The organism is Pseudonocardia sp. TMWB2A, assembly GCF_017312135.1.
Genome location: NZ_QKQY01000001.1, coordinates 171460 through 285844, shown reverse-complemented (window position 1 = coordinate 285844; position 114385 = coordinate 171460). Strand labels below are relative to the sequence as shown.

General features: G+C 59.4%; 105 protein-coding genes, 5 tRNA genes and 2 pseudogenes (2 of these 112 running past the window's edge). 53 read left to right on the top strand and 59 right to left on the bottom strand.

All coding sequences use genetic code 11. From position 1 onward, the window contains the following. Both DMP17_RS01375 and DMP17_RS01370 read left to right on the top strand, forming a co-directional pair. A protein-coding gene (locus DMP17_RS01375; protein WP_337827289.1) for a HesA/MoeB/ThiF family protein crosses the window boundary here: on the top strand, positions 1–572 show its 3' portion. The gene continues 190 nt to the left of window position 1, outside the view; only the last 572 of its 762 coding nucleotides appear in the window; its start codon lies beyond the left edge, outside the window; the stop codon is at positions 570–572. After that, complete coding sequence (locus DMP17_RS01370; protein WP_337827288.1) at positions 562–987, top strand: DUF7684 family protein; 426 nt, start codon at positions 562–564, stop codon at positions 985–987. The genes DMP17_RS01375 and DMP17_RS01370 overlap by 11 nt, the downstream gene beginning before the upstream one ends. Here the strand turns inward: DMP17_RS01370 and DMP17_RS01365 are convergent. After that, the gene (locus DMP17_RS01365) at positions 984–1700 is read right to left on the bottom strand and encodes an NAD-dependent deacylase (RefSeq protein WP_337827287.1); all 717 of its coding nucleotides are present in this window, start codon (positions 1698–1700) and stop codon (positions 984–986) included. The two genes, DMP17_RS01370 and DMP17_RS01365, sit on opposite strands and share 4 nt — an antisense overlap. A gap of 102 nt (positions 1701–1802) precedes the next feature. Here DMP17_RS01365 and DMP17_RS01360 point away from each other — a divergent pair, with 102 nt between their 5' ends. Continuing rightward, positions 1803–3110 carry a CHASE3 domain-containing protein gene (locus DMP17_RS01360; protein WP_337827286.1) on the top strand — a complete coding sequence of 436 codons (1308 nt, stop codon included), beginning with the start codon at positions 1803–1805 and terminating at the stop codon, positions 3108–3110. A 31-nt stretch (positions 3111–3141) separates the two neighbouring features. Here the strand turns inward: DMP17_RS01360 and alkB are convergent, their stop codons facing one another. From alkB to DMP17_RS01345, 3 genes are all read right to left on the bottom strand, one after another. Further along, positions 3142–3783: a DNA oxidative demethylase AlkB gene (gene alkB, locus DMP17_RS01355; protein WP_337827285.1), complete on the bottom strand. Its 642-nt coding sequence runs from the start codon at positions 3781–3783 to the stop codon at positions 3142–3144. Positions 3784–3791: 8 nt separating this feature from the next. Next, positions 3792–4457: a 2OG-Fe(II) oxygenase gene (locus DMP17_RS01350; protein ID WP_337827284.1), complete on the bottom strand. Its 666-nt coding sequence runs from the start codon at positions 4455–4457 to the stop codon at positions 3792–3794. A gap of 86 nt (positions 4458–4543) precedes the next feature. Beyond that, complete coding sequence (locus DMP17_RS01345) at positions 4544–5179, bottom strand: DNA-3-methyladenine glycosylase I (RefSeq protein WP_337827283.1); 636 nt, start codon at positions 5177–5179, stop codon at positions 4544–4546. Positions 5180–5257: 78 nt separating this feature from the next. Here DMP17_RS01345 and dapB point away from each other — a divergent pair, with 78 nt between their 5' ends. From dapB to DMP17_RS01330, 3 genes are all read left to right on the top strand, one after another. Continuing rightward, positions 5258–5995 (top strand): 4-hydroxy-tetrahydrodipicolinate reductase, encoded by a 738-nt coding sequence (dapB, locus tag DMP17_RS01340; RefSeq protein WP_337827282.1) that lies wholly within the window; start codon positions 5258–5260, stop codon positions 5993–5995. A 19-nt stretch (positions 5996–6014) separates the two neighbouring features. After that, complete coding sequence (nth, locus tag DMP17_RS01335; RefSeq protein WP_337827281.1) at positions 6015–6728, top strand: endonuclease III; 714 nt, start codon at positions 6015–6017, stop codon at positions 6726–6728. Positions 6729–6783: 55 nt separating this feature from the next. After that, positions 6784–6860 (top strand) — tRNA-Arg (locus DMP17_RS01330). Positions 6861–7114: 254 nt separating this feature from the next. Here the strand turns inward: DMP17_RS01330 and DMP17_RS01325 are convergent. The 4 genes from DMP17_RS01325 to DMP17_RS01310 form a co-directional block, all read right to left on the bottom strand. After that, positions 7115–9376 (bottom strand): TonB-dependent receptor, encoded by a 2262-nt coding sequence (locus DMP17_RS01325; RefSeq protein ID WP_337827280.1) that lies wholly within the window; start codon positions 9374–9376, stop codon positions 7115–7117. 81 nt (positions 9377–9457) lie between these two features. Then, the gene (locus DMP17_RS01320; protein WP_337827279.1) at positions 9458–10861 is read right to left on the bottom strand and encodes a flavin monoamine oxidase family protein; all 1404 of its coding nucleotides are present in this window, start codon (positions 10859–10861) and stop codon (positions 9458–9460) included. A 1-nt stretch (position 10862) separates the two neighbouring features. Continuing rightward, complete coding sequence (locus tag DMP17_RS01315; RefSeq protein ID WP_337827278.1) at positions 10863–11792, bottom strand: DUF1838 family protein; 930 nt, start codon at positions 11790–11792, stop codon at positions 10863–10865. Positions 11793–11798: 6 nt separating this feature from the next. Next, positions 11799–13451: a carboxylesterase/lipase family protein gene (locus DMP17_RS01310; protein ID WP_337827277.1), complete on the bottom strand. Its 1653-nt coding sequence runs from the start codon at positions 13449–13451 to the stop codon at positions 11799–11801. Positions 13452–13737: 286 nt separating this feature from the next. On the opposite strand from DMP17_RS01310, the gene DMP17_RS01305 reads away from it, so the two are divergent. Beyond that, positions 13738–14751, top strand: a complete 1014-nt coding sequence (locus tag DMP17_RS01305) for a LytTR family DNA-binding domain-containing protein (protein WP_337827276.1) — start codon at positions 13738–13740, stop codon at positions 14749–14751. A gap of 143 nt (positions 14752–14894) precedes the next feature. Next, a complete protein-coding gene (locus tag DMP17_RS01300; RefSeq protein ID WP_337827275.1) occupies positions 14895–16793 on the top strand; it encodes a tetratricopeptide repeat protein in 1899 nt (632 codons plus the stop codon). An 8-nt stretch (positions 16794–16801) separates the two neighbouring features. On the opposite strand, the gene DMP17_RS01295 is transcribed toward DMP17_RS01300, so the two are convergent. Then, a tRNA-Ser gene (locus DMP17_RS01295) sits at positions 16802–16893 on the bottom strand. Between the two features lie 219 nt (positions 16894–17112). Between DMP17_RS01295 and DMP17_RS01290 the strand changes: the two genes are divergently transcribed. After that, positions 17113–18015 carry a DUF1134 domain-containing protein gene (locus DMP17_RS01290; RefSeq protein WP_337827274.1) on the top strand — a complete coding sequence of 301 codons (903 nt, stop codon included), beginning with the start codon at positions 17113–17115 and terminating at the stop codon, positions 18013–18015. Between the two features lie 189 nt (positions 18016–18204). On the opposite strand, the gene DMP17_RS01285 is transcribed toward DMP17_RS01290, so the two are convergent. From DMP17_RS01285 to petA, 5 genes are all read right to left on the bottom strand, one after another. After that, the gene (locus tag DMP17_RS01285; RefSeq protein WP_337827273.1) at positions 18205–18474 is read right to left on the bottom strand and encodes a hypothetical protein; all 270 of its coding nucleotides are present in this window, start codon (positions 18472–18474) and stop codon (positions 18205–18207) included. Between the two features lie 125 nt (positions 18475–18599). After that, the gene (locus tag DMP17_RS01280) at positions 18600–19226 is read right to left on the bottom strand and encodes an adenine phosphoribosyltransferase (protein WP_337827272.1); all 627 of its coding nucleotides are present in this window, start codon (positions 19224–19226) and stop codon (positions 18600–18602) included. Between the two features lie 21 nt (positions 19227–19247). Next, complete coding sequence (locus DMP17_RS01275) at positions 19248–20030, bottom strand: cytochrome c1 (RefSeq protein ID WP_337827271.1); 783 nt, start codon at positions 20028–20030, stop codon at positions 19248–19250. Positions 20031–20092: 62 nt separating this feature from the next. After that, positions 20093–21382, bottom strand: a complete 1290-nt coding sequence (locus DMP17_RS01270) for a cytochrome b (protein ID WP_337827270.1) — start codon at positions 21380–21382, stop codon at positions 20093–20095. A gap of 12 nt (positions 21383–21394) precedes the next feature. Further along, a complete protein-coding gene (petA, locus tag DMP17_RS01265; protein WP_337827269.1) occupies positions 21395–21967 on the bottom strand; it encodes a ubiquinol-cytochrome c reductase iron-sulfur subunit in 573 nt (190 codons plus the stop codon). A 27-nt stretch (positions 21968–21994) separates the two neighbouring features. Between petA and DMP17_RS01260 the strand changes: the two genes are divergently transcribed. The 3 genes from DMP17_RS01260 (at position 21995) to hemF (ending at position 23585) form a co-directional block, all read left to right on the top strand. After that, the gene (locus DMP17_RS01260; protein WP_337827268.1) at positions 21995–22132 is read left to right on the top strand and encodes a hypothetical protein; all 138 of its coding nucleotides are present in this window, start codon (positions 21995–21997) and stop codon (positions 22130–22132) included. A 65-nt stretch (positions 22133–22197) separates the two neighbouring features. Continuing rightward, entirely contained in the window at positions 22198–22656 is a 459-nt protein-coding gene (locus tag DMP17_RS01255; RefSeq protein WP_337827267.1) for a tRNA (cytidine(34)-2'-O)-methyltransferase, read from the top strand. Next, positions 22653–23585: an oxygen-dependent coproporphyrinogen oxidase gene (hemF, locus tag DMP17_RS01250; RefSeq protein WP_337827266.1), complete on the top strand. Its 933-nt coding sequence runs from the start codon at positions 22653–22655 to the stop codon at positions 23583–23585. Before DMP17_RS01255 ends, hemF begins: the two co-directional genes overlap by 4 nt. Before the next feature lie 95 nt (positions 23586–23680). On the opposite strand, the gene DMP17_RS01245 is transcribed toward hemF, so the two are convergent. Continuing rightward, positions 23681–24532 (bottom strand): hypothetical protein, encoded by an 852-nt coding sequence (locus DMP17_RS01245; RefSeq protein ID WP_337827265.1) that lies wholly within the window; start codon positions 24530–24532, stop codon positions 23681–23683. A 48-nt stretch (positions 24533–24580) separates the two neighbouring features. Continuing rightward, positions 24581–25333, bottom strand: coding sequence for a hypothetical protein (locus DMP17_RS01240; RefSeq protein WP_337827264.1), 753 nt, complete (start codon positions 25331–25333; stop codon positions 24581–24583). 116 nt (positions 25334–25449) lie between these two features. Here DMP17_RS01240 and lipB point away from each other — a divergent pair, with 116 nt between their 5' ends. After that, positions 25450–26139, top strand: a complete 690-nt coding sequence (gene lipB, locus DMP17_RS01235) for a lipoyl(octanoyl) transferase LipB (RefSeq protein ID WP_337827263.1) — start codon at positions 25450–25452, stop codon at positions 26137–26139. A gap of 10 nt (positions 26140–26149) precedes the next feature. After that, positions 26150–26518, top strand: a complete 369-nt coding sequence (locus DMP17_RS01230; protein WP_337827262.1) for a hypothetical protein — start codon at positions 26150–26152, stop codon at positions 26516–26518. A gap of 509 nt (positions 26519–27027) precedes the next feature. Here DMP17_RS01230 and queE read toward each other — a convergent pair. From queE to DMP17_RS01215, 3 genes are all read right to left on the bottom strand, one after another. Further along, complete coding sequence (gene queE / locus DMP17_RS01225; protein ID WP_337827261.1) at positions 27028–27681, bottom strand: 7-carboxy-7-deazaguanine synthase; 654 nt, start codon at positions 27679–27681, stop codon at positions 27028–27030. Further along, positions 27678–28382: a 7-cyano-7-deazaguanine synthase QueC gene (gene queC / locus DMP17_RS01220; RefSeq protein ID WP_337827260.1), complete on the bottom strand. Its 705-nt coding sequence runs from the start codon at positions 28380–28382 to the stop codon at positions 27678–27680. The genes queE and queC overlap by 4 nt, the downstream gene beginning before the upstream one ends. 158 nt (positions 28383–28540) lie before the next feature. Further along, the gene (locus DMP17_RS01215) at positions 28541–29149 is read right to left on the bottom strand and encodes a murein L,D-transpeptidase catalytic domain family protein (protein WP_337827259.1); all 609 of its coding nucleotides are present in this window, start codon (positions 29147–29149) and stop codon (positions 28541–28543) included. 246 nt (positions 29150–29395) lie between these two features. Between DMP17_RS01215 and DMP17_RS01210 the strand changes: the two genes are divergently transcribed. Continuing rightward, positions 29396–29740 (top strand): arsenate reductase family protein, encoded by a 345-nt coding sequence (locus DMP17_RS01210; protein ID WP_337827258.1) that lies wholly within the window; start codon positions 29396–29398, stop codon positions 29738–29740. A gap of 27 nt (positions 29741–29767) precedes the next feature. On the opposite strand, the gene recF is transcribed toward DMP17_RS01210, so the two are convergent. Continuing rightward, the gene (gene recF / locus DMP17_RS01205) at positions 29768–30910 is read right to left on the bottom strand and encodes a DNA replication/repair protein RecF (RefSeq protein ID WP_337827257.1); all 1143 of its coding nucleotides are present in this window, start codon (positions 30908–30910) and stop codon (positions 29768–29770) included. Between the two features lie 649 nt (positions 30911–31559). On the opposite strand from recF, the gene DMP17_RS01200 reads away from it, so the two are divergent. Beyond that, entirely contained in the window at positions 31560–31754 is a 195-nt protein-coding gene (locus DMP17_RS01200; RefSeq protein WP_337827256.1) for a PspC domain-containing protein, read from the top strand. Between the two features lie 152 nt (positions 31755–31906). On the opposite strand, the gene DMP17_RS01195 is transcribed toward DMP17_RS01200, so the two are convergent. The 6 genes and pseudogenes from DMP17_RS01195 to bla all read right to left on the bottom strand — a co-directional run bounded on the left by DMP17_RS01195 (position 31907) and on the right by bla (position 46245). Next, entirely contained in the window at positions 31907–32692 is a 786-nt protein-coding gene (locus tag DMP17_RS01195; protein ID WP_337827255.1) for a hypothetical protein, read from the bottom strand. 74 nt (positions 32693–32766) lie between these two features. Beyond that, the gene (locus tag DMP17_RS01190) at positions 32767–33984 is read right to left on the bottom strand and encodes a glycosyltransferase family 2 protein (RefSeq protein ID WP_337827254.1); all 1218 of its coding nucleotides are present in this window, start codon (positions 33982–33984) and stop codon (positions 32767–32769) included. Between the two features lie 730 nt (positions 33985–34714). Continuing rightward, positions 34715–38773: pseudogene (gene rpoC, locus DMP17_RS01185) on the bottom strand (DNA-directed RNA polymerase subunit beta'); the annotation flags it as partial. Positions 38774–38863: 90 nt separating this feature from the next. Continuing rightward, positions 38864–43045: a DNA-directed RNA polymerase subunit beta gene (rpoB, locus tag DMP17_RS01180; RefSeq protein WP_443217803.1), complete on the bottom strand. Its 4182-nt coding sequence runs from the start codon at positions 43043–43045 to the stop codon at positions 38864–38866. A gap of 520 nt (positions 43046–43565) precedes the next feature. After that, positions 43566–45035 (bottom strand): DUF4403 family protein, encoded by a 1470-nt coding sequence (locus DMP17_RS01175; protein WP_337827252.1) that lies wholly within the window; start codon positions 45033–45035, stop codon positions 43566–43568. Positions 45036–45261: 226 nt separating this feature from the next. After that, a complete protein-coding gene (gene bla, locus DMP17_RS01170) occupies positions 45262–46245 on the bottom strand; it encodes a subclass B3 metallo-beta-lactamase (RefSeq protein ID WP_337827251.1) in 984 nt (327 codons plus the stop codon). A gap of 137 nt (positions 46246–46382) precedes the next feature. On the opposite strand from bla, the gene DMP17_RS01165 reads away from it, so the two are divergent. The 5 genes from DMP17_RS01165 (at position 46383) to DMP17_RS01145 (ending at position 51630) form a co-directional block, all read left to right on the top strand. Continuing rightward, positions 46383–47279, top strand: coding sequence for a LysR family transcriptional regulator (locus DMP17_RS01165; RefSeq protein ID WP_337827250.1), 897 nt, complete (start codon positions 46383–46385; stop codon positions 47277–47279). A gap of 110 nt (positions 47280–47389) precedes the next feature. After that, positions 47390–47656, top strand: coding sequence for a DUF6356 family protein (locus DMP17_RS01160; RefSeq protein WP_337827249.1), 267 nt, complete (start codon positions 47390–47392; stop codon positions 47654–47656). Between the two features lie 52 nt (positions 47657–47708). Further along, positions 47709–49064: an FAD/NAD(P)-binding protein gene (locus DMP17_RS01155; protein WP_337827248.1), complete on the top strand. Its 1356-nt coding sequence runs from the start codon at positions 47709–47711 to the stop codon at positions 49062–49064. Positions 49065–49160: 96 nt separating this feature from the next. Beyond that, the gene (locus tag DMP17_RS01150) at positions 49161–51095 is read left to right on the top strand and encodes a CocE/NonD family hydrolase (RefSeq protein ID WP_337827247.1); all 1935 of its coding nucleotides are present in this window, start codon (positions 49161–49163) and stop codon (positions 51093–51095) included. Positions 51096–51120: 25 nt separating this feature from the next. Continuing rightward, positions 51121–51630, top strand: a complete 510-nt coding sequence (locus DMP17_RS01145; RefSeq protein ID WP_337827246.1) for an acyloxyacyl hydrolase — start codon at positions 51121–51123, stop codon at positions 51628–51630. A gap of 42 nt (positions 51631–51672) precedes the next feature. Here the strand turns inward: DMP17_RS01145 and DMP17_RS01140 are convergent, their stop codons facing one another. Then, positions 51673–52056 carry a nuclear transport factor 2 family protein gene (locus DMP17_RS01140; RefSeq protein WP_337827245.1) on the bottom strand — a complete coding sequence of 128 codons (384 nt, stop codon included), beginning with the start codon at positions 52054–52056 and terminating at the stop codon, positions 51673–51675. Between the two features lie 192 nt (positions 52057–52248). On the opposite strand from DMP17_RS01140, the gene DMP17_RS01135 reads away from it, so the two are divergent. Further along, positions 52249–53841, top strand: coding sequence for an ABC-F family ATP-binding cassette domain-containing protein (locus tag DMP17_RS01135; protein WP_337827244.1), 1593 nt, complete (start codon positions 52249–52251; stop codon positions 53839–53841). 562 nt (positions 53842–54403) lie between these two features. On the opposite strand, the gene rplL is transcribed toward DMP17_RS01135, so the two are convergent. The 11 genes from rplL to DMP17_RS01080 all read right to left on the bottom strand — a co-directional run bounded on the left by rplL (position 54404) and on the right by DMP17_RS01080 (position 62509). Continuing rightward, on the bottom strand, positions 54404–54781 hold the full coding sequence (gene rplL / locus DMP17_RS01130) for a 50S ribosomal protein L7/L12 (protein ID WP_337827243.1): 378 nt from the start codon (positions 54779–54781) through the stop codon (positions 54404–54406). Between the two features lie 58 nt (positions 54782–54839). Continuing rightward, the gene (rplJ, locus tag DMP17_RS01125) at positions 54840–55355 is read right to left on the bottom strand and encodes a 50S ribosomal protein L10 (protein WP_337827242.1); all 516 of its coding nucleotides are present in this window, start codon (positions 55353–55355) and stop codon (positions 54840–54842) included. 369 nt (positions 55356–55724) lie between these two features. Further along, positions 55725–56954, bottom strand: a complete 1230-nt coding sequence (locus DMP17_RS01120; protein ID WP_337827241.1) for a hypothetical protein — start codon at positions 56952–56954, stop codon at positions 55725–55727. Between the two features lie 151 nt (positions 56955–57105). Beyond that, positions 57106–58650 (bottom strand): hypothetical protein, encoded by a 1545-nt coding sequence (locus DMP17_RS01115; protein ID WP_337827240.1) that lies wholly within the window; start codon positions 58648–58650, stop codon positions 57106–57108. 205 nt (positions 58651–58855) lie between these two features. Then, positions 58856–59548, bottom strand: a complete 693-nt coding sequence (rplA, locus tag DMP17_RS01110; protein ID WP_337827239.1) for a 50S ribosomal protein L1 — start codon at positions 59546–59548, stop codon at positions 58856–58858. Between the two features lie 4 nt (positions 59549–59552). After that, positions 59553–59984, bottom strand: a complete 432-nt coding sequence (gene rplK / locus DMP17_RS01105) for a 50S ribosomal protein L11 (RefSeq protein ID WP_337827238.1) — start codon at positions 59982–59984, stop codon at positions 59553–59555. A gap of 262 nt (positions 59985–60246) precedes the next feature. Next, the gene (locus DMP17_RS01100; RefSeq protein ID WP_337827237.1) at positions 60247–60612 is read right to left on the bottom strand and encodes an endonuclease domain-containing protein; all 366 of its coding nucleotides are present in this window, start codon (positions 60610–60612) and stop codon (positions 60247–60249) included. Positions 60613–60734: 122 nt separating this feature from the next. Then, positions 60735–61166 (bottom strand): organic hydroperoxide resistance protein, encoded by a 432-nt coding sequence (locus DMP17_RS01095; RefSeq protein ID WP_337827236.1) that lies wholly within the window; start codon positions 61164–61166, stop codon positions 60735–60737. A gap of 177 nt (positions 61167–61343) precedes the next feature. After that, positions 61344–61880, bottom strand: coding sequence for a transcription termination/antitermination protein NusG (nusG, locus tag DMP17_RS01090; protein WP_337827235.1), 537 nt, complete (start codon positions 61878–61880; stop codon positions 61344–61346). Between the two features lie 31 nt (positions 61881–61911). Next, positions 61912–62121 carry a preprotein translocase subunit SecE gene (gene secE, locus DMP17_RS01085; protein WP_337827234.1) on the bottom strand — a complete coding sequence of 70 codons (210 nt, stop codon included), beginning with the start codon at positions 62119–62121 and terminating at the stop codon, positions 61912–61914. A 312-nt stretch (positions 62122–62433) separates the two neighbouring features. Further along, positions 62434–62509: transfer RNA gene (locus DMP17_RS01080), tRNA-Trp, on the bottom strand. A gap of 272 nt (positions 62510–62781) precedes the next feature. On the opposite strand from DMP17_RS01080, the gene DMP17_RS01075 reads away from it, so the two are divergent. The 4 genes and pseudogenes from DMP17_RS01075 to aat form a co-directional block, all read left to right on the top strand. Then, complete coding sequence (locus DMP17_RS01075) at positions 62782–64206, top strand: HNH endonuclease (protein WP_337827233.1); 1425 nt, start codon at positions 62782–62784, stop codon at positions 64204–64206. A 45-nt stretch (positions 64207–64251) separates the two neighbouring features. After that, entirely contained in the window at positions 64252–64728 is a 477-nt protein-coding gene (locus tag DMP17_RS01070) for an SMI1/KNR4 family protein (protein ID WP_337827232.1), read from the top strand. A 379-nt stretch (positions 64729–65107) separates the two neighbouring features. Then, positions 65108–65851 (top strand): hypothetical protein, encoded by a 744-nt coding sequence (locus DMP17_RS01065; RefSeq protein WP_337827231.1) that lies wholly within the window; start codon positions 65108–65110, stop codon positions 65849–65851. A 208-nt stretch (positions 65852–66059) separates the two neighbouring features. Next, positions 66060–66668: pseudogene (aat, locus tag DMP17_RS01060) on the top strand (leucyl/phenylalanyl-tRNA--protein transferase); the annotation flags it as partial. On the opposite strand, the gene DMP17_RS46345 reads toward aat, so the two are convergent. The 4 genes from DMP17_RS46345 to DMP17_RS01040 form a co-directional block, all read right to left on the bottom strand. Next, positions 66665–67165, bottom strand: coding sequence for a DUF2155 domain-containing protein (locus DMP17_RS46345; RefSeq protein ID WP_443217870.1), 501 nt, complete (start codon positions 67163–67165; stop codon positions 66665–66667). The pseudogene aat and the gene DMP17_RS46345 overlap by 4 nt on opposite strands. A 242-nt stretch (positions 67166–67407) precedes the next feature. Further along, positions 67408–67803 (bottom strand): NADH:ubiquinone oxidoreductase subunit NDUFA12, encoded by a 396-nt coding sequence (locus tag DMP17_RS01050; protein WP_337827228.1) that lies wholly within the window; start codon positions 67801–67803, stop codon positions 67408–67410. Between the two features lie 84 nt (positions 67804–67887). Continuing rightward, positions 67888–68343, bottom strand: a complete 456-nt coding sequence (locus tag DMP17_RS01045) for a DUF192 domain-containing protein (protein ID WP_337827227.1) — start codon at positions 68341–68343, stop codon at positions 67888–67890. A gap of 25 nt (positions 68344–68368) precedes the next feature. Then, entirely contained in the window at positions 68369–68902 is a 534-nt protein-coding gene (locus DMP17_RS01040; RefSeq protein WP_337827226.1) for a regulatory protein RecX, read from the bottom strand. 93 nt (positions 68903–68995) lie between these two features. Between DMP17_RS01040 and DMP17_RS01035 the strand changes: the two genes are divergently transcribed. Beyond that, positions 68996–70867, top strand: a complete 1872-nt coding sequence (locus tag DMP17_RS01035) for a fatty acyl-AMP ligase (protein WP_337827225.1) — start codon at positions 68996–68998, stop codon at positions 70865–70867. 232 nt (positions 70868–71099) lie between these two features. Beyond that, the gene (locus tag DMP17_RS01030; RefSeq protein ID WP_337827224.1) at positions 71100–73466 is read left to right on the top strand and encodes a putative bifunctional diguanylate cyclase/phosphodiesterase; all 2367 of its coding nucleotides are present in this window, start codon (positions 71100–71102) and stop codon (positions 73464–73466) included. A gap of 45 nt (positions 73467–73511) precedes the next feature. Here the strand turns inward: DMP17_RS01030 and DMP17_RS01025 are convergent, their stop codons facing one another. After that, positions 73512–74243 carry a ParA family protein gene (locus DMP17_RS01025; RefSeq protein WP_337827223.1) on the bottom strand — a complete coding sequence of 244 codons (732 nt, stop codon included), beginning with the start codon at positions 74241–74243 and terminating at the stop codon, positions 73512–73514. A gap of 302 nt (positions 74244–74545) precedes the next feature. Here DMP17_RS01025 and DMP17_RS01020 point away from each other — a divergent pair, with 302 nt between their 5' ends. Next, positions 74546–75118, top strand: a complete 573-nt coding sequence (locus tag DMP17_RS01020) for a CHAP domain-containing protein (protein WP_337827222.1) — start codon at positions 74546–74548, stop codon at positions 75116–75118. A 114-nt stretch (positions 75119–75232) separates the two neighbouring features. Here DMP17_RS01020 and DMP17_RS01015 read toward each other — a convergent pair whose 3' ends face one another. Further along, complete coding sequence (locus DMP17_RS01015; protein WP_337827221.1) at positions 75233–75559, bottom strand: DUF3297 family protein; 327 nt, start codon at positions 75557–75559, stop codon at positions 75233–75235. A gap of 240 nt (positions 75560–75799) precedes the next feature. Here DMP17_RS01015 and dcm point away from each other — a divergent pair, with 240 nt between their 5' ends. Continuing rightward, positions 75800–77050 carry a DNA (cytosine-5-)-methyltransferase gene (gene dcm / locus DMP17_RS01010; protein WP_337827220.1) on the top strand — a complete coding sequence of 417 codons (1251 nt, stop codon included), beginning with the start codon at positions 75800–75802 and terminating at the stop codon, positions 77048–77050. Positions 77051–77089: 39 nt separating this feature from the next. After that, a complete protein-coding gene (locus DMP17_RS01005) occupies positions 77090–78412 on the top strand; it encodes an MvaI/BcnI family restriction endonuclease (RefSeq protein WP_337827219.1) in 1323 nt (440 codons plus the stop codon). A gap of 7 nt (positions 78413–78419) precedes the next feature. Here DMP17_RS01005 and typA read toward each other — a convergent pair whose 3' ends face one another. After that, positions 78420–80237 (bottom strand): translational GTPase TypA, encoded by a 1818-nt coding sequence (typA, locus tag DMP17_RS01000; RefSeq protein ID WP_337827218.1) that lies wholly within the window; start codon positions 80235–80237, stop codon positions 78420–78422. Positions 80238–80476: 239 nt separating this feature from the next. On the opposite strand from typA, the gene DMP17_RS00995 reads away from it, so the two are divergent. From DMP17_RS00995 to DMP17_RS00985, 3 genes are read left to right on the top strand one after another with little or no spacing between them, the layout of a single operon-like run. Then, on the top strand, positions 80477–81691 hold the full coding sequence (locus tag DMP17_RS00995; protein ID WP_337827217.1) for a toxic anion resistance protein: 1215 nt from the start codon (positions 80477–80479) through the stop codon (positions 81689–81691). Positions 81692–81716: 25 nt separating this feature from the next. Continuing rightward, positions 81717–82451: a hypothetical protein gene (locus DMP17_RS00990; RefSeq protein WP_337827216.1), complete on the top strand. Its 735-nt coding sequence runs from the start codon at positions 81717–81719 to the stop codon at positions 82449–82451. Then, a complete protein-coding gene (locus DMP17_RS00985; protein ID WP_337827215.1) occupies positions 82444–82932 on the top strand; it encodes a group III truncated hemoglobin in 489 nt (162 codons plus the stop codon). Before DMP17_RS00990 ends, DMP17_RS00985 begins: the two co-directional genes overlap by 8 nt. Positions 82933–82965: 33 nt before the next feature. Here the strand turns inward: DMP17_RS00985 and DMP17_RS00980 are convergent. Continuing rightward, positions 82966–83039: transfer RNA gene (locus tag DMP17_RS00980), tRNA-Gln, on the bottom strand. A 98-nt stretch (positions 83040–83137) separates the two neighbouring features. On the opposite strand from DMP17_RS00980, the gene DMP17_RS00975 reads away from it, so the two are divergent. The 8 genes from DMP17_RS00975 (at position 83138) to DMP17_RS00940 (ending at position 89018) form a co-directional block, all read left to right on the top strand. Next, a complete protein-coding gene (locus tag DMP17_RS00975) occupies positions 83138–84565 on the top strand; it encodes an FAD-dependent oxidoreductase (RefSeq protein WP_337827214.1) in 1428 nt (475 codons plus the stop codon). 119 nt (positions 84566–84684) lie between these two features. Then, positions 84685–85038 (top strand): PilZ domain-containing protein, encoded by a 354-nt coding sequence (locus DMP17_RS00970; protein WP_337827213.1) that lies wholly within the window; start codon positions 84685–84687, stop codon positions 85036–85038. A 105-nt stretch (positions 85039–85143) separates the two neighbouring features. Continuing rightward, positions 85144–85521, top strand: a complete 378-nt coding sequence (gene crcB / locus DMP17_RS00965) for a fluoride efflux transporter CrcB (protein ID WP_337827212.1) — start codon at positions 85144–85146, stop codon at positions 85519–85521. A gap of 35 nt (positions 85522–85556) precedes the next feature. Further along, positions 85557–86762 carry an RluA family pseudouridine synthase gene (locus tag DMP17_RS00960; protein ID WP_337827211.1) on the top strand — a complete coding sequence of 402 codons (1206 nt, stop codon included), beginning with the start codon at positions 85557–85559 and terminating at the stop codon, positions 86760–86762. Between the two features lie 15 nt (positions 86763–86777). Beyond that, positions 86778–87380, top strand: a complete 603-nt coding sequence (locus tag DMP17_RS00955) for an FMN-binding negative transcriptional regulator (RefSeq protein ID WP_337827210.1) — start codon at positions 86778–86780, stop codon at positions 87378–87380. Beyond that, positions 87377–88030, top strand: a complete 654-nt coding sequence (locus tag DMP17_RS00950) for an HAD-IA family hydrolase (RefSeq protein ID WP_337827209.1) — start codon at positions 87377–87379, stop codon at positions 88028–88030. The genes DMP17_RS00955 and DMP17_RS00950 overlap by 4 nt, the downstream gene beginning before the upstream one ends. After that, a complete protein-coding gene (locus tag DMP17_RS00945) occupies positions 88027–88281 on the top strand; it encodes a hypothetical protein (RefSeq protein WP_337827208.1) in 255 nt (84 codons plus the stop codon). The genes DMP17_RS00950 and DMP17_RS00945 overlap by 4 nt, the downstream gene beginning before the upstream one ends. Then, positions 88278–89018, top strand: a complete 741-nt coding sequence (locus tag DMP17_RS00940) for an ATP12 family chaperone protein (RefSeq protein ID WP_337827207.1) — start codon at positions 88278–88280, stop codon at positions 89016–89018. Before DMP17_RS00945 ends, DMP17_RS00940 begins: the two co-directional genes overlap by 4 nt. 9 nt (positions 89019–89027) lie before the next feature. On the opposite strand, the gene DMP17_RS00935 is transcribed toward DMP17_RS00940, so the two are convergent. Together DMP17_RS00935 and DMP17_RS00930 are read right to left on the bottom strand one after the other, a co-directional pair. Further along, the gene (locus DMP17_RS00935; protein WP_337827206.1) at positions 89028–89834 is read right to left on the bottom strand and encodes a crotonase/enoyl-CoA hydratase family protein; all 807 of its coding nucleotides are present in this window, start codon (positions 89832–89834) and stop codon (positions 89028–89030) included. Continuing rightward, positions 89831–91369 carry an acyl-CoA synthetase gene (locus tag DMP17_RS00930; RefSeq protein ID WP_337827205.1) on the bottom strand — a complete coding sequence of 513 codons (1539 nt, stop codon included), beginning with the start codon at positions 91367–91369 and terminating at the stop codon, positions 89831–89833. The genes DMP17_RS00935 and DMP17_RS00930 overlap by 4 nt, the downstream gene beginning before the upstream one ends. A gap of 285 nt (positions 91370–91654) precedes the next feature. Here DMP17_RS00930 and ypfJ point away from each other — a divergent pair, with 285 nt between their 5' ends. Next, complete coding sequence (gene ypfJ / locus DMP17_RS00925) at positions 91655–92521, top strand: KPN_02809 family neutral zinc metallopeptidase (RefSeq protein WP_337827204.1); 867 nt, start codon at positions 91655–91657, stop codon at positions 92519–92521. Between the two features lie 136 nt (positions 92522–92657). Here ypfJ and DMP17_RS00920 read toward each other — a convergent pair whose 3' ends face one another. Then, positions 92658–93866: an NAD(P)/FAD-dependent oxidoreductase gene (locus tag DMP17_RS00920; RefSeq protein WP_337827203.1), complete on the bottom strand. Its 1209-nt coding sequence runs from the start codon at positions 93864–93866 to the stop codon at positions 92658–92660. Between the two features lie 497 nt (positions 93867–94363). Between DMP17_RS00920 and DMP17_RS00915 the strand changes: the two genes are divergently transcribed. Next, positions 94364–95716, top strand: a complete 1353-nt coding sequence (locus DMP17_RS00915; protein WP_337827202.1) for a dicarboxylate/amino acid:cation symporter — start codon at positions 94364–94366, stop codon at positions 95714–95716. Positions 95717–95940: 224 nt separating this feature from the next. Here DMP17_RS00915 and DMP17_RS00910 read toward each other — a convergent pair whose 3' ends face one another. The 3 genes from DMP17_RS00910 to DMP17_RS00900 are packed head-to-tail and all read right to left on the bottom strand — an operon-like array spanning position 95941 to position 98563. Beyond that, positions 95941–97170, bottom strand: coding sequence for an NAD(P)/FAD-dependent oxidoreductase (locus tag DMP17_RS00910; protein WP_337827201.1), 1230 nt, complete (start codon positions 97168–97170; stop codon positions 95941–95943). A 41-nt stretch (positions 97171–97211) separates the two neighbouring features. Beyond that, positions 97212–98111: an HpcH/HpaI aldolase/citrate lyase family protein gene (locus DMP17_RS00905; RefSeq protein ID WP_337827200.1), complete on the bottom strand. Its 900-nt coding sequence runs from the start codon at positions 98109–98111 to the stop codon at positions 97212–97214. Continuing rightward, the gene (locus tag DMP17_RS00900) at positions 98108–98563 is read right to left on the bottom strand and encodes a MaoC family dehydratase (RefSeq protein WP_337827199.1); all 456 of its coding nucleotides are present in this window, start codon (positions 98561–98563) and stop codon (positions 98108–98110) included. Before DMP17_RS00900 ends, DMP17_RS00905 begins: the two co-directional genes overlap by 4 nt. A 340-nt stretch (positions 98564–98903) precedes the next feature. Between DMP17_RS00900 and DMP17_RS00895 the strand changes: the two genes are divergently transcribed. Both DMP17_RS00895 and DMP17_RS00890 read left to right on the top strand, forming a co-directional pair. After that, the gene (locus tag DMP17_RS00895; RefSeq protein WP_337827198.1) at positions 98904–99587 is read left to right on the top strand and encodes a nitroreductase; all 684 of its coding nucleotides are present in this window, start codon (positions 98904–98906) and stop codon (positions 99585–99587) included. Between the two features lie 41 nt (positions 99588–99628). Beyond that, positions 99629–100687, top strand: a complete 1059-nt coding sequence (locus tag DMP17_RS00890; protein WP_337827197.1) for a CaiB/BaiF CoA transferase family protein — start codon at positions 99629–99631, stop codon at positions 100685–100687. A gap of 64 nt (positions 100688–100751) precedes the next feature. On the opposite strand, the gene DMP17_RS00885 is transcribed toward DMP17_RS00890, so the two are convergent. Next, on the bottom strand, positions 100752–100904 hold the full coding sequence (locus DMP17_RS00885; protein WP_337827196.1) for a hypothetical protein: 153 nt from the start codon (positions 100902–100904) through the stop codon (positions 100752–100754). A 286-nt stretch (positions 100905–101190) separates the two neighbouring features. On the opposite strand from DMP17_RS00885, the gene DMP17_RS00880 reads away from it, so the two are divergent. Beyond that, the gene (locus DMP17_RS00880) at positions 101191–101376 is read left to right on the top strand and encodes a hypothetical protein (RefSeq protein ID WP_337827195.1); all 186 of its coding nucleotides are present in this window, start codon (positions 101191–101193) and stop codon (positions 101374–101376) included. A 78-nt stretch (positions 101377–101454) separates the two neighbouring features. Here DMP17_RS00880 and DMP17_RS00875 read toward each other — a convergent pair whose 3' ends face one another. Genes DMP17_RS00875 through DMP17_RS00860 form a run of 4 tightly spaced genes read right to left on the bottom strand, consistent with a single transcriptional unit; the run spans position 101455 to position 104275 of the window. Continuing rightward, entirely contained in the window at positions 101455–102516 is a 1062-nt protein-coding gene (locus tag DMP17_RS00875) for a hypothetical protein (RefSeq protein ID WP_337827194.1), read from the bottom strand. Between the two features lie 5 nt (positions 102517–102521). After that, the gene (locus DMP17_RS00870; protein WP_337827193.1) at positions 102522–103253 is read right to left on the bottom strand and encodes a hypothetical protein; all 732 of its coding nucleotides are present in this window, start codon (positions 103251–103253) and stop codon (positions 102522–102524) included. Between the two features lie 10 nt (positions 103254–103263). Then, a complete protein-coding gene (locus tag DMP17_RS00865; RefSeq protein ID WP_337827192.1) occupies positions 103264–103665 on the bottom strand; it encodes a hypothetical protein in 402 nt (133 codons plus the stop codon). A 34-nt stretch (positions 103666–103699) separates the two neighbouring features. Continuing rightward, on the bottom strand, positions 103700–104275 hold the full coding sequence (locus DMP17_RS00860; protein WP_337827191.1) for a hypothetical protein: 576 nt from the start codon (positions 104273–104275) through the stop codon (positions 103700–103702). A gap of 126 nt (positions 104276–104401) precedes the next feature. On the opposite strand from DMP17_RS00860, the gene DMP17_RS00855 reads away from it, so the two are divergent. Beyond that, positions 104402–107125, top strand: coding sequence for a protein kinase domain-containing protein (locus DMP17_RS00855; RefSeq protein WP_337827190.1), 2724 nt, complete (start codon positions 104402–104404; stop codon positions 107123–107125). Positions 107126–107191: 66 nt separating this feature from the next. Here the strand turns inward: DMP17_RS00855 and DMP17_RS00850 are convergent. Both DMP17_RS00850 and DMP17_RS00845 read right to left on the bottom strand, forming a co-directional pair. Continuing rightward, a tRNA-Leu gene (locus DMP17_RS00850) sits at positions 107192–107276 on the bottom strand. A gap of 87 nt (positions 107277–107363) precedes the next feature. Continuing rightward, positions 107364–108728 carry a coniferyl aldehyde dehydrogenase gene (locus DMP17_RS00845; RefSeq protein ID WP_337829747.1) on the bottom strand — a complete coding sequence of 455 codons (1365 nt, stop codon included), beginning with the start codon at positions 108726–108728 and terminating at the stop codon, positions 107364–107366. Here DMP17_RS00845 and DMP17_RS00840 point away from each other — a divergent pair. From DMP17_RS00840 to DMP17_RS00820, 5 genes are all read left to right on the top strand, one after another. Beyond that, positions 108663–108842 carry a hypothetical protein gene (locus DMP17_RS00840; protein WP_337829794.1) on the top strand — a complete coding sequence of 60 codons (180 nt, stop codon included), beginning with the start codon at positions 108663–108665 and terminating at the stop codon, positions 108840–108842. The two genes, DMP17_RS00845 and DMP17_RS00840, sit on opposite strands and share 66 nt — an antisense overlap. 168 nt (positions 108843–109010) lie before the next feature. Further along, positions 109011–110450 (top strand): glucose-6-phosphate dehydrogenase, encoded by a 1440-nt coding sequence (gene zwf / locus DMP17_RS00835; protein WP_337827189.1) that lies wholly within the window; start codon positions 109011–109013, stop codon positions 110448–110450. 213 nt (positions 110451–110663) lie between these two features. Further along, entirely contained in the window at positions 110664–112508 is a 1845-nt protein-coding gene (gene edd, locus DMP17_RS00830) for a phosphogluconate dehydratase (protein ID WP_337827188.1), read from the top strand. Positions 112509–112809: 301 nt separating this feature from the next. Further along, positions 112810–113637 (top strand): class I SAM-dependent methyltransferase, encoded by an 828-nt coding sequence (locus tag DMP17_RS00825; protein ID WP_337827187.1) that lies wholly within the window; start codon positions 112810–112812, stop codon positions 113635–113637. A 46-nt stretch (positions 113638–113683) separates the two neighbouring features. After that, positions 113684–114385 carry the 5' portion of a DMT family transporter gene (locus DMP17_RS00820; protein ID WP_337827186.1) on the top strand. 195 nt of this gene lie beyond the right edge of the window, so the window shows 702 of its 897 coding nt (coding positions 1–702); the start codon lies at positions 113684–113686; its stop codon lies beyond the right edge, outside the window.

Genomic DNA, 114385 nt, shown 5'->3' with positions numbered 1-114385 from the left:
TAGTGGCGCTCGCCAATCTCCAGCGCCAGATTGCCTTCGGCACGGATGACATCGGCGCGCCCAAGGTAGACGCCGCCCACAAAGCCATCCAGCGGATCAACCCCGACGTAGAGGTGTTTCCGGTCGAGACCCGCATCAGCGCCGACAATGCCGACGCCTTGCTGGCAGGCGCGGATGTCATCCTCGACGGCAGCGATAATTTCGCGACAAGGCTTGCTGTATCCGACGCTTCGGTGCTCCTCAAAATCCCGCTGGTGTCCGCCGCTATCGGGAAATTCCAGGGTCAACTCGGCACCTTTTACGGCTGGCAGGCGGACAAGCCCTGCTACCGCTGCTTCGTCGGCGATGCGTTTGATGCCGATGATTGCGACACCTGCGCCGATGTGGGCGTATTAGGCCCGATGGTCGGCCTGATGGGCTGCTTCGCCGCAATGGAAGCCATCCGTGAGATTACGGGATTCGGCGCGGATCAGAGCGGGCGATTGCACCTCATCGACGGCCTCGCCCCCTCGATGCGCGCAATCCGGGTTATCAAGGATCCAGCGTGTAAAGGCTGTAGCCATGCCGATTGAATATCATTGTATCAAAGAAGCTGGCGACTTGCCCAAGCTGGGTTTTTCAGAGCCGTTTAAAGCAGGGATAATAGCCGATATTGCCGTTGATCCTGATCGCCAAACACAAGTCGCCGAATGGCTTTATTCATCTGGATGTCGTTACACATGTGCTTGGGGCGTGGAAGCGTCATCTTGGGAGCTTGCATCCGATTTTGCATATCTTGAGGCCTCGAACTTTGAAGATACGCCGGATAGTCAATTTTGTTTAACAACGTGCCATGAAGGCGAACCGTTGCGGGAAATGTTTTATTTCCTCAAATATTTGAGCGGATATTATGACGGCAGCTTCAACAATGATGTGGTCCTAATCCATATTTCAGATTTCGAGCGAACTGACCTCATTCAAGAATATGAAATGATTGATCATGGTTAGCGCCTTTGTTCGGTCGCCAAAATCTCGTCCACCCAAGCCGGAACCAATTCGCCCGCAGCCCCATGCCGCGCGTCATGGAACCATAAGCTCCCCTCGGACGGTTCCATATTAATCTCCAGCGTTTGCGCGCCCATTTCGCGTGCTTGCCGCACAAAACCCGCCGCCGGATAAACCGCGCCCGATGTGCCGATGCTGACAAACCGGTCGCACGCCGCCAGCGCCGCGTAAATCTCGTCCATCCGGTACGGCATTTCGCCAAACCACACGATGTCGGGGCGTAAAGTCCCTGCCATTGTGCAAGCGCGGCAAGCGGGGTGATCGCCCAAATCCTCGTCCCACTTCATCCGCGCATCACAGGCGCGGCACCATGCACTTTTCAATTCGCCATGCATATGGATGAGGTTCGTGGACCCTGCCCGTTCGTGCAGGTCATCGACATTTTGCGTGACCAGCAACACCTGCCCCGGCCACTCCCGCTCCAACCGCGCGAGCGCCTTATGCGCTGCATTAGGCGTAACCTCCCGCAACGCTGCGCGCCGCGCATCGTAAAAGCGATGCACCAGTGCGGGATCGCGGGCAAAGCCTTCGGGCGTTGCCACATCTTCGATGCGGTGATCTTCCCATAATCCGCCATTGTCGCGGAAAGTGCGCACGCCGCTTTCTGCGGACACGCCCGCGCCTGTCAGAATGACGATATTGCCGATGTCCGCCATGCTTTTCGCTCCGGCCTATATTTACAGAGATTAAAACAAGTTAGTGCAATATTTTACCGCATCGGATAAGCCTTGCGCCTGACAGGGGGAGATGCAGGTCGCGTGCCGAACGATAATGATGATATGCCGCCAGTGCGCAGGCTTGGCAATGCGCGCCGCAAGATAACCATTTTAACCTTCATCCCCTTCACCATCGTCGCTTTATGCTGTGTGGCCTTGGCGTGGTTGTTGATTTCCTCCCTGCAAGCCGAACATCGCGAGCGCACGCAAGCGACGCAAACCCTGACGCTGCTGTGGATGCTGCGCGACATCAACCGCCCGTTGATGACGATGGAATCGGCGCAGCGCGGCTATCTGCTCACACAGGATGCCGCCTATCTTGCGCCTTATGAAAAAAGCCGGGTGCAACTGGAAGCGGCGATGCGGCCTTTTGCGGCTTCGATCGACAGCAATAAAAAGGCGGTGCAAGCCGAGCGCGGCAAGGAAATCGATCAGCTATTGCGTCAGAAAATCGCCGAGATGGATGAAACCATCCGGCTTGAACGTAATGGCAACCGCGCAGGTGCACTGGCGATTGTGCGGCAGAATTCGGGCGTTGAACTGACCGACCGTTATCGCGACTTGCGCGACCGGATGGAGGTGGATGAACGCACGGCGCACGTCCATGCGTTCCGCGAAGCCGAGCGTATCGAAGCGCGGCTTTTACCGATGCTGGTCGCGCTGGTGTTGATGACCTTCGGCGCGCTTGCTTTCGGCTTCTGGCAGATATTGCGCACCGCCCGCGCTGAATCCGATGCGCGCGAAGTGCAGCTTATGGCCGCCGCACATGAACGCTCCGACCTTCTCGCGCGCGAACTTAACCACCGCGTCAAAAATCTGTTCGCGATAGTCCAGTCTATCGTGCGGATGACCGCGCGGCGCGAAAATGATGCGGATATGCTCGCGAACAAGATTGGCGAGCGGATCAACGCGCTCGCGATTGCGCATCAGGTGTCGCAAGGCGCGCTCGAACGGCCGGTGGCGGATCTGCGTTCGCTGATCGAAGCAACGCTTGCCCCTTATGCGCAGACCGCCTCGCGCCTGACGCTTGAAGGGCCGGAGGTGGAACTGTCCGGTGCGGCATCGCAACCGGTCGGGCTTATCCTCCATGAGCTGGCGACCAATGCGGTCAAATATGGCGCGTGGAGCAATGACCAGGGCACGCTCGCGGTGCGCTGGCAGGTCGAGGAAGGCGACCCGCGCCGCCTCATTTTGCGCTGGGAGGAAAAGGATATTGCCCCGCGTGAAGCAGGCCCCGAAGGGTTCGGCACACAGATGATGGCAGCCTCCGCGCGGCAAGTCGGCGGCAAGATCGAGCGCGAATTCGGCAGCGACAGTATGACCGCAAGGCTTGCTTTCCCGCTGCGTTAAAGCCCGCCCACCGCGCCGCTCAGCCCGGCGTTCACCGCGCTTGTCGGAATGTGAGATTATAGCGCAGCGCGCCGGTCAAGGGATGCTGCGTCTCCTTCAAGTCCGCAATCCCGTGAAAGTTGAGCCGCGACGCGCCGCCCCACACCACTACATCGCCGTGCGCGAGGCCCACCCGCTTTGTGCGGTCCGACCGCGCAGGTCCGCCCCATAAAAACACCGCAGGCACGCCCAGCGATACCGACACAATCGGCCAGTCATAATGGCCCTCGTCGCGGTCCTGATGCAGCGTCAAGCGGCTCCCCGGCGCATAGCGGTTGATAAGACAGGCATCGGGTCGGAAACCTGCATAGCCAGCCGCTTCGGCAGCTTCCAGCGCGAGGCTTTGGAATAGCGGCGGCATGGCGGGCCACGCCTTGCCGCTCAACGGATCGCGCGGTTCATAGCGATAGCCGCGCCGGTCACTCACCCAACCGAGCGGGCCGCAATTGGTCATGGCCACGCTCATCCTCTTGCCGCCGGGGGTTTCGAGATGGCGGAAAGGCGCATCCACAGCAATCTGCGCTATCGCATCAAGCAAAGCGCCGCCTTGCGTTTCGGCAAAGCCGCCGAGCAACACCGCGCCTTCGTCCAGCACCATATGGCGGCGCGCATCGGGAAACAGGTCAGCGGTCATCGCCCGCCCTATACCGCATCATGGAAGATGATGCCCAGCACATGCCGCCGCCCCGACCGCAAGCGGCTCACCCCGTGGCGCATCTTCACGCGATAATCGCCGCGCGTGCCTTTGACCGGACGGTCATTGACCGCGAACAGCACGGCATCGCCCTTGGCAAGCGGCACGACTTCAGCGCGCGATTGCATCCGCGGGCGCTGTTCGGTGAGGATAAATTCCCCGCCGTCAAAATCCGTGCCCGGCTCATCGAGCAGCACCGCAAGCTGGAGCGGGAAAACATGGTCGCCATATAAATCCTGATGCAGGCAATTATAATCGCCCGCACCATAGCGGAGTAACAAAGGCGTAGGCCGCCCCTGCCCCGCCGCATGGCAGCGCGCGACAAATTCTGTATGGGCATCGGGGAAACGCGCAGCCAATCCCATCCGCGCGTGCCAGCGATTGGCAAGCGGCGCGAGATGCGGGTAAAGACCGCTCCGCAAGCCCGCTACCAAAGGCGGCAAGGGATAGCGGAAATAGCGATATTCCCCGCGCCCGAAGCCATGCCGCGCCATATGCACATGGCTACGGAAATGCGCCTCCTCATCATAAAGGGCGGTCAGCCCGTCCGCCTCGGCATGGCCCAGCAAAGCGGGGAGCCGCGCATAGCCGTGCGCATCCAGCCCGGACGCCACCGCGTCAAAATCAATCCTGTCAAGCCGCTTATCCATGCCCCTGCCCTAGCCTGCTGCCAAAGCCCCGCGCATCCCGTTTCTTGCGGTCAAAGCGTGAGGCCCGCCCGCGCGGCCTGCACCGCTTCATAAACATGGCAATCGCTTTGATGGTCATTGACCAGCCCCATCGCCTGCATGAACGCATACATGGTCGTCGGCCCGACAAATTTCCATCCGCGCTTCTTCAAATCTTTGGAGAGCGCGAAGGATTCCGGGCTGGTCACAAGCGTGCGGACATAGGCTTCATCGCGCAGATGAGGCCGCGCCGACACATCATTTTCAAAGCGCCAGAAATAGGCTTTGAGGCTGCCAAACTCGGCCTCCATTTCAATCGCGCGCGCGGCATTATTGATGGTCGCTTCAATCTTGCCGCGATGGCGGATAATGCCCGCGTCCCCCAGCAGCCGCGCAACATCATCATCGCCAAAGCGCGCGACTTTATGGAAATCAAACCCGGCAAAGGCCGCCCTGAAATTCTCCCGCTTGCGCAAGATTGTGATCCAGCTCAGCCCCGACTGGAAGCCTTCCAGACAGATTTTTTCAAACAAGCGCACATCATCGGTAACCGGATAACCCCATTCCTTGTCATGATAATTGCGGTAAATTTCGCTGCCGTCGCACCAGAAGCATCTGGTTGGCGTAGGGGTAAGAGTGGGGGTGGCGGCTTGATCATTTTCGCTCATCCCCCCTGTTGCGCTCTTGGGCGTGCAAGTGCAAGACAAGCGGCACAACCAGCACTATAAAAAGGGACGGCGTAAGGCATGACGGCAATCGGCATTTTCGGAAGCAAGGGACGCATGGGGCAAGCCATTGCCGCGGCGATTGCCGACAGCGCGCAAGGCCTAAGCTTTGCAGGCGGCGTCGATGCGGGCGAAAGCGGCGAGGCGCTGGCGGCCCGCGCCGATGTGTTGATCGACTTTTCCGCGCCCGCCGCATTGGAAGAGCATCTCGACCTCGCCATTGCGGCCAATACACCCATCGTCATCGGCACCACTGGCCTTGAAGAACGCCATCATTGGCTGATTGACGAGGCCGCCACCAGCATCGCCGTGCTGCAAACCGGCAATACGTCGCTGGGCGTGACCTTGCTCGCAGCCCTTGTGCGCGAAGCGGCTGCGCGACTGGGTCCGGACTGGGACATTGAAATTGTCGAAACCCATCACCGGATGAAGGTCGATGCGCCGTCCGGCACCGCCTTGCTGCTCGGAGAAGCCGCCGCCAAGGGGCGCGGGCTGGTGCTCGCCGACACCAAGGTCAGCGGACGCGACGGCATTACCGGCGCACGTGATAGCGGCAGCATCGGCTTTGCGGCGCTGCGCGGCGGCACGGTCGCGGGCGACCATAGTGTGATATTTCTGGGCGAGGCCGAACGTCTCACTCTGTCCCACCTTGCCGAAAACCGCAGCATCTTCGCGCGCGGGGCCTTGAAAGCGGCATTGTGGCTCAAGGGCCAAAAGCCGGGGCGCTATTCGATGAATGATGTGCTGAATCTGGTGTGAGGCGCGTGCAAGCTGTCCCATGAAAAAAACCGACATCATCGACTTTTACGCGCGCCTTGCCGAGCTTAATCCGGAGCCGGAAACCGAACTGGCTTATGGCAATGACTATCAATTGCTCGTCGCGGTCGTCTTGTCCGCGCAGGCGACCGATGTCGGCGTCAACAAGGCAACGCGGCTTTTGTTCGAAGAGGTCAAAAGTCCCGACCAGATGGTCGCGCTCGGCGAAGAAGCTTTGAAACAACATATCAAGACCATCGGCCTGTTCAACGCCAAGGCCAAAAATGTCATCGCCTTGTCCGAAATATTGGTCGCGCACTATGGCGGGGAAGTGCCGCAGGATCGCGATGCGCTCGAACGCCTGCCCGGCGTCGGGCGCAAGACCGCCAATGTGGTGATGAACTCGGCGTTCGGCGCGGAAACATTCGCGGTCGATACCCATATCTTCCGCGTCGGCAACCGCACCGGCCTCGCCCCCGGCAAGACTGTGCTGGCGGTCGAAAAGGCGCTCGACAAGGCGACCCCCGCCCCGTTCCGCGTCCACGCGCACCATTGGCTGATCCTCCACGGCCGCTATATCTGCAAAGCCCGCACGCCCGAATGTTGGCGCTGCCCGGTCGAGGATTTGTGCCGCTACAAGCCCAAAAGCCTCTCCCCCGAAGCACGCAAAGCGACGGCGAAAACCGCAAAAGCTGCAAAAAGCCGCAAAGCGCCCGCGCTTGCCAAAAAAGGCTAGTCGCGCCGCCAAAGCCTTGCTACACGCGCGAACATCCACGGCCCGCAAAGCCTACGCACCCATAGCTCAGCTGGATAGAGCGCTGCCCTCCGAAGGCAGAGGCCAGAGGTTCGAATCCTCTTGGGTGCGCCATTATTTTTTCGGATATTTTTGCGCAAAACCGATGCAGAGGTGTTGCAATAGGATCGGTGGTTGCCGCCTTATGCCTGGTAAGCGCGCGCTGAACGTGGCGGTGGCTCTAGCGGTGACGGAAGAAGACTGCGTTTGATCCGCATCAACAACATGGTTTCGAACATCGCGTCTTTGCGCACTCACCATTATGCACACAGCAAACATCCGGCCAAGGGGTTCTTCCCTTGGCCGGATGCCTGCGAGTTTCGTTCGCTTTAGAAGCGGAACGAGGTACGGATGCCTAGTTCGCGGCCGCGCAAGTAGGTTACCGAGATGCGCGGCGGGTAGATGACCGCCATATTGTTCACATAATTATTGAGATACACGTCGCGGAAGGCGAAGGCCGGGCGGCGGGTGTCGAACAGGTTTTCGACGAAAAATTCAAAGCGCAGCTTGTCATTTTCCGCACCTGTGCGCAGGTTTACGACCGTCCGGCTGGGAATGACGGTGAGGTCGGTTGCATCCATATATTGCTTGCCGCGATAGGAGGCATCGGCATGGATGAAGCCTGCAAAATCATTGACAATCGGGATGCGGTAATCGACCGAGCCGTTCAACTGCCATTTGGGGGCCGCTTGCAAACGGTTGCCGCTGACATCGCCATCGGGCGCGAAATCCGGGAATTTGGCAAAGCCCGAATTGAGCGCATGGGTATATTTGGCGTCGATATAGGAGACACCAAAGCGCGCCGACAATTCGCGCGTCGGACGCACGCTTAACTGCGCTTCAAAGCCTTTGGATTTGGCATCGCCAAGGTTGCGCGTGACCGCGACCGGCGGGGCCTGTGTCTGGTCCAGCACCGGAATCTGGATTTGCGTCCAGTCGATATAGAAGGCGTTAAGGTCGAGCATCACCCGGCCATTCAGCCAGCTTTTCTTCGCGCCGATTTCATAGGTCCAGTTAAATTCCGGATCATATTGTTCCTTGGGCGCATTAAGGTCGAACCCGCCCGCCTTGGAACCGCGCGCTGCCGACGCATAGACCAGCAAATCATTGTCCGGCTTATATTGGAGGCTGACGCGCGGGGTCCAGGTTTTGAAGGTCAACCGCTTGTCGATACCGGTTCCGGCCTGAAGCGTGCGTTGCCTTTCATTGCTGTAACGCAATTCGCCGCGCAAGGTGAGCGCGGGGGTAATATCCCCTTCCAGATAGCCGAAGAAGGAGGTGTTTTCGGTATGACGGCGCACCACCTTGTCGAACAAGGGCCCGTCAAAAAAGCTGTTCCACGGTCCCGGCACCGGAAAGGTCATGAGGAAATCGGACGGCAAAGGCGATGTAATCACCCCGTCGAAATTCGGGCGGTTTTGACGGCCCGAAAAGAAATAGGCGCCGATGCTGCCGCGCACCGGAGCTTGTTGCGGCGAAGACAGACGGATTTCCTGACTATATTCGCGGAATTTGATATTGCCTTCATCGCGCAGGATATAGGTGTCGAAGGTTTTGATCGCACCGGTGGGGGTGCGATAGCGGAAGGTCGCCAATTCGCCGCGCGACGCATCGGTGAGCGCGGTCAGATCGACATCATTATAGCCGGTGAGCCAGCCCAACTGCCAATCGCCAATGTCGAACCGCGCATCAAGAAAGGCGCGCAACGTCTTGCGGGTCTGGCCATAAGCATCGGGGTGCGAGCCAAGCTCGTCCTTGGCGAGTGTCGGCAAGGTGCCGCAATAGGTCTGGTAAACACCGCCTGAAAGCTGGCAATTGGGTGCAAGCTGCGATGCGGCGGGCGGGCCAATCAAATCCTTGGAATAATAAACGCCGCCGACAATTTCCATGCCGGGCGCGGGCGTCAGCCGCACCGTCCCCTGAAACGTGTCATAATCATAGCCGCCGATGCGCGGACCGCCGAGCGTGTTTTTGTGGCTGCCGCCATATTCGCTATGCGATGCGGTGAGCTTGACCGCCAGCACATCCTTGACGAGCGGGACCGATACCGAGCCGACCAGCGCGAAACGACCGTGGGTGCCGTAAGTGAGTTCGGCGCGGCCCGACAGGTCATTGGTGGGACGCTTGGACACGATATTGATCGCACCGGCAAAAGCGTTGCGGCCATAAAGCGCGCTTTGCGGGCCTTTGACGACTTCGATCCGCTCAATATCGGCTTGGGCGAAGTTCAACGCCTCGCGTGCGCCGGTATAAACGCCATCGACGAAAATGGCGACGTTGGGGTCGGAGCCGAACAGGTCGGTTTGCGCGACGCCGCGGATAATCGGCGTCGGCATGAACTCGCCAACCACGGAGGTGAAGTTCAGCCCCGGCGTCTGGCGCGCGACATCGTTGAGGTCAAGGATGCCCTCTTTTTCGATGCGGCTTGCGTCGAATGCGGTAATCGCCAGCGGCACGTCGGACAATTTTTCCGCTTGCTTACGCGCGGTCACGACGATTTCGGTCGGCTCATATTCTGCGCTATTATCGGTTGTTTCGCTCGCCTGTGCGAAAGCTGCCCCCGGCAAAGCGATGCACGCCGCCGCCGTCAATTTGAGCAAGGTCGAATATTTCATTAGATCGTCTCCCCGTTATCTATCTATTTGTTAAACCGTTTATTTTTATGGTTTTGGTCATAATTTACCTATGACGATGCGGGCGGCGCGTTCGCCCGATTCCAGTGCGCCTTCCATCCCCGACGTGCTTTGGGCGAGATGTTCGCCCGCAAAGTGCAGCCGGTTTCCGGTCGCGTCGATGGCGGCGGCCAGCATCGGGGCCTGCCCCGCTGCGAGATGGTGATAGACACCGCGCGCCATCGGATTTTTCTGCCAACTGAAGATGCGCTCCAGCTTGAGCTTGCCGCGCGCCGAAGGACGGGCGGCTTCCAGCTTGGCGATGATTGCCGCGCCTGCTGCGGCGGGGGCCATACGGTCCATCGCGACCGCATCGCGTCCGCTCAGCCAGACTTTGAGCATGGCCGGACTGTCGCCCAGCACGAACACACGGCCCAGCATCGGGTCGTCGCTCCACACCATGCCGGGCAGGCCATCCTGTTTCCAGAAAGGCTCGCTCGCCGACAGATAGGCAAAGCTCGCATAGGTATAAGGTAGGCTCGCAATCGCGGTTTTGAGCGCGTCGGCGGACGGGCCATGCACCCCTACCCCGCGCAGGGCGGCGAAGGGGATCGTGCAGATGACATGGCGTGCGCGCAGCGATCGGCCCCCGCCTATATCAACCCGCACACCGTCCGCATCTTCGCTGATGCCGGTGACGATCTGCTCCATGCGCAAGCCGGATTTGAGCGCGGCGGCCATCGCTTCGGGCAGGCGTTGCGATCCGCCGGAAATCACGCTCAGCACCGCATTGGGTCCGGCCGAGCGGTAAATCGCCGCTGACCGCGCCGCATTGAGCGCCGACAGCGTGTTAATATCATTGCCGTTCAAATTGGCCGCAATCAGGCGGACCGCCTCGTCGCTTGCGCCTGCCGCTTTCAAGGCCGCGCCATATGGCACGTCGATTTTGAAGCCTTCCGCCGTGCGCCAGGCATCGGGGTTGGCGAGTTGCGGCATCCGCCGGGCAAAGACCGACGCAAGCCCCGCAGGCGGCACTTGCCGTTCCGGCCCGACCAACTTATTGACCTCGGATGTCGGCCAGTCGGCCTGCTTCACCGTCTTGCCGCGTACATAATAGAGCGCCGAGCGGTCAAATTCGCCGCCCGGTTGCAAGCCCACGCCCAGTTTTCCGGCAATATCCAACAGCCGCGTATAATTGCTGCCGATCTGGATGCCGCCCGCATCGGGCTTGCCGGGGAGGTCATAAAGCGTATGGAGCCGCCCGCCGATGCGGTTCGAGCCTTCCAGCACGACAACCTTCGCGCCTGCCGCTTCGAGCAGGGACGTCGCATGAAGCCCCGCAAGGCCAGCGCCGATGACAATCACATCGGCTTCGACATCGCTGCCCGAGCGCAGCGGCGCGCAAGCGGACGCGGCAAGCGCCGCGCCCCCCGCAACCAGTAAATTCCGGCGGCTAAAATCCATCTTAATGGTTCCCTGAGGTTGTGGTTGCCGGATTAGCGCCAGCCGCCTTGCGCTGTTCGTCGACCATTTTCTTGAACACGGTCCAAGTGGTGTCGTTGGGACGCGCATCATCCTTGGGCGGCGGCGCGGTATAGCCGGGATAATTGGCCGCGATTTCATCCTTCATCACCTTGGGCAGGTCATTGAAGCTTTTGATTTTCGCGCCCATCGCATTGAAAATGATGATGCCCTGACGCCCGCGCATCTTCATCCACGGCATCCAGTCCGAAATGCGGACCCACGACACGGTCGGATAGGAGGTCGGATGACGCGTATCGAGCAATTCGTCCGCGCGCGCGGCGAAGTCGAAAATTTCCATCGCATGATATTTATTGCCGACATAATCCTGATAATCGCCCGCCAGCGGGTTGGTATAGAAAAGCGGCACTTCCAGCGGCATCAGCACCCATCCGGCGGCCTGTTTCATCCGCATGGTCGGCGAAGGCTTGCCATCGGCGGTGCGCGGGAACATCGGGCGCTGGTTGACCGGATCATTGGCGATCTGCATCACGTCGACGGTTTCACCGGTCCACGGATTTTCCCATTTGCGCACAATCTGGCCGGTCTTGGGGTCGGTGAAGAACATCACTTCCTTGCTGACAAGGCGAAAGCCGTTGCCGCGCACGGGGTCCGATACCGGCACACACTGGCGGATATTCATGCCCTCGCCGTCGAACAGATGGCGGTCGGGTTCGCCTTCGATGCGCGAATAGACTTTGCCGGACCAATACATGACCGCCGGCTGGTCACCGATGCCGCACTGGACGCGCTTGGCGATTTCGACCGCATCTTCGGGCTTGGCCGGGTCCAGTATCTTGGCCGGAGCAGAGGTTGCTCCCACCGCACAAAGGGTCGCAGCACCGGCAAGCAATAAAGTACGAAACATCAACATCAGCTCCTATTTGGAAAGATCAATATGATCGGCATAATAACGGTCGAGAAACGCCGTCTCGCGCGCCAGAAAATCGGGATTAATGCGCGGGTTAGCGTCCAATATATTCATGGCATAGCCATCGGTCTTGCGCGCGCCAAGTCTTGGCAGGCCCGGCCCGTTAGGATCACCATGCTTGGCAAAATTGGTCCAGTAAGCGGTCATCATTCGCGCCACCTTGCGGTCGGCCAGCGTGATTTGCGCCGCCGAAAAATTGCGGATTTTGAGCGGGAGCGTGTCGAAAATGAACGGCACTTCATCGCCGTGCGCCGCACCCGGCACCGTGCCTTGCAAGGCTTGCGGCACATAATCGAAATAATAGAGCCAGGAAGGCTGGCCGATCCGCGCGCTTTCGCGGGTGAGATAATGGGCCGCCCCCATGAAGGTCGATTGCGCAAACCACGCATGGGCCAGTTTCGCATCATCCACCCCGCCAAACGCCGCGCGCGCCGGTTCCACCCCGTCTATCCCCGCCAGAATGAAACGCGGCGGCAAAGGTTGCGGCAGATAGTGGAGAAGGCTCGCCTCCCAACTGGTCGACCCCGCCATATAAGGAACCGGCGCTTGCTTGCCGTCGCGGAAAGTGCGGCCGATATCATCGGGGATCAGCACGCCATCGACCACCGGATTGAGCGAGCCGAGCGAGGTTTTTTCCTGATAGGCGATAAGCTGGTCCAGCGGCAGACGGCGTAACTGGTCGAGCGTTGCGGGGGTCTCGCCGCTGCCGAAATGTTTGGCCGCCGCCACGCCTTGCGCTTCCAAAGGTGCGCCCAATATGCCGGGGCGGCGCTCGGAAATATGCTGGGTGGTTTCGACCTGTATGCCACCGCTTTGCGCAATGGCTTTATGGAACAGCCCCCGCGCGCTCGGCGCAGCCATCAGATAATTGACCGAAACGCCGCCCGCAGAATAGCCGAAAATAGTGACATTATTCGCGTCGCCACCGAATTGGCCGATATTGCGCTGCACCCATTGGAGCGCCGCGACCTGATCCATCAGGCCATAATCGGCGCGCGGCTTGCCCGCTTGCTGTTTGGACAGGTCCGGATGGGCAAAGCGGCCGAGCAGCCCCAGACGATAATTGACCGTCACCAAAATCACATCGCGCGCGACAATCGCATCGCCGTCATAAATCGGCAAAGCCCCGCTGCCGACCCGGAAGCTGCCACCGTGGATCCAGAACATTACCGGCAACGGCTTTTTATGCTGGCCCGCTTTATAGCCTTTGGGCACCCACACATTGAGATTGAGACAATCTTCGCTTTGGGTGAACGTATCCAGCGCCGGATTTTCGACCTTTTGCGGACAGATATTGCCCGCAATCCGGCCATCCCGCACGCCTTGCCAAGCGGGCGCGCGGCGGGGCTGTTCCCACCGGTCGGCCACGGCATAGCTGATATTGCGATAGGCGATTGCGCCGCTTGGGCGGACTTCGCCGCGTATGCGTCCGTTTTCGGTCGTGATAACCGGCGCGGTAGCAGCGGCGGCAGGGGCAAGGGCAAAACCGGCTGCGAACAAGAGTCCGGCAAGGGCGCCAGTGCGCATCTGCGCCGTAGCGCGTCCTGCAATGGCTGACCAGTCGCCTGCAGGACGCACTCCCCCTGTTGAAAACTCGTTCACCCGACCTGCTCCCATCATTTCAGCCTGTTACGTCCGGCTGATTTTTATGCCCCGTCCTGCCTCTTGCAGAGCGGGATAATTTGACTGGACAAATTTAGATGGGAAGATGATAGTTCACAGACGCTTTTACGCAGCAAGCCAGTGGAGCCGGAATGTTATTCGCGAAAAGCCATGACCATGCGCGACCTGCCATCAAAATGGCATTTGGCGCAGCGTGCCAAAAATCCGCGACACAGGGACGCCGGCCCATATTGTCGCCTCGCGGCTTTTCGGGACGGGTGTGACGATGGCCGCCAACCCTGTTTCCTCTGCGTCCAATCGCTCTATTGCGGACGCTGGTTCTGGCGCGGCTTCCGGCGCTGGTTCAACGCCGCCTTCCGCGCCTGTGTCGCCCCCCGAAACAATGGCCGCATCCTCGCTGATGGCGGTGCGACGCACCATTCCGGTCGCGCCGGGACTTGCGCTTTATGTCCTCATCCCGATCCTGTTTCTCGCCGTTCCGCTGGCGCTGCTCAAAGTCGCGGTCGGGCCGGATACCAGCCTTGTCGTTGCGCTCTTTTTATGGAGCGCGACCGTCATGGTCGGCTGGATCGCGAGTGCGATCGGCAGCGAGGCGATTTACCGCCTGTTCGCGCGCTGGCGGCCGCCTTTATGGGTCATCACTTTGGGCGGGCCGCTCGCCATCGGCTTTTTGCTGCGCCAGCCGATATTGGAAATATTGACGCTCGCGCAGCTTCTCCATCCCGAAACCGCGTCCAGTTCGCCGCCCGCAACGCTAAGCTTCGATTTTCTGGTGCATTATCTTTACCGTGTGCTGCCCGGCACGCTCGCATGGATGCTCGTCAATTATATTTTCGACCGCGTGCTGGATGTGCCGCGCTATCGTTATGCGCCCAAGGCCGGGACAGAGGATGCGCCCACCGCCGGTGCGCCGCGCGCGACCGAGGGCGACGATGCGCCGCCGCCATCACCCCGCCTCCCCGCCTTACTGCAACGCTTGCCGCAAGCACAACGCGGAACGCTGCTCGCGCTCAAATCGGACGACCATTATGTGCGGGTTTATACCGATGCGGGCGAGGCGCTGATCCTGATGCGACTCAGCGATGCGATCCGCCTTGCCGCCCCCGTGACGGGGATGCAGGTCCATCGCTCACATTGGGTCGCGAATGAGGCGGTGCGCGGCTTCCAGCGCACCGGCCATACCGGCACCATCACCCTGTCGAGCGGCTTGGAGATTGCGGTGAGCCGTTCCTATGTGCGTGATGTGGAACGTAAATTTCGGCATTTGCCGCACGGATAAAAGCGGCGTGCGGGCGTGCGATGAAGGCCACGCCCTCCCCTTTTCTTGGCCCATGCGCGCCGCGCAATTCCGGTTCAGAAAAGCACTAGAAAATGGTAGATTAGCTGCACCGGTACGGTTCACCTTTGAGGGGAGGGAGAGCTATGGCGCATTTTCTGTTCGGGGGCCGCTCTGTGCGGGCCGCCTTGATGGTGGGGCTGGCTGCAGGCCTCACGAGTTTTATGCCGCAGGCAGCGCCGCCGCCTTTTACAACCGATGCTTTTGCGGGCTATGGTGTATCCGCTTTCAAAGGGACCGATAATGCGGACGCGGCTTTTCCCGACGCGGTGCTGGACGCCTTCGACCCCGTGCAGCGCGTCGCGTCCATGTGCGGGGCAAAGCGTGCGGGCGACAACGCCCTCCCCCCGCTCCTCACCCGCCGCCTGATTGCCGCAGCAGCGGCGGGCCTCGCGGCACCGGCGAGCGCGCCTGCGGGCATTACAGCCCCCATCCCGCTCTTCCCCGATCTCATCCGCTCGCCTTTCCGGATTTCAACCAAATCTTTGAAAACACAACATTATTTCAGTCAAGGCTTGTTGTTGACCTATGGATTCAACCATGCGGGGGCGGTGCGCTCTTTCCGTCAGGCCCAAGCCCTCGACCCCGGTTGCGCCGCCTGCTGGTGGGGCGAGGCCCTCGCCCTCGGCCCCAATATCAACGCCCCGATGGATGACCGCGACAAGGGCACCGCCTTGGCCGCGCTCGATAAAGCGATGGCGCTGCGCACCGGCGCTCCACCAAAGGAAAAGGCTTTGATTGAAGCCCTTTACCGCCGCTATTCGCGCGACGAAAAGGCCGACCGCGCCGCGCTTGATGCCGCCTATGCCGACGCCATGCTGATGGTCGCGCGCCGCTTCCCTGCCGATGACGACATCGCCGTCCTCGCCGCCGAAGCCGCGATGAACACCAGCCCGTGGAACTATTGGGAGGCCGACCGGAAAACCCCCGTCGGGCGCAGCGGCGACGCGGTGCGGCTGGTCGAAACCGTCCTTGCCCGCAACCCCGCCCATGTGCAGGCTGCGCATCTCTACATCCACCTCATGGAAGCCAGCGACCCGCGCCGCGCCGAAGCCGCCGCCGACCGGCTCGCCCGCCCGCTTGCCTCAAGCGCCGCACATCTCGTCCATATGCCGGGCCACATCTATCAACTGCGCGGTCGCCATGCTGACTCCATCCGCGTCAACATCGCCGCCGCCCGCGCCGATGAAGCCTTCATCCGTAGCGCGGGCGATCAAGGCCTCGTGCGCTATGGCTATTATCCGCACAATGTCCATTTCATCGTGACCTCGGCGCAAATGGCGGGCGATATGGATCGTGCGATCCGTGAAGCGCATCGCCTGCGCACGATCCTCGACCCTGCCACCTCGGCGCGGATCGGCTGGATACAGGCGATTGACGCAGCGCCCTATATGGCGATGGCGCAATTTGCCGATGCGGACGCTATTCTGACGCTGCCCGCGCCCGACCCGCGCCTGCCTTATGCCGCCGCGATGCGCCATTATGCGCGCGCGGTTGCCTATGCGGGGACAGGCAATGACCTAGGCTTTGACACGGAACTCGCCGCTATGGAGCGGCTACGCACATCCGATGCGCTGCAAGCCTTGGTCGAACAGGCTATGCCCGCGCCCGACCTCATCGCGCTCGCCGCATTGGTGGCGCGCGGCAAACAGGCCGTCGCCCGCCGCGACTATCCCTCAGCGATCCGCCATTATCGCGCCGCCGCCGAAATCGAAAGCCGCCTCCCCTATCAGGAACCGCCTTATTGGTATTATCCGGTCGAGCAATCCTTGGGCGCAGCCTTATTCCTCGCCGGACGGCATGAGGAAGCGGCAGCCGCTTTCCGCGCGGCGCTTTCCCGCACGCCCGATAATGGCTGGGCGCTCTATGGCTTGGCACGCAGCGAAGCCGCCCTCGGCCACCCGCTACAAGCCGCCGCCGCCAAACGCGCTTGGCGCAAGGCATGGGCGGGCCAGCAACGCTGGCTAAGCATGGAGCGGTTATAAAAAGAAGGTGGCGGAGACGGAGGGATTCGAACCCTCGGTAGCCCCTTAAGGCTACGACGGTTTAGCAAACCGCTGGTTTCAGCCACTCACCCACGTCTCCGCACTTGTGGCTGGGCGGGGCTATAACCAGACCGTAGCACAACCGCAACAGCATATTGTGATAATCGTAAAAAGCCGCGCGCACGCCTCGCAAAAGCGCGCTTTGGCCGTGTTTCGACTCGGTTGGGCGCAAATTGGATTCGGGTCATCGCCGGTTCATTGCGCTTGCGCGACAATGATTCATCGTGGTAAATAAACGCTTGAGCCGGGGTATAATGCTATGTTGAAATTATGGAGCGTCCATAAAATTTCAGGTCGTAAAGTGGCGACCTGGATAGTGAGCGGGGCCGCAGCCGCCGCGCTGATGACCACGGGCGCAACCGCGCAAATCACCACGGTCGATCCGAACACCGTGCTGGATGCAGATCTGGACGGTCCCAAGCCGCCCGCCGATGCGCCCGCAGACTATCTGCCGCCATCCGCGACCACGCCGCCAGCCTCCTCCCCGAACAGCAGCAATTCGGCGATTGATCCCAATAGCGACCTCATCACCAACAATGTCGTCTATGACGACCCTGCCCCCCAAAACACGCCGCAGACGGTTGCGGGTGACAGCGGCACGGCGACACCGGCGCCGGTCAACCAGACCGCCGCGCAGGCCGATGGCAATATCCCCGCAACGCTCCCCACTTCGGGGTCGCAAACCTATCAGAAGGATGACCTGATCGGCGCGGCCGAAGGCGTATTCGGCAAGGGCGCGCAAGGGCTTGCGCAGATGATCCAGGATCTGCTCGCCAAGCAGGGCGAGCCCAATGGCTATATTGTCGGGCGCGAAGCGTCGGGCGCACTGGTGCTGGGCCTGCGCTATGGGTCGGGCCGCCTCTACCACAAGGTCGAAGGCGAGCGCGAAGTCTATTGGACCGGCCCGTCGGTCGGGTTCGACACGGGCGGCAATGCCTCGCGCACCTTTGTGCTGGTCTATAATCTTTACGACACGCAGGAACTCTACAAGCGTTTCCCCGCGGGCGAAGGCAACGCCTATCTCGTCGGCGGTCTGACTGCGAGCTATATGCGCAGCGGCGATGTCGTACTGATCCCCATCCGCATGGGCGTAGGGATGCGCCTTGGCGTCAATGCGGGCTATATGAAATTCACCGAAAAGCGTAAATGGCTGCCCTTCTGACGCGGGGGACAGAAAGCGGCGCCCAAAACCCTTGCGTAAAAAGGGGGGAAAGAGGGGCAAAACTTGATAAAGCGGGCATCGAGGAGGCCCGCTTTTTTATTGCCCGTTCATTGTCCGCCTTTTGATTGCGCTATGCGTTAGCGTAGCGATGCGCGGGCGATTAGAAAAAGCGCGGGGCCAAGCCAGTCCCTAAACCGCGCCCCCGCGATCCGTGCCGGGTTTCAGGATAAGCCGGTCGTCATAAATATGCGCGCGGCACGCATCCGCAAAGGCCAGCGCCGCAACAGGGTCTGTGCGGAAGCGGTCATATTCGTCGTCATCCAGCCGGCAATATTCTTCATAATCGAGCATGCTATTGGCCACCGGAATCGACAGGAACCACGCCCCCGTCTCCGTGTCGCGCCCCAGCGTATAACGCCCCTCGCGGCTCACCTGCACATCAAAAAATCTTTGGCTCATGGGGGTCAGTTTAGCTTAGGCACCGATCGTCAGTCAGACTTGCACGGAAAATCTGCCACACCGCACTGCGCTTGTATCTAAGCGATACGTTTAGATGGACAGGTTAAACCGCCTGTTTGTGACCCTCAATCGCCTTCAAAGTCGATGAGGGTTTCGGCGCGCAATCCTGCGGCGGCGAGTTTGCGCGCGCCGCCCAGGTCGGGAAGATCAATGACGAACAGCGCGGCGGCGGGGATGACGCCTGCCTGTCGCATCAGGTCTGCGGTGGCAAGAATGGTGCCGCCGGTCGCGAGCAGGTCATCGACAAGCACCACACGGCTCCCTGCCGCCAGCGCGCCTTCGTGCATCTCCAAGCGGTCCACACCATATTCCAGCTCATAATCCGCGCCGATGGTAACGCCGGGAAGCTTTCCGGCCTTGCGCACGGGGACGACCCCTAAGCCCATCTCATAGGCCATCGCCGCGCCGAACAGGAAGCCGCGCGCTTCGACCGCGACAATCGCGTCGGGCGCATAGGGCCGCGCGCGGGCGACCAACTGGCGCACCGCTTCGGCAAAGCCTGCCCCGTCGGCAATCAAGGTGGTGATGTCGCGGAACTGGACACCCGCTTTGGGAAAATCGGGGATGGTCCGCACCAGCGAACGCAGCAGCGCCGCCCCTTCCGCGCCATCTCTCCCTTCAACCATTTCGTCCAAAAAGAGAGGGCCGCGACTTTCGCCACGGCCCCCTTTTTGTGTTGCTTCATCCGTCATCGGACAGGCTCTTAGCGAAGCTTAATGCTTCACGCCCGCCCAGATGTTGCGATAGGACAGATAGGCCAGAACCGTTGCGAACAGCAGGAAGCCAAGCACGGCCCAGCCGGTCTGGTGACGCTTTTCCAGATTGGGCTCGGCGGCCCATACGAGAAATGCGGTCACGTCCTTGGCCATCTGGTCGACGGTCGCAGGCGGATTGCCTTCGCCGTAGGTCACCTGACCATCGGAGGTCAGCGGCGGGGCCATCGCAAGGTTGAGGTTTGCGAAATAGGGGTTGTAGTGCAGCCCCGTGCCCGGTTGCAATTCCTTCGGCAGATTGGCTGGCGGGTTCTGGTAACCGGTCAACAGCGAATAAATATAAGCAGGGCCGCCTTCACGCGCCTTGGCGATGAGCGAAAGGTCGGGCGGAAGCGCATTATTATTGGCTGCGCGCGCGGCCACTTCGTTCGGATAGGGCGAAGGGATGCGGTCGGTCGGCAGGCCGGGGCGCGTTGCCGCTTCACCGGTGTCCGGATTGACCGACGGCACTTCATGCGACCATTCCTTGGCAATGGTCTTTACCTGACCTTCGTCATAGCCGATTTCGGCGAGGTTGCGGAAGCTCAGCAAATTGGCCGAGTGACAGGCCGAGCAGACTTCCTTGTAAACCGCAAAACCGCGCTGGAGTTGCTGACGGTCGAACTTGCCGAACGGACCGTCGCTCGCCAGTTTGAGCGCCTTGGGATGCTTGTGGAAGTCAAGCATCGCATTATGTTCCGCCGCTTCGCGCGGCATGAGGAACGCGATGGTAAGGGCGGCCACAAAGACCAGCCCTACCAGAAAAGCAAGAGGACGAACCATGGTGTTTCTCAGCTCCCGTGCGTTCAGGCTTTGGCAGCGGCGGGGGCCGCTTCGGTTTCGGTTTCTTTACCCAGCACCGCTTCGGTAATCGAATTGGGCAAGGGCAGCGGCTTTTCGATCCGCGAAATGATCGGCATGATGATCAGGAAGTGCGCGAAATAATAAGCTGCCGCGAACTGGCTGATACGCACCCAAGGCTCTTCCGCCGGTTTCACACCGCACAGGCCGAGGATCAGGACGTCAGCGACGAGGATCCAGAAGAACATGCGATAGAGCGGACGATATTTGGCCGACTTGACCGGCGAGCTATCGAGCCAGGGCAGGAAGAACAGCAAGGCGATTGCCGCAAACATCGCAACCACGCCCCACAGCTTCGCCGGAATCCACAGGAAGTTCACGGTGAACGCACGCAGGATCGCGTAGAAGGGCCAGAAATACCATTCCGGAACGATATGCGCAGGCGTCGAAAGCGGGTTCGCTGCGATATAGTTATCGGGGTGGCCCATTGCGTTCGGCGCGAAGAAAACCATCGCGGCAAAGAAGATCATGAACACGCCCAGTCCGAAACCGTCCTTCGCCGTATAATAGGGATGGAACGGAACCGTATCCGACGGCTTTTTGACTTCGACGCCGGTCGGGTTATTCGACCCCGGAATATGCAGCGCCCAGATGTGGAGAACCACAACCGCGACAATCACGAACGGCAACAGATAGTGCAGCGAGAAGAAGCGATTGAGCGCGGCATTATCCGGCGCAAATCCGCCGAGCAGCCATTGGCGCAGCGGCTCGCCCACGACCGGAATGGCCGAGAAGAAGCCGGTAATCACCTGCGCGCCCCAGAAGCTCATCTGGCCCCACGGCAGGACATAGCCCATGAACGCGGTTGCCATCATCAAAAGGAAGATGACCACACCGAGCAGCCACACCATTTCACGCGGCGCTTTATACGATCCGTAATAAAGCCCACGGAAAATGTGGAGATAGATGACGATAAAGAAGAAGCTCGCGCCATTGGCGTGCGCATAACGCAGCAGCCAGCCCGAATTCACATCGCGCATAATATGTTCAACGCTGTTGAACGCCACCAGCGTGTTCGCGCTATAATGCATAGCGAGAATGATGCCGGTGATAAGCTGGATGGTCAGCGCAACCCCGGCGAGAACGCCGAAGTTCCAGAAATAGTTGAGGTTGCGGGGGACGGGATAACCGCCACCGACTGCATTATAGACAAAGCGCGGAAGCGGCAGCTTTTCGTCCAGCCACTTCATGATCGGCATTTGCGGCTGGTACACATTGGCCCAGGGGAAGCTCATCTTAGTTTCTCCTTAACCGATTTCGACGACAGAGTCGGATTTGAAGGCATAGTCTGGAACGACCAGATTTGTCGGCGCGGGGCCTTTGCGGATACGCGCGGCGGTATCATAGTGCGAACCGTGGCACGGGCAGAAATAACCGCCATAATCGCCCTTATTCTCGCCTTCCGCAGCGCCCAGCGGCACACAACCAAGGTGGGTGCAGACACCCAGCGTAATCAGCCAGTTTTCCTTGCCCGGCTTGGTGCGGTCGGCCAGCGTTTGCGGGTCGCGCAAATCACCCACCGGCACCTTATTGGCTTCGGCAATTTCGGCCGGGGTCAGGTTACGGATGAAAACAGGCTGCTTGCGCCAGCTCGTCTTGATCGCCTGACCGGCAGCAATCTTGCTGATGTCAACCTCGATCGACGCTTCGGCGAGAACGTCCGCCGAAGGATTCATCTGATTCACCAGCGGAAATACAACCGCCAGCGCACCGATCCCCGCGGCACTCACGGCAGCGATGTTGATGAAGTCGCGACGACGAACGCCGTCTTCCCCTTCTGTCACGGTTTCCGGCGCATTCGGCACTTCTAGCGTAGCCATTTACCCAAGCCCTTGATTGTTGCTTTTATGATCGAAACCGCACTTGGAAAGGGCTGGAAAAAACCGGACAGAATCCCTGTTTTCCCGTCTCCCCAAGACGGTCTTTCGACCGGCCTGATAGCCCCCAAACCTAGCTTTGCCAACAGGCTTTTGACGATTTTATGACCTTTTTTGTGATAAGCGGACGCACCCCCTTCCCACTTGGCCTCCCGGCGCGCTAGAGGGCGGGGATGGAACTGGCGCTTTATCAACCTGACATTCCGGGCAATGTCGGCGCAATCTTGCGGCTGGGCGCCTGTTTCGGCGTGCCGGTGCATGTCATAGAACCGTGCGGTTTCGCCTTTTCCGCGCGGGAAGTCCGCCGCTCCGGCATGGATTATGCGGACAAGGTGACAATCATCCGCCACCCCGATTGGGAGCATTTTTTAGGCACCACCGGAGAGCGCGGCCAACGGCTTGCCCTCCTCACCACGCAAGGCGCAACCCGTTTGCCCGACGTGCGTTTCAAGGGCGATGATGTGCTGTTATTCGGCTGTGAAAGCAAAGGGGTGCCGCAAATCGTCCATGATGCGGCGACTTTGCGCGTCCTGATCCCGATGCGCCCCGGCCTGCGTTCGCTCAATGTAGCGGTCAGTGCGGGCATCGCGCTGTCCGAAGCTTTACGACAAACCAATGGATTTCCCGCATGACCGACAAGAATAAAACCAGCGCCGATAAGTCACAAAGTACGGACATGGACGCCCATAAGGTCGAAACCAGCTTCGCCCTCGACGCGCAGCAACAGGCCGCCAAGGACTGGTTCGAAGCGTTGCGCACGCGCATCTGCTGCGAATTTGAAGCGATAGAGGCTGAGGCGGGAAGTGATGCCCGCTTTGACTATCAGGGCTGGAACCGCGAAGGCGAAGGCCTGTCCCCCGGTGCGGGCGGCGGCGGCATCCGCGGCGTGATGAAGGGTAAAGTCTTTGAAAAAGTCGGCGTCAATGTCTCGACCGTCGGCGGCCAGTTCGCGCCCGAATTTGCGGCGACCATCAATGGCGCGGGCGATGACCCCAGCTTTTTTGCCACCGGCATCAGTCTGGTTGCGCATATGGCCAATCCGCATGTGCCAGCGGTGCATATGAACACGCGCTTTCTGGTCACCACCAAACGATGGTTCGGCGGCGGCGCCGATTTGAACCCGCCCATTCCTTATGAAGAAGATACCGCCGCTTTCCATGCGCGGCTGCGCGCGGCGTGCCAGCCTTATGGGCCGGAAGTCTATGACCGCTATAAAGCCTGGGCGGATGAGTATTTCTATATCCCCCACCGCAAGACGCATCGCGGTGTCGGCGGGATATTCTATGACCATCTGGAAAGCGCCGACCCGGTCCATTTCGACCGCAATTTCGCTTTCACCCGCGATGTCGGCGAGGCCTTTCTCGACATCTTCCCCAAGCTGGTGCGGGGCCGGATGAACCAGCCTTGGACCGAAGAAGAAAAACATGCCCAGCGTGTGTGGCGCGGCCGCTATGCCGAATTCAACCTCGTCTATGACCGCGGCACTTTGTTCGGCCTTAAAACCGGCGGCAATATCGACGCCATCCTGATGAGCCTGCCGCCCGAAACCGTGTGGGAATAAGGCGGACGGCTCCCCTGCCCCTGCCTTTCGCCACCCCATAAAAAAGGCCGCCTCATAAGAAGACGGCCTTTTTCTTTCATGCTTGTGCTTGGCAATCAGTCGAAGATTTGCGCCTTATTGGCATCGCCCACTAGATCCTTATAGACACCGGCCGGAAGCCCGACACCGATCAGCGCACCAATCGCAATTACCGGAATCATCACAATGATGAACAGCAAGGTCATCACCACGCCGCTGCCCGACGCGCCGCCAATGCCGCCTGCGATCAGCGCCGCAATGAAATAGGCGATGAAAAAGACGATATAGCAGATCACGAAAAACAGCGCGATCATCCAGCCATTGCCTTCGGTTGCGCGCCACGAACGTCCCGCTGCGGCAAAGGGGTTGAGGCTGTCCGATGTCACCATTTCCGGCCCCATGATGCTGAAGCGCGCGAGCAGATAGGCCATTGCTGCCAAAGCCCCGATAGCTACGATAAAGCCCATAATACCCGCAACCGCGCCATCGCCCGATGCCACGCCGAGCATCCCGAACACAAAGCCGACAATCAGGCCGGCAATGAGCATGATGATGTATCCCACGACCACAAACAACAGTGCGGGCAGGCACGCTTTTAGGCCATAGACCAAGGCTTCGCCCGCACTGATCGTGCCATTGGCAAAACCGTGCCGCCACACGGCGAAACTGCCCGCGAGCGATACAGCGACACCGATAATCATACAGATGACGAACAGGACGCCAGCGCCCGCCATAAATTGCTGCATCGCCATCGGGTCGGAACCACCGGCCATCATCGCCTGAAACCCGCCGACACCGCCCATAGGCAGCATCATGATGATGAGGCTTAAAATCTGGGCGACAATGATGAGACCCAGATAGAGTAGCGGGTTCTTCATCACAAATGCCTTCCCTTCATTGAAGGCATTTCCCATCGAAAATTTATTCATTCCCTTCCCCTTTCCGAAATGGAGCGTTTTACGCTCTTTTGGGTGACCCTATTCGAATGTTTCTTTATTAATATATGGGCCTAATTGCCGGTAAACACTGGCCATAGCCAACGTCATGATGAGCGACAATCCGCTGCCGAGCAAGGATTGAATGGTCTTGTTACCGATATTGGCAATATTTTCAGGAAGCAGCAGCGCGAACAAAGCGCCGAAAATCGCGCCCGCGATAATGATCGCAATCGATCCCACAATCACGAGGATGACGAAAAACAGCAAGATGATCAAGCCATTATTGCGCGTATAGTTCCAGCTTGCCGTAATCGCGGTGACGGGGTTCATGATCTTTTCTGCCATCATGGCCGGGCCGATCAGCCCCAAACGACAGGCAAGGTAAAGCCCCGGCACGATCAACAGGATGAAGCCCAGACCAATCGCAAAGCCGGACAGGAGGGAGGCGGCGACGTAGCTGACAAATAAGGTGAGCGAGAGCGACAAGGCTCCACCCAGCGATGTGCCGCCTTCGGCCAGCAACAAACGCCAGATGGCGAGATTACCGATGATGCTCACAAGGCTGGATAATAACAGCCCCGGCGCAACCGTGCGGTAATAGTCCATCATATTGTCTATCATCTGCTGCGAAGTTTCACCCGGCACCGATACCGGCGGTTCGGGATAGACAAGGGTGAAAATCAAGGTCGGCAGGAAAAAGAAAAGTCCGGCAACGGTTATCAATATTTCGCGATTGCCCCGGAACATCGCCGCCACCTGTTGCCAAGCTTCTCCCATATCGAATTTGCGCATTGGGCGTCCCCGTTTATAATATTGCGTTAGGGCCAGCATGGCGGCTTACATAGCATCTGTCCAGCCGCTTTCCCCTCTCGCCAAAAGCGGTGGATTGGCTTATCGGCTCCCCTGTTATGCCGAGCGAACACGCCCCCCTGCCCCCGTCCTTCTCCCCGCCTCTACCTTTGCCCGAATGGAGCGTTGCGCCCGCGCCTGTCGCTTATGATGTTGCGCTGGCCGACATGGAAGCGCGCGCGGCGGCGATTTATGAAGGCCAAGCCCCCGAACGCATCTGGCTGATCGAACATCCCCCGCTTTATACCGCAGGCACCAGCGCCGACGTAACCGAACTGCTCGACCCGCGCTTTCCGGTCTATGATGCAGGACGCGGCGGGCGCTACACCTATCACGGACCGGGGCAGCGCGTCGGCTATATCCAGTTGAACCTTGCGCAGCGCGGCAAAGATGTGCGCTGCTATGTCCATGCGCTTGAAGGCTGGGTGATTGACGCACTCGCAGATTTTGGCGTGTCCGCGCGCCGTGCCGAAGGCCGTATCGGCATCTGGACCGATACGCTTGATGGCCGCGAAGCCAAGATTGGCGCGATCGGCGTGCGCGTGCGCCGCTGGGTCACGCTCCACGGTTTTTCGGTCAATATCCATCCGGACCTTGCGCATTTCGGCGGCATCGTCCCGTGCGGCATCGCCGAATTTCCGGTGACGAGCCTTGACGCGCTCGGCATCAAGGCCACGCTCGCCGATTTTGACGCCGCCTTGTTCGCACGACGCGACAGCTTTCTTGATAGCCTCACCACTTGCAGCTAAAGCCTAACCCATGAACCGCATCCTCCTCGCCTCGCCCCTCCTCCTCGCCACCCTCGCGCTCGCGGCGTGCGGAGAGAAAACGGCGGAAACCAGCACGACCAAAATGACCAATGTGGACGTCGTCAAGGGGACGATCAGCGACGATATGATCCTGCTCGACACCAGCCAAGGCGATGGCACATCGGTTGAACAAAATAGCGGCGGCGGCCTATATGAAACCATAGACAACCGCCCCAAAGCCGCCGCCCCCAAGGCTGAAGACAAGGGCGATGCAGGCGCGGACAGCCCCGAAACCCCGGCCGTCCAGCCAACCACAGTCCCCACGCCCGCACCAACAGCGGCTCCGGCGGCGGCTCCCGCGACACCGGATACGAAGTAAGCACCGGATATGAAATAAGCAGAGTCTATTTGTGGATCTTCTGGTAAATAAAGACGCCGCGATTTCTCTGTAACCCGGATGATCTAGGGTATCAGGGCCAACAAAAAACCGTTAGTCCTGAGCTTGTCGAAGGGCGTGTATCAGTCTGGCATATTGCTGGATTGAAACCCGTGCTTCGACAAGCTCAGCACTAACGGTTTTTAGGAGAGGTTTTGAGGGCCGTTTTTAAGAGCGATTTTTATGGGCGGTTTTCAAAAGCGGGTTTTAAGGGCGGGTTTTAAGGGCCGTTTTTAAGGCCGGGTCAAAAAACACCCTCTCTACACACTCCCCATCCCTCTGCGTCCCTCCCACTTTCTCTGCGCCTCTGCGTGAACCTGTCCCAAGAAAATAAACCGTTAGTCCTGAGCTTGTCGAAGGACGGGGCTAAGATCGGCACATGGCTTGCCCGATAACCGTGCTTAGACAAGCTCAGCACTAACGGACCAATATAAGGCGCGCGCTTTCGTCCCCTACGGCAATCCCAACATCTTATGGTTCTGCAAAGACAGCCGCCAATGTGGGCGTTCCATCACTAGCGCAACAGCAGCATCGCGGTGGGCGTTGCTGTCGCTGCCTTCTGCCGTGCCGTCTTTGGGCTGGATAAGCTTATGGTCGAACGCCCAGCCTTCAAACATGTCCAGCATAGCTGCGTCCATTTCGGGTTGCGGCCACACCAGTTTCAGCTCATCGCCCGATTGCTGCACCACCATACTCGCGCCTTTGGGGCTGATGCACAGCCAGTCGATGCCGGGCACAGCGGCAATCGTGCCATTGCTTTCGACCGCAATCATGAACCCGCGCGCATGGAGCGCATCGATGAGGTCCGCATCAAGTTGCAGCATCGGCTCGCCGCCGGTGAGAACGACATAACGGTCCGCCTCGCCTACCCCCCAAGCGGCGGCAATCGCATCGGCCAGCGCATCGGCGTTAGCAAAGCGCCCGCCGCCCTCGCCGTCCATCCCGACAAAATCGGTATCGCAGAAACGGCAGATGGCGTTGCCACGATCCTGTTCGCGCCCCGTCCATAAATTGCACCCGGCAAAGCGGCAGAATACCGCGCGGCGTCCGGCCTGCGCGCCTTCGCCCTGCAAAGTCAGGAAGATTTCCTTGACAGCGTAGCTCATGCGACGTCCGGAATATGGGCGTAAGCGGTGGGGTCGGGAAGCCCCGCTTCGACAAAGCCTTTATGCCGCAACCGGCACGCATCGCACGCCCCGCAATGGAGGCCCTCCGGCGTCGGGTCATAGCAAGACCAGCTCATCCCCGCATCAATCCCCAACCGGTCGGCTTCTGCCGCAATTTGCGCCTTGGTCATATGAAGGAGCGGCGTTTCGATTTTGAACGGATCGCCCTCCACCCCTGCGCGGGTTGCCAGCCGCGCGGTTTCGGCGAAAGCTGCAATGAAATCGGGGCGGCAATCGGGATAGCCCGAATAATCAAGCGCATTGACCCCGACATAGATATGCCGCGCCAGCGAGGCTTCCGCCCAACCCAGTGCGAGCGACAGGAAGATGGTGTTGCGCGCAGGCACATAAGTGACCGGAATATCATCGGTCGGAACGCCATCCTTGGGCACGGCCACATCGCTGGTGAGCGCCGAGCCGCCAAAGGCGCGCAGGTCAATCGGCAGATGGATATGTCGCTCGACACCAAGGCTGGCCGCAATCCGGTCGGCGGCGGCCAGTTCAATCACATGGCGCTGGTTATAATTGACCGTGAGCGCCAGCACCCGCCGCCCCGCTTCGCGCGCCAGCCCCGCACACACCATCGAATCGAGCCCGCCCGAAAGCAGCACGACCGCAAGATCATCCTGTAATTTTGTCATGCCGCCGCCGATAGACCTGTGGACGCGAAAAATAAAGAGCTTGAAGGATTAGAGTCGGGCAAGCGCAGGTCCATCGTGGCTTGAAAAACTGCCAGCATAAAAAAAGCGGCGAAGGTTTCCCCTCGCCGCCGCTCTGCAACTTTATACCGCGCTTGCGTTTATAGCCGGTCGGCGAAAATCAGGCGGCCTGCGCCCAGCCGGTCGAGAACGCTGGCCAGTTCCGCTTCGGGGAAAGCGAAACAGCCTTCCGATCGGCCCAGCTTGCCTTGTTCGGCAATCATCTTGGGGTTGGCATACCATGCCCCATGCACCACAATCGCGCGCGGTTCGGCGTTATAATTGTCGCGGTCGAGCCCTTTGAGGCGCAGCGACAGGCCGTTGCTGCCATAATATTGGTCGCCCGTCACATAAGCCCCGCGCGACGAGGCGAGCGAGCCGTTGACGTTTGAAAAATATTTGAGCCAGCCGATATGGTCGGGGTCGGATCCGCGCCCGTGTGTCACCAGATGCGACGATACCGTGCCATTTTGCAAATCAACAAAGAAGAAACGAGGGTCGCGCGACGGCAGCGTATAATCGGCAATCGCGACGCGATCATGATAGCGCACCGCCGAACCATGTTTCTGCAATTCGCGCTTTGCGATATTGACGAGCCAAGGGGTCGGCAGCGCAGTCGCCGAAGCCAGCCGCGCGGGGTTCAAAGCCAATCCACCGGCAACGGCAGCGCCCGCTCCGACAATCCATTGACGACGAGTAAGTTCGATCATGTTTCCTCCATCCGGGGAGCCAACCGGCCCGGCGAATGACTGTGCATATGGGTATAAACTATACGCAGCGCCAGAGGGCGATGCGAGGGCGGGTTCCACCGCCCGTCCCTTTGTCCGCACAAGCCATCCTGTTTAGCGGGCCGATTTTGCCAAACTTCTCCATTATAGCAACCGCGCTGAACAGGGGCTGAAACAGCCGTTCATCCCCGCTTGCGGCGCTTGGGAGCCCAAGCTATCATGGCTTTCATGAAAGCAACTATCTGGCATAATCCCGCCTGCGGCACCTCGCGCAAAACCCTTGCCATATTGGAAGAAACGCCCCACGTTGAATTGACGGTGATCGAATATCTGAAATCGGCCTACACCCGCGATAAGCTGGCGCAAATTATTGCCGATGCCGGTTTGACACCCAAAGAAGCCCTGCGCCTGCGCGGCACCGATGCCGAAGAGCGCGGGCTGGATACAGCCGACGATGCGACCATTCTCGATGCGATGGTGGACAATCCGGCTTATGTGAACCGTCCCTTTGTCGAAACCGACAAGGGCGTGCGTTTTTGCCGTCCGCAAGAGATTGTGAACGAGATACTTTAAGGTCAGGATTAACGCCCTCGCGCGGGCCTAATCGCGCCGCTCGACCGTGCCACCATGCACATGGAAGCGCGTGACCGGCGCGGGCGCGTCATCGAACAGTGCCATTTCGGTGCCGGTCATCCACACCTGCCCCCCGCTCGCCGCCAGCCTTTCATAAAGCGCGGCGCGGCGGAGCGGGTCAAGATGCGCGGCCAGTTCATCCATCAGCAAAATCGGTCGCATCGCGCGGCGCGCGGCTACCAGATCGCCATGCGCCAGCACAATCGACAATAGCAGCGCCTTTTGCTCGCCGGTCGAACAGCGGTCGGCGGGCTGGCTTTTGGCCGCATGGGTGACGATAAGGTCGCTGCGATGCGGGCCGGATAGCGCGCGCCCTGCCCGCATATCCGCGCCGCGCCCGCGTTCCAGCGCAGTGCGCAACCCATCCTCGCTCCAGCGCGCATCGGCGTGCGGACCGCCGAGCGCAAGCAAGGGCCGCGCGAACGGCGCGTCGGGGAGCAGCCCCAGCCCTGCCCTCAGCGCATCGACCAGATCATGCCGCGCCGCATCCATGCTCGCGCCATGCACCGCCATTTGCGCTTCAAGCGCGGCGAGCCATTGCGGGTCGGGGGCGTGGCCTTCCGCCGCCTCGCCTAATAATTTGCTCCGCGCGCGCATCGCGGCTTCATAGCGGGTTGCATGGGCGGCATGGCCGGGGTGGAGCGCCAGCACCAGCCGGTCGAGAAAGCGCCGCCTTGTCCCGGCGCTTTCGACAAAGATACGGTCCATCGCGGGGGTCAGCCATAAAAGCGCGAGCCATTCGCCCAGTGCATTGGCCGATTGCACCGCGCCATTCACTTTGACGATGCGCCGCGTCGGGCTGGTCGCATCGACACCGGTGCCGATATTGACGGGCGCAGCATCATCGGTGCCCGTTGCCAGGTCGGCATTGACGGCAAAGCCTTGGCCAAGGCGCGGGGCCTCCTCTGCCTCCTGCGTTTCCTGTCGCAGCATTTCGGGGAGCGGCGCGCGGCGCAACCCGCGCCCCGGCGCGAGCAGCGAGAGGGCTTCCAATATATTGGTTTTGCCCGCGCCATTTTCGCCCGCCAGCGCAATCAGCCCCGCGCCTGCCTCCAGACTGGCCGCTTCATAATTGCGAAACTGGTGAAGGGTGAGGCGGCGAACAAGCATGGTTGGATGAGCCTTAGCGCGGGAGCCGTCCGACCTCCACCGGCAATTTATATGTGCATTTTTCCAATCATCGGTAAATTTCACGATAGTTGGTATTTTACACCGTGCGCTTGCTGCATTTTACATCGAAATACCACGCTGAACCGCCGATAAATGAAATTGGCACGCCTTGTGCAAAGCAAGGGACATACCGGCCCTCAGGGCAAAAGAGGACCGGCCAAGGGACATAGTAGAGCCAGATTTGCTGGCAGTATTTTAAGGGAGTTTATCATGTTTAATTTCAACAGCACCGAGTTCCGCACCACCAGCGCCGCCGCTTTTTTCAGCCTCGTCAGCACGCTGATGCTGGTTCTTATCACGGTTCAACCGCTCGCGGCCTGAACCGCATAGGAAAGGTTCAGCCGCTCGCGGTCTGAACCGTCCGAGAACACCCACCCGCTCACAGTCACCCACATTTTCAAACCGGAGTATCCCCCATGTTCACGATCGACAGCACCGAAATCCGCAACGCCAGTGCCGCCGCCCTCTTCTCCATTGTCAGCACCTTGATGCTGGTTCTGGTGACGGTCCAACCGCTCGGCGCCTAAGCGGATAACCGCACGCCCCCTCTCCTCTCAACCAACGATTTTCACGATTATCAAAGGGACATATGACCATGAACGACATCAGCAAAAGCTTCGCCCTCGACAAGCAGCAGGCCAAATTCCTTGGTGTATGCGCAGGCCTCGCCCGCACGCTTGACGTTGATCCGCTCTGGATACGCCTCGCCTTTGTGGTGTCGGTTCTGGCAGGGTTCGGCCTTCCCCTCATCCTCTATTTCGTCATCGCGCTCCTCGCCAAATAAAGCCCGATAATGGCACGCACGCTTTATCCCGGCTGACGTGAAGTTGCCCCTCTCCTTCACGATCCTTGCCCCGCTACTCTCACCGGTAGCGGGGCTTTTTTTTTCGGGCGAACCATGTCCCCGCTATCCTGGCCGATAGCGGGGAACACAGGTCACAGCGGGATGGAGATACCGACAGTGACTTGCGTGAAATGATAGGCAGAACCGAACTGGTGGACCGCGCGGCCGAACATGCTGGTTTTGCCATAATCATAATAAACCGCAGCGCCGACCACGCCGAAACTGGTCGTTTTATGGTCGATGCGGTCGATCCCCGGCCCTGCTTCGAGGCGGTAGGTGCCGCGGTCATATTTGCCTTCATATTGGAGCGTCACCTGATGCCGGTCCCATTTATCGGGCGAAAAATATTCCGGCACGCGCTTTTTGAAATCGAGGCGACGCGAGCGGTGCGCGATGGTGAAATGTTCGTCCAGCTTGAAGCGGGTGGCCAGCGCGATCATCGTGCGGCGGTTATCATCGGAAAAGCCGTGAATATCCGCCGTCACCGCCGCCCAGACCGGCTTATTGTCGGGGGTTTCGACCGACAGCGAACAGCCGGTGGAATCAATGCCTTTGCGGATCGCCAGTGCGGTCGCGACATAATCATGGTCGCATTGCGCCTCGACGCTGATCGGGCCGTTCTTGCGCAGCCCGACAAGCCCGTGCAGCCCCTGATTGGTGCCGAGCGCCCGCGCGCGCAGCTTCAGGCCATTGTCGAGCGTGGTGGCAAAATTCACCACCCCGCCGACCACATCCTCGCGGCCATTATCGACATTCTGGTAAAAGCCGCCCGCTTTGATATTGACCTTACCGTCCCATTCTGTCCCGCCTTCCAACGTGAAAGTATCGGCATAAGGGTCGGTGAAATAATCCGCATTGGCGTATATGTTGGTCGTCATCCCCCCTTCTTCCTGCGCAAAAGCGGGGGCGGCAAGACAAGCGACGGGAAGCGCCGCCAGCGTCAGACAGCGTTTCATTTCGTCCCCCATTTTTTCGACAGGTTGAGGATTTCGCTCACATATCCGGTAAGCGAGGCAATGGTCATCAGAAATTGATACACCAGCAAATAGCCGAGCAGCCCCAACCAGTTACGCCGGACATGGAGGCCGTGGGTTTTGAAAATATCGCTTTCGAAGCGGAAATAGATAATCGTCCCGATTATCGCCATCGGTAGCAGCAACAGGGTGAGTAACCCTGCAAGCAGATGATAGCCGAACAGCGCAAGGATGATGCCCGGCACAAAGAAGAGCAGATAGCCTGCATCAATCAGCGGGAAGAACATATTATACCAGATAAACGGGCTGTTCATGCGCAGTTGGAGGATGCTTTTCGGGCTGTTTTTGAACGCTTCGATAAGCCCGCGCGCCCAGCGTTCGCGCTGGCGGAAAAATTGGCGGAAGCTGGCGGGCGCGTTGGTGAAGGCGAATGAACATTCGCTATAACCGACCGCATGGCCGTTGGAGCGCATCGCCCAGGTGAGGACAATATCTTCGCCGACCAGATCCTTCCACCCGCCCGCTTCGCGCACCACGGCGGTGCGATAGATGGAGAAGGCGCCTTGGGCGACCAGCGTGCCATGATAGAGCGATTGCGCGCGCTTGATGACGCCGATGCCGTGGAAATAATCCCATTCCTGCATCCGTGTGAGGAAATTGGTCCGCGAGTTGCGCACCAATATCGTGCCCGCCACCGCGCCCATTTTCGGCTCGCAAAAGGTGATTGTCTTGGTGATGTTCGACAGCGCCTTGGGATGGAGATAGGTGTCGCCATCAATCGTTGCCACCAGATCGGTGCGGGTTGCCGACAAGCCCCGGTTGAGCGCGCGCGCCTTGCCCATATTGTGCGGCTGGTCGAGCAGTTCGACTGTGAGGTTAGGTTTACTAACTGTGGCCGCAAAAGCGCGCACCCGCGCGGCGGTCGCATCGGTTGACCCGTCATTGATGACCAGCACCCGGACACGCCCCAGATAATTTTGTCGCGCAATCGAAGCGAGCGTTTCGGTGATCGAAGCTTCTTCATTATAGGCCGCGACCAGCACGGTGAGCGGCTCCGACACCTCCGGCTTTTCACAATATTTGACGCGCCGGTCGCTAATGAGCGAGCACAGCACGAAAATCGTCGCCCAGCCGGGCACAATGCCCACGCTGATGATAACCAGCCACGCGAAAAGCGGATTGACCGTGCGGGACATGTCTTCGATCCACCATTGCGCGATGAAAATCGCGAAGATGACCCAAAGCAGCGATAGCGCGAGATTGGTCGCGAGTTTGAACTTGGTCGAAATAGCCCCCTCCCCTGTTGTGAGGTTGTTTGCCTATTGCGACCTTGTTTTTTCTCGTTGGTTAGGTGTGTTGCCCTTTGCGACCTTTGTTTGTCCCATTATTACATGAATTTGCGCGATGAGTCTTGTTATATTTCAACGATGCTTTGGCTGAGATGCACGAGGCCGGGGCAAGCCTGCTTAAATATTGCAAAATAAGTCTTTTTTGTAACCGCCTTATCCATCCGGAATAAAAGCATATTCCCGTAAAAGGACGTAGCAGGATGCGCACAAGCCTTTCCAGCGCGCGCAAGGGGATAGCCATTTGGTTCGAGTCGCACCGCCCGGTCAGACCAAATAAAAAGCCCCACCGGAGCATCCTCCAGCAGGGCTTTTTTGTCTGTTACTGCCCGCCTAAGCGGCGCGGCGATTAAGCGTCATCGCCACCTTCGGTTTCGACCGTGACCTCTTCCACAACCACATCGTCGGTTACGAAATCATCACCCTGCACCTTGCCGAGCGGATCGTCGCCAATCGCGGCTTCGGGGCCTTGGGCGAGTTCTGCTGCATGTTCCTCTTCGGCTGTTTCCGGCGCGATGAGATGCTGTTGCAACGCACGATATTGCGCACGCAAAGCCGCGTCACGCGACGATGCTGCCACGCGCATCCGGTTCATGCCCGCGCCGGTACCCGCCGGAATGAGGCGGCCGACGATGACATTTTCCTTAAGGCCCATGAGCGTGTCCTTCTTGCCTTCAACCGCCGCCTGCGTGAGCACGCGGGTGGTTTCCTGGAAGGAGGCTGCCGAGATGAACGAACGCGTCTGCAAGCTTGCCTTGGTGATACCAAGCAAGATCGGCTTACCCTGTGCGGGCTGCTGGTTCTTCGCAAGCTTCGCGTTGGTGTCGAGCATCTCTTCAAGGTCAACCTGTTCACCGGCAAGCAGCGTGGTGTCGCCGCCATCGGTGATTTCGACCTTCTGAAGCATCTGACGCACAATCACTTCGATATGCTTGTCGTTGATCTTCACGCCCTGCAAGCGATAGACTTCCTGGATTTCAGCGACCAGATATTCGGCCAAGGCTTCCACGCCCATCACTTCCAGAATGTCGTGCGGATCGGGCGAGCCGGAAATGAGGTTGTCCCCCCGCTTCACATAGTCGCCTTCCTGCACGTCGATGACCTTCGACTTCGGAATCAGATATTCAACCGGATCGCCTTCTTCGGGGACGATGGCGATTTTGCGTTTCGCCTTATAGTCCTTGAGGAACTGGACGCGGCCCGACACCTTGGCAATGATCGCATTGTCCTTGGGCTTGCGGGCTTCGAACAGTTCGGCAACGCGCGGCAGACCACCGGTAATGTCGCGGGTCTTGGCCGCTTCACGGCTGACACGTGCAATCACGTCACCGGCTTGCACTTCCTGACCGTCTTCGACCGAAAGCATCGCGCCGACCGCCAGCATATAGCGGCCTGCTTCGCCGCTATCGCCGTCAAGCAAGGTAATGCGCGGACGCAAATCTTCCTTGGAACGGGCAGAGCCACGGAATTCGGTCACGACGCGCTGCGCGATACCGGTCGCTTCGTCGGTCTGCTCGGTCAAGGTCTTGCCGTCGATCAAATCCTGATACTTCACGACACCCGGCTTTTCGGTAATCACCGGCATGGTGAACGGATCCCATTCCGCCAAGCGGTCGCCCTGCACAATCTTGTCGCCGTCATTGACGAGGACCGTCGCACCATAAGGTAGACGATAGACTTCGCGTTCGCGGCCTTCGGCGTCGATGATCGCAACTTCACCCGAACGCGACAGGACGAGCTTGCGCTTGCGGCTGTCGGTAATGGTGAGAAGGTCACGATATTCGACCGTGCCGTTGGACGAGGCTTCATGGTTCGAGGTTTCGTTAAGCTGTGCTGCGCCACCGATGTGGAAGGTACGCATGGTAAGCTGCGTGCCCGGTTCACCGATAGACTGCGCCGCGATAACGCCAACCGCTTCACCGATATTGACAGGCGTGCCGCGTGCAAGGTCACGGCCATAGCATTTGCCGCACACGCCCATCTTGCTTTCGCAGATAAGCGGCGAACGGATCTTCAATGCCTGTAGGCCGATTTCCTCGATCTTGGCGACCATGACTTCGTCGAGCAGCGTACCGGAAGGCACGATGACCGAACCATCCTTGCTGTCGACAACATCTTCCGCCGTGGTGCGGCCCAAGACACGCTCGCCGAGCGAGGCGATGGTCGAACCGCCCTGAACGATCGCGCGCATTTCGAGCATACGGTCGGTGCCGCAATCTTCTTCGACGACAACGCAATCCTGCGAAACGTCGACAAGACGGCGGGTCAAGTAACCCGAGTTCGCCGTTTTCAACGCCGTATCCGCAAGGCCCTTACGCGCCCCGTGGGTGGAGTTGAAATATTCAAGGACGGTCAAACCTTCCTTAAAGTTCGAAATGATCGGCGTTTCGATGATTTCGCCTGACGGCTTGGCCATAAGGCCGCGCATACCGGCAAGCTGCTTCATCTGGGTTTGCGAACCACGGGCACCCGAGTGCGCCATCATATAGATGGAGTTAATCGGCGCCATACGGCCATCCTCGCCCTTGGGTTGGGCGCGGATTTCGTCCATCATCGCATTCGCGACCTTGTCACCACATTTCGACCATTCGTCGATCACCTTATTATATTTTTCCTGTTGGGTGATCAGGCCGTCCTGATATTGCTGCTCATAGTCCTTCACCTTTTCCTTGGTTTCATTGACCATCGCATCCTTGGTGTCGGGGATGACCATGTCGTTCTTGCCGAACGAAATGCCCGCCTGGAATGCGTGACGGAAACCAAGCGCCATGATGGCGTCGGCGAACAATACGGTGTCCTTCTGACCCGTGTGACGATAGACTTGGTCGATAACGTCCCCGATTTCCTTTTTGGTCAAAAGGCGGTTGACGATTTCGAACGGAACCTTGTGGTTCTTGGGCAGCGTTTCCCCGATCAGCATACGACCCGGCGTTGTTTCAAAACGCTTCATATAGGTGTTGCCGTCTTCGTCGGTCTGCGGAACGCGGCTGGTGATCTTGGAGTGCAAGGTCACAGCGCCCGCATAGAGCGCCTGATGGACTTCGGCCATGTCGGACAAAAGCATCCCTTCGCCCGGCTCGCCTTCGCGTTCCATGGTGAGGTAATAGATACCCAAGACCATGTCCTGCGACGGAACGATAATCGGCTTGCCGTTCGCAGGTGACAGGATGTTGTTGGTCGACATCATGAGGACGCGCGCTTCCAACTGGGCTTCAAGGCTCAGCGGAACGTGGACAGCCATCTGGTCACCGTCAAAGTCGGCGTTAAAGGCCGAACAGACGAGCGGGTGAAGCTGGATTGCCTTCCCTTCGATAAGCACCGGCTCGAACGCCTGGATGCCCAAACGGTGGAGCGTCGGCGCACGGTTCAACATGACCGGATGCTCGCGGATCACTTCGTCAAGGATGTCCCAGACTTCCTTACGTTCTTTTTCCACCCACTTCTTGGCCTGCTTCAAGGTCATCGAGAGACCCTTGGCATCAAGACGCGCGTAGATGAACGGCTTGAACAGTTCGAGCGCCATCTTCTTGGGCAGGCCGCATTGGTGCAGCTTCAGTTCCGGACCGGTCACGATGACCGAACGGCCCGAATAGTCGACGCGCTTACCGAGCAAGTTCTGGCGGAAGCGGCCCTGCTTACCCTTGAGCATGTCGGACAGCGATTTGAGCGGACGCTTGTTTGCACCCGTAATCACGCGGCCACGACGGCCATTGTCGAACAGGGCGTCCACCGCTTCCTGCAACATGCGCTTTTCGTTACGCACGATGATATCGGGCGCGCGTAGTTCCATGAGGCGCTTCAAACGATTGTTACGGTTGATGACGCGGCGATAAAGGTCGTTCAAGTCCGAGGTCGCGAAACGGCCACCATCGAGCGGTACCAGCGGGCGCAGTTCGGGCGGGATGACCGGCACGACTTCAAGGATCATCCATTCGGGCTTGTTGCCGGAATCGATGAAGCTTTCGACGACCTTCAAACGCTTGATGATCTTCTTTGGCTTCAATTCCGACTTGGTGACAGCCAGTTCGTCGAGCAATGCTTGGCGCTCGCCTTCAAGATCGAGGCTTTCGAGCATGATGCGCACCGCTTCTGCACCGATACCGGCAGAGAAAGCGTCTTCACCATATTCATCCTGCGCTTCGAGCAATTCATCTTCGGTCAGAAGCTGATATTTTTCGAGCGGGGTGAGGCCCGGTTCGATGACGATATAGGCTTCGAAATACAGCACGCGCTCCAACTGCTTCAACTGCATGTCGAGCAGCAAACCGATGCGCGAGGGCAGCGATTTCAGGAACCAGATGTGGGCAACCGGCGCGGCGAGTTCGATATGACCCATGCGTTCACGACGCACTTTGGTCACGGTTACTTCAACGCCGCACTTTTCGCACACAATGCCCTTATATTTCATGCGCTTATATTTACCGCACAGACATTCATAATCCTTGATCGGACCGAAAATGCGCGCGCAGAAAAGGCCGTCACGTTCGGGCTTGAACGTGCGATAGTTGATGGTTTCCGGCTTTTTGATCTCGCCGAATGACCAGCTACGGATACGATCCGGCGATGCAAGACCGATCTGGATCTGGTCAAAAGTTTCGGCCTTGGCGACCGGGTTTGCGAAATTGGTCAGTTCGTTCATTTGTTTTTCCCTTCGGGCGATTAAGCCCCGAAATTGAAATCACGTGTCACAGATGGAGGCGGAGCGCGAAAGGCTCCGCCGTCACATCCCTTATTCCGCAGCCTCCGCCGCATCGTCTTCGGCAGCGTCTTCATCGTCACCCAGTGCCGACAATTCGACATTGAGGCCGAGCGAGCGCATTTCCTTGACGAGGACGTTGAACGATTCCGGAATACCGGCTTCGAACGTGTCGTCGCCCTTGACGATGGCTTCATAGACTTTGGTACGACCGACAACGTCGTCCGACTTGACGGTGAGCATTTCCTGCAAGGTGTAGGCCGCGCCATAAGCTTGGAGCGCCCACACTTCCATTTCCCCGAAACGCTGGCCACCGAACTGGGCTTTACCGCCTAGCGGCTGCTGGGTGACGAGGCTGTAGGGGCCGATCGAACGGGCGTGGATCTTGTCGTCGACAAGGTGATGCAGTTTCAGCACATATTTATAGCCAACGGTGACCTTGCGGTCGAACTGTTCGCCGGTGCGTCCGTCAAACAGGTCCACCTGACCCGACGTATCGAGGCCGGCAAGCTCCAGCATGTTGGTGACGTCCTGCTCTACCGCACCGTCGAACACGGGCGTTGCCATCGGCACACCGCTACGCAGATTTTGCGCAAGCTCAATGGTTTCTTCGGTCGAGCGGGCGTCGATTTCCGCCGCATAATTGTCGCCATAGATTTTCTTGAGCGTTTCCTTGATCGCTTCGGGGGGCTTGCCCGCCTTGGCGTCCGGATTAGCCTCGCGCCATGCGTCGAGCGCCTGCGCGATTTGCTGGCCAAGACCGCGTGCGGCCCAGCCCAAGTGCGTTTCGAAAATCTGTCCGACGTTCATACGCGAAGGAACGCCCAGCGGGTTCAGCACGAAGTCCACCGGTGTGCCGTCTTCGAGGAACGGCATATCTTCGGCCGGCAAGATGCGGCTGATGATACCCTTATTCCCGTGACGACCGGCCATTTTGTCGCCCGGCTGAAGCTTGCGCTTCACGGCCACAAACACCTTGACCATTTTCAGGACGCCCGGTGCGAGTTCGTCACCACGCTCCAGTTTCTCGCGGCGGTCTTCAAACTTTTCGACGATGAGCTTCACCGCTTCGTCATATTGCGCCTTGACCGCTTCAAGGTCAGCCTGACGCTTATCGTCTTCGACCGCGAACTTCCACCATTCATGCTTTTCGACTTCGCCAAGCACGTCAGCGGTGATTTCCACGCCCTTCTTGACGCCCTTGGGCGCGGCAGAAGCGGTCTGGCCGATCAACATTTCGGACAGGCGATTATAGGTCGCACGGTTCAAAATGCCGCGTTCGTCTTCGCGGTCCTTGGTCAGACGGTCGATTTCTTCGCGTTCGATAGCCATCGCACGCTCGTCCTTGTCGATACCATGACGGTTAAAGACGCGGACTTCGACGACCGTACCGGCAACGCCCGGCGGCAGCTTGAGCGAGGTGTCACGCACATCGCTGGCTTTTTCACCGAAGATGGCGCGCAGAAGCTTTTCTTCCGGCGTCATCGGGCTTTCGCCCTTCGGCGTGATCTTGCCGACGAGGATGTCGCCCGGTTCGACTTCGGCACCGATATAAACGATGCCCGCTTCGTCGAGGTTGCGGAGTGCTTCTTCACCCACGTTCGGAATGTCGCGGGTGATGTCTTCCGGCCCAAGCTTCGTATCGCGCGCCATGACTTCAAATTCCTCGATATGGATCGAGGTGAAGACGTCATCCTTCACGATACGTTCGCTAATGAGGATGGAGTCCTCATAATTGTAGCCATTCCAAGGCATGAACGCGACCAGCACGTTGCGGCCAAGCGCCAGCTCGCCGAGCTCGGTCGACGGACCATCGGCAATGATGTCGCCAGCATTGACCGTATCGCCGACCTTGACCAGCGGACGCTGGTTGATGCAGGTCGACTGGTTCGAACGCTGGAACTTCATGAGCGTGTAAATATCGACGCCCGACTTGCCCGCTTCAACATCGCCGGTTGCACGGACAACGATACGGGTGGCGTCGACCTGGTCGATGATGCCCGAACGACGCGCGACAATCGCAGCGCCGGAATCACGGGCAACGGTTTCTTCCATGCCAGTGCCGACGAACGGCGCTTCGGCCTTCACCAGCGGCACAGCCTGACGTTGCATGTTGGAGCCCATGAGCGCGCGGTTAGCGTCGTCATTTTCAAGGAACGGAATGAGCGAGGCGGCAACCGAAACGAGCTGCTTCGGCGACACGTCCATCAAGGTGACGGTATCGCGCGGCGCCATAACCGGATCGCCCGCTTCACGCGCGGAGACCAGTTCTTCGGCAAAGCTGCCATCCTTGTTAAGCTCGGCGGTCGCCTGCGCCACCGTGTGCTTTTGCTCTTCCATCGCCGACAGGTAAACGACTTCGCCGGTGACCTTGCCGTCAATGACCTTGCGGTAGGGGGTTTCGATGAAGCCATATTTATTCACGCGCGCGAAGGTCGAGAGCGAGTTGATCAGACCGATGTTCGGGCCTTCCGGCGTTTCAATCGGGCAGATTCGGCCATAGTGGGTCGGGTGAACGTCGCGGACTTCAAAGCCTGCGCGCTCGCGGGTCAGACCGCCCGGGCCAAGCGCCGAAACGCGGCGCTTGTGGGTGACTTCCGACAGCGGGTTGGTCTGGTCCATGAACTGCGAAAGCTGCGACGAACCGAAAAATTCGCGCACGGCAGCAACCGCAGGCTTGGCGTTGATGAGGTCGTTCGGCATGACCGTCGACACATCGACCGACGACATACGCTCCTTGACCGCACGCTCCATGCGGAGGAGACCGACGCGATACTGGTTTTCCAGCAACTCGCCGACCGAACGCACGCGGCGGTTGCCGAGATTGTCGATATCGTCGATTTCACCCTTGCCGTCCTTGAGGTCCACCAGCGTTTTCACGACCGCAAGAATGTCTTCCTTGCGCAAGGTGGTCATGGTGTCGGGCGCATCGAGGTCGAGACGCATGTTAAGCTTCACACGGCCAACCGCGCTTAGATCATAGCGCTCCGGATCGAAGAACAGGCCTTCGAACAAAGCCTCCGCGGTTTCGCGGGTCGGCGGTTCACCGGGGCGCATCACGCGGTAAATGTCGGACAACGCCTGATCGCGCTCTTCGGCCTTATCGGCTTTAAGCGTATTGCGGATCCACGGACCGGTGGTGACATGGTCAATGTCGAGCAGTTCGAGGCGGTCAATGCCCGCCGCGTCCAGCTTCTCCAGATTTTCGGCAGTCACTTCATCGCCCGCTTCGATATAAATCTCGCCGGTCTTTTCGTTGATGAGGTCAAATGCCGAATAACGGCCGAAAATTTCTTCGGTCGGGATGATAAGCTGTTCAAGCCCGTCCTTGACCGCCTTATTGGCCGCGCGCGGGGTGATTTTCTGACCGGCCGCGAACACAACTTCGCCCGACTTTGCATCAACAATGTCGAACATCGGCTTTTGGCCGCGCCAATTTTCAACTGCGAACGGAATCTGCCAACCATCCTTGCCGCGCACGAAGGTGACGGTTTTGTAGAAATAGTTGAGGATTTCTTCCGAATTGAGACCGAGCGCATAAAGGAGCGCCGTCACCGGCAGCTTGCGCTTACGGTCGATACGGACGTTGACGATGTCCTTGGCGTCAAATTCGAAATCGAGCCACGAGCCGCGATACGGAATGACGCGCGCGGCAAACAGATATTTGCCCGACGAGTGCGTCTTGCCGCGGTCATGGTCAAACAATACACCCGGCGAACGGTGCATCTGGCTGACAATAACGCGCTCGGTACCATTGACGATGAAGGTGCCGTTATCGGTCATGAGCGGCATGTCGCCCATGTAAACATCCTGCTCCTTAATATCGAGGACCGAACGGGTTTCGGTTTCGGTGTCGACTTCAAAGACGATCAGGCGCAACGTAACGCGCATCGGCGCCGCATAGGTAATCCCGCGCTGGCGGCACTCTTCGGTGTCGTATTTCGGATCTTCCAGTTCATAATGAACGAAGTCCATTTCCGCTGTGCCCGCAAAGTCACGGATCGGGAACACGCTGCGCAGCGTTTTTTCAAGGCCCGACACATAGCCGATCGAAGGGTCCGACCGGAGAAATTGTTCGTAGGATTCGCGCTGCACTTCAATGAGGTTCGGCATCTGCACCACTTCGTGGATATTGCCGAACATCTTGCGGATGCGCTTCTTCGCCGTGGCTTCGAGAGCCTTGACGGTGCCCTTGGAGGGAGCCTTGGTTGCCATGTGTCGATTCGCCTTATTGCTGGCCCGAACGGTCATGCGTTCCGCACGGGCGAGTTTGCATTCCAGACGCGCAGAAACGCGCAAAAGCCCAAGGCTTTCAGCCCCTTACGGAGCCTGCCATGAGCTGTTACGCGTTATGGAACCGCAACCCTTGTCTATCCCTGGGAAGCCCGTGCGCGCGGGCCACCCGTCCCGACTAAGGGGCGGTGATGCAAGCGATATAGGAATGGGGCTGTAGGAAGTCAAGGAAGGGGGTTGGGGGTTTGGGGGGAGTATGGAACGACCTAGTAAGCCCCTCCTCCTTTAGGGGAGGGGCAACGGAGACTTAGGAATTTTACGCGCTAGCGAAAATTCTTAGTCGTAGTGGGGTGGGGCCTATCCGCACACGCAACGCGAGACGGACAGGCCCCACCCCAACCCAGTGCGCTTGAAACTGCCCCCGGCAGTTTCAGATTATGCCGGGGGCACAATCTCGCTCACTCCTGAAGGGGAGGGGCTTATGCCTTGCGCTTCCGTCCCCTCACTTCCCCGGACGATAACTTATCTCCGCCTTACCGAACGCCCGCACGGGCAAATATAACCCGTTGCCATAGGCCTTAATCTGCCCCGTCTCGAACCGGTCGACCGAAGTGCGGATCGCGAAATCGCCTTCCTGTTTGCGGTCGACCGCGACCCGTATCTTGCCTTGCAATTCCTCTATATCCTTGGTGAAATTTTGCGTGAGCGAGCTTGCCAGCAATTCCGATACGCCCGGACTATTGCCGAATTGGAGCAGTAAATCGCCGCCCACACGGTCGGTGTCGCCGGTCACCGCCAAATCCTGAAAACGCACTTCGGGCGAGCCGGGGTCATTGACGGGGAGCGCGGTCACCCAGATCATGCCGCGCGTTTCGTCAATGCTTACATCCTGCGGCTTGACCGTGAGCCAGATGCCGACCGCGATACGGTTACCGTCGGTGCCATAAGCGTCGACCTTGTCAAAGCTGGCCATGACATTGCCGATGCCCGGCACCACAAAGGGCCGCGCCGACCGCTTGACCAGCGCGCGCAAAATGACCGGTTCCAACTGCTCATAATCGGCCAGCACCGGTAGGAAGAAATTAAGGTTGTTGCCGGTCTTGGCATGGGTCAGTGCAGGCAGCGGAGTCGGCTTGGGGTCGGCAGGTCTATCCCCGACAAAAGTTTCAGTGAGGCCGTTAATCCCGACATTCAAGCGGATACGGTTGCCCGACACGCTATAGCCACCGAACACCAGCTTTTGTGGCGTGAGCCGCATCCAGACCGGCGGGTTCTTTTCATTGACCAGCACGCTGGTAAAAGCCTGTCGCCAAATGGCTTCGGCATCGTTGCGGATATTGATTTTCTTAAACTCGCGCTGGACGGTCGCTTGCAGCCCGGCAATGACGGGGCGCAATTTTTCATCGGCCTGTTCGGTGAAGGTGATGCGCTGCCCCAGAAAGTCGATGCCCGGCGGATTGGTCCAGCCATAGCTTAGCCGCACCTTGCCTTCGGGTTGCCAATTGCTGTTCACATCCATTGTGATGCGCGCCTGGAAATTGGCCGCGCCGGTCGCGGTTTCGCCGTGGAGGATGCCGCCCACATCGCGCGCGCTGATTTGGGCGCGGATCGGCACATCGACGATAATCTCTTGGCCCTCCCCGCGCAGCCGCGTCGCCCCGCGTGTCACGGTGCCGATAATCGTGCATTTGATCGCAGGCGTCACATTGATGCGCTTGCCGAACACTTTGACCTTTTGCGGCGGGATGCAGCGCGGTTGCTGCTGGTTGATGGTCCAAAGCGTGCGCGGGATGGCCTGTTCGACGGCAGCCGACAATGCGGCGGAGTTAATGTCCACCGGCACGCTGATTTGCGTGGTTTCGGTCGGTGTCGGTGCTTTGTCGGTCGCGCGCGGCGGCGCATCGGCATGAACCGGCGAGGCGCGGTCGAGATAGAGATAAAGACCCAATCCCGCCGCCAACAGAAAAACCACGAACGCAACGATAAGCTTAAGCGATAGCCCGCCCCATGACGTCTTGAGCGCAGCGCGGCTATCCGTTACCCCCGCCTCTTGTTGCCCCTGTTGGTCCGTACCTGATTCATCCGCCATAGCGCGTTCTTCCCCTCCCTCGCCCGTTCACAAGGCGATGCGGGGGAATGAACGCGCTACTTTTGCTCCTGTTCCGATGCGGTCATCGTAACAGGCGGTTAAGGCGGGGTCACTTCACTTGGCCCTCCTCCTTCGTCAGCCGGTCCTCCAGTTTCTTTTCAAAGGTCACCGCAAGATTTTTGCACGCCTGCGGGTCCACGAACGGATTAGTCCCCGCCTTGCTTCCCTGCCCCGCCAGCAAGGCCGCAAGCTTTTCGGCGCCCTTGGATTGGCTCGGATGCGCGGTGATCAAAATATCGCACGGCATTGACCGCAGCCGCGCAAAAGTCCGGCGGAACGCATCGGCATAAATCTTCCCGCCCGCGCTGCTAAATTGATATTCGCCCGAGCTGGCAGGATTTGGGCTGGCGGCAAAGACCACCGTCTTGCACGCTTTGCCCTCACAGCTTTGCCAACTCCAGCTTGTCGAACCGAGCGTATGCCCGGGCGTCGAAACCGCCGTCACCGTCACATCGCCGAGCGTGATTGTCTCCCCATCCCGCATCCCGCGCACGACGGGAATGGCCGGAAAAGCTTCGAGCGTGCTGCCTTGGGGATCTTTGGGATCGCCGATGCCTGACCGCAATTCCGCCACCGCATCGACACCCGCCAGCACCGGCGCGCCGCCACTGTCGCGCTGGAGTGCCGCCAAGCCACCGCTATGGTCATAATGGGGTTCGGTGCTGAGGATATATTTGATGTCGCTCACCTTGAAGCCCAAGGCCGCGATATTCTTTTCAATGTCAGGCACGGCTTGCGGCACCGCGCCGTCAATCAGGATGAGGCCCGCATCTGTACGGATAAGCCCGACATTAAGGTCGCCAAAGCCGACCAGATAGGCATTGCCGTAAATTTTGGTCGGCGGCGCGGGGCTGAGCCATTGTTTGGCATAATCTTCGGCAATGGGTTTGAGCAAAGGGTCATTGGCGGCGGGGGTGACGGGAGCTGCGGGCGTTGAAACCACCTCGGCGGTTTCGCGCTCTGCTGACGCGGCCTTGTCCACCGGAGCAGCGCAAGCCTGTGTTGCCAAGGTCGCCGCCATGATGACCGCCACTTTTGTCCGAACACTCCGCATTTTTCAAGCACTCCGTCATTAGTTATTAGATGATGGGAAACCTGATATCGGGAGAAATTTGCGCCGACAAAGCATGATTTCTCGACATCTTCATGAATTTAATTCATGGGTAGGATATGGACCGCGCCCAACTCCCCCTTAATGCGCTACGGGCATTTGAAGCCGCCGCCCGCCATCTCAACATCAGCCGCGCCGCTATGGAATTGTGCGTCAGCCAAGGCGCGGTGAGCCATCAGATAGCCGCGCTGGAAAAGCGGCTGGGCGTGGCCCTGTTCCGCCGCCAACCGCGCGGACTGGTGCTGACCGACGAAGGCCGCGCGCTGGTGCCACTGTTGACCGACATGTTTGACCGTGTAGGCAAGGCGCTTGATTTCTACGCCGATGGCCGGTTGAAATCGGTTTTGACCGTGGGCGTGGTCGGCAGCTTTGCGGTCGGCTGGCTGTTTGAACGGCTCGATGCGTTCGCGCTCGCCCATCCCGAAATAGATTTGCGCATTTTGACCAATAATAACCTCCCCGATCTGGTCGGGAGCGGGTTGGACCTTGCCATCCGGTTTGGCGATGGAGCCTGGCACGCGACCCATGCCGAGCCGTTAATGGCCGCGCCCTTTACACCGCTCTGTGCGCCGCGCATCGCCGCGCGGCTGAGCCATCCGGCCATGCTGGGACAGGAAAGCCTGCTACGCTCCTATCGCCCCGACGAATGGCCGCGCTGGTTTGCCGCCGCAAGCCTCCCTGCGCCGCCGCTTACAGGGCCGGTGTTTGACAGCAGCTATCTCATGGTATCGGCAGCGATTGCAGGCGCGGGCGTTGCGCTTGGCCCGCCGCTCTTGTTCGAGCGCGCATTGCAGGCCGAAACGCTGGTGCAGCCTTTCCCGCTCATGGTCGATTGCGGGCGCTATTGGCTCACCCGTGCGATGGCGCGCGAGGATAATGACGCAATGGCGGCGTTCCGAAGCTGGATTATCGCGGAGGCCGATGCCGTAACGACCAGTCTCTCCCCTCCCCCTTGAACCACGCCCAAATGCGCGGCAAAAAGGACCGGCTGCATCGAGGGCGGGATATTATCTCAACTATAACGCTTATATATTAAGTCCCAACAGCAGCATGACGGAGATTCTCTATGCTCGATAAAATGTTCCTGTCCCACCCGCGCAGCGTCGGGGAAAGCTATGGCGAACATTTTATGGTGGCATCCGGCTTTGGCGCAAAGATGGTCGCGGGCGGCATTGCCTGCATCGTCCATGCGCTGGTCCCTGCCTGGTTCGAACGCGCGGGCAGCGATACGATCAAGGCGCTTTATGCCAAAATCATGGCGCGCCAGCCCGCCTTTGCCAAACGCCCGCCCGCCTTCACCGAAAGCCAATGGCAGTTGGACTATGAAATCTGAGCGGCGCGGCGGTAATAGACGCGGTAATGAACCCGGCCATGATTGACCTTCCATGATAGACCATGTCGCGATTATCGGTGCGGGCTTTTCGGGGACGTTGCAGGCGATCAACCTGCTGCGCCATGACGGCCCGCGCGCAACATTGATCGAGCGCAGTCCGGTTGCGGGCGAAGGCTTGGCCTATGGCGCGGCGCATCCCAGCCATGTCCTCAATGTCCGCGCGGGCAATATGAGCGCTTTCCCCGATGATCCTGCGCATTTTGTTCGCTGGCTCGAAGCGCAAGGCGTGGAAAATGCCGCCGGCAGCTTTGCGGCGCGCGTCACCTATGGCCGCTATTTGCGCGGGCTGCTGGACGAAGCGGTGGAGGCGCATGGCGACCGGCTCACCGTGCTGCGCGGCGATGTGCGCAATGTGCGCGAAACCGGGGATGGCGTTACGATTGAGCTTGCCGATAACAAGTTGCTCAACGCCGATGCGGCGGTGCTGGCGGTCGGCAATCTGCCGCCACATGACCCGCCCGGCCTTGATCCGGCGACGCTTTCCGCCGACCTTTATAAAGGCGATCCGTGGGATAGCTCGGTGCCGCAAGGGCTGGGCGCTGACGACCGGATATTGATTATCGGCACGGGGCTAACGATGGTCGATGTCGCGCTGATGCTGGAAGCGACGGGTTATGAAGGCAAGATTATCGCGCTGTCGCGGCGCGGGCTGATGCCGCGCCCCCATGCCGATGCAGGGGCGGATTGGAGCCGTATCAATGCGCGGCCCGATACGGCCGCGTCCAAGCTGGTGCAAAACTTGCGCGCACGCGGACGCACCATTGGCTGGCGCAATGCGGTCGATGAACTGCGTCCCTTCACCCAAGGCATGTGGGCCAATGCCAGCCTTGCCGAGCGCGCGCGCTTCCTGCGCCATTTGCGCCCTTGGTGGGATGTGCATCGCCACCGCCTCGCCCCCCATGTCTATGCGCGCATCGCCGCGATGCAGGAACGCGGGCAGTTAAAAATTGTCGCCGGAAACACCCAAGGCTTTGCCGCCGAAGGGAATGGCGTCGCAGTCAAGTGGCGACCGCGCGGGCATAACGAAAGCGAGACGCTACATGTGCGCCGCGTCATCAACTGCACCGGCCCGCTGGGCGACCTTGCGCGCACTACGGATCCGTTGTTGATGGCGTTACGCGATGAGGGCCTGATCCGCCCCGATGCCGCGCATCTCGGCATTGATGTCACCGCGTCGGGTCAGGTGGTTGGCACGAATGGCGTCCCAAGCGACCATATCTATGCGCTCGGGCCCATGACGCGCGGCGCTTTTTGGGAAATTGTCGCGGTTCCGGATATAAGACGCCAGACATGGGACGTCGCCCGCCGCCTCTCCAACGCGCATTGGGTCGGCGGCGAAGGCCTGTAGAGGGCGACGACGACAGTTATAATCCCCGCCTTTGCATTTTGCCCTTCACGCGCTAACTTGTCCGGATAAATATTCCAACAGGGGAGTCGCATTATCATGACCGTACGGTACGGATTTGTTGTAGCTGCATTATCTGTCGCGCTGGCCACTTCACCGGCGGTTGCGCAAAAATCGAAAAAAGCAGCAGGCGGCGATATTCCCGCCGAGTTTAATCTCCCCGACAGCGAAAATGATTATATCAAGCGCGTCGAAATGGTCCCGATGCGTGATGGCACCAAGCTTTATACCGTCATCGTCATTCCCAAAAATGCGACCAATGCGCCGATTGTGCTGACGCGCACGCCCTATAATGCCAAATCGCGCGCCAACCGCATGGATAGCCCGTCGATGCTCTCCACCTTGCCGCTCGCCGACGAAATGTTCGTCAAGGAGGGCTATATCCGTGTCTATCAGGATGTGCGCGGCAAATATGGGTCGGAAGGTGACTATGTAGTGACGCGACCCGTCATTGGCCCGCTCAACAAGACCAAGGTGGACCATGTCACCGATGCCTATGACACGATTGACTGGCTGGTGAATAAGAAAAACCTGCCGCAATCCAATGGCCGCGTCGGTATGATCGGTTCCTCTTATGAAGGCCTGACGGTCGTGATGGCGCTCCTTAATCCGCATCCGGCGCTCAAGGTCGCGGCCCCGGAAAGCCCGATGATTGACGGCTGGATGGGCGATGACTGGTTCCATTATGGCGCGTTCCGCCTCGCCAATATCGCATGGCTGGGCGGGCAGACCGGTTATAAGTCCGGCGGCCCGCTGCCCCCGACCGGTGGCTATGATGATTATGACAATTTCCGCCGCATCGGCTCGGCCGGAAATTGGGCTAAAAAATCGGGCTATGACCAGCTTCCCTATTGGAAGCGGATGACCGACCATCCGGCCTATGACGAATTCTGGCAAGGGCAGGCGCTCGACAAATTGCTCGCCGCCAATCCCTCGAACGTCCCGACCATCTGGGAACAGGGCTTATGGGATCAGGAAGATATTTACGGCGCGATTACCGCATGGGAGGCGCTCAAAGCCAAAGGCAAGACCGGCAATAATTTCCTCGTGATGGGCCCGTGGCGGCACAGCCAGATCAACCGCGAAGGTCGCGAGCTTGGGCCGTTCAAATGGGATGGCGACACCGCAGCGCAATTCCGCGAAGATATGGTCCTGCCCTTGTTCAACCAATATCTGAAAGATGGCCCGCCCGCAAAATTGCCGACCGTGTCCATCTATAATACCGGCGAAAATCGTTGGGACCGCTTCAACGACTGGCCGCTGGCATGTGAACAAGGATGCAAGGCGGGGCTCACCCCCATTTATCTGGATGCCAATGGCGGCCTCGGCTTTGGCGGGGCAAGCGAAGGCGGGGACAGCTATGTGTCCGATCCGGCCAAACCCGTGCCGCATCTGCCGCGCCCTGTCAGCTTCAAGGACGGGCGCTGGGGCGATTGGCTGGTGTCCGACCAGCGTCATGCCGATGGCCGCCCTGACGTGATGACCTATCAAACGCCGGTGCTTACCGAAGCGGTGCGTGTGTCCGGTGCGCCGATTGCCGATATTTTTGCGAGAACCACCGGCACGGACGGCGATTTTGTCGTGAAAATTATCGATGTATATCCGGATGAAAATGCGACCAAGGCGGAAATGGGCGGCTATCAACTGCCGATCAGCCTCGACATTTTCCGCGGGCGTTACCGCCAAAGTTTCGCCAACCCCTCGCCTATTCCGGCTAATGAAACCCAACGCTACCGTTTCCGCCTGCCCACGGTGAACCATGTGTTCCAGCCGGGACACCGCATCATGATCCAAGTGCAATCAAGCCTGTTCCCGCTTTATGACCGCAACCCGCAAACTTATGTAAACAATATTTTCTTTGCCCAGCCTGCAGATTATAAGGCGGCGACGATCACCATCGAACGCGGCGGCAAAAATGCAAGCGCGGTATGGTTGCCGGTCGTCCCGGTAAAACAGGCACAGGCGGGAGAGTGAGCTGAAATATCTTGGTGTAATCGCGATGGCGGGGCTGGCCTTGACAGGTGCAGCTCCCGCAAGCGCACAGGAAATATTTGCAGGGATGGCGGTGCATGGCGTCGATACGCCCTTCACGCTCAAAACCTATGAGGAAGGCGCGGACATACAGATTGGCGTGCGGTCGCAGCCGATCGAGGGCCTTAAGCTTATCGGCAAGCCGTCGGCTTATCTTTTCGGGTCGGTCAACACAAAAGGCGACACCAACCTTGTCGCGGCGGGCTTAAGCTGGAAAATCGGCAAGCAATTATATGTGCGGCCCGGCATCGGCTTGGCCGTCCATGACGGGCCAAAGCTGCGTTATGATAGTAAAGGCCGCCGCACCGACCTTGGCTCGCGCATCCTGTTCGAGCCGGAAATCGGTGTCGGTTATCAAATTGACCCGCGCTTCAGCATCGAGGCGCATTGGAGCCATGTCAGCCATGCGCGCCTGTTCAACAGCAAGCAAAATCCCGGCCTCGATATGATCGGCGCGCGGGTCAATGTGAAATTTTGAGGGGGGGCTTTTTTAACGCCCCCGCATCCGGAACGCTGTCCGTCAGAACATCGTATTTTCATTCGCCGGATTGGCGGGGATGTCTTGTTGCACATCCCAATGTTCGACAATCTGGCCGTTTTCGACGCGGAAAATATCGACAATCGCGCGGCCCGGATCGTCGGCATTTTGCGTGAAATGGACGTGGAGCCATACCAGATCATCCGCCGCTGCCGCGCGCATAATCCGGCATTTGGCGTCGGGATTGTCGATGAAAAACTGGCTGAAATAGCCGGTAAACGGCGCTTTGCCGTCCGGCACATAAGGATTATGCTGGATATAGTCATCGGCGACCACCGCCGCGCCTTCATCCACCTGATGATCGTTAAAGACTTGATTATAAAAGCGCGTGACCAGCGCAAGGTTAGTTTGGGCTTCGTCCGGCATGACGCGCCTCCTTTTGCGGATTAGAGGGAGAATGATGCAATCGCTTTGCCGACATTCAATAGTATAGGCGGTTGTATTGCGTGCATTTTATCTTTATATGCCCCGAAGGCATCTCCTACAGGAAGGGTGATATGAACCTCTAAAGCTCAAGCGCAACCTATGGTTTCTATGCTCTTGGCAAGGTGATGTTTCATGGCCCTCCTTACGTTCGACCAATTCGCCCTCGCGACGCCCGATGGTCATCCGCTTTTTTCCGGTCTTACGCTGGCGCTGGGGCGCGAGCGCGTCGGCCTTGTCGGCCGCAACGGCAGCGGCAAGTCGAGCCTGTTAAGGCTAATCGCGCAAGGGGAAACGCCTGCTGCGGGGACCATCGCGACGCAGGGCCGTATCGCCATGCTCGACCAATTGCCGCCCGATGGCGCAATGCCGGTCGCCGATGCACTGGGCATAGGCGATGCGTGGGCGCAGGTAGCGCGCATTGAAGCGGGCCAAGGGCGTGCCGCCGATTTCGAAACCGTGGATTGGTCCTTACCCGCGCGGGTCGACGGCATCATTGCCGATCTCGGGCTCCCCGCAGATATTATGACCCGCCGCATCGGCAGCCTGTCGGGGGGCGAGCATATGCGCGTGGCGCTCGCCCGGCTGTTGCTCGCCGCACCCGACCTTATCCTGTTGGACGAACCGACCAATAATCTCGATGCGGAGGGTCGCGCGGCGATTACGGCGCTGCTGTCAGGCTGGAAAGGCGGCGCGCTGGTTGCCAGCCATGACCGCGCGTTGCTCAACCATATGGACCGCATCGTCGAATTAAGTCCCGCATCCGTGCGTATCCATAGCGGCGGCTGGGACAGTTTTGCCGCCGCGCGCGAGGCCGACCGCGCGCGCAAGGAGGAGGCACTGGAACAGGCCGCGCGTGCCGTCAAAACCGCACGTCGCGACGCACAAAATGCGTTTGAAAAACAGGCGCGACGCGATCGGGCCGGCCAGTCGGAAGCCCGCAAAGGGTCAGCGCCCAAAATCCTGCTCGGCGCGCAAAAACGCCGCGCCGAAGCGACCGCGGGGCGTCTCGATGCTGCGGCAAGCGCACAGATAGAGGCGGCTGAACAGCAACAACGCCAAGCGCAGGCCGGGGTCGATATTCTCACCCCCATGCGCTTTGCCGTGCCGCCGACAGGACTTGCCGCCAATGCCATGCTGGTCGAAGCGCGCGGCGTATCACTGACAGTTGCCGGGCGCACCCTGTTCGGTCCGCTCGACCTTATTGTGCGCGGCCCCGAACGCATCGCCCTCACCGGCGCTAACGGGTCGGGCAAGACCAGCCTGCTGCGCCTCCTGCTTGGCACTGACGCACCGACACAGGGCCGGATTACCGCCGCACATCACCGCATGGCGCTGCTTGACCAGAATTTGACGCTGCTCGATGCCCCGCAAGGCGAGGAACACAGCCTGCTTGCGACCATGCAGCGGCTGAACCCCGGCCTGACCACGCAGGACGCCCATGCGGCGCTTGCGGCGGCAGGGTTTCGCGGGCGCTGGGCCGCGCGGTCCGCCGCGTCCCTGTCGGGCGGCGAGCGGATGCGGCTCGCCCTCGCCTGCCTGTTCGCAAGGCCTGATCCGCCACAAATGCTGCTACTCGACGAGCCGACCAACCATCTCGACATGGAGGCCACCCTATTACTGGAAACCGCCCTCGCCGATTATGACGGCGCGCTGCTATGCGTCAGCCACGACGCCGCCTTCCGTGATGCCATCGGCTTGAAGCGGGTCGTGCATTTGGGCGGATAGGGCTGGCAAGAATGGGTGGCTTTGTAGAGGTTTCATGCGGAGGCGCGGAGGGTTCGGGACGGGTTCTTTAAGTCGGGTTCACGCGAAGGCACGAAGACGCGAAGATTAATGGTTCGCGCCTATCGCGGTCCCGCGCGGGCGACAAATTTTGAAAAAATTCTTCGCGCCTTCGCGCCTTCGCGTGAACCTTATATTCTCCCCACATAAGTTAGAGAGAAAATATAGGCACCATCCGCCTCCCCCGCCAAAGCCCGTCATCACCGCGCAATATTGGTCATGCACCAGTATCGGGATACATGTTGCGGAGACAGATTATGGGATTATTTGCACTCTTGAACACAGCAATGGCGGCGCAGGGTGCAGCCCCCAAGCGCGCGGTGACGCCAGCACCGGAAGCAGCGGACAGCGATCGCACCCAAAGCTTTGCGCGCTCCAACGATGCTGCGCACAGCTCCCCGCCCGATTTCACACCGCGCACGCCTTTGCCCCGCGCCCGCCAATAAAAAAAGGCGGCCCCGAATGTCGGGACCGCCCTTTTTGTGTCGGCAAAAGCCGAAACGGATTACTTGAGTTCGACGGTCGCGCCGGCTTCTTCAAGCTGCTTCTTGAGCTTTTCCGCTTCGTCCTTGTTGACGCCTTCCTTGACAGCCTTGGGCGCGCCTTCGACGAGCGCCTTGGCTTCGGTGAGGCCGAGGCCGGTGATCGCACGGACTTCCTTAATCACGTTGATCTTCTTGCCGCCATCGCTCACGAGAACGACATCGAATTCGTCCTTGGCTTCAGCAGCCGGTGCGTCGCCGCCACCAGCAGCCGGGCCAGCAACTGCAACAGCAGCAGCAGCCGAAACGCCCCACTTTTCTTCGAGAAGCTTCGCGAGTTCAGCCGCTTCCAGAACGGTCAGAGCCGAAAGGTCGTCAACAATCTTGTTCAAATCAGCCATTGATAATCTCCATGTGGGGCTTTCAAAAATGCGCCCCGAAAATGTTTAAACGATAAAGTTATGCTGCTTCTTTGGCGGCATATGCGCCAAAAATGCGAGCAAGCTGGGCAGCCGGTTCCTGAGCGATCTGGGCGATCTTGGTCGCGGGTGCATTGAGCAGTCCCACGAGCTTGCCACGCAGTTCGTCCAGCGACGGCATCGAAGCCAGTGCCTTCACACCATTTGCGTCGAGCAGGGTATCCCCCATCGCGCCGCCGACGATCTCGATCTTGTCGGTCGTCTTGGCGAAATCGATGGCCACCTTTGCCGCAGCCACCGGATCAACCGAGGATGCAAGCGCGACCGGACCGGTGAGCATGTCACCAATCTGTTCGTAAGCGGTGCCTTTCGTCGCAATTTTGGTGAGGCTGTTCTTCGTGACCTTGTAGGTAGCGCCCGCTTCCCGCATCTTGGTGCGCAGGTCCGTCGATTGCGCGACGGTCATGCCAAGGTTGCGGGTCACAACGACCACGCCCACTTCACCAAAGAGAGCGTTCAGATCAGAAACCACTACAGGTTTTTGAGCACGATCCATGCCATTCTCCACTTTAATACCTGCACGGGTTTCAGCCCGTACAAGCGAACGAAAATATGAATGACCCACCTCTGGCACAGGCCAGCGGCATTTCATTCACGACGATGTCCGTGGGGATCGTTGCCCGGGCTTTATCATTGGGTGCGAAGACCATCTTAAAGCCGAACCCGGCGGATCATGCCGCCGGTCAAAAACTTTTCCCCGTCTAGGTTGGAGATTAAGACCGGCAAATTTCCGGTCACCAACTGTCTCGGACGGACAGGAACAACAGAATCATTCCTGTTAAGCCCCGAAAGGCTTGCGCGGGCCTTTAAGCGAAGTGGAAACGGATTGCAAGCGGCGAGACAAATGTGTCCGCACCCGCCCGTCCTATCCGCGTTTGTTGACCGAGTAGCCGACGCTGACCGTTTTGACGGAGGGCGGCGGGGGGCGGCGGCGTTGTGGCGGCGGGGGCGGTGCGGGTTCGTCCACAATGTCGGAGACTTTGAGGCGGCTCACGATACGGCCGTCCGAGGCGGGTTTGACCGGTTCGGGGGGTTGCGCCGCGCGGGGTGGCGGAGGCGGCGCAGCTTGCGGAGCCGCAGGAATATGCGCGTCGCCGGTCGGCGCTTTGATGCGGCTGACGATACGGCCATCGGCGGTGGGCTTGACCGGTTCGGGCGGCGGCGGGGCGGCCATCGCAGGCGCTGCGGGGGCTTGGCCCGGCATCCGGGCGGGCGCGCGCATAGCCGCAGGTGTCGCCGGGACGGGCGCTTTGGGCTTGGGGGCTTTCAACGCATTGGTGATCGGCGCGGACGCATCGCTTTCGCTCAATTCATCGGCGAACGGCGTCTGGCCGAGTTCGATGCCACCATAGCCTGCTGCGGCGGCCACCGGCGCATCCTTGCGACGGCGGGTAAAGACATAGGCCAAGCCGCCAAGGCCGAGCAGCGCCGCCCCGCCCAGCGCCCAAGGCAGGGTCGTGCCCGTGTCCGCATCCGGCACTATTGCCGCATCGCTGGCGTCGGTTGCGGTGGTCGCGCCGGTATCGGTCGGACTGGTCGGAAAGCTGGTGAGGTCGCTTGCGGGCGCGCTGCTTGTGTCGCCCGTTTCCCTTATTGCGGGCTGGCCAAGCGCAGGGGTACTAGCCCCCTCCCCGCCTGTCACCGCATTGCCCGCGACCGGTGCGCTGGCGGTTGGCGCAGCCGTGCGCGGCTGCGGTGCGCTTGTCGACCGGCCTGCTGTAGCGCGTTCGGCAGGCGCAGCGGTCGACGTCGCCGGATTAGCCGTGCGCGGCGCTGTCCGTGTGACGGGCGGCGCGACGGGTGTAGCTTGAGGCTGGGGCTGGCTCACGGGCGCGCGGAACACCGGCTCGTCGGGCGGCGTATCGCGTAATTGGGTTTCCAGCGGCGCAGGCGGGCCTTGCACCTCGCGGCCCTGTTTGGGCTGGCTTTTGGGTTGCGACGCGGGCCCGGTGATGCTGCCGGTCGTGCTTTTCTGCGGAATATCGCGCAAATCCTGCGCGGCTAGCGGCGCGGAAAGGCTGGCAAAGCCAAGCACCGCAACAGCAAACACGGCACCGTCAAGCGCGGCCCGTGACCGGAAATTCAAAACTGTCATGCGCGCCATATTAACCTTTTCTGCGCGCCAGAAAAGCCGGAATGATGCAATGCCGCCCGACATTTATGCCGTCCGGACGGAAAAAGCCCGGAGCGCCGCCGCCTTCGCGGGAAGATGCTGGCGCTCCGGGACGGACGATGAGGATCAGGGCCTAATTGGCAAATTTATGCTTCGACCCGAAGCTGATCGTCCGGGTAGTCCGGGGTGCAGCGGTCTGCTGGAGCGCAGCACGCGCGCGGGACGGGGTTGGCGTGGGGGCTGCTGTCGTTTTGGCCGCGGCTTTGGTTGCCGTTTTGGCCGCGGCCTTGTTCAGCGGCTTGGCTGCCATTCGCTCGGTGAGCGAGCCGACCGCGATGGTCGGTGCTGTCGGGGCGGGTGTAGTGGCACCCTCGACAGGCTCCATCTCCGCCTTGGCCGCAACCTCTGCGGCTACTGGTAACGCAGGCGGGGCGGCGTCTTCCGCCGCCATCCGGTCAAGCTGGCGCGCGCGTTTGAGGCGTGCCTTGCGGGTCTTGAACGGATTTTCAGGCGTCGGGCCTTCATCAACAAGCGCTTCATGATAGCCGATGCTTTCGGCAAAGACCGGTTCAGGCGCACCCGCCGCCGCCGCTTCGTCGCGCAGTTGCGCTTCCATTTTGGCGACCTCGGCGCGCAGCATTGCCTGTTCGGCGGCTTCATCCTGCTGTTTCAGCGCCGCGCCGGTGGCCAGAATCGGCGCAGCGGCGGGCGCGGATTGCGTCACCGGCTCCGTCACGGGTGCAGGCGCCTCGACGACCTCCTCCCCTGCAAAACCCTCGCGCGGTTCCGGTTCGGGCGCATAAGCCACCGGCTCCGGCGCGGGTTCGGCATAAGGGTCCGCATAGGGCGCATCATAGCCATAAGCCGCTTCGGCTTCGGCTTCGGCTTCGCGGCGGCGCCGCATGGTCATGCCGAAACCGGCCAGACCGAGCGCGGCAAGCCCGCCCACGGCCCACGGCCATACCGGCATCCCGCTATTATTTTGCGAAACAGCGACCGGCGCGGCATTATCGCTCGTAGCTGTTATATCGTCAGGCGGCACAGCAAGCGCAGGATCGCCCGCAGCCTCTGCGCTTTCATTCAAACTTGTATCCGGCATCGCGCCAACCGCGCTCCCCGTGGCGGCTGCGGAAGGCCCCGCGACATTATCCCGCGCGCTTGTTTGCCCGCCACTGGCCGACGGCGCGCGGCTTTTAACCGCCGCCTTGGGCGCAGCTTTTTTAGCAGCAGGTGCGGCGGCTTTGGCGACCTCTTCGGCCTTGGCGCTCGCCTTGGCTTCCTCGCTGCTTTGGGTCGCGGTCGCATCGACCGCCTTTTCCAGCGCTGGCGATGGTGCAGCTTTAGGCGGCGTCGCTTTGGGAGCAGGTGTCGGCGTCACCGATACCGGCAATTTCAGCACTGGCGGCGTTGGCGCAGGGGCCGGGATCGGCGCGACCTTGGGCGCAGGCTTAGGGGCCGGGGCAGGCTTGGGCGCTGTAACAGGCGGCGCGGCGGTCGTCGGCTGCGGCGCGGCTTCCTGCGCGAGCACAGGCACCGGAGAAAAAGCAAGGACAGCGGCAATCGCGGCCAATGCCGGGTGATGCAGAGGAATAGACTTCTTCATGGCTGGCTGGGAACGCTGTTTAGCAGCAATGGATGCACAAGGCACAAGCGTTTCGGACGAACCGACGCGCCGCACGCGACGGGCCGAGCCGCATAAATAACATCGCGCCCGCATAAGTCCCCACGAAAAAGGCCGGGGAAGTTACCCTCCCCGGCCTGATTTCAACTTCACCGTTCGCCCTGAGTAGCAGCGAAGCTGCGTATCGAAGGGGCCTTGCCAAACAAGATGCTTCGATACGGGCTTGTTCCAAGCCCTACTCAGCACAAACGGCTATTAATTATTATGCAGCGACTTCGTTCGTGTCGATCTTGAGGCCCGGGCCCATGGTCGAAGACAAAGCAATCTTCTTCACATATTTGCCCTTCGAGCCCGAAGGCTTCGCCTTGACGATCGCGTCCACAAACGCTTCGAAATTCTTTTTGAGGTCAGCGTCCGAGAAACTCGCTTTGCCAAGACCTGCGTGAATGATACCGGCCTTTTCGACGCGGAATTCGATCTGGCCGCCCTTGGCTGCCTTGACCGCTTCAGCGACGTTCGGGGTGACGGTGCCAAGCTTGGGGTTCGGCATCAGGCCCTTGGGGCCGAGAACCTTGCCAAGACGGCCAACAACGCCCATCATGTCCGGCGTTGCGATAACGCGGCCATAATCGAGATTGCCGTTCTGCATGTCTTCCATCAAATCTTCGGCACCAACCTTGTCAGCGCCAGCCGCCAAAGCCGCTTCGGCCTTGTCGCCTTTCGCGAACACGGCGACCTTGACGTCCTTGCCCGTGCCAGCCGGAAGCGTGACAACGCCGCGCACCATCTGGTCAGCATGACGCGGATCAACGCCGAGGTTCATCGCGATTTCGATGGTTTCGTCGAATTTCTTCGACGTATGTTCCTTGAGCGTCTTCAACGCTTCGTCAAAGCCGTACAGCTTTTCCGCGTCCAGACCGGCCAGAACCTTTGCTTTTTTCGTCAGTTTAGCCATGTCCTTAGCCCTCCGTCACTTCGAGGCCCATTGCGCGGGCGCTGCCTTCGATGATCTTGGTCGCGGCTTCGATATCGTTCGCGTTCAGATCCTTCATCTTCATTTCGGCGATTTCCGCGAGCTTCGAGCGCGTAATCTTTCCTGCCGAAACCTTGCCCGGCTCCTTCGAACCCGACTTCAGGTTCGCGGCCTTCTTGATGAGGAAGGTTGCCGGCGGCGATTTCGTGACAAACGAAAAGCTCTTGTCGGCATAAACGGTGATGATGGTCGGAATCGGCATATTCTTTTCGAGGCTGTCGGTCGCCGCGTTGAATGCCTTACAAAATTCCATGATGTTGACGCCGCGCTGACCCAAAGCAGGGCCGATCGGCGGCGAAGGATTGGCGGTGCCAGCAGGCACCTGGAGCTTGATATAGCCCGCAATTTTCTTAGCCATGTTTCACTCTCTTTCAAGTTTAGCGGTCAAGCGGCAGCCAAAGCCACCTCCCGCACAATTTCCCGAATATATAAGGGAAGGCGCGCGCATAGCGGGGATGCGGGGGAAATGCAAGGGGGAGGAATACTCTACATTCCTTCTCCCTTGATGGGAAGTGATGGAAGGTTTGGGTAAATCATGCCCCCGGCATGATTTAGAAATGCATGGGATGCATTTCGGCCCAAACATCCATCACTGATGTGAAGACTTGGCAGCTTGCTGCCTAGTCGTAGCTGGATGAGGGTGTTCTCTCCGCAATCACCGCCGCCAGTTGCTCCAATACCGCCTCGCGATTATCCCTATATTCGTTATTCCAGAAACGAACGACCCTATAGCCTTGTGCTTCAATAACCGTAGTCCGGCGCGCATCCACCTGTTCACTATGTTGACCGCCATCGAGTTCAATCACCAACTTCAACTGATGCGAAGCAAAATCTGCAATATAATGGGCAATCGGCACCTGTCGCCGAAACCGCATGACTGGCCAATATTCGCGCAAATCCTTCCATAATTGTTGTTCAGCGGGCGTCGCATTTTTACGCAACGTGCGTGCGCGGGGAAAAGATTGTGGCGGCGGGATATGTTTCATGGGTTTGGGTTTAGCGGAGAGAACACCCTCATCCAACTCCGCCTAATCTCACTTACGTTCGATAAGGCTCCATATCCTTCTCCCATCAAGGGAGAAGGATTGCGCCGATGTCTCACTCCCCCTCACCCCCGCGTCGTCGTTTTCACATCAACACTCGCCTTGATCGCATTGGAATAGGGGCAGATATTATGCGTGGTGTCGACCAGTTTCTTCGCGTCCGCCTCGTCCAGACCCGGCAGATAAGCGTCGAGTGCCGCCGTAATGCCGAACCCGCCTTCGGAGCGCGGGCCGATGCCGATGGTGGCGGTGACGGTCGATCCTTCGGGGACGGCGATGCCGGTTTCCTTCGACGCCACCCGCATTGCGCCCAAAAAGCAGGCGGAATAGCCGAGCGCGAATAATTTTTCGGGGTTGGCCCCGTCGCCGCCGGGACCGCCCATTTCTTTGGGGACGACCAGTTGCAGCGCCATGCTGCCATCTTCCAACTCGGTCTGCCCGTCCCGTCCGCCACCGCTCGCGGTCGCCGATGTGGTATATTTTGCGTCAACGCTCATGATCCCGATGCTCCTTCATCCTTGGAAAAGCTGCCCGACAAAATAACGCGCGAACCACCCAAACGATGCACCAGCCCCTCCCCGAAATAGGGTTCTTCAAGGTGGTGGCACCCACGGCATAAAAAAAGCCGGGCCGCTTTACGCGCCCGGCTCTTTTATTCCCAATGGAAACCCGTCTTATTTGACGCGTTCGACCTGTTCGAAGTCCAGTTCGACCGGGGTTGCGCGGCCGAAGATGGAGACCGAAACCTTGACCTTATTCTTGTCAAAGTCGAGCTCTTCGACGACGCCGTTGAACGAGGCGAACGGACCTTCCAGCACCTTGACGCTGTCGCCGATTTCATAATCGACCTTGATCTGGTGCTTGGGCGCAGCGGCGGCTTCTTCCTTGCTGTTCAGGATGCGCGCGGCTTCGGCTTCCGAAATCGCTTGCGGCTTGCCCGACGAGCCAAGGAAGCCCGTTACCTTCGGCGTATTTTTGACGAGGTGATAGACATCGTCATTCATGCTGAGCTTGGCCAGCACATAGCCGGGGAAGAATTTGCGTTCCGACTGGACTTTCTTGCCGCGACGCACTTCGGTCACGGTTTCGGTCGGCACTTCGACCGCTTCGACCAGTTGTTCCAGCCCCAAACGGGTGGCTTCCGTCAAAATCGCATCGCGGACCTTGTTTTCAAAACCCGAATAAGCGTGAATAATATACCAGCGCGCCATAATGCCCGTTCTGTCCTGCCAAATAACTGTCTTACAAAAGCTCGATGAGCTTCCGCACGATTAAGCCGAAAAAGCTGTCCACACCAAAGAAAAACAGGCCGAGGATAGTCGCCATGATCATGACCATGATCGCCGTGCGCAGCGTATCCGGCCAGGTCGGCCAAGCGATTTTGCTTCCTTCGGTACGGACCTGACTGATAAAAGTACCAATCGAGACCCGCTTCTTTGTGTCGTCAGCCATGAACAGCCCCAATACTATATTTTGCACATTCGCGCCCGAAATCCTTAGCGCCCGTCCGAAAAGACGCGGAGCATAGGGGGCGCTTCCATGCGACCAGATAGGCGCCGCGTCCCATACCCGCAACCCCCGCTTGCCCGTAAGGCCAGCGGGGAGAATATGTGCGACTCCTTTTAGCCAAGGCGCCGCCGATACCCGCCATGCCGCCGATTTGCAAGGCCTTTGCGCCGCACAAACAGGTGCGGTTTTCCTCGCCCGCGACTCAATCAGCGGCCCTGTCAACGGCAATGTCTGTGAAGAAGTCTGGAAAGATTTTGGCAGGGGCAGCAGGATTCGAACCCGCGACCCTCGGTTTTGGAGACCGATGCTCTACCAGCTGAGCTATACCCCTAGGCCAAGGACAGCGCCCCTACCGTGCGCGGATGCGGAACGCAAGAGGGAAGAGGAAGAGACGGCAAGATAGCGCGCACAAAGCCGCCACTGGGAGTCGCCGCGCACATGACAATTATTTGACAATCCACCACAGTCCGTCGCGCAAAATACTCCATCTGCCTGACGAATCTAAACGATATGCTGATACCCGGACCGTCGTCCGGGGCGTATTCTATTCTCCGGAACTGCAAGATCCAAATCGAGCTTCATTCCAACACGTAAGGGAAAATCATGACGATCAGCAGCCAGCCCGCCGGACCCGTTCGCACTTCACCGCCGCCGCCCCCGCCGCCACCTGCTCCGCCGCCAGCACAACAGGCGTTACAAACGCGCAGCGGCCAGCCCGCGCCCGCGACGCCAGCCATTCCCGCTTCTCCCTTCCAGCAAAGCTGCACCACCAGCCCGGCCCCGCCGGTGGCAAGCTGGGCCTCGCGCCCGCAAGGCGATGGCTATCGCACCGCATGGGATACGACCGCGACCCGGCTCGGCACACAAAATCCGATTGCGATCCGCACCGAAATCGAACGGAAATTGCATGAAGCGCAAGGGCTGGACGGCTATCGCACCGCGTCCGCTTCTACCACGCCCGCTTCTACTGCCCCTGCGGCCCGCACCGGCGAAGAAGGCCCCGATCCGGTCAAACTCGGCCTCGATCTTTCGCAAATGGCGCTGGACATTGTCGGCATTTTCGAGCCCACCCCGTTCGCCGATGGCTCCAATACCATCATCTCGATCGGGCGCGGCATCGGGTCGCTGATCAGCGGTGACGGCGAAGCGGGCGGGCATTTCCTCAATGGCGGCCTCTCCGCGCTCGGCATCATCCCCTATCTCGGGGATGCGGCAAAACTCGGCAAAATTGGCAAATGGGCGCAGACCGTAACCGACGGCATTTCCGCCATCGCCGCCAACCCTGCCGCCCGCGCCGCGATTGAACCGGGCTTGAAGGCGATCAAGGACGCCCTCGACAAAATCCCGCAAGACGCGCTCGATAAACTCCCGCAAAACGCGCGCGAATCCATCGAAGGCATGAAGCGCCAGCTCGATGAATTTCTGGGCGGTGCGGTCGGCGCGGGCAACCGGCTTGAAAATGGCACATTGTTCCTCGGTGCCAATCGCGGGGCTTCGACCACCATTAATGGCCGCACGGTTACGATTGGCGATACACCGACCGTGACACGGCAGGGCGACCGTTATACAACCACCGACATCAACGGACAGGATGTGCGCCTGCGCCAACCGGCGACTTATGACAGCCGCACGGTTAATGCAGATGGCACGGTCGATTATACCAAGGGTGATATGACGGTAAAATATGACGCCAACGGCTTCCCGGTTTTCCATGCCAAGGCGGACCTGTATCTGGATCTGTCCCATCTCAATTCCAAGAAGGATGGCGACCATTTCAAGGCCGCAAATGAAGCGTTGGGCAATGCCTTGCGTGCCGATAGCAGCTTGGCACAAAAGCTGGGCCTAACGCCCGAACAGGCCAATCAGATCATGCGCCAGCCCCCGTCCGCAAAAGCCCCCGAAGGCTTGACCTGGCACCACCACCAAGATACCGGCAGGATCCAGTTGGTGGACAGAGCGGAACATGCCCATTTTTCGGGTGGGCATACCGGCGGAATGCGGCTTTGGGGCGGCGGCCGGTCGGGTTAATCGGCTTAGCCTTGCAAACCACTTAAATATTGGAGACCGGACAGCATGGTAGACTGGCAACCCTATTTCAGCGCCACCCCTGTACCAACCCCTGCCACACAGGCCGATGTCGCGAAAGCCGTCGAGCAGGCGAAAGCCCCGTTGCGCGAAGATGTGCAAAAATTGCTGGCCGAACGCCAAGGCCAAGCACCGGAACAAGATGTCATCGACATTGGCGATGACGGCAACACGGCCTTTGGTCCGATTTTGGTCGTCTCCGATGTGCCACCAAGCAGCACCGCGGGCACCTACACCGTTTCCTTCGCGATCAATGCCCTTAAGGAATGGTCGCCCCCAGCGGACGGCAAGCCTGCCTTCTTTCCGTTCGCGTCCAACACATCGAGCGGTTGGTTTTGTGTCGACCAACGCGATCCGGCCCAGCCTATCGTGTTCATCGATTTCAACTATGACCCCGACGAACAAGGCGCCATTACGCCGGTCGCGCCGGACGTCGCGAGTTTGCTGGCCAAGCTTCGGCCTTAAGCAAAGTCATTCGCCCCCCTTCTCCCCTTGTGGGAGAAGGGTAGGAAGCCTTAGCCGCAAGGCTTAGGCGTAGTTGGAAGAGGGGTATGCGAGCCAGAGGCTCGCGCGATTGCGATGCAATCGCTTACCCCTCACCCAGCTTCGACTAAGCTCACTACGTTCGCTAAGTCTCCACAACCCGTGTTTGAATTTGAGGGTAAACCATGCCCCGTATGGTTTAGAAATTGCCGGGGGCAATTTCGGCCCTCAATGCCAAACACGCCCACAAGGGGAGAGGGAATTTCCATACCTAAACCAAACCCAAAACAACCCCTGTCCTACAGCCGCGCACCCTGCTTGCCTGCCTTTCGCCCCTCAACATTGCGCGAAAGGAACTGCCATGCCTGCCTACACATTGCCGCCCAAACGGCTTTATCCGCAAACGCCCGAAGGCGATGAAGTGCCTGAATTTATCCCTTGGCGACCGGAGCGGCGGCGGTCGCGAGGATGGTCGATCCATGACCAGCGTTTGTTTATCCATGAACTGGTGCGCTGCGGGTCGGTGACGGCAGCGGCGCGGGCGGTGGGGAAATCGCCGCGCTCGGCTTATTTGCTCCGCGAAAAGCGCGGCGCGGAAAGTTTCGCGGTCGCGTGGCACCGTGCGCAGGCCGTCGGGATTGATAAGCTGCGCGACAATGTCATCGAACGCTTGATCGACGGCGAATTGGTGCCGCATCTTTATCATGGCAAACTGATCGGGCATCGCCGCAAATTTAACGACCGGATGATCCTCGGTGCGCTTCAAAGCCATGCACGCGAGCATCATGGTGACGGCGCCAATGTCGCTTATGAATATGGCGATCTGGAGGCCTATCGCCAGCGGCTTGAAAATTGGGAAGGATGCTTGCGCTCGCGCGAAGAAATGCTGTCGTGGGACGTGCGGGCGCGGGAAGAGCAGGAAGCCGAATGGGAGCGCGAAGTTTATTTGCGCGAATATAATAGGCTGAACAAAGCCGCCCGCGCCGCCGAACAGCGCGAACGGGCCAAAGAGGTGCATAGGCAATGGGAGGAGATACGCCGCAAACAGCGCCAGCGCGGCTATGGCCCCGACCCGCAGGACGGGCCGCGCGTGTGGACTGTATGACTATGCGACCGGCGGTGAAGAGCGCGCGCCACCTCTTCTCGCGGGAGAAGGCGTGCGGACAAGAGGGAGCGAAAATAGGAAACCGGAATTTGCCGATTTGCCCGAACTTTGCGAAGCTAAGGGGGTGTTTTTGGCGGAAATCTAGGCTTTTTGCTTTTTCCGTCGATTTGTTACTTTATGTCCTCATCCGGAAAGCTATTATTATATAATGTCCCGTCCTAATCCGCCGCTTGCCCCCCGTCTTGACCCGCTCTTGCTACTGCGCGCTTATGCGATGGGGATTTTTCCGATGGCGGATGATCGCGAGGCAGAGGATATTTATTGGGTCGAACCCAAGACGCGGGGGATATTGCCGCTCGATGGCTTTCATCTGTCGAAATCCTTGCGCAAACTGGTGCGCTCGGACCGCTATCGGGTGACGAGTGACACCGCTTTTCGCGCAGTGATTTCCGAATGTGCGGCGAGCGCACCCGACCGGCCTTCGACTTGGATTAACAGCCTCATTGAAGAGGCTTTCATCGTCCTCCATGCGCTCGGCCATGCCCATAGCGTCGAGGTGTGGGACGATGCCCCGCTGGCCGAAGGACGGCCGCCACGGCTGGTGGGCGGGCTTTACGGCCTGTCTTTGGGCCGCGCTTTTTTTGGCGAAAGCATGTTCAGCCGCGCCGACAATACCTCCAAGCTGGCGCTCGCTTGGCTGGTCGCGCGGATGAAAGCGGGTGGATATGCGTTGCTCGACTGCCAGTTTATCACCGACCATCTGGCCAGTTTAGGCGCGATCGAGATTAGCCGCAGCGACTATCTCGCGCGGCTTCATTCAGCCTTGGGCGATTCGGTCGGCGCGGCCTTATCGTCCGATTTGGGCGCGGGGGAAGCCGCTGCCGGCGCTTTAGCGGCCGGAGCCTTGGCCGCTGGAGCCTTGGGCGCGGGCGCTTTGGCGGCGGGCGATTGGGGCGCACTCGATCCGCTCTTGGCGGGCGGATTGACGCTGCCGGGCGAACCTTCGACACCGGCCAGCCCTTCGCGGTCGGGATTGTCAACGTCGGCAGGCTTGACCGCAGGGCCACCGCCCGGCGTCGTCATCGCACAGCTTTTGACGATGACATCATAAATCGGGTGCTGAACGACATTCAATTCGGGCCGTTCGCGGAACAGCCAGCCGGAAAAGCTCCGCTTCCATTTGCCGTCGCGCTCCAGCGTCAAAAGCTGGACAAAAGCGCCGGCTTCTGCGGGCATTTCCCACGCAGGCGCTTGCTCACAAGCGCGCAGGCGGACGACCGCGCGACCTACGCGGATTGCTTCGCCGGGCTTCATTTCAAGATTGCGGACAAGGCCGTTGCGCTTGTTCAAAAGCCCGATCACCGCGACCCGTTCGGCCATCGGCGTGGTGCCTTCAAGCCCGCCTTCGACATCCTTCACCTCATCCTTATTGGAAAGCGCAACGGGGGTCGAATCGGTGCCGGTCGGGCCTTTTTTGGCGGCCTCACTGTCGCGGCAGGCGGCGAGTGTCAGGCACAGGCCAGCCATTGCCACAACAACAGGGAGGCGGGGACGCATCATGCGCCGTCCGGGTTCCATGCTTCATAATCGCCGGTCGCCCGCGCCCGGACGCCGCCCATTTCCAGCGCGCCGGGGGGATAATAGGCATGGTTAGTGCCAGTGAGATTGCCCGTCGCGGGCTTTTCCCACACGCGCACCGGCGGCATAACGGTCGGCGGCGCATCGACGGGGATGTCGTCAATCGTGTGGTGCAGCCAGCTATGCCATTCGGGCGTAAGGCGGCTCGCATCATTGGGGCCGTTATAAATGACCCAGCGGCGGCCATCCGACCCCGCATAATAGCGGTTGCCGAACGCATCCTCGCCCACCTGATCGCCTTTGCGCCAGGTATAGAGTGCGGTTCCGATGGTGGCGCCGTTCCACCATGTGAAGATTTTGCCAAACATTCCCATGGCCGAGCGCTTAGCGCCTTACCCCATAAGGCTGCAAGACCGAATATGGCGGTAAGGCCGAGGCGGCGCAGCACAAAGCGCAATTCACGGGCGCTTTGCCCCGTTATCGGTCCAGATGACGGTGGCGCTTTCGTCCAGCCCAAGCGTCGCGGCGGTCCCGCCCGCCAGTTCCAGCACCGCTTTGACCTCGCCCCCGCTCGCGACCGGCGCAAGCGATTCGGGCACGGTATTTTCCGCAATCCGGTCAATCGTGCCGTCCGCGCGAATGAAAATCATGTCGAGCGGGATGAGCGTATTCTTCATCCAGAAGGTCGCAATTTTGGGCGGATCGAACGGGAACAGCATCCCGCCTTCTTTGGGGAGGCTAGTGCGGCCCATCAGGCCCTTGGCCTGTTCATCGGGGGTGCGCGCGACCTCGACCGTGAAACTATGCTTGGCCGTGCCTTGGGTGATGATCACATCCGCTTTGCTATTTTCCTGCTGGCATCCCGCCAACAGCAAGGGCGCGGCGAGCATCAGCGGCAAGAGGCGTGCGTTCATAGAGGCGATTATCCTTTGGGGCCGGTCAACAATCGGGGCGATAATTATCGACATCCGCGCCCGGTTCAAGCGCGATCAGCGTGCGCGCCATCTGCATATCATGCCCCGCCCGCAAAAAGGCCGCGAGCGCGCGGCGTTGCTGGTCAGCATCAAGCGGCGCGTTGGCATAAGGGCCGATGCGTTTCTTGCGCGCAAAAACGAGCGCCGCGTCCCAGCGCCCGTCTTCGGCCAGTTGGTCGGCTTCGCTGCGATCTTCCTCGCCGATACCGTCCCGATAATAGACATCGGACAAACGCCTTTTGCCATAGCCCCGGCGCAGCAACGCGCCCGCTTTCATCGTCGCATAGGCTGCATCATCTATATAGCGCAGTTCGACCAGCCGGTCAGCGACTGCATCCAGATCAGCAGACCGCTCCCCGCCCCAGCCGCGCTCTCTCAGCTTGCGCGCAAGATAGGCCAGCAATTTGGCGCGGCTGGTCGCATAACGGGCGACATAGGCCAGCGCCAGTTCGTTCAGACCTGCTTCATCGAGCGGCGGTGCAATACGGGCTTTTTTCATAGGGATTGACTTGCGTTTATAGGCTTTTTACCGGCAATCACAATCTTGCCACAGTCGGGCCGGAATTTGACCGCCTCCTAACGTCTAAAAGCGATGCTGAGAAAATCCGCATTGCGCAAGAAACAGGGCGAAAACGCCCGGAAATATGCGCCTTTACGGGACCAGAATTTGATAAGGAGTTTATCGGTGAACGATATGACCGATACCGTCATTGACCGCAAAAGTGCCGCAGGGGTCGCACTGGAGCCAACGCCGACCGATTGCAGCCTGCCGCGCCGCCTGTCGGATTTCGCCACTTTGGGCGAAGCTTTGGACTATGCCGCGCAAGGGACACGCGGTTTGAATTTCCACGATCCGCGCGGCACATTGACACGCCCCTACCCGTTCCGCGAAATGCGCGATGACGCGCTGAAAATGGCCTATCGCCTGATCGCCCACGGGGTAAAGCCGGGCGACCGTATCGCGCTTATCGCCGAAACCGGCCCCGATTTTGCTGCGCTCTTCTTTGGTGCAGTTTATGCGGGCGCTTGGCCCGTGCCGCTGCCGCTCCCCACCAGCTTTGGCGGGCGCGACAGCTATGTCGACCAGCTTTCGGTCCAGCTTAAAAGCTCGGACCCGTCGATCCTGTTCTTCCCCGCAGAACTGGCCGAAATGGCCGGTGATGCCGCCAAGGCGTGCAAGGTTGAAGGGCTGGACTGGGAAGGTTTTACCGCGCGCGAGGCCAAGCCGGTCGCGCTTCCCGAACAGAAGAGCGATGAAATTTGCTATCTGCAATATTCGTCCGGTTCGACCCGCTTCCCGCACGGGGTTGCGGTGACCCATGCGGCGTTGCTCAACAATCTGGCGGCCCATTCGCACGGCACACAGGTGCGCGACGGCGACCGCTGCATTAGCTGGCTTCCCTGGTATCATGATATGGGGCTGGTCGGCTGTTTTCTCTCGCCGGTCGCCAATCAGGTATCGACCGATTATCTGAAAACCGAAGATTTTGCGCGCCGCCCGCTTGCATGGCTTGACCTTATCAGCCGCAACAAGGGCCAAACGCTCAGCTATTCGCCGACCTTCGGCTATGATATTTGCGCGCGCCGCGTGTCGAGCCAGACGCAAGTATCCGACCGGTTCGACCTGTCGCGCTGGCGGGTTGCAGGCAATGGCGCGGATATGATCCGCCCCGACGTGATGCAGGCCTTCGTCGATGCGTTCGCCGATGCAGGTTTCAGCGCCAAGGCATTCCTGCCAAGCTATGGCCTTGCCGAAGCGACGCTTGCCGTGTCGATCATGCCGCCGGGCGAAGGCATCATTGTCGAGCTGGTCGAAGAAACCGAATTGTCGGGCGACAGCGGCGCTGCCAATGACGACCGCCCGCAACGCTATCGCGCGATGGTGAATTGCGGCAAGCCGGTCAAGGATATGCTCGTCGAAATCCGCGAGGAAGATGGCGCGGTGTTGCCTGAAAAGGCGATCGGTAAAGTCTGGTGCAAAGGCCCGTCGCTGATGGTCGGCTATTTCCGCGACCCTGAAGCAACCGATGCGTGCATGAAGGATGGCTGGCTCGATACCGGCGACATGGGCTATATGTCGGACGGCTATGTCTATATTGTCGGCCGCGCCAAGGACATGATTATCATCAACGGCAAAAACCATTGGCCGCAGGATATTGAATGGGCGGTCGAACAGCTTCCCGGGTTCAAGGCGGGCGATATTGCCGCTTTTGCCGTGACCACGCCGGGCGGTGAAGAAACCCCCGCCGTCCTCGTCCAATGCCGCACCTCCGATGATAGCGAGCGCGTCCAGTTGCGCGAGCTTATCCGCGAAAAAGTGCGCGCGATTACCGGCATGAATTGCGTGGTGGAGCTTGTCCCCCCGCGCACCTTGCCGCGCACCAGTTCGGGTAAGTTGAGCCGTGCCAAGGCGCGCGCGCAATATCTTAGCGGGCAAATCCAGCCTTATGATATTGCGGCCTAACCGCTAAGGCGGGGGGTGTGAACCGGCCTTGAGCCACATTTTATGCCAATGAAATCAAGGAAAGGCGGGTGTTTTGCCCGCCTTTCTTTTCTCAATCCGGCAAGGGCTGCCGCAAACATCCGCGTCATCTGCCCCCAAAACCGTAACGCCGCGTAAAATTTTTTTTGCTTTAAGCACTCAGCTTACCGCGTCGCTTACCATTCGATAACAAACTCGCCCTATACCGATGCTCGTGACGACACCAAATAGCCATACCCAGATCGACGATTCGGACCTTTCGCTGCTGCATATCCTGTCCTTGAAAGAGGCCAAGGGGAGTATGTGGGACGAAGTGCGCGCCGAACAAATTGCAGATTCCAGCCGCTTTTCGCTGTTGCGCCTGATCGGGATGCTGGTCGCGGTCGCCTTTGCGGGCATCATTTTCCATGAAGCGATCAGCCCGTTGCTGCTCGGTGGTTGGGCGCTGATTGCGACGCTTGGCATCGTCCATATGCACCGCGTCCAAAAGCAGCAGCAAAATGATTATTCGCGCGGCGCGCCGATCACCGCGATGCGCCGCGATGCGTTGAGCAGCCTCATATTGGGCGCAATTTGGGCCACGCCTGCTATCGTTTTCGTGCCGACCGCAGGCCTTGGCTATGGTTTTGAGTTCTGGGTGTTGAGCGCGACCATGATGGTCGGCATCACCGCGATTACCGCCGCGACCCCTGCCGCCTGCTTCTCCTTCATCACCCTACTGTGCGTTGCCAATGCGGTGATGGCGGTGTGGTTGGGCTATCCCTTGTCGGGCCTTGGCACCTTGGCCTTTGGCGGTGCGCTGCTGGCGCTGTGCGTTTCTTCGGCGCGCGATTTCATCCGCTTCAAAACGGCAGAGACCACGATTGTCGATAAGAGTGAAACGGTGAGCCTGTTGCTGCGCGAATTTGAAGATGCGGGCGCGGACTGGCTGTGGCAAATCGACTTTGCCCGCCGCCTCACCCATGTGTCGCCGCGTTTTGCCTATGCGCTGGGCAAGGAAATGGAAGAGATTGAAGGTAAACCGCTCGTGCAACTGCTGGCGGGCGATACTTGGGATACGGGCCGTTTCCCGTCGGCCCTCCATGACCTTGCCGAACGGTTGAACCGCCGCGAAAGTTTTTCCAACCTGCTCTTGCCGGTGCAGATTGGCAGCAATACCCATTGGTGGGAATTGTCCGCCAGCCCGCGCGTCGATGAAAAGGGCCGCTTCATGGGCTTCCGCGGCGTCGCCTCGGACGTAACTCTGGAGCAGGCCTCGGCTGCCAAAATTGACCGCATGGCACGCTTTGACAGCCTCACCGGCCTGCCCAACCGCCAGCAAATTAACGAAACGCTCGCCAAGGCGCTCGAACATAGCGCGCAATGGAAAAGCCGCTGTGCCTTCATGATGATCGACCTTGACCGCTTCAAGGCCGTCAATGACACGCTCGGCCATCCGGTCGGCGACCGTTTGCTTGAACTGGTCGCGAACCGCCTGCGTTCGATCATGACCAATAACGAGCTGTGCGGCCGTTTGGGCGGGGACGAATTTGCGGTGGTCGTGCGCGATGTGCCGGACACCAGCTATCTCGACACGCTCGCCAATCAGATTATCACCAGCCTGTCGCGCCCCTATGAGGTCGACCAGCAAACCCTCTATATCGGCGCAAGCGTCGGTTCTGCGACCGCGCCGCGCGACGCGCGCACCGTCGAAACCATGATCCGCAGCGCGGACCTGGCGCTCTATCGCTCCAAGGATAAGGGCGGCAATATCCATTATGCCTATGAACCCGGCCTCCATGTACAGGCCGAAGAACGGCGCGTCATCGAAATTGCATTGCGCAAGGCATTGGAGCGCGGCGAATTCACCCTCAATTACCAACCCGTCGTCACCGCCAATGAAGGCGCGATTGACGGGTTCGAGGCGCTAATCCGCTGGACCAATCCCGACCTTGGTAGCGTGTCGCCCGCCAAATTCATCCCGATTGCCGAAGATGCGCGCCTCATCGGCCAGATTGGCGAATGGGTGCTGCGCACCGCTTGTCATGAAGCGATGAACTGGCCGTCCAATATCCGTGTCGCGGTCAATGTGTCCGCTGAACAATTAGCCGACCCCAATTTTGTGTCGGCGGTCGTTTCTGCTTTGTCGCATAGCGGCCTGCCGCCGCGCCGGTTGGAGCTGGAAGTCACCGAAAGCGTATTTGTGCGCGATGGCGGGGGCGCAGCGCAAATGCTCGACCAGTTGCTCGGCCTTGGCATCCGCTTGTCGCTCGACGATTTCGGTACCGGCTATTCCTCGCTCGGCTATTTGCGCGAAACCCGTTTCAGCACGATCAAAGTGGACCGCAGCTTTGTCCAAGGGGCAGCGCATAACAAAGCCGAAAGCCTTGCGATCATCCGCGCGGTGGTCGCTATGGCCGACAGCCTTGGCATGAGCACCACAGCCGAAGGCGCGGAAACCGAAGCCGAAGTGGAAATGATCCGCAATCTGGGCTGCAAGAAAATCCAAGGCTATTATTTCGGTCGCCCGATGGCCGCGCAGGATGTCAATGAGTTGTTCCGCGCCCAACCCGAAGCGTTGAACCTCGGTTACGCCTCCTGAGGCTTCTCGCGGGCCTAAATCCGGCCCTTATCTCATCTGTCCTGCTTAAATCTGGCTAAGCCGCTTCTCGATCGCGCGCCATAATGTCGCATAGGCTTTATAGGCCGGAGAGGGTGCAGCGAATGCCCCCAAGGGCCGCGCCTCGCTTGATGCCTGCTCAACCACGCTCGCCATCGGAATGACCGGCCAGTCTTGGTGGAGCGCCAGTGCCTCCTTATGCACTCGCCGCCGCTGGTCGACCATCGAATGGAGCGGGAGCAGCGGCGCCTGCCGCCCTTTCTTTTCGTCCATAAACTGCACCACCGCGTCAAAAGCGCGTTGCGACAAAGCGGACGGGATGACCGGCACAATCATCACATCGGCGGCGCGCATCACCTGCTCTGCGGTTTCGGTAAGGCCGGGCGGGCAATCGAGGATGATGCGGTCATAATGGCCCGACAGCGTGTCGATAATCCGCGCGAGCCTTTTCTTCTTGTCGAGTTCGAACAAAAGCCGGTCCAGCCCGCGCAGACTCATATCGGCGGCGAGCAGGTCAATCCCTTCAAAGCGCGAGCCGCGCACCAGCTTCATCGGGTCAATCCCGCGCGCGAACAGCGAGCGCACCTCCTGCTTTAACGGCAAGCCGTCGCCCAATATATAGCTCGCCGCGCCCTGCGGGTCCAAATCCCACACCAATGTGCGGCGCGCGCTCTGGTTTGCGGATAGCCAAGCAAGATTAACTGCGGTCGTGGTTTTGCCCACCCCACCTTTGAGGTTATAGACCGCAACCGTCGCCATTTTTATTCCTTTCGTGTCGCACCACCCCGCCGAATCAGCGGGCGCTACCCTAGCAGGATGAAGCTTATGTGACACGGCACGTGCGGGCGCTTGTTTAGGATTGTTATCATTTCATCGACGCCTGAAAACGGTTCGCCGACGCCGAAATAAGGGGTTCCGCAGCTCGTCGCCCCGACAATGCGATTCGTCGGAAAGCGACAAGCGACGGGCTTTATTCCTTAACTTTGGCTGACTAACCCGCCTCATCACCAAATTTCAAAAAGCATCCGAAGACGGGGCTTCACAGAGCGGGATCGCAAAATATGTTCGGAAAAAAAGCTTTCGGCCTCGCCGTTGCCGCCCTTGCGATGCTCGCGCCGGTGAGTGCGGCCCAAGCTTTGCAATGCGTTCCGTTCGCACGCGACATGTCGGGCGTCGATATTCGTGGCAATGCGCATACATGGTGGGCGCAGGCAGCGGGCAAATATGCGCGCGGCAACACCCCCAAAATCGGCGCGGTGCTGTCGTTCAAAAGCACCCGTTCAATGCCGCTCGGCCATGTCGCCGTGGTGAGCAAGATTATCAACGACCGCGAAATCCTCATCAGCCATTCCAACTGGTCGCCGATCAATGGCCGTCGCGGCCAGATCGAGCGCAATGTCAAAGTGGTCGATGTATCGGCCAACGGCGATTGGACCAGCGTCAAAGTATGGTATGCGCCGATCGGTGCGCTCGGCCTGCGCGCCAATCCGACCAATGGTTTTATCTATAATGGTCGCGGGGATCGCGGTGCGCCGATCCAGCTTGCGCAGGCAGAACCCATCCAGCATCCCGCATTTGCCAAGACCATCACCCCCTCGCCCGAACTGGCGATGATGGTAGCGGCGGTACGTTAACCGGCAAAGCCCGCTTCTCTTATTGCGTCCCTCACCGGACACATAAAAAAGGCCGCTTGGATCAGCGGCCTTTTTTATATCCTTGTGTGATAAGGGGCATAGCCCCCGCGCGTCTTATTCCGCGTCGGCAGCCTTATCGCCATCCGTGTCTGCGCCCTTTTCCTTAATATCCTCGAACCAGGCTTCCACCTCGCCATTGAGTTTGAGGGTGAGCGGTTGGCCGTGCCGGTCGCGGGTCTTGCCCGCCGCCACGCGGATCCAGCCTTCGGAGATGGAATATTCCTCCACATCGGTGCGCTCGCGCCCTTTGAAGCGGATGCCGATGCCGCGCTGCAAAGTCTCCATATCGAAATGGGGCGAGCGCGGGTTGGTCGAAAGCCGGTCGGGCGGCGTCAATGCTTGTGCGTCAGTCATATCCGAGCCTTTGCCGTCCGTTTCCATGTCCGTCAAGCCTGCGTCGTTAGGCGGAGCCGCGCCGTCCGTTTACTGTGCATCCGGAGCCTCGCGCGGTAGGTGGCACGGTTTTGCATGGGACCACTTTCCTTCATTCTTGATGCAATCCGTCCAGCCATATGGTTCTAATAAAGAATCCAAAATTGTTCTCTATATGTTCGTTATTTTCTCTTGCACGGCGGGACTCTTCCTGGCATTGTGCCAAAAAATGACCCAGCGGAGGCAATCATGCTCGACACTCTTTCTTTTTCGGAACTCAGGAAACTGACCGGCATGAGCGTGGAAGAGGTCGCCGATGAATTGGGGTATTCCCCCAGCGCCGTATATCGCTGGGAACGCGGCGAAACCGCCCCCAAAGCTGCCGTTTACCGCAGCTTGCAGACGATTGCGCGTTTTGCGCCCAAGCCGGTCGCAGAGCCTCCAGCAGATAATGGAAACCTTGCCTTCAATTTTATCGACCTGTTCGCAGGGATAGGGGGTCTGCGGATCGGCTTCCAGGGCATTGGCGGGCATTGCGTTTTCACCTCCGAATGGGATGGCAAAGCGCAAGAAACCTATCAGCGTAATTTCCGCGACAACCATCAACTGCGTGGCGATGTCCGCGAATTTTCCGAAAATCCCGATTTGATTCCGCACCATGATGTCCTGCTCGCCGGTTTTCCGTGCCAACCTTTTTCCATCGCAGGTGTTTCAAAGAAAAATGCGTTGGGCCGACCGCACGGGTTTTTGTGCGACACGCAAGGCACGCTGTTTTTCGATACCGCCCAAATTATCAGCCACCATCGCCCCGCAGCCTTTGTTCTAGAAAATGTCAAAAATCTGGAACGCCATGACGGCGGCAAAACTTTTGCGACGATCATGCATGTCCTCCAGAACGAGCTGGGCTACCATGTGCAAAAGCGCGTAATCAGTTCCGTTCCTTGGGTGCCGCAAAAGCGCGAGCGGATTTTCATTGTCGGGTTTCGCGAGCCAACGGCTTTTGACCTTGGTGCGCTGGAATTACCGGACGCAAAAGACGGTCCGAAGCTTGGCAGCATCCTGCTACCGCCCGATCAGGTTGACCCTAAATATACGCTGACGCCGCGGTTATGGGAATATCTTCAAGGTTATAAGGAAAAACATTCGGCCAAAGGAAACGGGTTCGGATACAGCCTGTTCGGCCCCGATGATGTCGCACGCACCTTATCCGCCCGTTATCACAAGGATGGCTCCGAAATCCTGATCGACCAGCCCGGCCAACGCCCGCGCCGCCTCACACCATTAGAATGTGCGCGGCTGATGGGCTTCGACCGTGGCACGCGCCGGTGGCAGATTCCGGTATCCGATACCCAAGCCTACCGGCAATTCGGCAATGCCGTGGTGGTGCCGGTCGTAGAGTTTCTCGCCCAAGCGATGAAGCCTTATCTGGCGGCGGCTCTGGAGGGGGAAAGCAAAAGGGCAAACGTCGTAACCTCCAAAGAAGCCACATTCGCATGGTAGAATTTGTCAAAAGGTCATCATTTTTCAAGGGGGATTAGATTGACCATATCGCTTGATGCCATAATTGGCGCGATGAGAGAAATTGGCGCAAGTCGGATATATGCCAAAATATTGGCGCCGAATGACAATTCCAAGAACCAGATTTATCTGGGCGGAGACTTTTCTGCCCTCAATATCATTCCGCATGGAGAAATAGAGATTGATACGTCCATATTAGCAGGAAGCAAACAACCAAGACCTAAGGCAAAGGTTGATTTCAGATGGATTGACGAAAACGGTTCCTATCCCGCGCCCCATGCTCAACTTGTGCTTTATCCGGATTACCCCGAAGTCAGAATGTCGGGTTTCCTTAGAAATTGCGCGAAAGCCCCTTCCGATGTGATGTCAGTGCGGGATGTAGGGCGCGTTCTGATCTTGGGCATAACCCAGGATAGGCGCGTATTGGGCTATGCAGCAGCGACGTCCAGTGCGGTGGCTACAGAGGTTCGCGCACGGCGTTGGGATATGATCGGCGTTTTTGTCGAACTACCCATTTCGACAGTTAAAGACAGAGACACCAAAGATATTCTCTTGGAGAGATTAAAACAGATTCACCAACGCAAGTGGATCCCTTCGCAAAAACTTGGGGTGAATGGTAACAAAGACGCCTATTCTGCAAGAAATGGAGGCGGTTACACGCTTGAAGCAGAACTTGGTATCCGACCAAATGGGGATGCAGAACCCGATTTTATGGGGTGGGAAGTCAAGCAATATGGGGTCAATAATTTTCAGAAATTTCTTCCCAAAAGCCCTGTTACCCTCATGACACCAGAGCCGACAGGCGGTGTATACAAGGATGATGGCGTCGCTTCTTTTCTGAAGTCATATGGTTATGCCGACAAAAGTGGCAAAGCTGATCGTATCAACTTTGGCGGTGTTTATAGCTATGGGAAAATGCCGCACTCAGATACCGGCTTAAAACTCAATGTTGCCGGATTTGATGCCGCCAAAGGCAAGATCACAGACATTAATGGTGGTTTGCAACTGCTCGATCTGAATGACGAAATTGCTGCGTCTTGGTCGTTTCAAGGTCTTCTTGAACATTGGAACCGGAAGCATGCCCAAGCTGCATATATACCATCAATTTTTGATGCGCCTCCTCCCAGATATGCGTACGGCAATCGGGTAATGTTGTGCGAAGGAACTGACTTTATTTTATTCTTAAAAGCAGTCGTCGCGGGAGTCATTTACTATGATCCCGCGATCAAACTTGAAGGCGTGTCTAAATTGACTCCGGCAATCAAGCGCCGAAGTCAATTTCGTATCAAGCATCAATATCTAGCAACTATCTATCACCAAAACGAAATCATCGATTTGATATGATACCGCCTCAATCCTTAGCGCGGCTTGCTTTCTTACGCTCATGCGGGTCGAGGTGGCGTTTGCGTAGGCGGATGGCTTTGGGGGTGACTTCGACCATTTCATCATCGTCGATATAGGCGATGGCCTGTTCGAGGGTCAGGCGTTTGGGCGGGGTCAGGCGGATGGCGTCGTCTTTGCCGGTCGAACGGAAGTTCGTCAGTTGCTTCGATTTCATAGGGTTGACTTCCAGATCATCGGGCTTCGCATTTTCGCCGATAATCATGCCTTCATAGACCGGCTCGCCGGGGTGGACCATGAGGAGGCCGCGATCTTCGAGCGCATTCAGCGCATAAGCGACCGTTTCACCAGACCCGTTCGAGATAAGGACGCCAACCGGGCGGCCTTCGATCGCGCCTTTATAGGGGCCGTATTTTTCGAACAGGCGGTTCATGATGCCGGTGCCGCGCGTGTCCGACAGAAATTCGCCATGATAGCCGATGAGCCCGCGCGAGGGGGCGGAGAAAACGAGGCGCGTCTTGCCGCCGCCCGACGGTTTTTGCTCAAGAAGGTCCGCCTTGCGGCGCTGCATCTTGCTCACCACGGTCGAGGAAAATTCGTCATCCACGTCGATAACGACCGATTCAAACGGTTCTTCGCGGCCATTTTCACCTTCGCGGAACAAGACTTTGGGGCGCGAAATGCCAAGCTCGAAACCTTCGCGGCGCATGGTTTCAATGAGAACGCCAAGCTGCAATTCGCCGCGCCCTGCAACTTCAAAACTATCCTTGTCGTCGCTTTCGGTGATGCGGATCGCGACATTGGATTCGGCTTCGCGGAACAGACGGTCGCGGATGACGCGGCTGGTGACTTTATTGTCGCGCGATTCCTTGCCTGCGAACGGGCTGTCATTGACCGAAAAGCGCATCGAGAGCGTCGGCGGGTCAATCGGTTGCGCTTCGAGCGGGGTCGTCACGCTGGTGTCGGCGATGGTGTTGGCGACGGTCGCGACAGTGAGGCCGGCAAGGCTGATAATATCGCCTGCTTTGGCCTCTTCAACCGGCACACGCTCAAGGCCGCGGAAGGAGAATATCTTGGACGCGCGGCCGGTTTCGATGATTTTGCCATCGGAGTCGAGCGCGTGGATCGGTGCGTTGACCTTGAGCGTGCCAGCAGCAATCCGGCCCGTCAGGATACGGCCCAGGAAATTGTCGCGGTCGAGCAGCGTCACGAGGAACTGGAAAGGCGCATCGACATCGACGCTCGGCGCGGGGACATGGTCGACAATCTTCTGGAACAAGGGCGACAAATCGCCCTCACGCGCATCCGGATTTTCATTGGCATAACCATTGCGGCCCGATGCAAAAAGAACAGGGAAATCAAGCTGTTCGTCATTGGCGTCAAGGTTGACGAACAAGTCGAACACTTCGTCCAATACTTCCTGGATGCGCTCGTCCGGACGGTCGACCTTGTTGACGACGACAATCGGCTTCAAGCCCAGCGCGAGCGCCTTGCCGGTCACGAATTTGGTCTGCGGCATCGCGCCTTCGGAGCTATCGACGAGCAGGATAACGCCATCGACCATCGACAAAATCCGCTCGACCTCGCCGCCGAAATCGGCGTGGCCCGGCGTATCGACGATGTTGATGCGCGTGCCGTTCCATTCGACGCTCGTGCATTTAGCCAAAATCGTGATGCCGCGCTCTTTTTCGAGATCGTTCGAATCCATCGCGCGCTCTTCGACGCGCTGATTGTCGCGGAAGGTGCCGGATTGGCGGAAAAGCTGGTCAACCAGCGTGGTTTTACCATGATCGACGTGCGCGATAATGGCGATGTTGCGAAGGGACATCGTGGGAAAAGCCTAACATTTTGGTTGGTGGCCCGCCAATCAACGGCGGGCATTTGCGCGCGCCTTTAACGATTTTCGCGCTGCGGCGCAACAAAAGTATCGCATGACGCTTTGCTTCTAATCGTCTCTTTTGCCTTCTAGCTGTTCTATCAAAATAACACAGTTTTTCCCTTGAACCCGCCCCCGCAAAGCGCCATGTTACGGGTCAGCTTCGACCTTAGAGAAAGGCTCATAAATCCATGGCGAGCACCGAGACTGTTACTGCGAACGAAACCGATCTGAAGCTTACGCCGCCCGATCCGGTTCCTGCTGTTTCGCCGGAAAAGGCCGCAGGGCTGGTTTCGATCTCGGACGAGCAGAAATCCAAGCTGGAGCAACGGGTCGAAGGCTTTATCGAAGATCTGGTTGCAGAAGATGCCAACTCCCCTGCATTCGGCCAGAAAATCGACCTGCTCACTAATATGGGCCGCAAGGAAATTGCCGATGCGTCGGGGCATAGCAACCGCTTCCTCGACCGTCCGGTGCGCGCGATGGACCGGGATGGCGCGGTCGGGGCCGATTTGGCGGAACTGCGCCGCACGGTCGAACAGCTTGACCCTTCAAAGCAGGGCAAACTGTCCTCCCCGCGCAAAATCCTCGGCATCATTCCGTTCGGCAATAAGCTTAACAATTATTTCGACAGCTATCGCTCGTCGCAAAACCATATTCAGTCGATCCTGAAGAGCCTGCAAGGTGGCAAGGACGAACTGCTCATGGATAATGCCTCGATCGACGTCGAGCGCCGCAATATGTGGGAATCGATGGGCAAGCTCGAGCAGATGATCGTGATGGCCAAAACGCTCGATCAAAAGCTTGAGGAAAAGGCCGCCGACCTTGACAGCCTTGACCCCGCCAAGGCCAAAGCCATTCGCGAAACCGCACTCTTTTATGTGCGCCAGCGCCACCAGGATTTGCTCACCCAGATGGCGGTGACGGTGCAAGGCTATCTTGCGCTTGATTTGGTCAAAAAGAATAATGTCGAACTGGTCAAAGGCGTTGACCGTGCCAGCACCACGACCGTCGGCGCGCTGCGCACTGCTGTTACCGTTGCGCAAGCGATGGTCGGGCAAAAGCTGGTGCTGGAACAGATAACCGCACTCAACACGACGACCGCCAACATCATCGAAGGCACCGGTCAGATGATGAAGCAGAATACCGCGCTGATCCACGAACAAGCGGCGTCTTCGACCGTGCCGATGGAAACATTGCAGCGCGCATTCCAGAATATTTATGATACGATGGATGCGGTGGATACGTTCAAGTTGAAGGCACTCGATTCCATGAAAACGACGGTGGATACGCTGTCGAAGGAAGTCGAAAAATCCAAAGGCTATATTGCGCGCGCGGAAGGTCAGGCGGAAGCTACCAAACTTGCCCCGCCCAAAGATAATCCGCTTTCCGCGCTTGAAGGCTGAACCTGTTAGGCTGATCTGACATTTTATGACGACCGAAACCGACCTCATTGTTGAACAAGGCAAGGCGAGCATTGCGCGGAGCCGCGCGCGGCGCACCGATGCGCCCAAATTGTCGCGCTCCATCGGCACCCGTTCGCGGCGCTATAAGATGCGCCATCTGGGGCAGAAAGGCCTGCGCATTATCCTGTGGTGGATTGCGCTCCTCATCGGCGCCATCGCCTTTTCGCTGGTGGTCAGCCCGTTGGGAGTGACCGGGGTTATTGTGCTGGCGATGATGGCGCTGATGGGATCGCTGGTCTTTGCCGTCTTCCCGCAAATGCCCGCCATGACCGAGGACCGCTTGCTGTCGAGCGATATGGCGAGCCTTCCGGCCAAGACCGAAATCTGGCTGGAAGCGCAGCGCCCTGCCCTCCCCGCGCCGGCCCAGCAGCTTGTCGACGGTATCGGGGTGCAACTCGATACGTTGGGACTCCAGCTGGAAACCTTGGACCCGCGCGAACCGGCGGCTGACGAAGTGCGCCGCTTGGTCGGCGAACATCTTCCCGGCCTTGTGAACGGGTATAAGCGCGTGCCGCCTGCGATGCGCGCGCGCCCCAATGCCGGAGGGCGCAGTGCGGATCAGGAACTGGTCGACGGCCTCAAAGTGATCGAGCGCGAAATCCAGACGATGAGCGAAAATATTGCGAGCGGCGACCTTGATGCGCTCGCGACGCGCGGACGCTATCTCGAAATCAAATATCAGGAACAGGATAATGGATGACCGATCTGACAGAGAGCCCCGACGTCTGGTAAAGAACACGACCGTCATTTCCCATCCGCACGCAGAAGCCGCCCGCGCGCGCAAAAAAGCGGAGGCTGAAGCACTTGGCGTGACCGAGGCCTATATCGACCAGTTCGTCGATTCCTTTTATGCGAAAATCCGCGTCGACGATGTGTTAGGCCCGATTTTCAACGCGCGCGTCCATGATTGGCCGGACCATCTCGCCAAGCTTAAGCAATTCTGGGCGTCGGTGCTGCATAATGCAGGCACCTATTCGGGCCGTCCGATGCCCGCCCATGTCGCTATCCCCGACATTGGCCGCGAACATTTCGATCATTGGCTGGCGCTGTTCCGCGTGACCTTGGACGAACTTGCACCGAAGGAAGGGGCCGCCGAAGCGGTCCATGCCCGCGCGCGCATGATTGCCGACAGCCTGTTGAACGGCATCGCCATCCACCGCGACGGCAGATTGAGCGCCTGAGCGCCCTTATCCGGATTTTTCGAGAGAAAAGCTTGGATGCCCGACGAGGATTCGAACCTCGATTGACGGAGTCAGAGTCCGTAGTCTTACCATTAGACGATCGGGCAATGGTTGGGGGCGTCTATGCCGCAGAATTGCTGGTGTCAAGGGGATTTGGCGGTGCATTGTTCATCGCTTCTTCCGGTGAACGGTTCCTCGGAAGCGTTTGAAAACTCCCGAATCCGCACGCTTGCATCCTGCCATTTCAACGCTAGCATCAACCCGGTTTCACGGGAGTCCCGCGCAAACATCCGAAAAGCAAAATAATGAATATCGGGGAAGGATTTTTATGCGCCACATCGCCATCGTCGGCTCTGGCCCGGCGGGATATTATACCGCCGAGTCGCTTCAAAAAGCCTATGGTGATGATGTCACCATCGACATTCTCGATAAACAGCCGGTCCCGTTCGGGCTGATCCGTTTCGGGGTCGCGCCCGACCACCAATCCATCAAAGCCGTCTCCCGCCGCTATGAAGCGGTCGCACTGACCGACAATGTGCGCTTTGTCGGCAATATCGAGGTCGGCAACCATATCAGCATCGCCGAACTGCAAGAGCTATATGATGCGGTGGTACTGGCCACCGGTGCGCCGGTGGACCGTGCGCTCGATATACCGGGGGCGGAGCTTCCCGGCATATTGGGAAGCGCAGAATTTGTCGGCTGGTATAATGGCCATCCCGACTTTGCCGATCTCGACCCGCCGCTCGATGGCGCGGGGGTTGCGATTATCGGCAATGGCAATGTTGCGCTTGATGTCGCGCGCATCCTGTCCAAAACCGAAAAGGAATTTGGCGGCAGCGATATTGTCAGCCACTCGCTGGAGCGCCTGCTCCATAGCGGGGTGCGCCATATCACCATATTGGGCCGCCGCGGGCCACACCAGATTGCGATGACCCCCAAAGAATTGGGCGAACTCGGCCATCTCGAACGGGCAGCGCCGCGCGTCGATCCCGGTGACTTGCCCGATGTGCTGGAGGACGCGCATCTGGAGCCCGGCATGCGTAAATCGGTCACCCATTTGCGCGAATTTGCGGCCAATCCGGTGGCCAAACCCATCATAGTCGAATTCGACTTTTACGCGATGCCGGTCGCGGTCGAAGGCGATGGCAAGGTTGAACGCCTTGTGGTGGAGCGCACGAAACTGGACGACCAGCTCCGTTCTATCGGCACTGGCGAGCAATATGAAATAGACTGCGCGCTGGTCATTTCCTGCATCGGCTACCAGACGCCGCCGATTGACGGCGTGCCCTATGAACATGGGCGCGGGCGTTTTGCCAATGTCGACGGGCGCATTATGCCGGGGCTTTATTGCGTCGGTTGGGCGCGGCGCGGGCCTTCGGGCACTATTGGCACTAATAAGCCCGATGGGGTGATGATCGCAGACCATATTGTCGCCGATATAGGCCGCGGCGATGGCAAGGCCGGACGTCCGGGGCTGGATGCGCTGCTTAAGGAGCGCAATGTGCCTGTCGTCACCTTCCGCGACTGGAAAGTTATCGAAGCTGCAGAGATCGCCAATGCCCGCGATGGCAGCCCGCGCGAAAAATTTGTCGAAATTGCCGATATGTTCCGGGCGCTGCAAAAACCGATCTGAACGGGCATAAATTTTCCAGTTATAACACTATCTTAACCCTGCACCCGTAAAGTCCATAAATAAGGCGGGGTATCATACCCCCGTGCCATTCTAGCTAGACGAAGATGCAGGGTTTAACCGTGGACGCAGAAAGACGCGAACGCCAGGAAGGCCGGGACGGGCGCAAAGCCTCGCGCTTGCCGGTGGGCTTTACCGCGAAGCTACGCGAACGCGGCCATTCAACCATGGATGTCGAGGTTCTCGACCTCTCGACCTCGGGCTTCCGCATCGCCACGCTGTTCCGCGTCAGCCAAGGCCATCTTGTCTGGCTTTCGATACCGGGACTGCAACCGCTGGAGGCGGTGGTGCGCTGGAGCGCCAAGAACGAACATGGGTGCGAATTTGTCCAGCCGCTGCATCCCGCCGTCGTCACCCATATCCGCCAGCTTTATCCCCCGATTGACGAAACCCGCCACCAGTTTGATCGCTTCTGACCGGTGAGACATGGGCGCACAGCCTAACGCGCCGACAATTGCGCACGCATCGCTTGCAATAAAAGCGGTTCCCCTAATCTGTCCGCTGCTTTAGGGCAGGCTTTTATGAACTCAACTTTGCTGGTCATGGCGGGCGGCGCATTGGGAGCCGGATTGCGCTATCATCTCGGGCGTTTGCTGACGCACGGGCTGGGCACGGGCTTTCCTTATGGCACCTTGGCCGCCAATCTTGCAGGCGGCTTTGCAATGGGCATGCTCGTGGGTTGGCTCGCGCGCAGCGGCGTTGGGGGCGAGCAAAGCCGCTTGTTTCTGGGCGTTGGCGTATTGGGAGGCTTCACTACCTTTTCCGCCTTCAGTCTGGAAGTGGTGAATATGATAGAACGGGAACAATGGATGATGGCGGCGGGATATAGTGCAGCCTCGGTGTTAGGGGCGGTTTTGGCACTGTTTGTCGGCCTCATGATGATGCGGCAGGTGGCATGATGGCAAAGGCTCCGAAATCCGCGCATAGCGATGATGTGCGCACCTTCACGGTCGGCCCCGATGATGATGGCATCCGGCTGGACCGCTGGTTCAAGCGGCATTTGCCCGATGCAAGCTTCAACCTTGTGTCGCGTTGGGCGCGCACGGGTCAGCTTCGTGTCGATGGCGCGCGCGCAACGCCGGGCGACCGCGTTGCCTCAGGCCAACAAATCCGCGTGCCTCCCGCCGAAGCCCCTGCCCCTGACAAGGTCAAAGCGAAAAAACCGCGCCCGGTATTGACCGTCGACCAGATGGATTTTGCTGAAAGCCTTGTGATCCACAAGGATGAGCAGGCCATCGTCATCAACAAGCCGCCGGGTCTGGCGACACAGGGCGGCACCAAGACTAGCGAGCATGTCGACGGTTTGCTCGACGCCTTATGGTTTGATGGCGACCAGCGCCCCAAACTGGTCCACCGGCTCGACAAGGATACGAGCGGGGCGTTGCTGCTCGCGCGCACATCGCGGGCCGCCGCCTTTTTTGCCAAAAGCTTTTCGGGGCGCACCGCGCGCAAAATTTACTGGGCGCTGGTCGTGGGTGTGCCGTCGGTCGAAGATGGCGTCATCGACCTTCCGCTCGCCAAACAGCCAGGCACCGGCGGCGAGAAAATATATGTCGATGAAAAGGAAGGCGCGCCGTCGCGCTCGCGCTACCGCGTCATCGAACATATCGGCAATCGCGCGGCATGGGTCGAATTACAGCCCTTCACTGGCCGCACCCATCAACTGCGCGTCCATATGGCGGCGATCGGCCATCCGATTGTCGGCGATGGCAAATATGGCGGCAAGGATGCGTTCCTCACCGGCGCAGTGAGCCGCAAGATGCACCTTCATGCGCGCCGCATCCGCATCGACCATCCCGATGGCGGGCGGATCGACATCAAGGCCGAGTTGCCCGAACATTTTGCGGAAAGCATGGAGCAACTTGGCTTCGAGCTTGCCAATGGCGATCTGCCGATTGACGATGGTCCACCGCCGCCGCCCAAAGCGGTCAAAAAGCAGCAGGCCAAGGCGCATTTCAAACAAGTGCGCAAAGAGCGGAAGGGCGAACGGCAAGAGCGGCGCGGCGAGGTGAAGCGCAAGCCTGCTGCCAAGAAACCGGCCAATAAGGCGTCTGCCAAAAAGATCGCGAGCAAAATGCCGCGCGGGGTCGGGCAAACCACCGGCACCCGTCCCAAAGCCCGCCGCAAGACGCGCACTTAGGAAAGGCCGGCCCCGATGCATCCCAACGCGACTTTTCATTGGGAAGATCGCGACGCGATGCGCGCCTTTGTTGCCGATCAGGCGTTCGGGCAATTATTTGCCGCAACGCCGGACGGCCCGCGTGTCGCCCATGTGCCGGTCGTCTGGCACGATGCGGACCATCTGCGCTTCCATATCGCGCGCGGCAATGGCATCGCGCGGTATCTTGAAAACAGTACCGCACTTTTTGTGTGCAACGGCCCCGATGCTTATGTGAGCCCCGACTGGTACGGGCATGATAATCAGGTGCCGACCTGGAATTATGTTGCGGTGGAACTGGAAGGGCTTATCCGCAAATTGTCTGCCGATGAACTGGTGGCACAGTTGGACGCCCTTTCGGAGGATCAGGAGGCACGACTTGCACCCAAGCCCTTATGGACCCGCGACAAGATGGACCCCGGCTATTTCGACAAACTCACGCGCGCGATTAGCGGCTTTGAACTGCGCGTTACCGCTTGGCGCGGGACAGTGAAGCTGGGGCAGAATAAAGACGCGCGAGCGCGCGCCAATGTTGCGGATGCCCTTGAGGCCCAAGGCCGCCGCGCAATGGCGCATCTGATGCGGAATTTGGCACTATGAACCGGCTGGCGCTGTTTGATTGCGACGGCACGCTGATTGACAGCCAGCATAATATTTGCACGGCGGCGGATGCCTGTTTTGCCGCCAATGGCTTGGAGCCTCCCGATCATCATGCGGTGCGGCGCGGCGTCGGACTGCATGTGCGTGATGCGATGGCTCGGCTGGCACCGCAGTGGGCCGATGATGCGTTTATCGACAAGCTCGCCGCCGATTATAAGGCGGCCTATACCAGCCTCACCCAGCAGCTTAGTTACCAGACCGGCCATCTTTATGGCGGCATTATCGGCCTGCTCGACGCGCTGGAGGCCGATGGCTGGCTCCTTGGTATAGCGACCGGCAATTCGGATCGCGGGCTTGCGCGCATCCTTGACCATCATGGGCTGGAGCGCCGTTTTATCAGCTTGCAAACCGCCGACCGGCACCCGTCCAAACCGCACCCGTCAATGGCGTGGACCGCCTTGGCCGATGCAGGCGCAGACCCTGCCGCTAGCATCATGATCGGCGACACCAGCTATGATATGGAAATGGCCAAAGCCGCCGGCATGGTCGCCATCGGTGTCGATTGGGGTTATCATGAACCCGCCATATTGCGCGCAGCCGGTGCAGACCATATTGCAACCCATCCGGATGAAATCAGGACTTTTATATGAGCGACACCCCTCCCCTCCCCGACGCCGGTTTGGAAGAAAAAGCCAAACTGCGTTTTTTCATCCTGATCAGTACGCGCATCATCGGGGCCTTGCTCGCGATGCTCGGCATCCTTGTATTTTCGGACCGGATCAATTTCGTACCGCAGGATGGCCGCATGATGCTCGGCCTGATTTTTTTCTTTGCTGGGCTGATCGCCGCATTGTGGATTCCGCAATCGCTCGCGCATAAATGGCGGAGTCCAGACCAGTGAAGCGTTTCTATAAAGAAGTCAGCATCCGCCCCGAAACGGACGGTTTTTCTATCCTCCTCGACAATATGCCGGTTAGGACACCGGGCCGCGCCTTGCTGACCGTGCCGACCCAAGCCTTGGCCGACCGCATTGCCGAAGAATGGCGCAGTCAGGGTGAAGAGGTTGACCCGCGCGGGATGCGCTTTACCGGCATGGCCAATGCCGCAATTGACCGGATTGCGCCGGACCCCGCGCCTTATATTGCCGATATTGCGCGCTATGCCGAAAGCGATCTTTTCTGTTACCGCGCGCTTGAACCGGAGCCGCTGGTCGCGCGGCAGGTCGCGGCATGGAACCCGCTGCTCGATTGGGCCGAGCGGCTCTATGATGTGCAGTTTGAAATTACACAGGGGATTATTCCCGTGACCCAGGCCGAAGCAACACTCAGCCGGTTAGGCGCGGCGGTCGCCAAGTACCCGGCCTTTGTGCTGGCCCCGCTCTCCATCCTCACCACCCTAGGCGGTTCGCTGGTCGCCAGCCTTGCGATTGCCGAAGGGCATCAAAGCGCCGCCAAGCTTTGGCCTGCGGTTGTCCTCGACGAATTATGGCAGGAAGAAATGTGGGGCGCGGACAGTGACGCCCGGAAAGCGCGCGCTTTTCATGAACAGGAATGGATGGATGCGGCGGAATTTTTGCGCTTGGTGATAGACAACGACAAGCCCCACCCCAACGTCTCTCCTCAAGGAGAGGGAGGTTAGTCCTTCTATTTAGTCTTCGAAGTGCGCCGGACGCTTCTGCATTTCGGCCATAATCTGTTCCATCTGGTTGGGGGTGCGCAAAAGCGCGTCTTGCGCCACGCTTTCGGCCATAAGGATTTCGCTGTCGCTGCGGTCCCAATTCGCGTTGAACAGCCCCTTGGCGGCGCGGATGGCGTGCGGGTTTTTCGCGGCTATCGTGCGCGCAAGTCCCATCGCAACGCTGTGCGGATCTTCGGCAATATGGCTGACAAAGCCTAATTGCGCCGCCTCTGCGCCGGAAAATTCGCGGTTGGTATAGGTCAATTCGCGCAAAATATCGTCGCGCACCAAGCCTTTCCACAGCGCATAGCCCGCCATGTCGGGGACGATGCCCCATTTCATTTCCATGATCGCCATGCGCGCATCGGCGGTTGCGACGCGAATATCGGCCCCGCTCATAATCTGGAAGCCGCCGCCAAAGCAGACCCCATGCACCGCCGCGATGACCGGCATGGGGAGCGTGCGCCAGCCCCATGCGACGGCTTGGGCAAAATTCGCATCACCGTGGGTGCGCTCCACCAAGGGTTTGCCGCTGCCAACTCCGCCGCCCATCATCGCTTGCACATCAAGCCCGGCACAAAAGCTGCGCCCTTCACCCGACAGCACGACCGCGCGCACCGTTTTTTGCGCGGCGAGCCAGTCGATAGCCTCGTTGATTGCGGCAAACATATCGCCGTCCAGCGCATTCATCTTGTCCGCGCGGATGAGTCGCACATCGGCAATATGGTCTGCGACTGTCAGCGATACACGGTCGCGAAAATTCCGAACCTCTGTCATGCTTTCCCCCAATAACGGTCACGCACGAGCCGCTTATAAAGCTTTCCGGTGGGATGGCGCGGTAATTCGTCCACAAAATCAATCTGGCGCGGTATTTTGACACCGGACAGTTCCGCGCGGCACCATGCTTCCAGTTCCGCCCTCAACGCATCACCCGCATCGGCCTGATCTAGCGGCTGGATCACCGCCACCACCTTTTCGCCCATCACTTCATCGGGCGCGCCGACAACGGCGGCATCGGCAACCTTGGGATGGACGATCAGCCGGTTTTCAATCTCTTGCGGATAGATATTAACGCCGCCCGAAATAATCATGAAGCTTTTGCGGTCGGTGAGCGTCAGATAGCCGTCACTATCCATGTGCCCGACATCGCCCAAGGTCATCCAGCCATTGGGCAAGCGACATTCCGCCGTCTTTTCCGGATCATTATGATAATGGAATTCGGTCGGGCTTTCGAAATAGACAATCCCCTCTTCGCCCGCAGGCAATTCTTCGCCTTCATCGTTACAGATATGGACGATGCCGTGAATGGCTTTGCCGACCGATCCGGGCCGTTCCAGCCATTCGTCCGAGCGGATATGCGTCATGCCAATGCCTTCGGAGCCGGCATAATATTCGCTGATAACCGGCCCCCACCAGTCTATCATCGCCTGCTTGACCGGCACCGGACAGGGGGCCGCCGCATGGAAAGCGGTTTTAAGACTGTCATGCCTATATTTGCCGCGCACCTCTTCGGGCAGCTTGAGCATCTGGACAAAATGGGTCGGCACAAATTGTGCGTGGGTGACCTGATGCCGTTCGACCAGCGCCAGCACCTGTTCGGGGTCGAAATGCTCCATCACAACAACAGTCGCGCCCAAACGGTGCAGCGACATACACCAGCGTAAGGGCGCTGCATGGTAAAGCGGCGAGGGCGACAGATAGACGCTGTCGCCGTCCGGCTGGTATAAAAGCCGCGCAAGCTGGGTGAGGACGCTCGGCCCGTCAATCGCCGGGTCTTCGGGGAGCGGTATTTTAACGCCCTTGGGCCGTCCGGTAGTGCCGGACGAATAGAGCATATCCACCCCCGCCCGCTCGTCAGCAATCGGGGTGGCTGGGACCGCCTCCAGCGCCGCTTCGAGCGACGTGAAACCCGGCACAACGCTATCCGCCATCATCAATTTGACCGGCATCTGATCGGCCTCCAGCGCCGCGCGTAGCGGCTCTGCAACCTTGGTCATTGCGGCAGAAGTGACGAGCAATTTCGCACCGGAATCTTCCACTATGTAGCGCGCTTCCGGCAAGGTGAGGCGCGAAGACATGCACACATAATGCAAGCCCGCCCGCTGCGCGCCCCATATCAGCGCGAAATAGAGCGGGTGGTTTTCCATATGGATGGCCAGCGTGTCGCCCGCCTGCAATCCGGCGGCGCGGTAAAGTTGCGCGGCGCGATTCGACATCGCATCCAGTTCGGCAAAGCTGATAATCCGGCCGCTTTCCGCCATGATTACAGCAGCTTTATCGGGCGTGGTGCGGGCATAGATGGACGGGTGCATCACTAAAATCCTCTCTGTTATTTTTTCCCAGCTTGCCGCCAAAAATTGGCGCTGACCAGCGCGTTTTGCTTGCCGTTACGGCATTGCGCCTCCGTATCTTGGCGGAAAAGACGCCGCGGGACATCGGCCTTTGTTGCGCGTGCCGACAGCCTCCACGCTACCTCCTTCCCTCACGAAGAGGGGCTTTGAACAGGGTCCGCAACCGCTTTGCCTGACAGGCGTTATTCCCTTTGCGAAAATTGCTGCTAAGTTACCGCACCAGATTGACGGAGGGAGAGTCCGGCCATGCGCCTTGATGATTTTGACAATAGTATCAACGTGGAACATCAAGGTTCCGGCGGCTTTGGTGGACTTCCGATTGGTGGCGGATCGGTGGGGTGCGGCGGTCTTGTCATCCTCATCATTGGCGCGCTGGTCTTTGGCGTCGATTTAAGCCCCTTGGTCAGCGATGGCGGTTCGCCGATGGCACAGCAGACCCAACAGCAAAATGCGCCGGGGGCCGTGCAAGGCACCGCCGCTTGCTCGACCGACCCCAATGCCAAAGAAATGTGCGATGCCTTGTCGAGCCTCAACAAAACCTGGTCGGGCCTGTTCGCAAGAGAAGGCGCGCGATTCCAGCCGCCGAAACTGTCCTTTTATGACCAGAGCGGCGTATCGGGGTGCGGCTCCGCCCAATCGGCGATGGGACCGTTTTACTGCCCCAACGACCACGGCATTTACCTCGACACCACCTTCTTCCGCCAGATGGAGCAACAGCTTGGCGCGTCCGGCGATTTTGCGCGCTATTATGTGATCGCGCATGAATATGGCCACCATATCCAGACCATCACTGGCCTTGCGCAACAGGTGCAGCAAGCCCAAGCGCGTTCCAGTCAGGCGCAGGGCAATGCCATTCAGGTCCGCATGGAATTGCAGGCCGATTGCTATGCGGGCGTGTGGGCCGCGCAAAATAAGGACCGGATCGACCCGGACGATGTGCAGGAAGGCCTGCGCGCCGCCAGCTCGATCGGTGACGATGTGCTGATGGCCAATGCCGGTCGCCGCGTGTCGCCCGAAAGCTTCACCCACGGCACCAGCCAACAAAGGATGGAATGGCTCAACCGCGGCTTGCAAACGGGGGATCCTAGCGCCTGTGATACGTTTCAGGGGTGAGGGGTTATATCGCATTAAACTAAATTTATCCGTTAGTGCTGAGCTTGTCGAAGCACGGGGTGCGTTACTGGAAAACGCCCTTCGACAAGCTCAGGGCTAACGGTTTTTGGGATAATATTCCTTCGCCCCCTTCCCCTCAAATCACATCACCGACCGCTGCCCCGCTCGCCCAGGCCCATTGGAAATTATAGCCGCCGAGCCAGCCGGTCACATCGACCGCTTCGCCGATCACATGGAGGCCGGGGAGGTGCTTGGCTTCCAGCGTCTTCTGGTTAAGGCCATCAGTCGCGATGCCGCCGATGGTGACTTCGGCCTTGGCATAGCCTTCGCTGCCATTGGGGGTGAAGCGCCAGCGGTTCAGCCGCTGCCCCATCTGGTCGAGCGCCTTGTCGGTGAGCGCGTGGAGCGGCTTGTCGGCTGCCCCCAATTTCTCCGCCAACGCCTGTGCAAGCCGTTGCGGCAACTTGTCGGCGAGCAGCTTGGCCAGCGACCCGTTGGGTTGCGCCGCTTTGCTGGCGAGCAACCATGCCGCCGCCGCGTCGTCGGGGAGAAAGTCGAGACTAATCGCCTCACCCTTACGCCAATAGCTGGAAATCTGGAGGATAGCGGGGCCGGATAGCCCGCGATGGGTGAGCAAGGCCGCCTCGCGGAACACGCCTTTCGCTTTGCCCTCGCCAGCGGTGGCGACCACCTCGGTCGACACGCCCGATAATTCGCGGAATAGCAGATCGTCGCCGCCCAAGGTGAGCGGGACCAAGGCGGGGCGCGGTTCGATGATTTTGAGGTCGAATTGCCGCGCGCTGCGATAAGCAAAATCACTCGCGCCGAGTTTCGGAATAGACGGGCCACCACAGGCGAGCACCAGCCTTGATGCGAAAAGCGTTTCGCCCGCGACCCTGACCGCGAAGTCCGCCCCGTCATGGCGCACCTCGTCCACCGGCGCACCAAAGCGGAAAGCGACGCCCGCGCATTGCTCCATCAGCAACGCCACAATCTGCCGCGCGCTGCCATCGCAGAAAAGCTGCCCCAGCGTTTTTTCATGCCAGGCAATGCCCGCGCTATCGACCATCGCGATAAAATCTTGCGGTTCAAACCGGCCCAGCGCCGATTTGGCGAAATGCGGATTGGCCGACAGATAGCGCGGCGGATGGACGCCGAACCCTGCCTGCACATTGGTGAAATTGCACCGCCCGCCACCCGAAATCAGGATTTTCTTTCCCGGCTCGCTATTATGGTCGATGACCAGCACATGGGCCCCGCGCGCCGCTGCCCGCCCCGCCGCCATCAATCCGGCAGCGCCCGCCCCGATGATGATCGCATCATATTTGGCGCCTGTGCGCGTCATCCTATGATGACCTTTTTTAGAAATAGCCCGTTTTTCATAATCTTACATTCTCGTCTTCACATTCCGTCACCGAAACCGCCAAGCCCCGCATGATTCTGCCAAAAACACCCTCTTAGCTTCGCAAAGTCCGGGCAAAACGCCCTATTTTTATTTGTCCGGACATAGTCAAGCTGGCGGGCCGATGATGGCGGGAGAAATGACCATTGTGCAACATGATAGCCAAAGCCTTTGCATGAAAAGAGCGGCAATGCCCATAATGTCCCGCCCGGATGGAGTAGGATAGCGCATAATGAAAGGCTTGCATCATGGGGCCGGTTGCTTTTGTTATGGGGGTTTGGGGGATGTCTCTTCATTCTGGCAGCCGGTCTTCTCCCCTCCCGCTTGCGGGAGGGGTCGGGGGAGGGCCTGTTCGGGGGTGACGTTCTGAATTTGACATGCCCACCCCAAACCCCTCCCGCACGCGGGAGGGGCTTAAAGACTGAAAGGTGCGTTAATTTATGGCTGTTGGATTGGGTCTTCCGGATAAGCTTCACCCCGCCCCGACCTCCCCCGCCAAGCGTCCCTTTTACCGGCATTTATATGTGCAAGTCCTGATTGCCATCGCATTGGGCGCCGGCATCGGGCATTTTTGGCCGGAGGTCGGGGAATCGCTCAAACCTTTGGGCGACGGCTTTATCAAGCTGGTCAAAATGATTATCGCGCCGGTGATTTTCCTGACCGTTGCAACCGGCATAGCGGGGATGAAGGAATTGGCCTCGGTCGGGCGCGTTGCGGGTAAAGCCTTTGCCTATTTCCTGTTCTTTTCAACGCTTGCGCTGATAGTCGGTCTTATCATTGCCAATGTCGTCCAGCCCGGCGCGGGGCTGAATATCGATCCCGCAACGCTCGATGCGGGCGCGGTCGCCGATTATAGCAAGAAAGCGCATGACAGCAGCCTCACCGCCTTTTTGCTGGAGATTATCCCAGACACGATGATATCGGCCTTCACCGGCGGGTCGATCCTGCAAGTGTTGTTCGTCGCCATCCTGTTCGGCATTTCGCTGTCGCTGGTCGGCGAGCCTGCCGCGCCTATCCTTGATTTTATGGAGCGGATCGCGCTCGTCATTTTCCGCCTTGTCGGCATTTTGATGAAAGCCGCCCCCATTGGCGCGTTCGGCGCGATAGCCTTTACCATCGGCAAATACGGCCTCGCCGCGCTCGCCAATCTGGGGATATTGGTCGCAACCTTCTATTTGACCTCGTTCATTTTCGTGGTCGGGGTGCTGGGGGCAGTCGCCTGGTTCAACGGTTTTTCGGTGCTGAAATTATGCCGCTATCTGAAGGCCGAATTGCTGCTCGTGCTTGGCACCTCCTCGTCCGAAGCCGCGCTCCCCAGCCTGATGGACAAGATGCAGAAAGCGGGATGCGACAAATCGGTGGTCGGGCTGGTCGTGCCGACCGGCTATTCCTTCAATCTTGACGGCACCAACATCTATATGACCTTGGCCGCGCTGTTCATCGCGCAGGCGTGCAATGTCGAGCTGAGTTTGGGCGAGCAAATCTCGCTCCTGCTCGTCGCGATGATCAGCAGCAAGGGCGCGGCGGGCGTGACCGGCGCAGGCTTTATCACCTTGGCGGCAACCCTGTCGATTGTGCCATCGGTGCCGGTCGCGGGGATGACGCTTATCCTCGGCATTGACCGCTTCATGTCGGAATGTCGCAGCCTCACCAATTTTATCGGCAATGCAGTGGCCACCGTTATCATCGCGCGCTGGGACGGAGCGCTGGACAAGGACCAGCTTGATCTGGCGCTATCGGGCGCATTGCCGGACGAACCGGCCTTGCCGCCGATTGAGGCGGATGAGGATTGAAGATTAGGGACAGCGGCGCCCCCTTTTACTCGCCTTTACTCGCCCGACGCCCTTTCGGCTACCCTACTCCGCTCGTCCTGAGTGCCGTCCTGAAAGGACGGTGTATCGAAGGACAGGCTGCGCGCGCAACCGGTCCTTCGATACGGGCCTTGCGGCCCTACTCAGGACGAACGGAGGGGAGAATTCCGGCACCGTAGCGGGTCAGCAACGGTCAAGCCTCCCCCTCACCCCGCCGCGATCAATTCCTTTAGCTGGCGGCTGGTGTCGGTGAGGTCGGCGGGGTCGATATGTGCGCCTGCTTCGACCAGCTTGCGGCCTTGGACATAATCTTTGACCATATTGACGCAATCGAGCGCAATCACCGCGCCGTCGCGCAGGTAAATCACCGAAAAGCTACGGGTTGCGGGGTCGCCGCGCACCAGACTTTGGTCATGGCCTTGCGACAGGCCGACGGTTTGCAGGCGCAAATCATATTGGTTCGACCAGAACCACGGGGTCGCGCCATAGGGGACCGGATTGCCCATGATCGTCTTGGCGACGACGCTCGCCTGATCGCTCGCATTCTGGACCGATTCCAGCCGGATACGATAGCCTTGGGCAAAGCGGTTATGGTGCGCGGCGCAATCGCCGAGCGCAAACACATCGGGCAGGCTGGTTTCGCAATGTTCGTTGACATTGACGCCATTCTGCCCCTCCGCCCCCGCGAGATGCAGCACATCGACAGCAGGCAGGACGCCGATGCCGACAATCACCATTTGTGCAGGGATAAGCGTGCCATCATCGAGCCGCACACCCGACACACGGCCCGCGCCTTCCAGCGCGTTGACGAGCGTGGCGGTGCGCAAATCGACGCCATGCGCGCGATGTTCGGCTTCATAGAAATGCGACAAAGCCTCGCCCGCAACCCGCGCCAAGACGCGCGGCAAGGCTTCGAGCAGCACGACCTTCTTGCCCAATTTGGTGAGGGCGGCAGCGGCTTCAAGGCCGATATAACCGCCGCCAATCACCGCAATCTGCTCGACGCCGTCCAGTTCGCCCATGATCGCATCGACATCGGCGCGGGTGCGCACCGCATGGACGCCCGCCAAGTCGGCGCCTGCGCAATCGAGCAAGCGCGGGTCGCCGCCCGTCGCCCAGACAAGCTTGCTATAGCCCAAGCGGCTATCATCTTCGAGCGTTACCGTCTTGGCATCAGGGTCCAGCGCGACCACCACTTGGCCGAGCAAAAGGTCGACCTGTTTATCGTCCCAATAGCTGCGCGGGCGGATATGGATCTGGTCGAAACTTTTGTCCCCGGCCATATATTCTTTGGACAAAGGCGGGCGTTCATAAGGGATTTCCGGCTCGCGCCCGATGAGCGCAATCGAGCCGGTAAAGCCGGCCTGCCGTAAATTGATCGCGGTCGCAGCGCCTCCATGCCCTGCGCCCACAATGATGATGTCATAGGATGTCATGGCCTCTCCCTGCCTTTGTCTTCCTGTTTGTTGAAATATGGTCAGGCCGCGCCGAAGGCCGCTGCTTGGGCCAGCACCGTTTCCGCCTGTTTCTTGTGCGGAATGTCGAGCATCTTGCCGTCAAGGCCGACCGTGCCCGCGCCCGGATCGGCGGCGAAAGCGTCCAGCACGCGGCGCGCATGGGCGATTTCTTCCGTAGATGGCATGAAGCTTTGATTGACCGCTTCGACTTGCGCGGGATGGATGCACAATCGCCCGCCAAAGCCTTCGGCGCGTGCAGCTTGCGATGCGGCGCGCAGGCCCGCATCGTCGCGGAAATCGGCGTGGAGCGTATCAATCGCCTCCACCCCTGCGGCATGGGCGGCGAGCAAGGTCATTGCGCGCACCATCTGGTATGGAAAAGCCCAATTGCCGTCCGCGCCTTTATTGGTGCTGGCCCCCACGGCAGTCGCCAGATCCTCCGCGCCCCAAGTGAGGCCTGCCAGCCGTTCCAATCCTGCCGTGGCAAAATCGCCCAAGCGGAACGGCGCAACGGCGGTTTCGGTCGCGACCGGAATGATTTTGGTCGATCCTTGCGCAAGGCCATGTGCGGCTTCCAGCGCGTCGAGATAATGTGACAGGCGGCGCACACAGTCCGGCCCGTCAATTTTGGGGTGCATGATGCCATCGGGCGCGCCGGGCATGACGGCGGCCAAGTCTTCGGCGGTCATGCCGGTATCGAACGGATTGACGCGCACCCAATATTGCAGCGGGCGTTGCCCGCGCGGTGTGGCTTTCAGATAATCCGTCACCAGCGCGCGCGCCGCCGCTTTATTTTCGGGCGCGACCGCATCTTCAAGATCAAAGATGACTGCATCCGCGCCGCACTCTGCGACCTTCCCGATCTTCTTTTCGCTGTCGCCCGGAATGAACAGCAAGGAACGCAGCGGAAGCGCGCTCATGCCGCGGGCTTCTTGCGCTGGAGGCCGGTGCGCTTGCAGGTGCCGACAAGGTCGCCCTGCTGGTTGAACGCTTCATGGAGGAAGGTCACAATCCCCGCATCAGGCCGCGATTTGGAGTCCCGCAATTCCAGCACCGTCGTGCGGACATTGACCGTATCGCCGTGGAACAAAGGCTTGGGGAAACGCACATCGTCCCAGCCGAGATTGGCAACCGCCGTGCCTAAAGTCGTATCGCCCACCGATATGCCGACCATCAGGCCAAGCGTGAACGCGCTGTTGACGATGCGCGCGCCAAATTCGGTGCCTTTCATATATTCTTCGTCAAGGTGGAGCAGCGCGGGATTATGCGTCATGGTGGTGAACAATATATTGTCGGTTTCCGTCACCGTGCGCCGGATGGCATGGTCGAACACCTGCCCCACTTCCATTTCGTCAAACCAGACACCTGCCATGAGGTTCATCCTTTCCTTATCGCTTGCGCAATTCCTTATCGCTTGCGCAAGGCTCTGCCAGCCTTTGGCCCGTTCGACTAGCCATAGTTGTTCGGGCAAGGGTCGTGTAAATTTTTTACACGCTCTTTCCCCGCTATGCCGCAGCGTAAAGGCGCGAGCGCAATAAAAAGCGGCAATTAAGCATTATACAGCGTGGGTAAAATCGCCTAGCCTCTTTTCCGGCAAAACCGCCAATTCGTGCGGGAAAAATGGATAGAGGGAGGCACAGGATGATGGTTTGGCGTGGCAGTAAAAAAGGCCCCGCAATGCCCCTATCCTCCCCATATCACGGCCATAATTGATGCACGCGCCCTCGCCTTCTGTTTCGGATGCGGTGCAAAGCCGCCGCTCGATCCGCCAGTTTCTCGACCGCCCTGTGGACAAGGCGCTGTTGCGCTCGGTGCTGGAGCGCGCGCAGCTTGCCCCGTCGGGCGGTAATGTCCAGCCGTGGGAGGTCGCGATTCTGTCCGGTCCTGCACTTGCGGCCTTGAAACAAAAGGTCATCGCGGCGGCCTTGCGCGGCGATACGTCCCATGCCGATTATCAAATCTACCCCCATCCGCTCCCCGATCCGTGGATGCAGCGGCGGCGCGATGTCGCTTATGCCATGTATCAAGCGATGGGCGTAGCGCGCGACGACAAGCCTGCGCGCGCCGCCGCGTCCTTGCGCAACCTTGACGCTTTCGGCGCGCCGGTGTTGCTGCTGCTCCACTGTCCGACCTTCATGGGACCGCCGCAATGGGGCGATATGGGCATCTGGCTCCAGACCGTCATGCTGCTTTTACGCGAAGAGGGGCTGGATAGCTGCCCGCAAGAAGCCTGGTCGCTTTATGGCGGGCTCATCCGCGAAGAATTGGGCTTGGGCGCGGACCATATTTTATGGACCGGCCTTGCAATAGGCTGGCGCGACCGGCACGCGCCGGTCAATAATTTTCCGTGCGCGCGTGCCGCGCTCGACGATGTGGTGCGCTGGTTTGATGACTGAGCGCGCCTTCTCTTTCCCTCTGGCAGCTTAAAGGAGAGCCCATGCCCGGCCCGTTATCCGGTCTCACCATCATCGAATTTGCAGGCATCGGCCCCGGTCCCTTTTGCGCGATGATGCTCGCCGATCATGGCGCGAAAGTCATCCGCATCGAAAGGCCCGGCACGATGACCGATCCCCGCGATCCTTTGACGCGCAACCGGGTGATGGTCGAAATCGACATGAAGGAAGAAGCGGGCCGCGCCCGCGCGCGCGATTTGTGCCGCACCGCCGATGCCATCATCGAAGGCTATCGCCCCGGCGTGATGGAGCGGCTGGGATTAGGGCCGGATGTATTGCTCGCCGACAATCCCAAACTGGTGTTCGGGCGCATGACCGGATGGGGCCAATATGGCCCTTATGCCGACGCCGCCGGACATGACATCAACTATATCGCGCTGTCAGGCGTGCTGCACGGCATTGGCGTTGCCGGGCAAAAGCCGGTCCCGCCGCTTAATTATGTCGGCGATTTTGGCGGCGGCGCGATGATGCTTGCGTTCGGCATGGTGAGCGCGCTCCTCCATGCGGGCAAAACCGGTGAAGGACAGGTGATTGACTGCGCGATGACCGACGGGTCGGCCTTGCTTGCGGCGATGACCTATGGCTTCCACGCACGCGGGATTTTTCAGGATGCGCCCGGAGTCAATCTGCTCGATGGCGGCGCGCCTTTTTATGACACTTATACGTGCAGCGACGGGAAATTTATCTCGGTCGGTGCGATCGAGCCGCAATTTTATGCGTTGCTGCGCGAAAAGACCGGTCTTGCCGCCGACAAGGATTTCGACGCGCAATTCGACCAGTCGCAATGGCCCGCCCTGAAAGCCCGCCTCGCCGACCTGTTCGCAACGCGCAGCCGCGACGAATGGTGCGCACTCCTCGAACATAGCGATGCCTGTTTCGCGCCGGTGCTGTCCTTGAGCGAAGCCCCCGCCCATCCGCACAATGTCGCGCGCCAGACATTTGTCGATGTGGGCGGCACGCTCCAGCCCGCGCCCGCGCCGCGCTATTCGGCAACGCCATGCGATGCGCCCCGACCGTTCAGCCCGGCACCCTCCGAACCCTGAGCTAGCCAAGCCCCACAAAAAAGGCGGCCCGAACGAGCCGCCTCTTTGTGCCAGAACATCAAGATCAGCTTTTCGGCTGTTTCTGGTTATTTTCATCCTTGAACGTGCCGTCAGGATTGCGTTCCCGTTTGGCCGACGTGTCGTTGGGATGTTGACCGCGGGTTTGGTTGTCCTGCGGTTTCTGGTGATTTTTGTCCTGATTCATAGTGTTGGCCATGATAGACTCCTTGCGTAACCCGCTCACCAATTTGACGATGTTACAAAGCTTTCGTTCCGATGAACGTGTAAGATTGCGCCGGTTATGGTTTGAATCGCGCCCAAACGTTTTATGCGATCCGCTAAAGTAAGCTAAATGAAAAAAATAAACCGGCAAAGTTGAGCGACATCAATTGACTCTGATTATTTTAAGGTGAACTATAATAATATTGGCGCTATTCTTAACAAGCGAGACGCTGACAGGTGGAGTTACCGTGTGTACCACCGCTTTTAGGAGGCTTCTGGCTATGCCCCATATTTCAGATGCTCATTATTTTGAACGCCGTTACAAAGAATTTTCGGAAAAATCGGATCAGGCAGCAGACCCTGAACTATCGCGAATCTATGCAGATTTTGCCGAAAATTATAAAAAGGCGGCGCAATATGCGTCTCCGGCACAGGCCACTGACGAGGGTGCAAGCACATTATCTTAAAGGTTAGGCTGGCGGCGCCGGACGTGCGACGTCGCAATAGGCGCGACAGACGGAATTTGCGCATTGTTTTGCCTTTCCTCACAGCATGGCCCCACGGATTTCTCGGGGGATGGTCGAGGTCGGACAATGGAGATAACGGGTCGTAAAACTGCCGGTGCTGTCCTTTGATGTCGCGGTAAAACTGGTGCGACTATTGACGACAATATCGGTTATCGACGGGACCGAGATTGGCTCTCCATTGCCATAGAGGGCCAAGCCATGCAGGCGGTAACGATTGCCACCCAGCGCTTCGATGCGTTTTATGCCGAGGGATCCCAGATATTCGCTATTCTGGTCGAAATAGGCGAAAGCAATGCCATCCGGCGGCCCGTTCGGGTCTGATTCGCGAATGGCCTGAGCGCATCCCATATTGATCGCCCAATAGCCCGGCTCAATCGGCGGGAAGGCGATTTTCGTGCCTTTGGTTGCCGGGGCACTTTTCGCAAATGCGGGTGAAAGCGTGCAAATCTTGCCGCTTAACGATTCGCCACCAACCACATATTCCTTGCCGTTCCAGCGCATAAACAGGAAGCAGTTCGACCCCGGACCGCCAATCTCTATATCCGGCCAGGCAATGCCTTTACGCGGATAGAATGAAGGGATGCCTGTGGTTTCCGTCAAGACCTGCCAGCCCTTGCCCGAATAGGTCAGGAGCGTGAACGCCTCGCCCGTCTTACCGTGGCAATAGGAACCGCGACTTGTCACTATTGCCTCTGGCCGACTGTCACCATTAATGTCGCGGATCGGCGATTTGCCGCTGGGAGACTGGAATGAATCCGATATGCCGGCATCGCAATGCGCGGCAGATTCTGCATCCTTACCCCATTTCTTGCCATAGAGGCGGTAGCCTGCCGCCCGCATGATGGCGGTGCGGTCCGCTTCGGCAAGACTGTTCAGGTCCATAGGCAAGGTCCAACCCAGCGGCCCTTCGGGCTTTGCGGGTTCGGATGCTTCTACCGCTGCTTCAGCCTGCGGGGTCGTGCTTGCCTCCATAGTCTCTTGCGCAGGGGCGGCCAAAGGCGCGTCCGCCGTCTTCGCCTCGCCGCATCCGGCAAGCGCAAGCGTGAGCGTGAGGGGCGCGATGATGATGGTCCGTTGCATCGCCTTTACCCCTTCGCCAAGGGATTGCGGATGACGCCCAATGCTGCGGCAATGAGCGCGCCGCCAGCCAGCAGCATGAGCCAGGTGCCAAGCCCGATACTGATGGTGGCGCTCAGTCTTTCACGCATGAACTCCGGCGCTGCGGAAAGCACCGACGCCTTGAACAGAAAGACGATAATCGCGGCAAGAATGGCCCCCGCCCCGGTTACCAGCATGGGCAGTTTTTCCGGCTTGCCGGTAAAGGCCGCAAAGAGCAGCCATAGTGCCGACAGTGGGGCGACAAACCGTAACATCAGCATGGCTCCGCTACCGCCCGCATCGTCATCTCCGATCTCGGCGATAACATCGGCAAGTTTACCAAGGTCCATCATGCTCGCGCTTTCTACCGGCGAGGAGATGGCGGACAGGAAGAAAGCAATAATGACGACGAGCGCCAGAGGCGTCGCCAGTGACCTGGTGAACAGCGCCGTCACTTTTTCTCCTTCGCCGCCGGAAGATAGCGAGGAAAGCCCCGACAGATCGACATTCATATTGCTGATTGCAGCCTTGGCGGCGCCAGTGACGGGATAAACCTCCTGTGCTATGCCGCCTTCGCTTTCAAAATCGACGCTCATACCAGCGGCTGGCGGCCTATCGCTTCGCCAATCGGCGCGGGTGAATTTGTGGCGCGAGCCGTCCTCGGCGGAAATGGCTCCGCTGCCGTCGGTCTCGTTAAACCCTAATATCCGTCCTTTCATTTTCTATCTCCTATAGATCGCCGCCGCATTGGGCGCGAAGCTGCTCGCGCAGCGGATAATAAGCGTCGCGGAACGCGCGAACGGCCGATTTCATTTGTTGGGGATCGGCAGGATCAATGCCCGCCGCGCGCAACATCGCCCCATTAACCGCGTCCCGGTCTTGGGGGTCCGGCCTCAACGGCCAGCGCAGCGCAACAAAGGCAGGTTTGAGCTGGTCCGGGAAGGACGCATCCAACTGCTTGGCGATGCAAGTACAATCTTGACCGGTCTGCGCATTTTCCGCGCAGATCGATGCGATTTGTTTGGAGAAATCCGACTGCCCGCTACAGCCTGCAAGCGATAGCGCCACAAGCGCAAATGAGGCGGCTGCAAAAGCAGGGCGGACAAAAGAAGATTTGATATATCGGGTCATAGTCGGCTTCCTTCCTTTTTTTGATGCAGGTCATTCATTGCAACATGGCTTGCGCGGTGCGCGCGTCCGGTACCGCCAAGCTGGCAGCCTGTTCGAATATCGCGCTATCGAGTTCGGCAAAGCGTGCGCGCCGCTTGAAGAAAAAGAATACCCACACTGGCACAGCGACTAGCCCCACAGCATTTGGTGCCAGAATTGACATCAGCGTCAGCAAAAACCAGCGTCTTTTGTGGCGTCCGCGCAGGTCTTTCAAAGAGGCGCTGTGCCTAAGCTTCTGGCCGGTATCATGGTTGACAAGGTAGACCAGCCAGCCGCTCTCATTATCGCGATGCTGTGCATAAACGACCGTCACCCTGTGACCATCGCGTACACCGAAACTACTGTCATCAAGATTGATTTCATGCTCTTGACCATTATCGGTATGGACAAAGAAGCGTTTATGCGTGGTTGTCGAACTCCATATAGTCGGCGCGCTGACATGGCCGCCATAGCCGCCTCCGCCTGACGAATGGACCTGGGTCGAACTCCAGATTGCCGAGCCCAATACTTCCCCGGATATGGTCCAGCAGTGGATTTGATCCCGATGCTCGATGATCAGTGCCTTTGCCATTTACACCCCCATATGCCCTACTTTTATGCATGGAAGGGGTAGAGCAGGGAGCCGTCAAAAGTCTTGAAGCAGGTCTTAAGAATTTCTAAAGTCGCACTGTAGGGGGGCAAGGTTGGGGGCAAGCATATGTACGACAATAGTTCGTCATCACGCCGCAGACGGCGGGTTTGGAAATTTTCCGGCGCCGAGTTCGATGAAGCAAGCTGGTTGCTTCGTGTCGATGGCCAATCCGTACCGCTTGAAGGTAAGCCACTCGAAGTATTGCACGAACTATTGTTGCGCGCAGGCGAAGTCGTCACCAAGGAGGAAATACTCGACGCCGTCTGGCCCGGCGTAACGGTTGTCGAAGGCTCGCTCGCGACGGCCATCTCGAAGCTGCGCAAAGCGCTTGGCGAGCATCACAACAGCATCATCGAAACCGTGCCGCGTGTCGGCTATCGGTTGATCTGCACGGTCAAGATCGCAAGCGTGGAATCACCCCTTGCCCCGCGCTTCACCTTTGCTGGCGGGGATATAGTGCCGGGGCGCAAGCAATGGCGGCTGACCGCACCGCTCGGCGATACAGGGGCGCAAGATGTCTGGCTGGCAAGCCATGACAAGACCGGCGAGCGCCGCGTCTTCAAATTTGCCGACGCCCCCGACCGCCTGCGCGCGCTCAAGCGGGAGGCGACGCTCTCGCGCGTGGTCTTCGCCGGGATCGGGCCAACCGCACCGTTGCCCGCGCTGCTGGAATGGAATTTCGATGCCTCGCCTTACTTCCTCGAATATGCCTATGGCGGGCGCGATCTGATCGGTTGGGCGAATGATGCAGGCGGACTGGCCGCGATACCGCTGCAACAGCGATTAGCGGTCGCGGCGGATATTTGCCGCGCCGTTGCGGACGTTCATGCCCTTGGCGTGCTGCACAAGGATTTGAAACCCGCCAATATCCTCATCGCCGACAGGGAGCATGGCGCGGTGGTCAAGCTGGCCGATTTCGGGAGCGGGCGCCTGCTCGATGCAAATATGCTCGACAATTTCCGCATTACCGACCCCGGCTCGCTGGATGCCGGGCTTGGGCCGGACGAGCCGCGTTCGGGCACGCTAGCCTATCGCGCACCGGAGCTGACCGGCGACGCGCTGCCCACGACCAAAAGCGATATTTATGCGCTGGGGCTGATCCTCTACCAGCTTGCGGCGGGGGATTTTACAGCAGCCCTTGCCCCCGGTTGGGAGAGCAATATTGCCGACCCGCTCCTGCGTGACGATATTCTTGCCGCCGCCGAGGTTGCGCCCGAGCGCAGGCTGGCGAGCGCGCAGCAATTGATGCACCGCATCGAGCAGCTTGAACAACGCCGCCAAGAGGCTGCCGAGCAGGATCGGCGCGCGGCGTTGCTCGCACAGCAGCAGCAGGCGGAAGACCGTCGGCGCTTGCGTCGTCCGTGGATACGCGCCGCTGCTGCAAGCCTGTTGCTGGGCCTGATCGCCAGCTCCTCTTTTGCGGCCTATGCGTGGGCGCAGCGCAATGCGGCGATTACCGCACGCACGCTAGCCGATACCGGCTATAGCTTCATCGCGGAAGATGTGTTGGCCAGCCCGGACCCCGCCCGCTCCGCGGCAGACGAAACCGTGATCGATGCTATCAAGCGCGCCAGCGGCAATATCGAACAACGGTTTGCAGGCGCGCCAGCCGTCGCGGCGCGGTTGCATTTGGCCATTGCGCGCGCCTTTCATGGCCGGTCGGATTTCGACACCGCGCGCGCAGAATATATCCGCGCCGGACAGTTATTTGCAAAGGCGAACGAGACAGATAGCGACGATGCCGTCATCGGACGGCTGGGACGCGTCCATATGGAAGCCACTTCAGGCCAGCCCGACCGACTGGAAGAAGCCGGGCGGCTCTTGGAGCAGGAACGCCAACAGCTCGGGCCGCGCGCCGACGCCGGTAGGGTCGGCTTTGCGCTCGCGCAGGCAGAAGGCGCTTATGGCTATATGGCCGATATCGAGCTGGCCGAGCGCGCGTTTCGCCGCGCTGTCGAGATTGGAGAGGCCGAAGGATCGGCTGTGCCGCCCGCACAGCTTCTCAAAGCGAAATCATCGCTGGTTCTGGTGCTGATGCGCCTTGGCCGTGCGCAGGCCGCCGAACCGGTGGCCCGCGCGATTGTGAACCAGTCTGTTGATGTGCGGGGGGCCGATCATCCCGATACAATGGTCACGCGCCAGCATTGGATCACCAGCCTTTCCATGTCGGGCAAGGATGAAGAGGCGCTGCGGGCGAGCGAACCGCTGCTAAAGGCGATGCGCGCGCGCTTCGGCGACAATCACCGCTTCACACTGGGGCTCCATTCCACCCGCTTTGAAAGCTTTGCCGCGCTTGGACGCTATGATGAGGCCGCGCGTGAAGCGGAGCGTGTGTGGCGCGGCGCGGCGGCGCAAGCAGGCCCGCAATCGCATCAGGCACTCGTCGGGCAAAATGACTATGCCGTTGCGCTATGCCAGACGGCCCAACGCAGCCGCGGAGCCGCCGTCGCACAAGAGGCCCTGTCATCAGCGCGGCAGGCTTTTGGCGCAGATTACCCCCTCACCCATGTGATCCGTTTCTACACGGCGGAATGTCTGATCGCCAACCAACGCTATGCCGACGCGGGCGCGCTGCTCGAAGGTCTTGACCGGCAAAAAGCTGCCGATCTCACCGGACGGCCGGAGTTTGGCGCCGGGGTTGATCTCGCCTTAGCCGAGATTGCGCTGGCGCGCGGCGATCGTCCGGCAGCGACACAAGCCTTCACCGCAGCCGATGCTGTTCTGAAGGACGCAAAGGATGTAACCACCCGCAACCGGCTGGGAACATTGCGCCGTGCATTGGCGAGCTGACGCCTAAAAAGGTATCGGGTAGATTAGCGGCGCGGCGCGCTGGAATAATGATTTTTCTGCTAAGGGTGGTGCCCCTGGCCGGACTCGAACCAGCACATCTTTCGATACCGCATTTTGAGTGCGGCGCGTCTACCAATTTCACCACAGGGGCACATCACAGCTTTTGGCCGCGAAGGACGCTTCCCCTAGCCGAGCCGGATGCGGCTGGCAAGGGTGAAGATGCGGCAAAATATCGCCGCTATTTCTTGAAGCTTTGCGCAATCGCCTTCTTGGTTGCAGGGCCATAAGGCGGTTTCATGCCGGCCAGCTTGGCGACATCGACACCGGTCTGGCGATAGACGGACTTGGCGTGGCTGAAGGTTTTAAAGCCGTCTTGCCCGTGATAATGCCCCATGCCGCTGGGTCCGACCCCGCCGAACGGCAGGTCATCCATTGCGACATGGAAGATCACATCATTGACCGTGACGCCGCCCGAAATGGTGCGGTCGAGGACGCGCCGCTCTTCGGCCTTATCCGCCCCGAAATAATAAAGGCCGAGCGGGCGGTCATGCGCGTTGACATAGTCAATCGCGGCATCGACCGAGGCGACCTTTTTCACTGGCAGCAGCGGCCCGAAAATTTCTTCCTGCATGACCTTCATATCATCGCTCACATTGCGGATGATATGGAGCGGCATTTTGCGGCTATTCGCGCCTGCAAAATCCTCGTTCGCCGGATTGACGATTTCGATCTCCGCGCCCTTGGCCCGCGCATCGTCAATATAATCGGAAAGCCGCGCATGGTGGCCGTCGTTGACGATGCTGGTATAATCATCATTGTCGAGCAAAGTCGGATACATGGCGCTCGCCGATGCTTTGATCTTGCCGACAATGTCCGCCTCTTGGCGCTCGTCCACCAGCAGATAATCTGGCGCGAGACAAATTTGCCCGGCGTTCATCATCTTGCCCAAAGTGACGCGCTCGGCAAGCTTGTCGAGGTCGGCGGACGGCCCCACGATCACGGGCGATTTCCCGCCAAGCTCCAGCGTAACCGGCGTGAGGTTCGCCGCGGCTGCGCGCATGATATGCCGCCCGATGCTGGTCGCACCGGTGAAGATGATATGGTCGAACGGAAGCTCGGAAAAAGCCTGCCCGATGTCTGCGCCGCCGGTGACGACCGCAATTTCCTTGGCGTCGAAATATTGCGGGATAAGCTCTTCAAACAGGGCCGAGACGCGCGGGGTGAATTCGCTGGGCTTGACCATCGCGCGATTGCCCGCCGCCAGCACGCCTGCCATCGGGACCATGACCATGCCGATGGGAAAGTTCCACGGCGCGATCACGCCAACCACGCCTTTGGGCTGATATTCGACGCGCGCCTTTGCGCCCAACAGTCCGAGCGGGAACATCGGTTTGCGCTTTTCCCCGCGCGCCCAGGCCGCCATATGTTTGCGCGCATCTTTAAGCGCATTGAGCGACGGGTTAATGTCGGTCATCAACGTCATGTCATGGCTGCGATGGCCGAAATCTTCCGATACCGCCGCGCAAAAATCGCGCCCATGATCGACCAGAAACGCCACCGCCCGGTCGATCCGGTCGCGCCGCACATCAAGCGATACCGGCAGGCTGGCGGTAAAATCGGCTCGCATCGCATCCAATGTTGCGCGCATAGCGTCGGCGGTCATGGCAATCCTCTCTGGTCAGGCCTTGGTCGGCTGAACGGAAGATTGGCAGATTGATTGCAAATTGCAACTGGATTGAACCCCCATTCCTCCCCTTGCAGGGGAGGATTTTAGGTGGCTTCACCCTCCTGAGCCGCTATCACCTACAACAGCCTGCCATAAGATGGCGCGGCAACGATAAAATCACGCGGGAGTTAAACCATAGTGGGGAAAATATTGGAAACGTTGATCCTGTTTGGCGCGACGGGCGATCTGGCGCACCGGATGCTGTTTCCCTCGCTGTATAATCTCCACAAGGACGGGTTGCTGGCGGACAGTTTTACCATTTTGGGCTCGGGCCGGACGGTGATGGATGATGCCGCCTTCCGCGCATCGATTGACGAGCAGCTCCAAAAATATCTGCCGCCCGAACAATATGCGGCGGATGTCGCAGAAAGTTTTCTCGCGCGCATCGATTATGTCGCGATTGATACCGCTGAGGATACCAGCTTTGCGTCCTTGAAAGAAAAGCTCGGCGCGCGCACGCAAAAGCCGTTGGGCGTTTATCTGTCCACGCCGCCTGCCCTGTTCGGACCGATTATCGAAGGACTCAATCGCGCAGGGCTTGCCTGCGGCGAATGTCGGGTCGCGCTCGAAAAGCCCATCGGGCAGGATCTTGCGTCCAGCAAACAGGTCAATGATATTGTCGGCGCGGCGTTTAGCGAGGAACGGATTTTCCGCGTCGATCATTATCTCGGCAAGGAAACCGTGCAGAACCTCCTCGCATTGCGCTTTGCCAACATCCTGTTCGAGCCATTGTGGAACGCCAACGCGATCGAGCATGTCGAAATCACGGTCGCTGAAACGGTGGGGCTGGAAGGGCGCGTATCTTATTATGATGGCGTTGGCGCGCTCAAGGATATGGTGCAGAACCATCTCCTCCAACTGGTCGCCCTCGTTGCGATGGAGCCGCCCGCCAGCTATGCGGCGGCGGCGGTGCGCGATGAAAAGGTCAAGGTGCTGCGCTGCCTCCGTCCCGTCACCCCCGAAAGTGCCAAGGCGCTCACGGTCAAAGGCCAATATGCGTCGGGCGCAATCGGCGGCGCAGCGGTCAAAGGCTATGACGAAGAATTGGGCGCGGACAGCGCCACCGAAACCTTTGTCGCAATCAAGGCCTTCATCGACAATTGGCGCTGGGCGGGCGTGCCTTTCTACCTGCGCACCGGCAAAAGGATGCGCGAGCGCAAATCGGAAATCCTGATCCAGTTCAAGCGCGTCCCCCATGACCTGTTCGCGAGCCGCGGCGCGGGGCTGGAACCCAATACGCTCATCATCCGTTTGCAGCCTGAAGAAACCATCCGGATGCTCGTCATGGCCAAGCGCCCCGGATTGGACCGCGATGGCGTGGAATTGCAAGAAGTCGAATTGGATGTCGCGCTTGATGCCGCTTATGGCAACCAGCGACGGCGCATCGCCTATGAGCGGCTTTTGCTCGATTTCGTTGAAGGGGACCAAACCTTGTTCGTGCGGCGGGACGAAGTCGAAGCGGCTTGGACGTGGATTGATTCCATCCACAATGCCTGGACGAAAACGGGACAGAAACCGCAAAGCTATACCGCCGGGAGCTGGGGGCCGAGCGCATCGATTGCGCTCACCGAACGCGATGGAGCGAGTTGGCATGATTGATTGGCGCGCCCCTAACTCCCTCTCCCCTTGTGGGAGAGGGTTGTGTAATCTTGCTGAGCGTAGCGAAGCTAGATGGAGCTGGGTGAGGGGTAAGCGGTCGCTTACGACCGCGCGAGCTTCGCTCGCCCACCCTCATCCAACGCCGCCTAGGCTCCTGCGTCGCCAAGGCTCTGTATCCTTCCCCCATCAAGGGGGAAGGTTTAGGAACATTCCATGACCAAACTCCTCCCCGCCATTTCCGCCGTCACCGACCGCGTGATCGACCGTAGCCGCAAGACCCGCGCCGCTTATCTTGCGCTTATCGACGAACAGCGCGCGCATGGGACCAATCGGGACAATTTATCCTGCGGCAATCTCGCGCACGGTTTTGCAGCATCGGGTGAGGATAAGGCCGTTATCCGCGCGGACAAGGCCATGAATATCGGTATTGTTACCGCTTACAATGATATGCTGTCCGCGCATCAGCCCTATGGCCGCTATCCCGACCAGATCAAGATTGCCGCGCGCGAAATAGGCGTCACCGCGCAGGTTGCGGGGGGCGTTCCCGCCATGTGCGACGGGGTGACACAGGGGCAGGCAGGCATGGATCTGTCGCTCTTCAGCCGCGATAATATTGCCCAAGGCACCGCCATTGCCTTGAGCCATGCCATGTTTGAAGGCGCGCTGCTTCTTGGCATTTGCGACAAGATCGTGCCGGGGCTGCTGATCGGCGCGCTGCGTTTCGGCCATTTGCCCACCATCCTTGTCCCCGCTGGCCCGATGCCGTCGGGCCTTGCCAACAAGGAAAAGCAGCGCGTGCGCCAGCTTTATGCGGAGGGCAAAGTCGGGCGCAAGGAATTGCTCGATGCCGAAGCCGCCTCTTATCATGGCGCGGGCACCTGCACCTTTTACGGCACCGCCAATTCGAACCAGATGATGATGGAGATGATGGGCCTCCATATGCCGGGCGCGGCCTTCATCAATCCCGGCACCAAATTGCGCAGCGCGCTCACCCGCGCGGCAACGCATCGTGTGGCGCAGATGGGTTGGGATGGCGAAGATTACCGCCCGTTGGGGCTGTGCGTTGATGAACGCGCGATCATCAATGCCGCGATTGGCTTGCTGGCAACCGGCGGGTCAACCAACCATGCGATCCATTTGCCCGCCATTGCGCGCGCGGCGGGTATCGTCATCGACTGGGAGGATCTTGACCGGCTGAGCCATGCAGTGCCTTTGCTCGCGCGCGTTTATCCCAACGGCCAAGGCGATGTGAATGATTTTGAACATGCTGGCGGCATCGGCTTTGTCATCCGCGAATTGCTGGCAGCAGGGATGCTCCACCGCGACATATTGACCGTCGCGGGCAAGGATTTGGGCGATTATGGTTTCCAGCCGGTGCTGGATGGGGAGGCGGTCAAATGGCAACCTTCGCCCACCGCCAGCCGCGATGACAGCATTTTGCGCCCCGTCGCTACGCCCTTCTCTCCGGATGGCGGGATGGTGTTGCTCAAGGGAAATCTCGGACGCGCAATCATCAAGGTGAGCGCGGTCGCCGAAACCCATCTCACCATCGAAGCGCCGTGCTGTATTTTCCATGACCAGAATGATGTCGTCACCGCGTTCAAGGCTGGCGAACTGGACCGCGATGTCGTGGTCGTTGTGCGCTTCCAGGGGCCACGCGCCAACGGGATGCCCGAACTGCATAAATTGACACCGCCCTTGGGCGTGCTGCTCGACAAGGGCTATAAGATTGCCCTCCTCACTGACGGGCGCATGTCGGGCGCGAGCGGCAAAGTGCCCGCCGCTATCCACCTCTCCCCCGAAGCGTTGAATGCGGGACCGATTGCCAAGCTGCGCGATGGCGATGTAGTGCGGATTTGCGCGCGCACGGGCACCGTCGAAGCCTTGGTCGAGGCGGGAGAATGGGCGCTGCGCGAAGACGCCCTCCCCCCGCCGCCCGCGCAAGGGCTGGGCCGCGAACTTTTCGCGCTGTTCCGCCACAGCGCCGACAATGCCGAGCACGGCGCATCGGCTATGTTGGTGGCGATGGAAAGCGTGACGGGAAGGGTTGAGGGGTAAGGACAGGATATTTCTGACTAAGCGCACATACTCAACCCTCCCCTGCAAGGGGAGGTGGCGCGCGCGGTAGCGCGTGACGGAGGGGTGATACCCTCTCGATAGCGCGACACCCCTCCGTCATTTGCTACGCAAATGCCACCTCCCCTTACAGGGGAGGATTGCGTGGCTGACCTTTTTACGGGCAGGATTTTTTTACGGGGAGGATTTTGGTGGATAAGATTTTACCCCCTCTCCTCCATCTTGCGCCGTGCGGTGCATCGCTTATGATTGGAAAGCCCGTTTGCTTCACCGGAGATTGACCATGCGCCGCTTTACCCTTGCCGCCCTTTCCCTTGCCATTTCTGTCGCCGCGCTTGGCACCTATCAGGTGAGCGCCGCCAAGCAGCCTCCGGCAAAAACAGCGACCGATGCGGCCTTGCGCAGCGCCATCGCAACACCCACCCGTGCGCCTGCCAATAGCGCGCGCGACGTGTATCGCCATCCTTATGAAACGCTGAAATTTTTCGGCGCAAAGCCGGACATGACGATTGTAGAAATCTGGCCCGGCGGCGGCTGGTATAGCGAAATTCTGGGGCCGCTCACCAAGGATAAAGGCGCGCTTTATGCCGCCGCTGCCGGCGAGCGCGGGCATAATGGCGTCAAGGCGCTGATGGCCGCACAGCCCGCGCTTTACGGTCATATCAAGCTCGCCGAATTTCCTTACACCAGCGGCAGCAAAGTGCCCGACGGCAGCGCCGACATGGTGCTGACTTTCCGCAACGTCCATAATTGGCGCTTTGGCGGCGCGGACCAGACGCAAGCCGCGTTCAACCAGATGTTCGCGATGCTGAAACCCGGCGGCGTGCTGGGGGTGGTCGAACATCGCTTGCCGGAAAATATGGATGCGGCGCTCGAAGAAAAATCGGGCTATATGAAAGTGTCGTCGGTCAAAGCCTTTGCCGAGGCGGCAGGGTTCAAATTCGACAAAGCGAGCGAGGTCAATGCCAATGCGCGCGATACGCATGACCATCCGGGCGGCGTGTGGAACTTGCCCCCGACTTTTTCCGAAAAGGATAAGGATCGCGCCAAATATCAGGCGATTGGCGAAAGCGACCGCATGACGCTGCGCTTCGTCAAGCCTGCGCGTTAAGGCGCACCCCGTTACCGCGACCGCCCCTTCGCGCCCGCTTGCGGGCATGGCTTTGCGCTTGCTGTCGGTTGCGATGCTGAGCGTCATGTTCGCCTGCGTAAAATTGCTCGGCGAACGGGGCGTGGGCGTGATCGAAAGCCTGTTTTACCGCCAGTTCATCCTGCTCGGCGTCGTATTATTATGGATGGCGGCGGGGCAAGGCAGCGGGCGCGGTGCGGGCTTTGAAGCGATGCGCACCCACCGCCCGATGGCGCATCTTATCCGCATGATTATCGGCATTGTCGCTATGGGGTTCAATTTCTGGAGCTACACCTTGCTGCCGATGGCGGAGGCGACCACCATCGGCTTTGCGGTGCCGATTTTCGCGACCGCGCTGGCCGCATTGTTGCTCAAGGAGCCGACCGGCATCCATCGCTGGGGCGCGGTGTTGGCAGGCTTTGTAGGGGTCGTCATCGTACTGCAACCGGGTGGCAGCCATATCTCGCTATACGGCGGCAGCGTCGCGATTGTCGCCGCCATGCTGACCGCGAGCGTCACCGTGGTGCTGCGCCGCCTTGGCGCAACCGAGCGCGCGCCGACCATCGTTTTCTGGTTCGCGCTGACCTCGCTCATACCGCTGGGCCTTGCGATGCTGCGTGTCGGGCAATTTCATGATGGCCCGACCTGGGGCCTTCTCCTGCTGATGGGGGTTGCGGGGGGCATCGCGCAGCTTGCGCTCACCGCTTCGTTACGCCTTGCGCCCATCGCG

Bases quoted from the DNA above. Each gene is read 5' to 3' on its own strand.
- DMP17_RS01370 (WP_337827288.1), top strand. From the start codon at position 562: ATGCCGATTGAATATCATTGTATCAAAGAAGCTGGCGACTTGCCCAAG.
- DMP17_RS01365 (WP_337827287.1), bottom strand. From the start codon at position 1,700: ATGGCGGACATCGGCAATATCGTCATTCTGACAGGCGCGGGCGTGTCC.
- alkB (WP_337827285.1), bottom strand. From the start codon at position 3,783: ATGACCGCTGACCTGTTTCCCGATGCGCGCCGCCATATGGTGCTGGAC.
- DMP17_RS01345 (WP_337827283.1), bottom strand. From the start codon at position 5,179: ATGAGCGAAAATGATCAAGCCGCCACCCCCACTCTTACCCCTACGCCA.
- dapB (WP_337827282.1), top strand. From the start codon at position 5,258: ATGACGGCAATCGGCATTTTCGGAAGCAAGGGACGCATGGGGCAAGCC.
- nth (WP_337827281.1), top strand. From the start codon at position 6,015: ATGAAAAAAACCGACATCATCGACTTTTACGCGCGCCTTGCCGAGCTT.
- DMP17_RS01320 (WP_337827279.1), bottom strand. From the start codon at position 10,861: ATGGATTTTAGCCGCCGGAATTTACTGGTTGCGGGGGGCGCGGCGCTT.
- DMP17_RS01315 (WP_337827278.1), bottom strand. From the start codon at position 11,792: ATGTTGATGTTTCGTACTTTATTGCTTGCCGGTGCTGCGACCCTTTGT.
- DMP17_RS01305 (WP_337827276.1), top strand. From the start codon at position 13,738: ATGGCCGCCAACCCTGTTTCCTCTGCGTCCAATCGCTCTATTGCGGAC.
- DMP17_RS01300 (WP_337827275.1), top strand. From the start codon at position 14,895: ATGGCGCATTTTCTGTTCGGGGGCCGCTCTGTGCGGGCCGCCTTGATG.
- DMP17_RS01290 (WP_337827274.1), top strand. From the start codon at position 17,113: ATGTTGAAATTATGGAGCGTCCATAAAATTTCAGGTCGTAAAGTGGCG.
- DMP17_RS01285 (WP_337827273.1), bottom strand. From the start codon at position 18,474: ATGAGCCAAAGATTTTTTGATGTGCAGGTGAGCCGCGAGGGGCGTTAT.
- DMP17_RS01280 (WP_337827272.1), bottom strand. From the start codon at position 19,226: ATGACGGATGAAGCAACACAAAAAGGGGGCCGTGGCGAAAGTCGCGGC.
- DMP17_RS01270 (WP_337827270.1), bottom strand. From the start codon at position 21,382: ATGAGCTTCCCCTGGGCCAATGTGTACCAGCCGCAAATGCCGATCATG.
- petA (WP_337827269.1), bottom strand. From the start codon at position 21,967: ATGGCTACGCTAGAAGTGCCGAATGCGCCGGAAACCGTGACAGAAGGG.
- DMP17_RS01260 (WP_337827268.1), top strand. From the start codon at position 21,995: ATGATCGAAACCGCACTTGGAAAGGGCTGGAAAAAACCGGACAGAATC.
- DMP17_RS01255 (WP_337827267.1), top strand. From the start codon at position 22,198: ATGGAACTGGCGCTTTATCAACCTGACATTCCGGGCAATGTCGGCGCA.
- hemF (WP_337827266.1), top strand. From the start codon at position 22,653: ATGACCGACAAGAATAAAACCAGCGCCGATAAGTCACAAAGTACGGAC.
- DMP17_RS01245 (WP_337827265.1), bottom strand. From the start codon at position 24,532: ATGAATAAATTTTCGATGGGAAATGCCTTCAATGAAGGGAAGGCATTT.
- DMP17_RS01240 (WP_337827264.1), bottom strand. From the start codon at position 25,333: ATGCGCAAATTCGATATGGGAGAAGCTTGGCAACAGGTGGCGGCGATG.
- lipB (WP_337827263.1), top strand. From the start codon at position 25,450: ATGCCGAGCGAACACGCCCCCCTGCCCCCGTCCTTCTCCCCGCCTCTA.
- DMP17_RS01230 (WP_337827262.1), top strand. From the start codon at position 26,150: ATGAACCGCATCCTCCTCGCCTCGCCCCTCCTCCTCGCCACCCTCGCG.
- queE (WP_337827261.1), bottom strand. From the start codon at position 27,681: ATGAGCTACGCTGTCAAGGAAATCTTCCTGACTTTGCAGGGCGAAGGC.
- queC (WP_337827260.1), bottom strand. From the start codon at position 28,382: ATGACAAAATTACAGGATGATCTTGCGGTCGTGCTGCTTTCGGGCGGG.
- DMP17_RS01215 (WP_337827259.1), bottom strand. From the start codon at position 29,149: ATGATCGAACTTACTCGTCGTCAATGGATTGTCGGAGCGGGCGCTGCC.
- DMP17_RS01210 (WP_337827258.1), top strand. From the start codon at position 29,396: ATGAAAGCAACTATCTGGCATAATCCCGCCTGCGGCACCTCGCGCAAA.
- recF (WP_337827257.1), bottom strand. From the start codon at position 30,910: ATGCTTGTTCGCCGCCTCACCCTTCACCAGTTTCGCAATTATGAAGCG.
- DMP17_RS01200 (WP_337827256.1), top strand. From the start codon at position 31,560: ATGACCATGAACGACATCAGCAAAAGCTTCGCCCTCGACAAGCAGCAG.
- DMP17_RS01195 (WP_337827255.1), bottom strand. From the start codon at position 32,692: ATGACGACCAACATATACGCCAATGCGGATTATTTCACCGACCCTTAT.
- DMP17_RS01190 (WP_337827254.1), bottom strand. From the start codon at position 33,984: ATGTCCCGCACGGTCAATCCGCTTTTCGCGTGGCTGGTTATCATCAGC.
- rpoB (WP_443217803.1), bottom strand. From the start codon at position 43,045: ATGGCAACCAAGGCTCCCTCCAAGGGCACCGTCAAGGCTCTCGAAGCC.
- DMP17_RS01165 (WP_337827250.1), top strand. From the start codon at position 46,383: ATGGACCGCGCCCAACTCCCCCTTAATGCGCTACGGGCATTTGAAGCC.
- DMP17_RS01160 (WP_337827249.1), top strand. From the start codon at position 47,390: ATGCTCGATAAAATGTTCCTGTCCCACCCGCGCAGCGTCGGGGAAAGC.
- DMP17_RS01155 (WP_337827248.1), top strand. From the start codon at position 47,709: ATGATAGACCATGTCGCGATTATCGGTGCGGGCTTTTCGGGGACGTTG.
- DMP17_RS01150 (WP_337827247.1), top strand. From the start codon at position 49,161: ATGACCGTACGGTACGGATTTGTTGTAGCTGCATTATCTGTCGCGCTG.
- DMP17_RS01145 (WP_337827246.1), top strand. From the start codon at position 51,121: ATGGCGGGGCTGGCCTTGACAGGTGCAGCTCCCGCAAGCGCACAGGAA.
- DMP17_RS01140 (WP_337827245.1), bottom strand. From the start codon at position 52,056: ATGCCGGACGAAGCCCAAACTAACCTTGCGCTGGTCACGCGCTTTTAT.
- DMP17_RS01135 (WP_337827244.1), top strand. From the start codon at position 52,249: ATGGCCCTCCTTACGTTCGACCAATTCGCCCTCGCGACGCCCGATGGT.
- rplL (WP_337827243.1), bottom strand. From the start codon at position 54,781: ATGGCTGATTTGAACAAGATTGTTGACGACCTTTCGGCTCTGACCGTT.
- rplJ (WP_337827242.1), bottom strand. From the start codon at position 55,355: ATGGATCGTGCTCAAAAACCTGTAGTGGTTTCTGATCTGAACGCTCTC.
- DMP17_RS01120 (WP_337827241.1), bottom strand. From the start codon at position 56,954: ATGACAGTTTTGAATTTCCGGTCACGGGCCGCGCTTGACGGTGCCGTG.
- rplA (WP_337827239.1), bottom strand. From the start codon at position 59,548: ATGGCTAAACTGACGAAAAAAGCAAAGGTTCTGGCCGGTCTGGACGCG.
- rplK (WP_337827238.1), bottom strand. From the start codon at position 59,984: ATGGCTAAGAAAATTGCGGGCTATATCAAGCTCCAGGTGCCTGCTGGC.
- DMP17_RS01100 (WP_337827237.1), bottom strand. From the start codon at position 60,612: ATGAAACATATCCCGCCGCCACAATCTTTTCCCCGCGCACGCACGTTG.
- DMP17_RS01095 (WP_337827236.1), bottom strand. From the start codon at position 61,166: ATGAGCGTTGACGCAAAATATACCACATCGGCGACCGCGAGCGGTGGC.
- nusG (WP_337827235.1), bottom strand. From the start codon at position 61,880: ATGGCGCGCTGGTATATTATTCACGCTTATTCGGGTTTTGAAAACAAG.
- secE (WP_337827234.1), bottom strand. From the start codon at position 62,121: ATGGCTGACGACACAAAGAAGCGGGTCTCGATTGGTACTTTTATCAGT.
- DMP17_RS01075 (WP_337827233.1), top strand. From the start codon at position 62,782: ATGACGATCAGCAGCCAGCCCGCCGGACCCGTTCGCACTTCACCGCCG.
- DMP17_RS01070 (WP_337827232.1), top strand. From the start codon at position 64,252: ATGGTAGACTGGCAACCCTATTTCAGCGCCACCCCTGTACCAACCCCT.
- DMP17_RS01065 (WP_337827231.1), top strand. From the start codon at position 65,108: ATGCCTGCCTACACATTGCCGCCCAAACGGCTTTATCCGCAAACGCCC.
- DMP17_RS46345 (WP_443217870.1), bottom strand. From the start codon at position 67,165: ATGAAGCCCGGCGAAGCAATCCGCGTAGGTCGCGCGGTCGTCCGCCTG.
- DMP17_RS01050 (WP_337827228.1), bottom strand. From the start codon at position 67,803: ATGGGAATGTTTGGCAAAATCTTCACATGGTGGAACGGCGCCACCATC.
- DMP17_RS01045 (WP_337827227.1), bottom strand. From the start codon at position 68,343: ATGAACGCACGCCTCTTGCCGCTGATGCTCGCCGCGCCCTTGCTGTTG.
- DMP17_RS01040 (WP_337827226.1), bottom strand. From the start codon at position 68,902: ATGAAAAAAGCCCGTATTGCACCGCCGCTCGATGAAGCAGGTCTGAAC.
- DMP17_RS01035 (WP_337827225.1), top strand. From the start codon at position 68,996: ATGCTGAGAAAATCCGCATTGCGCAAGAAACAGGGCGAAAACGCCCGG.
- DMP17_RS01025 (WP_337827223.1), bottom strand. From the start codon at position 74,243: ATGGCGACGGTTGCGGTCTATAACCTCAAAGGTGGGGTGGGCAAAACC.
- DMP17_RS01020 (WP_337827222.1), top strand. From the start codon at position 74,546: ATGTTCGGAAAAAAAGCTTTCGGCCTCGCCGTTGCCGCCCTTGCGATG.
- DMP17_RS01015 (WP_337827221.1), bottom strand. From the start codon at position 75,559: ATGGAAACGGACGGCAAAGGCTCGGATATGACTGACGCACAAGCATTG.
- dcm (WP_337827220.1), top strand. From the start codon at position 75,800: ATGCTCGACACTCTTTCTTTTTCGGAACTCAGGAAACTGACCGGCATG.
- typA (WP_337827218.1), bottom strand. From the start codon at position 80,237: ATGTCCCTTCGCAACATCGCCATTATCGCGCACGTCGATCATGGTAAA.
- DMP17_RS00995 (WP_337827217.1), top strand. From the start codon at position 80,477: ATGGCGAGCACCGAGACTGTTACTGCGAACGAAACCGATCTGAAGCTT.
- DMP17_RS00990 (WP_337827216.1), top strand. From the start codon at position 81,717: ATGACGACCGAAACCGACCTCATTGTTGAACAAGGCAAGGCGAGCATT.
- DMP17_RS00985 (WP_337827215.1), top strand. From the start codon at position 82,444: ATGGATGACCGATCTGACAGAGAGCCCCGACGTCTGGTAAAGAACACG.
- crcB (WP_337827212.1), top strand. From the start codon at position 85,144: ATGAACTCAACTTTGCTGGTCATGGCGGGCGGCGCATTGGGAGCCGGA.
- DMP17_RS00955 (WP_337827210.1), top strand. From the start codon at position 86,778: ATGCATCCCAACGCGACTTTTCATTGGGAAGATCGCGACGCGATGCGC.
- DMP17_RS00950 (WP_337827209.1), top strand. From the start codon at position 87,377: ATGAACCGGCTGGCGCTGTTTGATTGCGACGGCACGCTGATTGACAGC.
- DMP17_RS00945 (WP_337827208.1), top strand. From the start codon at position 88,027: ATGAGCGACACCCCTCCCCTCCCCGACGCCGGTTTGGAAGAAAAAGCC.
- DMP17_RS00935 (WP_337827206.1), bottom strand. From the start codon at position 89,834: ATGACAGAGGTTCGGAATTTTCGCGACCGTGTATCGCTGACAGTCGCA.
- DMP17_RS00930 (WP_337827205.1), bottom strand. From the start codon at position 91,369: ATGCACCCGTCCATCTATGCCCGCACCACGCCCGATAAAGCTGCTGTA.
- ypfJ (WP_337827204.1), top strand. From the start codon at position 91,655: ATGCGCCTTGATGATTTTGACAATAGTATCAACGTGGAACATCAAGGT.
- DMP17_RS00920 (WP_337827203.1), bottom strand. From the start codon at position 93,866: ATGACGCGCACAGGCGCCAAATATGATGCGATCATCATCGGGGCGGGC.
- DMP17_RS00915 (WP_337827202.1), top strand. From the start codon at position 94,364: ATGGCTGTTGGATTGGGTCTTCCGGATAAGCTTCACCCCGCCCCGACC.
- DMP17_RS00910 (WP_337827201.1), bottom strand. From the start codon at position 97,170: ATGACATCCTATGACATCATCATTGTGGGCGCAGGGCATGGAGGCGCT.
- DMP17_RS00905 (WP_337827200.1), bottom strand. From the start codon at position 98,111: ATGAGCGCGCTTCCGCTGCGTTCCTTGCTGTTCATTCCGGGCGACAGC.
- DMP17_RS00900 (WP_337827199.1), bottom strand. From the start codon at position 98,563: ATGGCAGGTGTCTGGTTTGACGAAATGGAAGTGGGGCAGGTGTTCGAC.
- DMP17_RS00895 (WP_337827198.1), top strand. From the start codon at position 98,904: ATGCACGCGCCCTCGCCTTCTGTTTCGGATGCGGTGCAAAGCCGCCGC.
- DMP17_RS00890 (WP_337827197.1), top strand. From the start codon at position 99,629: ATGCCCGGCCCGTTATCCGGTCTCACCATCATCGAATTTGCAGGCATC.
- DMP17_RS00885 (WP_337827196.1), bottom strand. From the start codon at position 100,904: ATGGCCAACACTATGAATCAGGACAAAAATCACCAGAAACCGCAGGAC.
- DMP17_RS00880 (WP_337827195.1), top strand. From the start codon at position 101,191: ATGCCCCATATTTCAGATGCTCATTATTTTGAACGCCGTTACAAAGAA.
- DMP17_RS00875 (WP_337827194.1), bottom strand. From the start codon at position 102,516: ATGCAACGGACCATCATCATCGCGCCCCTCACGCTCACGCTTGCGCTT.
- DMP17_RS00870 (WP_337827193.1), bottom strand. From the start codon at position 103,253: ATGAAAGGACGGATATTAGGGTTTAACGAGACCGACGGCAGCGGAGCC.
- DMP17_RS00865 (WP_337827192.1), bottom strand. From the start codon at position 103,665: ATGACCCGATATATCAAATCTTCTTTTGTCCGCCCTGCTTTTGCAGCC.
- DMP17_RS00860 (WP_337827191.1), bottom strand. From the start codon at position 104,275: ATGGCAAAGGCACTGATCATCGAGCATCGGGATCAAATCCACTGCTGG.
- DMP17_RS00855 (WP_337827190.1), top strand. From the start codon at position 104,402: ATGTACGACAATAGTTCGTCATCACGCCGCAGACGGCGGGTTTGGAAA.
- DMP17_RS00840 (WP_337829794.1), top strand. From the start codon at position 108,663: ATGATCGACCAGAAACGCCACCGCCCGGTCGATCCGGTCGCGCCGCAC.
- edd (WP_337827188.1), top strand. From the start codon at position 110,664: ATGACCAAACTCCTCCCCGCCATTTCCGCCGTCACCGACCGCGTGATC.
- DMP17_RS00825 (WP_337827187.1), top strand. From the start codon at position 112,810: ATGCGCCGCTTTACCCTTGCCGCCCTTTCCCTTGCCATTTCTGTCGCC.